This window comes from Prevotella sp. P5-64, assembly GCF_002251285.1.
Lineage (GTDB): Bacteria > Bacteroidota > Bacteroidia > Bacteroidales > Bacteroidaceae > Prevotella.
Genome location: NZ_NPJK01000049.1, coordinates 1 through 115,343, shown reverse-complemented (window position 1 = coordinate 115,343; position 115,343 = coordinate 1). Strand labels below are relative to the sequence as shown.

Sequence of the window (115,343 nt, the reverse complement as noted above, 5' to 3'; positions counted from 1 at the left end):
ACAAGAAGATGAACAAATTTCGATATATCATTGCTGTTGGGCTATCATCGTTGACTTGCATTACCGTTTCGGCCCAACGCCCTACTCTATACAAAAGCAACATCCAGACGCTGCAAACCGTAGCCGAGCAGCGATGGACAGACTTGCCTGTCATCATGCTGAATAGCGGAGAGACCGTAAACATCGACTTCGACGACCTGACCCACGAATCGCAGCGATATGCTTATCGCATAGAGCACTGCGATGCCAATTGGAAACCCACTTCTTCGCTGTTTGACAGTGATTATATTGACGGATTTGCAGACGACAATCTTATCGACAATCTTGAACAATCCATCAATACCAACGCCCTATACACCCACTACCATTTCTCCATTCCCAATGAGAGGTGCCGATTAAAGTTAAGCGGCAACTATTGTGTTACGGTTTATGATGAGAACGACAACAACGAGCCCATCTTCAAAACCTACTTTATGGTGGCAGAAGCAGCAGCAGGCATAGAAATGCGCACGACCTCTAATACTGATGCCGACGTCAACGGAAGACACCAGCAGATAGAAATGGGCGTACATTTCAATGACCTTAGGATTAATGATTGGAAGCGGGAAATCACGACAGTCTTTCTGCAGAACAACAGATGGGATAATGCCGTGACTAACCCATCCCCGCAATATATCAAAACCGATGGGCTGACATGGACACACTGCCCGCAACTTGTTTTTGATGGCGGAAACGAATACCGAAAATTTGAAATTCTCGACGTCAATCATGCCAATATGGGCGTAGAAAACTTGGAATGGGACAATACAGAATACCACGCATATCTATGGCCCGACGAGCCTCGCCCGAACTATGTGTATGACGAAGACTCCAACGGCGCATACTTCATACGCAATAGTGATAATCGTGAAATCAACTACACCTCGGAATACCAAACCGTACACTTCACTCTCAAGACCAAACGGCTGCCAGGAGAGATATACCTTAACGGCAACTGGACCCACGACCAGCTCACGCCCTATTACCAAATGCAATGGAATGAAGACAACGGTTGTTATGAAACTGCCATAAGGTTAAAACAAGGTTACTACAACTATCAGTACCTTTGGGTTTCACCTACTGGGCGCATCGGCTTTGTGCCCACTGAAGGAAACTCCTACCAGACAGAAAACAAATATACAGCCCTGGTGTACTATCATGCCCAAGGTAGCCGCTACGACCGTTTGGTAGGCGTTGCCTACATTCACACACGATGATAAATAATGTGAAAAAATTGGCGTTTTCTTAAAAATGCCGTATATTTGCATTACGATAACAAGGTAAAAATATAACATCATGAAGAAGAAATTTATCTGTACCGTTTGCGGTTACATCTATGAAGGAACAGAGGCTCCAGAGTTCTGCCCTCTTTGCAAGGCTCCACGGAGCAAGTTTAAGGAAGTGTCTCTCGATGACGAGCCAGAGTTTGCCACAGTTCACGAATTAGGCCGTGCCTATACCGACAAGGTTAGCGACGAGTTAGTACAACACTGCAAGAACACCTTCGCCGGCGAATGTAGCGAGGTAGGCATGTACTTGGCTATGGCTCGCCAGGCTGATCGTGAGGGCTATCCAGAAATTGCACGTGCATTTGAGCACTATGCCTACGAAGAAGCTAACCACGCCTCTCGCTACGCAGAGTTGTTGGGCGAAGTGCTGAAAGACACCAAGAGCAATCTCGAAGCTCGCATTGCAGCCGAGAAGGGCGCATGCGCAGAGAAGTTTGAGGCTGCCAAGATGGCAAAAGCTGAAGGCTCTGATGCTCTGCATGACACCATCCATGAGATGGCGAAAGATGAAGCTCGTCACGCTGCCGGCTTCATGGGTCTCTACAACCGTTATTTCAAGAAATAATCAGAAAAAGATATCCAAAACAAAAGAGGCTTCCCTTGGTGGAAGCCTCTTTTGTTGGAATTATTCAGAATGGTTATGCCTTAATCATGTCTACCATTTCCTCGGGCGCAACGAGTTGCTGCTCTCCTGTAACCATATTCTTCAGCATTACCTTGCCCTCTTTCATTTCATTTTCTCCGACAAGGACCACATAAGGTATGGCCTTGGCGTTGGCATACCCCATCTGCTTCTTCATCTTTGCCGCATCAGGATAAATCTCTGCCCTTATGCCCTTCTTGCGCACTTCGCTGATAATGGGCAGACAATAAGCGGCCTCTTTCTCACCGAAGTTGATGAACAGCACCTGGGTAGCATTCAAAGTCTCTTCGGGATAGAGTTCAAGGGTATTCAATACATCATAAATACGGTCTGCTCCAAAAGAGATGCCTACACCGCTCAGTCCTGGCATACCGAAGATGCCGGTAAGATTGTCATAGCGGCCACCACCCGTAATACTTCCCATGGGGGTATCAAGCGCCTTCACCTCGAAGATTGCTCCTGTATAATAGTTCAAGCCACGGGCAAGCGTAAGATCAAGCTGAATCTCATTGGTAAGTCCCACCTTCTCGAGCGTATCCAGAATAAAGCGGGTTTCCTCTACGCCTTTAAGTCCAGTCTCAGAAGTGGCAAGCACCTCTGCGATGGTCTGCAGTTTATCATTGTTGGAACCCTCGAGGCTAATGATAGGCTGCAACTTCTCAATGGCCTCTTCGCCAATACCGCAAGCTCTAAGCTCGTTGTTGACATTATCCTGCCCTATCTTGTCCAGCTTGTCTATTGCAACCGTAATATCAACAATCTTGTCAGCTTCGCCTATTACCTCAGCGATACCGGTAAGAATCTTACGGTTGTTAATCTTGATTTGAACGCGAATGCCGAATCTGCAGAAGACGGTATCGACAATCTGCATCAGTTCTACCTCATTGAGCAGCGAATCTGAGCCAACAACATCGGCATCACACTGGAAGAACTCGCGATAACGTCCCTTCTGAGGACGGTCAGCGCGCCACACTGGCTGAATCTGATAGCGCTTGAAAGGCAACTGAAGTTCATCTCTATGCATGACCACATAACGCGCAAATGGAACGGTAAGGTCATAGCGCAAACCTTTCTCGCACAACTTGGCAGCCAAATGAAGACTATTGCGCCCAGCCAGTTCTTCGTCGGTAATCTTGCCAAGATAATCGCCCGAGTTGAGCACCTTGAACAAGAGTTTGTCGCCTTCCTCTCCATACTTACCCATCAGGGTCTGGAGAGTCTCCATTGCCGGAGTTTCAATCTGCTGAAATCCATAAAGCGCATATACTTGGCGAATGGTATCAAAGATATAGTTGCGCTTCGCCATTTCTATAGGGCCGAAATCTCTCGTCCCTTTGGGTATAGAAGGTTTCTGTGCCATTTATTTTCTTACTATTGTTTGTTCACGATCAGGACCTATTGAAATAACCTTAATAGGTGTCTCAAGATACTCCTCGAGGAAATGCACATAATTGCTGAAAGCCTCAGGGAACTGCTCTTCTGAAGTAAATTTGGTCATATCAGTCTTCCATCCTGGCATCTCCTTATAAATGGGAGTCACATCATCAATCTCATAAGGGAATTCAGATGTTTCACTTCCATCTTTCAATCTGTATGCGATACAAGCCTTGATAGTATCAAAACCATCCAGCACATCGCTCTTCATCATGATGAGTTCTGTAACGCCATTGACCATGACCGAATAGCGCAGCTGTACAAGGTCTATCCAGCCACAACGGCGCTCACGACCGGTAACGGCACCATATTCGTGACCGATATTACGGATAGTATCACCAGTTTCATCAAACAGTTCGGTGGGGAACGGACCACTACCCACACGGGTGCAATAAGCCTTCATGATACCATAAACATTGCCTATGCGGTTAGGACCAATACCCAAGCCAGTACAAGCACCTGCGCAAATGGTATTAGAAGATGTCACAAATGGGTAACTGCCAAAATCGACATCGAGCATAGTGCCCTGAGCGCCTTCACAGAGTATGCTTTTGCCTTCACGCAGGATATGGTTGATTTCATTCTCACTATCCACAATCGTAAACTGACGCAAATACTCAACGCCTTCCATCCATTTGGCTTCTACGGCTTCGAAGCCCTCGAAGTCTGTCCATCCCATAGATGCCAGCATCTTGAGATGACGCTCCTTATGGGCAGCATATTTAGCGTTGAAGTTATCCAGAATATCGCCTACGCGCAGTCCATTACGTGAAATTTTGTCTGTATAGGTTGGGCCAATGCCTTTTCCTGTCGTTCCCACTTTGGCCTTTCCTTTAGCAGCCTCATAAGCACGGTCCAGAATGCGATGGGTAGGCATAATGAGATGGGCCTTCTTTGAGATATGCAGACGCTCATGCAGATTGTGACCCGAATCCTCCAAACCTTTGGCTTCTTCCATAAACAAATCGGGCGCCAATACCACACCGTTACCGATTATGTTGACCTTACCGCCCTGGAAAATGCCAGATGGAATAGAACGCAAAACATACTTCTGCCCCTCAAACTCCAAGGTATGGCCGGCATTTGGTCCTCCCTGGAAACGAGCTATCACATCATAGTGGGGAGTAAGCACATCCACTACTTTTCCTTTACCTTCATCGCCCCACTGGAGACCCAACAGGACATCGACTTTACCTGTATTCATATCAATTATAATGAGTATTTATATTCTTTCCTTACTAACCTTGCTGCGCGTACGCTTCTCCTTGGACTGGCAGCTACTGCAGACGCCATAAATATACAGACTGAATGTTTCTTTACGAAACCGCTTCAATTTTATATCATTTACAGCATCGCTTATCTCCGGTTCGTCTATTTCGGTTATCCTACCACAGACATTGCAAACCTGATGCACACGGCTTTCACCATTGAACCCCTTCTCGTAGTACGTGCCATCGGCCAAACGGTGGCAGATGACCAAACGCAGTTCCGTAAAAAGACGTATAGCATTGTAGAGAGTAGCCCGACATACCCTGAAATTTGACAATCTCAAATTAGCATCAAGTTCCTTTAGGGTAAAACAACCAGGCATCCGGCAGATGGCATCAAGTACAAAGTAACGTTCACGTGTCTTGCGATGATTGTGCATCTCAAGATAATTGTCCAATATTTCTCTTGCTTTAATATTGACGTTATCCACCATCTATCCGTTACATATTAATGTTGCTACAAAGTTACATCATTTTTATATAAATAAGGTATAAATAAGAGAAAAAGATAACCTACGATGTTGATTTTGTTGCTTGATGACAGAAGCAAGATGCAAATGAACTGCAGAACAGGCGTCAGCCCATCCTGTCAGTCCTTTGAGTATTTTCGTTTCAGAGATGAAGCCCTTGTGAACGCATGGCCTTTTGAGCAAGAAGTGCATAATCGTCACCAAGGTCTTCAAAACGAGTAAGACAATTGTATGCAGCATGCCTTACACCGATATTATCGTCTTGGAGCGCCACAGCGACCTGGTCCAAGAATTCATTGATACCAAGTTCGTTGGGAGCCATTCCACGGGCAAACAAACGTCCCAATATATTATAGGCAGCTATCTGATAATATACCTTGTCTGTAGCTATCCATTCATAAGCCATAACCGAAGCAAATGGAAGATACTGATACAGTTTGGAAGCTGCAATCTCAGCCATTTCCTGCGTATGGGTCTGTTCCATCCACACATCCACCACTTCTGGCAACATCTGCTCGGGCGGCATAATCATTGTGGCCAAAATCTTGCACTCTCGTATATTCTCCTTCCACAGATTGATGGCAAGGTCGTAGTCATATCCATACTCTGCCGCCATTTTCTGCAACAGAGGAAGTGCCACCCCCCAATTTATCTTATAGTCTGAACCTTTTTCGCGCATAGACTGCGACACGGGGCCATTCATCATCGAGCGAAAAGACTGCTTGATAGCCTTCAGTTTCTCGTGTGTTTCTTCTGTCATAAATATCCAAATTCTTTAGAGTAACGTAACATCTGTTGAGTATACCCTTCGGTATAATCGACCTTTATATCAACGATATTCCGGTCATCATCACAGACGGGAACAAGCACCGGGTTAATAAAACCTTTATAGGGAGCGATATTGAGACGGCGATAACGACTCAATATTTCATTATGCAGTTCGCTGTCTATTCTGACCGCATACTGCTCAACCAGTTTGCGGGCCGATTCATAGTCGCCTTCACTCTTGATGCGCTGAATCTCGTAGAGCAATTGACCGAAACAGCAGCGCAAAGCGTGATAATCATTGACCACAAGGTAGGTCTTGCCGTCTCTGCATACCAGACCGACACAACCATCGCCATGCTCAAGCACCCAACGGGCTATCAGGGCACGGTTACGCATGTGGGCTTCCTCGATAAGATTTCCAGGAGCAATTCTTACCAACTGGGTCATAAGACCATTCATCATATAGGTATAATATTGGGCCTTATATGCTTCTGCATCTGGCACCAGCCCCAATTCTATCAGCTTGGCATCAGCCAGATAATAAAGCCCGAAGAGGTCGGCACGCGCTTCCTCGATGGTAGAGCCATAGGCTTTGAGTGCATCAGATGACACACCGGGGAGCAACTGGCCGCTTCCATGCCCAAGACATTCGTGGAGGTCTGTATGCAAATCGTCACAGAGGTCTCCATATTTATTAATAAGGTCGAGTGTATCCCCATCTATGACGAATTCCTCCAAAAAGCCGTTGCCATGAGCCGCCTTATTATACGCTTCGGTAAGATTTCCGATAGTAACGCTCTTAGAACCATGCTGAGCCCTTATCCATTCAGCGTTAGGCAAGTTGATACCAATAGCCGAAGCCGGATACTCATCACCACCAAGCATAGCCGCACACACCACATTGGCTGTGACGCCTCTCACCTGTTGCTTGCGAAAACGTACATCGACAGGAGAATGGTCTTCAAACCATTGCGCATTGTCACTGATAGTACGTGTACGCTTGGTAGCATCTATATCTTTATATTCTACGATGCCCTCCCAAGAGCCCTTGAGCCCCAGTGGGTCACCATAGACTTCAATAAATCCATTGATAAAATCGACAAGGCCATCCTGCTCCGCTATCCATTCTATCGAGTAACGGTCAAAGATCGCCAAATCACCAGTCCTGTAGTAGGCTATAAGCAGTGAGATGAGCTCGCGCTGACGCTCATTCTCAGCCACCTGTGCCGCGCGGTCCAGCCAAACGATGATTTCACGAATGACCTTACCATATAGGCCATCAGCAGCATATACCTGTTCTTTTACTATCCCATCCTCTCTGACGAGTTTGGAATTGAGACCAAACGAGGGCTGGCAATCGTTGCCTACCTTAGACTTTAAGGCTGCATAGTATTGTTCTGCCTCAAGTTGGGTAACATCCTGATAGAAATTGCATGCCGAGGTTTGCACCAAGTCCACCCCATCTGCCTGATTTACACGCTTGGGCAGTACCTCAGGGTCAAAAATGACATCATAGACTTCGCATTTCTGCTCATCGCTGTCAAATATTTTAATTCCAAGAGACCCTATCACCTCCTCAAGATACCGGCGCGTAAATCCCGGTACAAACTTCTCGCATCCATAATGATGGTAAATGCCATTAGAGAACCAAACTCGCTTAAGAAAAATCTCCAATGCCTTAAACTCTTCACACTGCCTATCTCCCTCATAATGGAGATAGATTTGTTCCAGCATCTTGCGAATGCGAATATTGTATCGGCCAAACTGGTCGAACGTGATATCACGACCACAAAGAGTGGCCTGAGAAAGATAGTAGATATATAGTTTCTTGCGGAGCGACAACTGCTCAAATCCTTTCAAGCGATAACGAAGCATCTGGATATCGGCAAAGCGTTCGTCGGAATAATTGAAATCTTCCTTCATCTGAACATGACTTTTTAGCTTATACTTGATTCAATGGACATCTCCTCTGACCTTCTCATTTTCTGGAACTGTCAGCCCCAGCAGAACGCTGGGCATAACGTAGTTTGTATTCGCGGGGAGTACAACCATTGATTTTAAAGAAAGCAGCATAAAACGACTGTCGGTTGGCAAATCCTACCATCTGAGAAATATCCTCCATCTTCATGTGGGTATAGCGACGGTCTGTGAGAATGCCCATAGCCTCCTCTATACGATATTTATTGACAAAGGATGTATAATTCATATGAAAGCGCACATTGACCACGGCAGATATATAACGAGTATTGGTGCCCAAATCCTCGGCCAGATTCTTGGCAGAATAATTCTTGTCCTTGTATTTCTTCTGAATAAGGATTACCTCAAGTATTTTCTGCTTCAATTCATCCATCAATTTAGGATTTATCAATGAGCGATAGGCTGCCTCTCTCTCCCGAGCCTCTGTAATATTGTATTTTGTCATCTTCTATATGCTATAACTCTTGTTTCCTGATATTTACTACTGCAAAATTAGCCACAATTTTGAAATTAATGTCATTTTTGTCAACTTTTTTTCCATTTGTTTGTACCTTTGCTACAAATTTAGTTATCATGGACCCAATTAATATATTAAATAGGTATTTCGGCTACCACTCCTTCCGCCCATTACAGCGTGAGATAATAGACGCCACGCTGACTGGAAAAGATTCTCTTGTGCTTATGCCAACAGGAGGTGGAAAGAGTCTATGCTATCAGGTACCCGCGCTGATGCTTGACGGCGTTACCATTGTGGTTTCACCCCTTATCAGTCTGATGCACGACCAGGTTGAAGCACTGGTAGAAAACGGCATACCGGCGGCTGCCCTCAACAGCAACAACAACACCGAAGAGGACTTGCTGATTCGGCGCAAATGTGCCAACGGGGAAATCAAACTGCTTTACATGTCACCAGAGAAACTGATAGCAGAGATTCCCTTCTTCTTGACCCAGCTCAACATCAGCCTTTTTGCCATAGACGAGGCCCACTGTATCAGCCAGTGGGGCCACGACTTCAGGCCCGAATACTCTCAGTTGGGTATAATTAGAGAACGGTTTGCCAATGTCCCGGTAATGGCGTTGACCGCAACGGCCGACAAGATAACCCGCGAAGACATCTTGAAGCAGCTTTCCATCAAGGGCGAGACCTATATATCCTCATTTGACCGCCCCAACCTGTCGCTTGCTGTCAGGCGCGAATCGACCAAGGCAGAGAAGATGAAAATCATCAATGCCTATATACGCAACCACCCCAACGACGCCGGCATCATCTACTGTCTGAGCAGAAAGACTACAGAGAGCGTTGCCGAGTCGCTGAGAAAGGCCAACATCAATGCCCAAGCCTATCACGCAGGACTCGACGGGCAGACGCGCCGCAAGATACAGGAAGATTTCAAGAACGACCGGACTATGGTAGTATGCGCCACAATCGCTTTCGGCATGGGTATCGACAAGCCCAATATCCGTTGGATATTCCACTACAATCTGCCCAAGAGCATCGAGAGTTTCTACCAGGAGATAGGACGTGCCGGACGCGATGGCGCGCCTGCCGACACATTCCTGTTCTACTCACTTGCCGACATCATCCAGCTCAGACAGTTTGCCAACAGCAGTGGCCAGAACGACGTGAACAACCTGAAGTTGGAGCGTATGCAGCAATATGCCGAAAGCAGTGTGTGCCGTCGCAGAATATTGCTCAACTATTTCGGAGAAGAGCGTGACTGCGATTGCGGCAACTGTGATGTGTGCCAGCATCCGCCGCGCAGGTTTGACGGCACACTACTCGTCCAGAAAGCCTTGAGCGCCATCATGCGGACCGAAGAAAAGATAGGCATTGGAACTGTCATCGAGATTCTGCGCGGCATGCTCTCCCCCACCGTCATGCGTCATGAGTATCAAAAGCTAAAGACCTTTGGCGTCGGCAAGGATGTTACGACATCCCGCTGGCGTGACTATCTGTTGCAAATGCTGCAAATGGGATACATCAGCATTGCCTACGACGAAGACAATCATGCAAAAGTGACTGATATGGGCAAAGAAGTCCTGTATGGCAAGAGCAATGCCATGCTGGCAGAAGTCTCTGAAATCAGTTTGACTCCATACAAGAAAAAGGAGACTCGTGGTCGCCAGGAATCGACCGCACGCCAAACCGAGATACCCGAACTGAAGCTGTCCGCAGTCGAAGACAAGCAGCTCTTCGAGCAGTTACGTGTGTTGAGAAGAAAGATTGCTGACAAGCAGAACTTCGCCGCCTACCTCATCCTGTCTGACAAAGTGCTCCACTCGCTGGCGGCAGAGAAGCCCACCACTATCGAGGAATTTGGACATATCAGTGGCATCGGTGAATTCAAAAAGGTACATTATGGAAAGGTATTTACAAACACTATCCGCAACTATCTGGATGGCATAAAACAAGTATAACAAGAAATATGAGAAGAATCATTCTGAATATAATGCTGCTATGTTGGTCCATAGCAGTTGTTGCAACCAGCGAAACTTACACCGTAGTAATATCTCTTGACGGATGTCGATGGGACTACCCTCAATGGTATAACACTCCTTTCTTCGACCGCATGGCCAATGAGGGTACGGCAAGTTCGCTCATCCCCTGCTTTCCCTCCAAGACCTTTCTCAACCACTATTCATTGGCTACAGGTCTCACGCCTGAGCATCATGGCCTCATTGCCAACGAGTTTATGGACTGCGAGACAGGATATGACTTCAACCTGTCAAACCGCATCATGAAGAAAGACCCCAAATACTTTGGTGGCGAACCCATCTGGCTGACCGCCCAACGCCAAGGTCTGCGTACTGCCATATTCTATTGGGCAGGCTCTGATGTAAAGATACACAATAGTTACCCCGACACCTATCTCGACTACGACCAGAAGCCACGCCTCACCCTCGAACAGCGCTGCAACAAGGTGATAGAGTGTCTGCAGCGGAGCAAGCACAAGCGCCCACAGCTCATCATGGTATATATGAACGAGCCCGACAAGAGCGGACACAACTATGGCCCTCATAGCCGCGAGACCAGACGGGCGGTAGAGCGCATGGACTCGCTGATGGGCAACCTATATAGCCGTATAACCCAACTGCCGATAGGAAAACAGGTCAACTTCATAGTGCTCTCCGACCATGGCATGGCGTGGGTCGACCAATCACACAAGATAGAACTACGCCCGTTATTGGGCAATCTGCCCTACAAAGCCTATGGTAGCGTTCCCGTAAATATCTATGCCTCATGGGACAACGTACAGCAACACGAAGCAACCGTCGACTCCATCTGCCAACGTCTGCAGGGAGTGCCACATCTGCGCGCATGGCGCAAAGAACAGGTCCCGGCCTATCTGCACTATACCGAACACGGATGTATCGGCGATGTGGTGGCAGTGCCCGATTTGGGGTGGGTGGTATATGACAAGCCGATTAACTCTGGCGGCATGCATGGCTACGACCCAGCCTATACTGATATGTGGGCTATGTTCAGAGCCATCGGTCCTAACATCCGTCATGCCCAGGTCAAGCCCTTCCGCAATGTGAGTGTCTATACACTCCTATGCAACCTACTGGGCATCACTCCGGCAGAAAATGACGGCTGCATCGACGATGTCAAGAGTATCATAAAAGACAACTAAATCGCCATCCAAACAACCTGCAAATCAATGCGGCTCCCTCTCTGAGCGTCATTCTGATTTCTCCTGACCGCCATGGGCAGTTCGTATCATTTGATACGTGGTCACGCGCCATTTGACACGTGAGCCCGCATCATACGACACGAAGGCGCGTGCCTAAAGGCACGAACCAGCGAACGCAATGGCAGTCGCGCCGGCAATCAAAGAATGATGGATATATGATAACCCAAATGTGCCATAGCCCGCAACAGGCTATGGCACATTTGGGTTATCATGATTGCATACTGGGTTTACTCCAGCACCTTGGTCATGTTGAACGAACTTATGAGATGGTTAGCGTCTACCTTTGCCTTGATAAGATATTTGGCATGCTTCTCCTTGCTCGCATCAGTACGGGTGATATCCTGAGATACCGAGAACTGCACACTATACTCATACTCGTCATTGTCCAAAGGTTTCTTGTCTATCTGGAAGTCATTTCCCAAGCGCCAGTTCATATTGGTAATGTCGTCCTTATAAATCTTCTTCATAAAGGTAACCACATCTGATGGCGACGCATCGGTCTTGCCTAAGAAGGAATCCATAAAGACTGCAACGGTGCTCTTCAGGCCGTCTTCATTCTTCGAGTTGATGCTCTGAAAGAAATGGCGGAAAAGAGTAACTATGGCGTCCTTCTCTTGGGGCATAACGGTCTTTGACTGCGCATCCTTCATAGCCTCTGACGCCTCGTCGATATGCTCGCCATTGGCATGCGCATCGGCATAGGCCTGATAAGCCTCCGCCGTATTGAGGCGCTGGGCTATAGCCCAGTCTATAGAGTCTATCCGATGCAATGCCTCCTGCTGATGCAGGCTTCCTGGATGAGCTTTGAGATAAGCCTCCATTGCTTCTTTGGAGCCACTTACCACGGCATCGCGCCACTCTGCATCAGACAGCTGCAGACGCTCCAGTCTCACAGACACCGAGTCACGATGCTCTGCGGGCGCATTGGTATAGGTGGTAAGATAACTCTGCAGCACGGCAGGGTCTTCGCTTGTCATGGCATAAGTATAGGCTTCCTCTTCTTTACCTCCCTGTGCCTGATACCAGACAAAGATGCCTCCGAGAACCAAGACGAGAGCAAAGAGGAATGAATAGATAATCACCTTGGTGTTCTTCTTGGCTGGCTTCTCGTCTGCAGAAGACGAAGTGACGGGCTCTGCCTGATATGAGGGTTGTGCCTGCGCTGTCTCTGGATGAGTCGGAGTGTGACAGGTCGGACAGCTGGACAGGTCATTGAAATAAACTGTGCCACATTTGGGGCAAGTGATGATATGTCCTGCTATTTCAACGCCGCAAGACGGGCACACGGGCGCTTTGTCGCTTACCTCACGACCGCACTCGGGACATTTGATAATTGCCATAATCGTATATGTTTATTAATCTATGTTATCGGTGTCGGTATCTTATCTCTCGCAATCGGTGATTACCCATAAATCGACTTTTGTCCACATGGCCATTGACACCGCTTATTCGTCCTTTGGCCGTGTATTGCCAAAGGGTAATGTCGCGACCATCGGTCAAAATGGGTTCACGCTGAGTATATTGGGCAATCATAATCTTATAATCATTGAGTTTGCCGGCGAAATGATGGTCATAGAAGTTGGCTCCGGTATAGATTAACGGCTTCTGACGATAAGCCACCTCTACGAGTTGGAGAAACTTGAATACCGAGTCGGTAAACTCTTTCACGGACAACCCACTACGTGTCTCGATGTCTATCATGGGCAACAGGTCCTGGTCCTCAGGCCTGCATTGTGCCATAAAATTACGCAACTGTACCTCTTGGGGAATGCGGGCTCGATAGAAATGATAAGAACCAACCTTGAGGCCGTTCTGATGAGCCAGTTCTATGTTACGCTTATACTTGCTGTCAATATTGTCACCACCTTCGGTAGCCTTGAGATAGACATAGGCCATCTTGGCATTGTCTCCTATCCGCTCCCAAAACACATCTCCCTGATAGTGGCTCATATCTATGCCATGTATGTGCTGGCAGGTGTCTTCACATTCGGTCTGGGCATGTGTGGCAAGTGTACAAAATATAGATAATATGAATATATATATGCACTTCATAGGTGCAAAGTTACTTTAATATGTAGAAAATACAAAACAAACTTACTCTTTTTTCGTTACCATGTCGCATCATTGACCATATGCCAAGCAGTCAGAAACGAGGCACGCGTAATGTCTGTGAGTTTGGGGTAATTGATGGTTGACGCTTCGTCGGAAGGCTGATTGTAATGCGGCTGTGCATCAGTATGATACCACACGATAGGGATAGCGTGACGCGCAAACGAACTCTGGTCACTTCCTCCTACAGGATTGTCCCACGGTTTATAGTTGGGATGCAGGTCCAGCTGGTAGTGGGCTATGTCGTCCTTAAGCCATTCACCGATACGAGGATGGCTTTCGGTATAGAAGTACACAAAATATTGAGAATCGTCAGGGCGATTGTTGCCGCCGACCATATCAAAATTGAGATAACCCTTAATCTGGCTGATATCTTTGTGGCTGTTCACAAAATAACACGAGCCAAGTAGCCCAAGTTCCTCTCCGTCCCAGAAGGCGAAGACTATGGTGCGGCGTGGACGGGCACCGCTCTTGACAAAAGCCTGCATAATCTGCAGCACAGCACTTACACCCGAGGCATTGTCGTCGGCTCCATTGTAAATCTGGTCTCCAACCAATGTGGGAGAAAAGCCCTCGTGGTCAAAATGCGCCCCTACCACTACGACTTCGTCGGTAGAAGTGCCTGGAATACAGGCTATCACATTGGCCAAACTGAGAAGATGATGAGGGCCTTTGGCTATATTAACCAAAGAGTCTGACTCTACATAATAACGTGGACTGCGACGTAGCGAAGGGCGTGCGGCGGCATTGAATGGTTGCAGAAATGAGGCTGACTCGTAAGGCTGCAATCCCAATTGGCGCATGTGTGAGACTATGTACTGCTGGGCCAACTGTGACCCACGCATCCCCGCCTGACGGCCTTCCATTAAGTCGTGAGCCAAGAAACCAACATGGGCGCGAGCTGCATTTTCGGTGATGCTCTGAAGACCGATATTCTTCTGCCGGGCCAGATGGATGGCAGCAGCCGTATTGGGGTTGCGACGGATGGCGTCAGCAGGTTGCGCATAGAGCAATGCCACTGTAGCCCAAAGGATATATAATGTGTAATTAAAGTAACGCATAATCATCATAATTCATTTAACCTTCGATTTCACTAAGCTCCAGCCACCGCATGCTCTTCTCGTCAATTTCTTCTTTGAGCTTGGGCAGCAAACGGCTTTTCTCCGTGAGTTCTTCGACGCTGAGTGTACCGCTACAGAGTGCTTCTTCTATCTCGTGCTGTTGTTGCTCGAGTGATGCGATATCCTTTTCGAGCTGCTCAAACTCCCGTTTCTCCTTATACGACATACGGCGACGGCTGTCGTTGCGATAAATCTTCTTCTCCTTGACAGAGGCATCTACCTTGGCTTCCTCTTTGCTCTGCAAGGCCGAATACTGCCGATACTGTGTATAGTTGCCAGGGAAATCATCTATCACACCCTCGCCCTTAAAGACAAGGATATGGTCAACGACCTTATCCATAAAATAACGGTCATGGCTTACGACGATGACGCAACCGGGGAAATCCTGCAGATACTCTTCCAGGACTTGGAGGGTCTGTATGTCCAGGTCATTGGTAGGCTCATCAAGAATAAGGAAATTGGGATTCTCCATCAGCACAGTACAGAGATACAGTTTGCGTCGCTGTCCTCCACTGAGTTTATACACATAGTCGTACTGCTCTTCGGGCGTGAAGAGGAAGCGCTGCAAAAACTGGGAAGCAGAGAGGTGGCGCCCGCCACCAAGGTCGATATACTCGGCACGCTTGGTGATAATGTCGATGACCCGCTCTTGCTCGTCAAACTGCAGGCCGTCCTGTGAATAATAGCCGAACTTGACGGTCTCGCCGATATCAAACCTTCCCTCGTCCGGCCGCTGCAATCCTAACAGCAGCTTGATGAAGGTAGACTTTCCGGTGCCATTGTTGCCCACAATGCCCATTTTCTCGAAACGGGCGAAATTGTAATAGAAATTGTCGAGTATAACTTTATCCTTGCCAAACCGTTTGGAAACGTACTGACATTCGAAGATTTTAGAACCTATATATACATTGGATGCTTTGAGTCTTACCTGGCACTCTTCAATACGCTGATGGGCGCGGGCTTCGAGTTCATAGAAAGCGTCCTCACGATACTTGGCTTTGTGACCACGGGCCTGAGGCATACGGCGCATCCACTCCAATTCGGTACGATACAGATTGGCGGCACGAGCCTGTTCGGCACGACGATTGTCAATGCGCTCCTGACGCTTCTCAAGATAATAGGCATAATTGCCACGATAGGTATAAATGGTATGGTCATCCAGTTCGAGGATTACATCACACACACGGTCAAGAAAATAACGGTCATGGGTAACCATTAGTATCGACTTGTTGCCTCGCTGGAGAAAACCCTCCAGCCATTCTATCATCTCGAGGTCCAAATGGTTGGTAGGCTCGTCCAATATCAGGAAATCGGGCTCGGTAATGAGCGCATTGGCAAGCGCCACTCTCTTACGCTGACCGCCACTGAGTTGCCCCATCGGCTGAGAGAGGTCTGCGATTTTAAGCCGGGTCAATATCTGCTTGGCCTTCACTATCTTCTCATCATCGCCCTGATGGTTGAAGCAGGCATCCAGTACGGTGTCATCGGGATTAAAGACAGGTTCCTGCTCCAGATACCCCGTGCGTATTCCATTGCGATAAACAATAGCTCCTTCATCCTGGCTCTCTCTGCCAGTAAGGATTGACAGCAGCGTAGACTTGCCAGTACCGTTGCGGGCAATGAGGCCCACCTTCTGTCCCTCGGCTATGCTGAACGAAAGATTGGCGAAAAGCTCACGAGCGCCGAAACGCTTGCTTACGTTCTGTACATCAAGAATAGTATTCTGACTTGCCATCGTATCAACGTATTAATCAGTAGCAGCCAACGAGTCGTTGATTTGTCCAATATAGTCTATCACCTCCTGACGGCCGGTCTTCTTCTCACTGCTCGTGATAAAATATGGAGGCAACGTTTCCCATGTATCTCTGAGGCTTTCCATCCAGCGCTCTGCATTCTGACGAGCCTTGACGGGTCCGAGTTTGTCGGCCTTGGTAAAAACGATACTGAAAGGAACGCTGCTCACGCCCAGCCAATCGATAAACTCACGGTCTATCTTCTGCGGGTCATGGCGAATATCTATGAGTACAAATACATTGACCAACTGCTGACGCTGGAGTATGTAACTCGAAATCATACGCTGCAGTTGGTCTTGCACGGATTTAGAACGCTTGGCATAACCATATCCTGGGAGATCGACAAGATACCATTCACGATTGACAAGAAACAGATTGATAAGAAGAGTCTTGCCGGGGGTGGCACTGGTCTTGGCCAGGCCCTTATGATTACAAAGCATATTGATGAGGCTTGATTTACCTACATTGCTTCGACCGATAAAAGCATACTCGGGCTTGTTGTCTTTTGGACATTTTTCGACTGTAGGCGCTGAAATAACAAACTGAGAATTCTTAATTTCCATATCGTTGCTTTAATTATATATGCAAAATTACGACTTTTTTTTTGTAATATCTCCGCTTTGCCGTAACTTTGTATCAAATGTTCTGAAAAAGCAAACAAGATGAAACAAATCAGTTGGGGATTTATTGGTTGCGGCGAGGTTACCGAGAAGAAGTCTGGTCCCGCCTTTGCCGAAGTGGAAGGTTCGCATGTGGAAGCGGTAATGAGCCGCAGCGAACAGAAAGCGCGCAACTATGCGGAGCGACACAATATACGCAAATGGTACACGGATGCCCAGGAATTGATAGACGACCCGGATATCAATGCCATATATATTGCCACCCCACCATCAAGTCATGCCACTTTTGCCATTATGGCGATGCGTGCAGGCAAGCCGGTATATGTGGAAAAGCCATTGGCTGCAAGCTATGACGACTGCGTACGCATCAACCGCATAAGCGAGCAGACAGGAGTGCCCTGTTATGTGGCCTACTATCGCCGCTACCTGCCTTACTTCCAGCGCGTCAAAGAAATCATACGCGAAGGGCGCATTGGCAATATTACCAACGTGCAGGTAAGGTTTTCCGCTCCTCCCCGAGAATTGGACTATAACTCCACCCGCGAACTGCCATGGCGCCTGCAGCCAGACATCTCTGGTGGTGGTTATTTCTACGACCTGGCCCCTCATCAACTTGATTTATTGCAAGACATCTTTGGCGTTATCGTCAAAGCCCACGGTTATTGCACCAACCGCGCCCACCTCTATACCGCAGAAGATACCATAAGCGCTTGCTTCCGCTTTGAGAGTGGACTGGTCGGCAGCGGGTCATGGTGCTTCGTGGGCCACCAAAGTGCCAGAGAAGACTGCATAGAGATAGTCGGCGAACAAGGTATGCTGTCTTTCTCTGTCTTCAACTACAAACCTATCCGTCTGGTAACCTCAGAAGGTTTGACAGAGATAGAGGTCAAGAACCCTCCTTACGTGCAACTACCGATTATACGCAAAGTGATAGAAGACCTGCAGGGTCTGAACATCTGCACATCGACCAGCGTGAGCGCAACTCCCACCAACTGGGTGATGGATCGCATATTGGGAAAAATGTAGGCTGTATGCTCCGACATCTCTATCTGATTATCATATTGCTCATCACATCTTCACCACTTATGGCAGATGACTCTATCCCACCTCAAAAGAAGGGTGTGATAGGAGTCCTGTATGACTTTGTCAAAGAATTCAGCCGTGTAGATACCAACTATGTGGAACCGCAGCGATATAATTTTGCTGCAATGATTCAGAACACCAACACCTATGAGGTATATCGCCTGAGCAGCAGTGACGGAATGAATGTAGTCTTTGCCCCCAAGCCGCGCATAAAGGTCGGCCCTTACTTCGGGTGGAGATGGATATTCCTGGGCTATACCCTCGACGTGGCCCACATCAAAGAGAGCGGACGCAACCAAGACTTCAACCTGAGTCTATATTCCAATCAGATAGGCGTTGACCTGTTCTATCGTCGCACGGGAGACAACTACAAAATCAAGGAAATTGATGTAGGACGACAATATGATACCGAGGGATTGAAGGATTTGCCATTTGATGGAATAGAAGCAAGCATCAAGGGCTTCAACCTATATTATATCTTCAACCACCGCAAATTCTCTTATCCCGCTGCTTACAGTCAAAGCACGGTACAGCGACGTTCGGCCGGTTCATTTCTGGCGGGTATCGGTTATACGCGACATGGCTTGAATATGGACTGGATGAAACTGTCTGCCATTATCAAGCAACATACGGGCTATACTGCGCCCAATGGACTGGATGCCAATCGCAACCTGCCTCCCCACATCGATTATACCGACTACTCTATCTCTGGAGGATACGCATACAATTGGGTGCCCATGCGCAACCTGCTAATTGACGCCTCCCTGTCTATTGGGCTTTCATACAAGACCACGCGTGGCGACAACCATGAAGACAAACCTTGGTTCAAACAGCTTTCACTGCACAATACCAACATTGATGCAATTGGCCGTATGGGTATAGTATGGAACAACACCAAATGGTTTGTGGGAGCCAATGCCGTATTCCATTCGTATAATTATCACAAAAGCCAGATAACGACCAATAATACTTTTGGCAATGTCAACATTTATATAGGATTTAACTTCAACCGACGATGAAACATACAATATTCCTCGCTGTCGTCATATGGGGCTTTTGCCTCAATGCCATTGGACAGGAGAAGGTGGATTATAAGCCATCTGACAGCCTACGCGTGACTTCGCTGCTGAAGCAGGCGAGACACCTGGGCAAGGATAAAAATCTCATGATATACTTTTCCCGTCAACTACGTGGTATTCCCTATGTTGCCAAGACCTTGGAGGTGAACCCATCCGAACAGCTCGTTGTCAACCTGCGCCAACTCGATTGCACCACATATGTCGAGACGGTAATGGCGCTCACGCTGTGTGCCCGTGAACAAAGCATCAGGTTTGAAGATTACTGCCACTGGCTGAGAACCATACGTTACGAACAAGGGAAAATAGGCTACACGCGACGACTGCATTATTTCACTTCATGGATTGACGACAACACAGAGATGGGGCTGATTAAGGAGATTTCGCATAAAAGACGACCATTCACCGGCCGCCAGCGTCTCAACATCGATTTCATGTCAACCCACAGCCACCTCTACCCTATGCTGCATGGCAAACCAAAGGCCATAAAAGAAATCAGAGATACGGAGCAAAAACTGACCGGACGCACTGTGGCCTATATTCCGAAGAAATCAATAGACAACTCAACGCTCATGCGCCAGACCATAAAGGATGGCGACATACTGGCCATTACCACATCCAAACAAGGACTCGACACATCCCACATAGGCATCGCAGTTTGGCACGCCGACGGCCTACATCTCCTCAACGCCTCACAAATAAGACACAAAGTAGTGGAAGAACCTATGACGCTCGCAGTATATATGAGCAAGCATCCCAAACAGAGAGGAATAAGAGTGATAAGGATAAAAGTTGATTGATTTGCTGCCTAAAGAAAAACTTAGACCTCTGCGAGTAATCGTTGCAATGCTGCAAAAAAAAACTGAAGTATCATTAATATAAAGCTATATGGAAGAAGTAAAACGAGATAGAGCGAGAAGAAAACTCCTAAGAGTAACCTTCCCCAATGGAAAAGTCCTTTGTTATAAAAGTACAACCGATACAATGATAGCAACAATGCAAGAGTTGGGCGATGATGTTATAGCAAATATAAAACTACAGTCATGCCACCTGCCATTGTTATCAAAAGAAATATATCCCAAATACAAGGAATGGATGAAGCCTGTTTGCAATGGTTGGTATCTCAACACACAATCAAACTCGGACACAAAGTTCCTGCAATTAAATGCTATAAATGAGCAATTGTCTTTAGGATTAAAAATAGAGTTGGGAGAAGACTTTGTAGCACAAGACAACCCTAACAAAGAAAAGCGCACTAGAACAAAAGGCGAAATACTCGTAAAATTACCAGATGGGCAATGTTTTGCCAATAATTCAATAACAAATACGTTCCTTGAAGTAATCAGGGAAATTGGTATAGATAAAATCAAGCAAAAAGAACTAACTTGGTGTGGCAAGCCACTTATAACAACATCAAAGATGTTTAACGGACAAGTACAGATAGACAATGAGCGATGGATTATCGTGCCTAACACAACCAAAGATAAGGTTAAACTCCTCAGAGTTATCGGTGCTATCTTGCGTATAAATATTGAAATCACCTCAATTTAAATGGGCTATTCAAGACTCTTCCAAGATAATACGAACCTCCGTTCCTGTCAAATAGATGCTAAGGCAAGAAATGATGCGTGAAACAAATATGACACTGTGATATTGCAGATGCCAACCAATACACAGACCTATCTGTTTACGTCACAGATAAGTGATTTGTGTGTAACTGCAAGAAGCTCCACAAAGAGACAAACATACCGATAGTAGCTCATCGAGCCGAGGCGCATCATTCCCTTTCAGATAGGTTATATTAAGCCTTCAATTTGGGCTCCAGAAGCAAAGAAGCAAGGCGAAACATATACACAAAAAAAGAGGACTTTACATTATGAAAAGTCCTCTTTCTTCAGTTTTTTCGTGATTCCGTTGGGGTTCGAACCCAAGACCCACAGCTTAGAAGGCTGTTGCTCTAATCCAACTGAGCTACGGAACCATCCTTTTTGCGGCTGCAAAGTTAATAAATTTGCTTGGTATTTCCAAATATTTACTTATATTTCTTCAAATACTCATCAGCTCTTTCATCTCCCAATTCCTTGGCTTTCATAAGAGCTTTGGTTCCTTCTTCCTTATTCTTTGCCACCATATTGGCCACGCCCAACAAGATATATCCATCGGCATACTCAGGTGCAAGTTGTGTACAGATTTCTGCACTACGGATTGCCTTGTCGGTCTGGCTGAAGCGCAAATGCAGCGAAGCCTTCTCTGCCCACAGGGTTGGAGAATCACGCTGCAGCAATATGGCACGGTCCATATCGTTGAGCGCCTGCTGATACTGATGGATTTCCATTTCTGCCTTATGACGGATATAGTAGAAATTGCTGGTAATGGGCCTACCCTGCATCAACGAGTCATACTGATTGAAATCTATCACCGCTTTACGATACTCTCCTATATTATAATAATGTGTAGCACGAGCAAGCACATAAGGCGCACCCACAAAATTCAGTGGCTGGGGAGAGACAGCTATAGCACTGTCCAAGAGGGCTACGATCTCTGCATCGGGAGCCTTCATCTGCGTTTTGCACTGAGCGGCACTATAGAAGAGGTCACCATTGCGAATAGGGGTCTTGGTGAGTTCCATAAACTTGTCGTAGGCAGTAGCGTAGTCTTTCTTCACAAAATAAGCCAAAGCCTGCTGATGCACATAGAGAGGCTGGTGGTCTATATCATACGCCTTATTGGCTTCCTCCAGCGCCTTATCCGCATTCCAGGAAGGATAGATGCTGTCTGGAAGATTGGAAACCTTGTTATATATCAGACGGGAATAGGCCGAATGTACATCCTCCTTCTTGGCAACTTTCTCAAGGGCAGTCTTGATGGTAGCATCTACTCCAGAAAAATCAGCCTTAGCCAGCTGTCTGTTGGCCAGCGCATTATAGCCTTCCACATAACCAGGGAAACGCTGGATGAAAGCCTTTACGTACTTGTTATACATCAGCGTATCTCTCTGTTCTGCTGTGAGAGTCAACATCACCGCAGCCTGCTCATGGTTCTTGGGAAAGTCGATAGGGATAAACGATTGTCTGAGCACAGGATTGGCTATGGCCAGACCGTTCTCCACAGTCATATCGTTCATGAAATTGGCATCAGTAGCCACAATCTGCTGTCCATCCTTGGAAATCTGGATGACACCAATCACCTGACCTTTGGAATTGACAACAGGACATCCATCAGCACTCTCATCAATATTAGACGAGAAGAGATAATAGGCATACTTCTCCATAAACGGCTCCACGCTCTGCACATTGCGCTGGTCTATCAGGGGCTTGTTGACCGAATACTGCAATATCCATACCTTTTCACCCTTCTTGCTGGCTGCGGTTGCTACAGAAGCAGGCTGCGTGTTGCCATCCACCTTAAACTTGCAGACATTGTACAACTCGTTGGCACCTATCAGCGCACTTACTACCGATTGCTTGCCATTGGCATCGATTACCACCGCACTGTCGGCACCCACAAACGGCTTCCAAGAACTTATCGCTTCGCCCTTATCTCCCACAAACACGCCATGGGTTGATGCAAGCAAGGTACCATCTTTCTTAAAGGTTGTCAGAGAGAAAACCGATTTGGCGGCACTCTCTATCTGCGCACTACAATTGGTTGCAACCAAGAGTGCGAAAGCTATATAAATGATTTTCTTCATATTCTTAATAGGGATTTTGCATTTTCTATCGCGGCCGGAGTTATGTCACTGCCGCTCAACATCTGAGCGATTTCCTTGATTCGTTCATCATCTGTAAGTTTTGTCATCCTACTCAACGTCACATCACGATAATCCTCTTTGGAAACCTTATAATGGGTCGTTCCCATGGCAGCAATCTGTGGCAGATGGGTAATGCTGATGACCTGACGGTCCTTGTCGCCCATCTCCTTCATAATCGAAGCCATCTGCTCGGCCACGCGACCGCTCACGCCCGTATCAATCTCGTCAAAGATGATGGTGGGCAACTTGACTACTCCCGAGATCATCGCCTTCAACGAGAGCATCACGCGGGCGATTTCGCCGCCCGAGGCTATCTGCGATATGGGCTGCAACAGACTATTTTTGTTCGCACTGAACATAAACTGCAACTTGTCGGCGCCATCAGCACTCAAGGGCTTTTCCTCCATCGACACCTCAAATCTTACGTTGGGGATTCCTAATGGCACCAGACGTTGCTTAAGTTCCTTTTCCACAGTTCTCGCCACTTTCTCGCGTGTCTGCGTCAACTGTTTCGCCTTTACCAGACATTCCATGTATGCCCGCTCATATCGCTCCTTAAGCGCATCCAACTCATCCGAACCATTGTCAATAAGACCCAGTTGGTCAGCGATTTTCTGCTTGAGTTCATTCAGTTCTTCTATCGAACCGAGGTGATACTTCTGTTGCAGAGCATACAACCTATCCAGCCTGCCGTTGATTTCCTCCAACAAGGCAGGATTGAACTCAATCTTCTCTCCTCCCCCATTGATTTCGTCGGCTATATCTTTGATTTCGATATAAGCACTTTCCACACGCGCAGCCAGTTCCCGAGCTGGCGCATATACCGATTCTATCGAATTCAGATTGGAAGCGATGTTCTTCAGGATAGACGCCACATTGTTGTCTTCGTCAGCCAGCACGTTATTCGCATCAAAGAGCACCTGCTTTATCTCTTCTGCATGAGCCAGAATCTCACTGTCTTGCTCCAACTGCTCCTGCTCGCCTTCTTTGAATTCATCCTTGGCCAACTCCTGATATTGGAAACGCAGAAAATCTTCATTCTGCCTATCTCTTTCTATCTGCTGAGTCAAGTCATCCAACTCACGCTTGCACTTTTTCTGCTCTTCGTATGCCTCGGCAAACGCACGACGCACCTCGCCGTTCTTGGCCACCACGTCCACAATGCCGAGCATAAAATCATCCTTCTGCAAGAGCAGGTTCTGGTGCTGACTGTGTATGTCTATCAAGTGCTCGCCCAATTCCTTGAGAACAGCGATCGATACAGGTGAATCATTGACAAAAGCCCTGCTCTTGCCATTGGCATTGATTTCCCTTCTCAGGATGCAGTCCTGTGCATCATAGTCTATATCATTGTCAGAGAACAGACGCTCCAGATGACTGTCAGCCAAATCAAAATGTGCCTCAATGACACACTTCTTTTCGCCGTTCTTTATCTGCTTGACATCAGCACGATTTCCCAAAAGCAGACCCAATGCGCCTAAGATAATGCTCTTTCCCGCTCCCGTTTCTCCAGTGATTACCGAGAAACCTGGATAGAAATCAATGTCAAGCTGGTCTATCAGCGTAAAATCCTTTATATATAAATGTCTTAACATTATTCCTTAATTTTATCCCATGCCGCATTCTGACTGGCGTTGATACCAAACAGAATGTCGTATACTGTTTCCTTCTCCTTGGGCGTTCCCTTACCTTTATATATATTGGCAATTTCATCCCGCTTATAGTCCGCCCATATCTGCGGAACAAGACTCAGCGGCTTGTTATCATGACTGTTCTTCAACAGCTCCATCGCCTTAGTTATATTGGCACGCCCTCGCTCCGCATTGCCAGCCATCTCGTCAAGCCCGGTACGGTAATAGTCATACTGAAACTGTCGGAACGGGCGCATACCTCCATCCAGATAATCATTGATAAAGGCATACCTGTTTCGGCTGTCATCAAAGGCTTTCCATCCGGGATAATTCAGATTTTGCGCACTATTGGCAACATTCATACACTGTTGCAGCACCTCGTCACCACCCATGGCAGCAAAACTGTCGAGATTGATACCGATTATCAGATAAGCATAATAGGCAAACAGCGCAGTAAGTTGATTGTCAATATTGTCTGGAGTGAAGACAATTTGATCAAACTGGGCATATTCGAAGTTGAAGTTGTTGTCAGTATTGTTATAAAGAGTGGTAGTGTAAGCCGAATTATATACCGGACGATTGGCTTGTATCAGCGCCTTGCAAGTGAAGATATTCGACGAAGCGTCATATTTGGTTACAGTGATGTTGAAATTGCATACGATACGCTCATTCTTCTGAAAATGCAGATTGGTCCATTGCCGCTCATTGACAAATTGCTCCAACTGCTTCTGCAATTCATCAAACACACTGGCATCCGTTCCCTGTATCTGCGAACGGTTGATGGTTATCTTGGCATTGAGTTCCTGAGCCTTTGCCGGCATTGCCGCCAGCATTATCATGATGTAGCCCATCACCATCACGCCTTTCATCCAGAAGCGATTTCTCCGCGTAAATGTCCGTATCAATATGCCGAGATTACTGCCCACTATCCTTTCTTGTTCATAAATTCACGCATACGGATACGCGTGAGCACTTGCTTGGTGTTGTTCGTAAAATCAGACGACAGCATCCAACTGTAATAACCAGGGTCCTTGCGCAGCACATCTGTCACATACCAACCCTTGTACTTACCAAAATTGAAAGCCTCCTGCTTGCGCGGATTGCCTTCACCATCGAGCAGCGGCTTGCCATTGGCATCGACCATATCCTTCCACACGATTCTGCCTGCAAAGTCCACATTGTCATTCGATTTTGACAGGGCTGCCAACTCATCCATATCGTTGTGCAACACCTTTTCAGGGTCATCGGCGGTCTCTGGATTATACTTGTCCAACTGAGCCATCAGCACCCGATAGGTAGCCTCGGTGTCATTATCGGCACGATGCGGAGGGAAATCATCCTCCATCTTGCGACCGCAATAGAACTGATAGGCAGCAGCCAGACTCCTACGCTCCATTCTGCAGAAGATGCTGTGCGCATCTATCAGACGGACCTTGGAGAAGTCAAAGTCCACGCCCGCACGAAGGAACTCCTCGGCAAGCATGGGAATATCAAAAAAGTTTGAGTTGAATCCGGCAAAGTCACATCCCGCAAACGCATCTTTCAGATTGGCTGCAATCTCCTTGAAAGTCTTGGCTTCCTTCACCATCTCATTGGTAATGCCCGTAAGCGCTACCACCTCATCAGGGATTACCCGCTGAGGATTGACAAAGATATTATTTCGTTCTTCCCGTCCATCCGGCGTCACCTTGATATACGATATCTGGATGACACGGTCTTTTACAATATCCAAGCCGGTAGTCTCCAAATCAAAGACTACCAGCGGTTTTGTGATATTAAGTTTCACTATTACTATATATTATAGTGGGTTCTGAATATTAGTTTGCATCGTTCAGCAACATCGGCATGAGCAGCATCAGCACATCCTCATTCTCGGGCTGTTCTGTAGGTACAATGATACCGGCACGGCTGGGATCAGCGAGTTCCACCGTAACCTGCTCACTGTCCAGATTGCTCAGAATCTCTGTCAGCGAACTGCCCTTGAATCCTATGCTCATCTTCTGTCCTGCATAGTCACAGAGGATAGTCTCACGAGCCTTGGTTGCATAGTCTATATCCTCAGACGAGATAACCAGACTGCCTGCGTCCAACTTGAACTTCACCAACTGGCTGCTCTTGCTACCAAAAGGCAATACGCGCTTGAGAGCACTCAGCAGAGCCTTTCTGTCTATCGTAAGTTGATTGGGGTTGGCTACAGGTATCACCGAGTTGTAGTTGGGGTAACGTCCCTCTATCAGTCTGCATGTCAGCACGCCCTCGTCGAAGGTTACCTCGGCATTTCGTCCATCAAACTTGATGACGACATCACTGCCATCCTTGCCCAGCACACTTCTCAACAGGTTGGCTGGCTTTTTCGGGAGAATAAAGGCGGCAGGAGAATCACTCTTCACCATGAAGTTCTTGTTACGCACCAACTTGTGTCCATCACTGGCGACGATAGCCAACGCATCCGGAGTCAGGTCAAAGTAGATACCATTCATCACCGGACGCAGCTCATCCTGCGCAGTGGCAAATATCGAACGGTTTATGTTGGCAGCCAGCACGCCCGAATCAATCGTGATTACATTGACATTCTCAGGCATCGTCAGCATCTTGGGATATTCTGCAGCGCCCATGATGGTAAAGTTATATTCACCGCCTTGATATATCACCTTGATTGTAGCCAGTTCGGTATCAACGACTACAGTCAGAGGCTGCTCGGGCAGCTCTCTCACAGCGTCAAGCATGGTCTGGCTCTGAATGGCAAAAGCCCCTTCTCCAGAGTTACTGTCCAGTGCCACAGTAGACTTCATCATGTTTTCGCTGTCCGACGAAGTAATCGTCAGCGAACCATTGTTCACCTCAAACAAGAAACATTCCAGTATAGGGAGTGAGTTTTTACTACTGATAACCTTTGCCAGGGTTTGTAAACGGCTGCTAAGAGCGTTGCTTGATATTGTAAATTCCATGCCTATATTATTTATATGGTTTTTAATTGAATATAGGCACAAAAATACAAAAAAGCTGCTTGCGGTGCAAAAAAATAGGCAAATATTTTCGTCTTTCTCATAAAATTTAGTAATTTCGCGGAAGATAATAATCTCGAAAACAAATATATAATTATAAAATGGAACTACAAGGTAAGGTAATCGCAGTGCTGCCCGCACGCAGCGGCGTTTCAGCACGTGGAGAGTGGAAGAGTCAGAGTTTTGTAATCGAAACCCACGATAGCTTCCCTCGCAAGATGGTATTCGATGTATTTGGCGAAGAGCGTCTCACTCGTTTCAACATACAGTTAGGCCAGGAGGTCAATGTTTCTTTCGACATTGATGCTCACGAGTATAATGGCCGTTGGTTCAACAATATCCGCGCATTCGACGTTCGCTTGGTCGACCCCAACACCGTTAGCGCAGCCCCTGCAGCCCAGGCCGCTCCCGCAGCGCCTCAGCAGCCCGCCAACGCCCCATTCCCACCCCAGCCCGAGCAGAGCAACAGCGATGACGACCTGCCATTCTAATGACAGAACCCATATCATGAATATGATGACAACTCCCAAGGCCCATTAGGACTTTGGGAGTTTTTCTTTTCACGCCACAAGAGCCCGAACCACCGTCCCTCACGAGCCTCTCATACCCAGACAAGATAACCCCCATAAGAGCATATCTTCTACGATATCTTTCACCACCTGCACTTTACAAGGAAACACCATAGATTCCCCCACCCATGCAGAGAGACACATATATAATAAGGTATATAGAGCATCTATGCAGGTTCGGAATACGACGAGTCTCATGCTCCATCCACCCCACACATCCAGAATGTGAACCACATCAGGTTGGCATTCTCGCCCCTTGGGGAGAGTTAGAAAGGGGCACCACAAGCAGCTATTTTTTCACCGCCAAAGGCGGACTTTTAGAACGGCCGACGGCCGCTTTTTGAACCGTGGTGGCTGTTGTCGTCATGCAATGCATGACATTGGTGATGACGGTGATGACAAGAAGGAAAACTTGTTTTCTGACTGGCGTCACCATCAGCCCCAATAAGGCGAAGCCGACAACAGCCACCACGGCTTTTTGTCTTTATCTCCATCCCTTAATAGTTAAAGCAAACAGAGGTAAAAACATGGAAACTCTCCCACAAGCACCACCATTTACAGCGTTGTCGACAGAACGGAGCTCTATCACACCACCCACCCCATCATTTCACCAATAACTATGCGTAACTCACCAAGTTAGCATTCTCGCCCCCTTGGGGAGAGTTAAAGAAGGACTCCACATGCAGCTATTTTTTCACCGCCAAAGGCGGACTTTTTGAACGGCCTGCGGCCGCTTTTTGAACCATGATGGCTGTTGTCGTCAGGCAATGCATGACATTGGTGATGACGGTGATGACAAGAAGGAAAACTTGTTTTCTGACTGGCGTCACCATCAACCCCAATAAGGCGAAGCCGACAACAGCCACCACAGCTTTTTGTCTTTATCTCCATCCCTTAATAGTTAAAGCAAACAGAGGTAAAAAACATGGAAACTCTCCCACAAGCGCCACCATTTACAGCGTTGTCGCCAGAACGAAGCTCTATCACACCCCCCATCATTTCACCAATAACTATGCGTAACTCACCAGGTTAGCATTCTCGCCCCTTGGAGAAAGTTAGAGAGGGGCACCGCAAGCAGCTATTTTTTCACCGCCAAAGGCGGACTTTTTGAACGGCCTACGGCCGCTTTTTTGAACCATGATGGCTGTTGTCGTCATGCAATGCATGACATTGGTGATGACGGTGATGACAAGAAGGAAAACTTGTTTTCTGACTGGCGTCACCATCAGCCCCAATAAGGCGAAGCCGACAACAGCCACCACGGCTTTTTGTCTTTATCTCCATCCCTTAATAGTTAAAGCAAACAGAGGATAAAAGACCTGGAAATATCCCCCCACAAGCACCACAATTTACAGCGTTGTCGCCAGAACAAAGCTCTATCACGCCTCACACCCCACCTTTTCACCAATAACTATGCGTAACTCACCAGGTTAGCATTCTCGCCCCTTGGGGAGAGTTAGAGAGTGGCTTCCACAAGCAGCAGCAACGCTGTAAGTGTTGCGTTTCCCCAGCCCAGGGTTGCGGGCGAAAGCACGCTACCCTGGGTACACGCCCACCCCACCATCATGGCTACGCTGTAAGTGTTGCGCTTAGCCGAAGGCGTTACCCGCAATGGGCAAACAACCCAAAGATTTCGGTATCAGACCGAATTTCGCTACAAAAGATTTTGGTATTAGGGCATAAATCCACAAAAAAGATTTTGGTATCAGACCATATTTTGCCATGATAAATTTTGGTATCAGGGATTTTTCATGTAACTTTGAGGGCAAAAAGGGAATTATGTCAGATGTAATATTCAAGCGTAAAATCTATTCCAAACTAAAAGAATGGAAAGAGACATCTAAAGGCAAAACAGCCTTGCTTTTAGAGGGAGCAAGGCGTATAGGTAAGTCTACCATTGTGGAAGAATTCGCTCAAAAGGAATACCGTTCATACATTTTGATAGACTTCAATGAAGCCTCAAAAGAAGTCAAGGGACTCTTTGACAACTTGATGGACATAGATTATATTTTTTTGTTCTTGCAGAATATTTATAAGACCACATTGTACGAAAGAGAGTCTGTGATAATCTTTGACGAAGTACAACAATGCCCTAAAGCTCGACAAGCAATCAAATACTTGATAAAGGATGGCAGATATGATTATATTGAAACAGGTTCCCTTATAAGCATTCGAAAGAATACCAAAGATATTAGCATACCCAGTGAGGAATATCGACTTGAGATGTTCCCAATGGACTATGAAGAGTTTCGATGGGCAATGAGTGATGAGACAACAATGCCACTGATGCGTAAGTTCTTTGAAAAGAAAATGCCATTAGGCGATGGCTTAAATCGTCAGAAAATGCGCGAATTGAGATTGTATCTGTTGGTTGGAGGAATGCCACAAGCTATCAACGCCTATTTAGATACAAACAATTTGCAGCAAGTTGATATGGTAAAACGACAGATTGTACAACTGTATGCAGATGATTTTAGAAAAATAGACCCTACGGGGAAAATTTCGAAACTATTTATGGCTATACCCTCACAGCTAAGCCGTAATCTGTTGCGCTACCAACCCACACCTGTAATTGGGAAAACGGGCGCTGACAAAATCGACGAGATGATTCTTTGCCTGGAAGACAGCAAGACTGTCAACGTGGCTTATCATGCAGATGACCCCAATGTTGGAATGTCATTGACAGCCGATTATGGAAAATATAAATTATATATAGGTGATACAGGATTGTTTGTGACAATGGCATTTTGGGATAAGGATTTTACGGAAAATATCATATACCAGAAACTGCTCAATGACAAATTGTCAGCCAATCTGGGATATGTATATGAAAATCTAATTGCACAAATGCTTCGTGCATCTGGCAACAAACTGTTTTACTATACCTTCCCCAAAGACGACACCCATTCTTATGAGGTAGACTTTCTCTTGTCGAGAGGCAACAAACTTTGCCCCATTGAAGTAAAATCGTCTGGATATAAGACTCATGCATCGTTAGATGCTTTCTGCCTCAAATATTCAGATAGAATAAACCAGCCATATCTACTTTATACGAAAGATTTTCATAAAGACGGGAACGTGCTGTTAGTACCAGTTTATATGACCCCATTGCTATAAAGCTAAAATTCCAATATAATCAACGCCGAACAGAAGGTGAGAGCGGCCACTTTGGGGAAGGACCACAACAGGTTGGCATTCTCGCCCCTTGGGGAGAGTTAGATAGGGGACTCCACAAGCAGCTATTTTTTCACCGCCAAAGGCGGACTTTTTGAACGGCCAACGGCCGCTTTTTGAACCATGATGGCTGTTGGCGTCATGTTATGCATGACATTGGTGATGACGGTGATGACAAGGAGGAAAACTTGTTTTCTGACTGGCGTCACCATCAGCCCCAATAAGGCGAAGCCGACAACAGCCACCACGGCTTTTTGTCTTTATCTCCATCCCTTAATAGTTAAAGCAAACAGAGGTAAAAAACAGGGAAGCTCTCCCACAAGCACCACCATTTACAGCGTTGTCGCCAGAACGGAGCTCTATCACACCACCCACCCCATCATTTCACCAATAACTATGCATAACTCACCAGGTTGGCATTCTCGCCCCTTGGGGAGAGTTAGAGAGGGGCTTCCACAAGCAGCAGCAACGCTGTAGGTGTTGCGTTTTCCCAGCCCAGGGTTGCGGGCAAAAGCACGCTACCCTGGGTACACGCCCCCCCCCACCATCATGGCAACGCTGTAAGTGTTGCGCTTAGCCGAAGGCGTTACCCGCAATGGGCAAACAACCCAAAGATTTCGGTATCAGACCGAATTTCGCTACAAAAGATTTTGGTATTAGGGCATAAATCCACAAAAAAGATTTTGGTATCAGGCGGTAATTTGGCAAAATAAATTTTGGTATTAGGCTTTTTTTACCGCCAAAGGCGGACTTTTTGTACGGCCGACGGCCGCTTTTTGAACCGTGACGGCTGTTGTCGTCATGCGAAGCATAGCGTTGGAGGTATTGGTGACGACAAAGAGAAAAACTCGTTTCCCGTCAGGCGTCACCAACAACTCCAACAAGGCGAAGCCGCCAACAACCACAACGGTTTTTTGTGTCTATCACATCCTTTAATAGATGTAGCAAATAGAGAACAAATGGCAAGAGACTTTTCCCTCAACCAGTTTCCGCGGGAACGTTCCACTATGCCTTTCGGACGCCCACAAGCAGCAGCCACTCAGAACCGAAGGTCACCGACGCTGTACGACGCGGAAAGATAATGTCGTTGCGTTTAGCCGAAGATGTCACCCGCAGTTGACCTGCTGTTTCATGTATAAACCCGGATCGGTCATTAGGACTTGCTTGGATCTGGCTCTTTTGGAAGAGTGGATTTTGTATGGTTTTTAATGAGTAATAGCGAGCTGTTGCGAATTAAAAAACAAGCAAGAGACGCCTTATAAAAGACAAAAGACTGCAGGCAGTCATGAAATAACACACCTAACGGCCTAATGACCGTTTTGGGATAAATCGCAACACTTACAGCGAAGCCAAGAAAAAGCGCGGAAATTCGGATGATTCCCAACGTATTGCGACCCACATAAACGCATAGAGCCGGACTCCCATACTATGGAAATCCGGCTCTATGCACCATTCTATTGGACACATATACGGCAACAACTATTCGTCGTCACCCGACTCATCCGCAAACAGCAGATGCACCCGCCGCTTATCGCTCAATTCTATCAGAAGCTGCATGTGCTCATCATCCAGTTTGCCGGCCTTCATCTGTTTCTTGTTATACTTCCACCAGTTCAAAAGGCCACGCTTGTCCGCCTTCTTCTTGTTGGGTAGTTGTCCATGTTCCTCAACATAAGCCAATAGCTCCTTGTAACTTTCCTGCCAATTGGCCTCACGCTTTGTCATATTCTCCATAATCTCTGCTTTAACACAGCAAAAGTAACAAGTTCCATCGACACCGCCAAATATACTGTCCACCTATTTATATATATAGCACGAATTACCTGCAACCGCCTATCACTACAACTCAATTATTTCTTTAGCGCTTCGAGAGCAGCTGCCGCATCTTCTTTGGCAATCTGCATACAACGAGCCACATACTCAGCACTTATCAATTGCATGGCTCCAGAACGATGCTCCATTTCTACAAAATCACTTACCCGTTTTACCAATTCTTCCATAACATCCTTAATCACAACAATTATAACGCCAAACGTAGAGAACTTAGGTTCAATCTACAGCTTCCATTAATATTCTCACCGTTCTGTGAGAATAACCTTAAATGTCTGGAATATGAGTTTAATATCATACCAAAACGAGCTATGCTTCACATATTCCAAATACAGCTTTATCTTCTCCTGCATGATTACACGAATATAGTAATCTTCTGGATTTTCAGCCTTTTCCATAAGTTCATTTTCGTTACGGAACTTGATGCTTGCCGGATCAGTAATACCTGGACGGACATCTAACACATGCATTTGTTCAGTCGTCCAGTAATTTACATAGTGGCGCACTTCCGGACGCGGGCCCACCAAACTCATGTCACCAACAAATACGTTTATTAACTGTGGTAGCTCATCAAACTTATATTTACGTATAAAATAACCAGAACGTGTCACGCGAGGGTCCCGACCGCCAATGGTCACCAACGAGCCCTTGTCCGCTCCTATACACATGGAACGGAACTTATATATTCGGAAATCCTTATTACCTCTTCCCACGCGCACTTGCCTATAAAAGACCGGACCTTTGGAATCCAGTTTAATCCATACCGCCAATATCAAAAACAACGGACTCAATACAATCAAGCCACACCCAGAAGCAACGATGTCAAATAGTCTTTTCATATATATAGGATAAAATAAGCCCGAAGATCAAGATATTATACCTCTATCTTCGGGCTTTTGTATTAATTACAATTCAGATACTATCTCTACGAAATTATCAATCACATACTCCACATCCTCATCAGTCATTTTGGTATTCAGTGGCAGTGTAATCTCATTCTCAAACGCATGGAAAGCATTGGGGAAATCCTTGATGTCAAAGCCCAACTTCTTATAGGCCGTCATCATAGGCAGAGGCTTATAGTGTACATTGGTTGCAATACCCCGCTCTGCCATCTTTTCTATCACCAGGTTCGCTTCCTCACGCGTCTTGCCGAGCAGACGCACCAGATACAGATGGCCAGACGATGTATAGTCCTCAGTATAATGCTTCAGCACAGCCACATCAAGTCCCGCAAAAGCCTCATCATAACGAGCTATCATCTGGCGGCGACGCGCCAGCATACCCTCATAGCGATCCATCTGCACCAGTCCGATAGCAGCCACCACGTCAGTCATATTACACTTATACCATGTACCAATGATATCATACTCCCAGGCGCCGAGCTTGGTCTTCGCCAGCGCATCCTTGTTCTGACCATGCAGACTCAACAGCTGCGCCTTGCGGTAAAGGTTCTCATTCCAGGTCTCGCCCACTATCTCTGGCACACCGCTGAAGGTATTGTCCTCATTCTTGTCCAAATCTTTCACCACCAGTTCATTGCCGAACGGCAGATTCCACGACAGCGCACCGCCCTCAGCAGTAGTCAGATTCTTTACGGCATGGAAAGAGAACGATGAGAAGTCAGCTATCGAGCCCACCATCTTTCCCTTGCGCGAAGCACCAAAGGCATGAGCTGCATCGCAACAGATGGCAACACGACCAATCATCTTCTGCAAGTCAGTCTTAGGAGTGAAGATGTCCTTCTTGCGCTCCACTATCTCGAACAGACGGTCGTAGTCACAGGGAATACCGGCCAAATCTACAGGGATAATAGCCTTGGTATTAGGAGTCACGGCCTTCTCCACAGCGTCATAATCCATCTCGAGGCAATCCTTCTGCACATCAACGAAGACGAGCGTAGCCCCAACATGTTCTACCACCGAAGCACTTGCCGTATAGGTATAAGCAGGCACTATCACCTCATCACCTTCGCCTACGCCCAACAGCCTCAGAGCCATTTCGGCACAAGCCGTCTGCGAGTTCAGGCATACAGCCTTGTTCACACCCAAAAATTCGGCCACTTCCTTTTCCAACTTCTTTGTGCGCGGTCCGGTTGTTATCCAACCAGACAAAATGGCATCACGCACTTCTGCCGCCTCTGCCTCCGTCATATCCGGCGGAGAGAAAGGCACATTACGCAATTTCATTGTCATAATATGATTATAAATATCTATTTGTTAAAATTATTTGTTTGGATAATTTCGTTTATCGCAGATTTATTTGTTTGGATAATTTCGATTTTTGATGATTTATTTGTTTGGATAATTTCATTTTGTTATCTTTGCGACTGAAATACAGCAATTAACAAATTAGCAGAAATCGACTATCTTCTGCCATCGCATCTTAATATTCTTCCCATTGAAGTCAAAGCAGGAAACCAAGGTGGAATGAAAAGTCTGTGGGCTTTTATACTGAGAAGCATATCACCGAGGCCATCCGTTGCTCATTAGAGAATTTCAGAGAGTTTTGTTATACTCATAAAGAAGGTAAAGATACCGTTCGTCATGTCAACATATTCCCTCTATATGCTGTTTCGCAGATAATATAATCTACAGCATCTGAAACTATGTAAACTATTCCACATAGTCCAATTTCGCATTCAAGCCATCCACCTTACGTTCGGCCGACCTGCGTCTCTTAACCTCATCCTAAATGAGTATCTGTGTGCCATTTGTAGAATAAATTATAAAGACCTTTGTTACTTGAGAGCTAAGGCATTGCCTCCGTCTATCACTGGAAATAGAACCTTTCCAAATCTTCACTGCCATACATAAGCCAATGTGTAAATTCAGAATCGAAGATACTTCTTCCTAATATAAGCCCTAATTTGAGTGCTTACCGCTATTCTTTTCTTCTTAAGAAACCATACACAAACTGCCACACATAACCTATCATATTATAGTGTGCCACATCTTTGTATTTCCATGAATGTCTGAATGCATTGCCGATAACATGCAGACGCTGATACCATTGTCCTTTGCCACGATTGTAAATAAAAGAATCATCATACAAAGCACTATCTATAGCCCTTTCGGCAAACTCGCTATCAGTAAAAATAGTTTTGTCATGCAATTCCACACCAAGATAATTTACGGCAATAGAATTAAGCACATCTACAAATCCATCCAATCTGAATCTTTTGCATAGCGAATAAAAGCCCATCCACTCCACCTTATCTTGATTAGCTTTAATCCAACAAGCCCAATCCACAAAATGCCGCAGATTAATACCTTCTACCAGAAAATGCGTCAATGAATGATAGAGCATAAACAACCCCTCGGCCTCAACGGGCAACACATAAATGTCAGTTCCTTCCAATCTTTCAAGTTGACTGCAATTCTTTACAGCCTCAACCATGTATTTATGCAGAGCCAAATCCGTACCACCACGACGGGCTGAAGTAAAGTATCGGTGGTTCTCGACTGTCAGATTCCTATAACCAATATGCGAATGTTTATACCATCCATCCTCCACCATCATACCTTTATCACGAGCTATCTCATTTCCCTGCCTATAAGCACAGTTTCCATGTGCATCCATCAAATAGCAGTCAAAGTCTCCAAACTCCCTATGTGCTGGCTTTGGATAATATCTACCATGAGCCAATCCTTTGAAAACGATAGTTTTAATATCATGTTCCTTCCAGAGTTCCACAACTTTCTTTACCCAATCTGTATATTGCGCATTCCTTTTCTCCACAAATACCGTCTGCGCGTACCATTGCATCAATGTCATGCAATCAGGAAAAGAATAGCAAGTCGCATCATTTTGCCTCAATATTTCCAAAGCCTCATATGCCAGCCCGCGCACACCTTGCATTTGTGAAAGATTCATTACACTCTGCCAATCCACATTATTTATCATATCACACGCTCGTCCATTTATGGCAATATCCAACAAGCGCAATAATGTTTCAGCAGACTTATCCATTGTGGTCCTATTCATTGTCTCTTTACATACCACATCTTCTTCCAGCCATTACCAACGACATTCACCAATGTCCAAAATGTTGCCATCACAGGATTCATCTCTTCTGCCACATGAAACAAAGGATAATGTGCCCAAATACGTTTCCATAATGGCTTAGGGGTAATGCTCACCTGACGGCGACGATACTTTGCCAAGTTCTCCTTCAACAAATAGCAAGGAGCTCTTCTGACAACTTTCAGCCACAGAGCTGTATCGTTATTCTTTCTTACATCCTTAATCTGCACCAGTCCTATACGCTCTCTGTCGTACATGACAGCCAAGCATCCTGGCCAGCAGCACATAAACATAGCCAACTTGCTCACTTTCTTGATGCCCGACACATACACGCCCAAGTCCTTGCCGTCCTCACTCATCTCCGTATATTCATGATAAGAGAAAGCATAACCATTCTCCACCATAAACTCCAGTTGATGCTCCAATTTCTCAGGCAACCACAAGTCATCCGAATCAAGAAAGGCAATCCACCTTCCCTTTGCCCTACGCAAAGCATTGTTGCGGGTTATGGCAGCACCAGAGTTCTCAGGATTACATTCATACTTTATACGCTTGTCAGCCTCCATAAACGGCTTTACAACTTCCAACGTATTGTCCTTAGAACAGTCGTCTTGAATAAGAAGTTCCCAGTTTTGGTAAGTTTGACATTGAATACTCTTGATTGTTTCAGCAATAAAGTCTGCACACGCCCAAGTGGGAGTGATGATAGATACTAATCCGTAGTCTTGCATAACTAATACACTTTAATCCAAGAATCATCATATACATCCAATTCACAATCTCTATTTAGCCATGGGAATGGAGCATATACACGATTTACATATTTATTTAAAAAAGCTCCCCACCAGCTGAACGAGCTATTCGCTATTATCAAGTCCTTACAGTAAGTCATCAAGAACATATCCCAACAACTGTTTTTACCTGTATTGCCAGTAACAAAAATCATTTCTTGACCTTGCGTCAGTGGAGCTAAGTTCTCACGACACCATCGCATATCATTAGAGAAAATATAGAAACAATGCTTTTTCCCATCTGATAGAACATCCTTGATTGCTTTCTTATAATAATCCACACCACATATACCACGGAATTCCGGTTCGTTCAGATAATCTCCTCTGCGAACATGTATGCCTACCGATTCTGTTCTCTCTATTTCCTTTATTAATCCTGCATTGTACTCGTTAGGTTCAGATTGGTTATACACCTCCTGCAATTCTGTCTTGATTTCCGTAAAGTGGTGTGCTGACTGCCAGTAGCCTTCGTAATAGCAGTCACCTTTACGCTCAAGAGCTTCCTTGTCGAAGGTATAGTTCATGCTATATGGCGGCATATATTCCGTCTTACGCAAGGGCAAGAGTTTGCGACCAATGCGCGAGAGCACATAGTTCGGAATCCAATAGGATATCTTAGCCAATTGCCAGAATCCTGCTATTGGCAGATTTGCCTTGGGGAACACCTTATCTATCTCATAGCCATTATGCAGGTTTATTCCCTTGAATTTCTTGAAGAAGATGGTGTGATAATGTTGTGTGTCAATATACACCTTTTCTTCCGGATGCCTATGCTGCAAAGCCATGGCAAAGGCGTATTGGAACATTTGGTTACCTAAACCACCTGTTATGTTAACGATTTTCATATTAAAGGTAATCTCCTAAAATATCAAAATTGTACCACCCCAGCTAAGACCAACGCCAAAGCCGGTTACCATTACTTTCATTCCTGGAGTTATCTTGCCAGCATCCAGATTCTGTTTCAAACCAATCATCACAGTCGATGATACGGTATTACCCGTCTCCTCAAGGTTCACATAAAACTTATCCTTTGGCAACACGCACACCTTGCGGATAGTGTTGAGCATGAACTTGTTTGCCTGATGGAAGACGTAGTAATCCACATCATCCTTCTCCATCTGATTCTTCTCCAAAATTTGCTTCATCATAGCAGGTACTGCATCAAGTGTAAAGTTAAAGATGGCTGAACCGTTCATATAGAGATAGTCATCATAACGCTCGTGTCCGTCCTCGTCAACTACCACACTGCCAGTAGCCTGTTTGCAACGAGCTGCACCTGTCTTAACGGTAAGGTGTTCAGCACCAGAACCATCAGTACCCAGCACACACTGGCCAATCTCAGCGATTCCCTCAGTTGAAATCAGACAAGCAGCTGCACCATCACCAAAGATGGAACGATTGCTCTTGTCTGATGGATGGAGGTACTTCTGATAGGTTTCTGCTGTCAGTACGAGTACGTTCTTTGCAAGACCGCTATCCACAAAACTCTTAGCCATTGCCATACCATACACGCAACCAGAGCAACCAAGATTGTAGTCGAATGCACCAGCTGATGTAGGGATACCAAGACGGTTCTGGAGTATGCAAGCGGTTGAAGGGAGGAAGTAATCTGAAGACTGTGTGCAAAGCATCACAAAGTCGATGGTCTTTGGATCTATGCTGTATTCCTCAAACAGCTTGCGAGCTGCTTTCTCTGCCATATCGCCAGCTGTCTCATCAGCAGCTGCCAGATGGCGAGAGTTCACGCCCACCTTAGCCGCTACCTTATCCACACTCCACTCAGGAAACTCCTGAAGCAGTTCTTCGTTGGTTATCACACGCTCGGGGAGGTAGTAACTGATACCTTTAATAAATGCCATATTTGTATATCGTTTTTAATTATTATCTTGTCCAGTGTCCTGGGAATACTTTCAAATTTAGTGTATCAGCAATCTCTTTCAACTTTGCCTCATTTTCTAAAGCCAAAGCCTTTTTGCTCGTTGGCCATTTTGTGAAAACCTTGGCAAAGGGAATGTAAGAGTCGCCTGTAAATATTTTATCTTCGATGATGAATGATAGGCAATCTTCAGAATGACCTGAAGTTGAAAGGACCTCCACCATCATATCATCTATCGTGTGTTTGCCTTCCTCCAATATCACCACATTCTCATCTTTAGTGAAACAGAATGAATACTCTGGGATAATGTACGAAAGGTTGAGATGGTCATCATGCAAACCCTCAAACGTCTTTTGCGAACAATAGACTTTCGCGTGAGGGTATCGATTCAACACCTTCTCAATTCCATAGATATGATCCTGATGGCAATGAGTAAGGAAAACACCTTTCAACTCTCTATCACCAAGAGCCTCAATAATCTTTTCGGAATCTCCACAATCCACAAGGTATCCGTCAAAGAGATACGTTGCAGATTGTAGAAGATCGTTTTCTATTCTTATGGTGTTCATTAGAGCTTAATTACCCCCCCCCAGATATCTTAATGTTAGATCCGGTCATCCAACCGCTTGCATCACTCAGTAAATAGATAGCAAGGTTGGCAATGTCCTCTGGGGTTCCATAACGTTTGAGAGGATAGCGTTTTTCGTCCTCTTGCAAGTCTTCGCGTGTTACGCCATCCTGCAGAACGAGGTCTGTCCATACCATTGCAGGACAAATGCAGTTAACACGAATAAGGCGAGGTGCAAGTTCCTGAGCTAGGCATTGAGCATAAGAAATGATTGCGCCTTTTGATGCACTATATACACCATTGCCCATTGAAGGACTCCATGCTGCAATACTTGCAATATATACGATTGAAGCAGCCTTGTTTATCTTCTTGTTCTTCAAAAGAGAAGCCTGAAGGAGCACTGGTGCTTCAAAATTAGCATTCATTGTATGATCGATAGCTTCTTGGTTGATGTCCTTGCAAGCCACACGACTGCCAACTCCTGCACACTGCACAAAGCCATCAAGTTTTGGGAGCTGGCTGACAAGGGTCTGGATATCCTCTGCTTTTGTCAGGTCAGCAGAGATGGCCTTGTGGTCGCCCTCGGGCATTTGATTCAATGTCTCGTTCAGACGCTCAACATTGCGACCGGTAACGATAACTGTTGCACCCATCTTGGCGCAGGCAAGGGCGATGCCCCTACCTATGCCAGATGATGCACCAGTAACAAGAATCTGTTTGCCAGCGAGGGTAAACGGATTGAATTGTTCCATGGTTGTCTTACTTGTTGTTGATGAGATTGAATACATCCTCCACAGTCACACAAGCCTTGAGCTCAGCACCCGTGATTGACTTGCCATACTCAGTCTTAGCGAGAGCAATTACGCTCATACCAACGAGTGAAGACCACTCATCAAGGTCATGAAATACGGTAGATGCTGTGATTTCAGATGCATCAGTGTCATCAAACTGCTCAGCGAAGTTCGCTACAAATTCATTTAATTCCATTGTTGTTTTGTTTTTTAATTAATAATATGTGAGTTTTCTATTTGCAAATAAGACCAGTGAAAGCCTTTATCTCTTTGATGTGATCAAGGAAATACTTCTTGTAGTTTTTTTCAAGGAGATCGAGAGGGAGACGTTCTTCTTCAGGATAAAGAGCTTTTTCGTGCTCAATGATTTCTTCGGGGGTAAAGCGGAATGCTATAACCTTTGCAGGGTTACCTGCAACTACTGCATAAGGTGGAACTTTTACGCTGCGTATCACTGAACCTGCGCCTATTATAGATCCTCGACCGATATAGGCTCCTGCCAATAAGGTGACATTAGAAGCAATCCACACATCTTCATCTACAATAACATCTTTTCCTTCAAGATTATTATTTCCTTCATTCTTAAACCAATCGCCCAATGCCCCAATATGGTTTCCCGTTATTACAGTTAAACCAACAGCTGCCCCCGAATTATTCTTCATAATGAATTTACCCGGTGTACAAAAAAGTGTATTATTCCAATCTATATTACAATTATCACCTAGGAAAATATTCTCTAAAGTATCTGCTGCCACTATTGATGGTGTATGGATGTGACTATTCGTCCCGAGATGTCCTTTTGGCAGTCTTTTTCGAATTACATATCTCAATGCAAAAGCGTAAATATCACGCAGAAAAACGCCTATTCGGGTGTTGCTATTTCTTAAACTACTCATAATCAAAATACAGATTAATTACGTTTCGTAAACATTTTGAAAAGTTCAACATGTCTTCTTTATTTATTCTTGTATTATCAGAATATCCCTCTGATAACTTTGCGACTATAGAATTAGCTGCTTCAACCGGATCACGACTAATTATTAGGGAGTTATTCAGTCCCTCTAACTGTTTTTCAGCATCTCCTACTTTTACACTAAAAACAGGCTTATTTAAAGACAAAGCTTCTCTTATAATATTAGGAGATCCTTCTTCGTCCGATGTAAGTAAGATACAATCACTTGCGTTTATGTATACAGGAACCTCTTTGGGGTCAACACCACATAAGATGAGCATCTTGTAGTTTGGGACAAGATCTACTATCGCTTGAGCAATGTCTCTTCTTTTTATTGTGGTGTTGTGAACATCTGAAAATAGTATATAGTTTCCATGCTCAAGTGATAACCTATCCTGCGCCTCTTTTTTATCCATTGGAGTAAACAAATTGTAGTCTACACCAAGTGGTTGAACAAATGATTTCTTTTTCAATATTCCTCTCAAAAAAGAAGGAACATAGTCTTCCATTTCTTTTGCGACAAATCCACACTTGCTATAACACAAGATGGATATAAAAGACGCATATTGGTTTAATTTAATTCTGATCTTCTCTCCCAAAGATTTAGAGGTTTTGATCGCCTTTGCATGAATATCCGTTCCGTGGAATGTGATAAATTTAGGCCTTTGGATACCTAATAATAAGAACCAGGTTAATAACGCATACATCCCACCAAAATGAACATGAATGATATCTACACTTTTTGCTAACGACCTTAATTCTAAAGCAACCTTTAATGGCTGATGACATCGACGCATTTTTACTTCTTCAATTCTATCATCATCCAAAAGAGCATCTCTCATTCTAAGCATGATTGGATTGCCAACAAATGGCTCAACCATACCTTGATTAGACAACAGTAGTATTTTCATAATTATTCTTTTATTTTTTGAATTGATTTCTTCACGAATGCTAATCCTTTGCATAAAGGATTCTTTTGCTGTCGTGTCCACAGCGTTGCATAATCATCGAAAATTCGTTCTCCCGTAAGTTGATACATAGCTTGCATCTGAGCTATATGAAGATTATGATAAAATGGGCTGGCTATCAATCCATCAAGACTATACATGCTCCAATAACCACACTTGAACTTTGGCAGGATTTTTACAAGTGTTCTCAAAGTATTATCCAAAGCCCGCTTATACTTTTCCTCTTTATAGGTAGCTAATACATAATCATACAATCCCCACCAAGAGAAAATAAAACCATTCATCACCACATTCTTAAAGGTATATTCCATAAGAAAGCTATCTTCACCTTCATATTTGGTTGTTCCTCCCTCTTCCAATGGCAAAAGCATGAAGTCTATCGCTTTCTTTGCAGCATCCATATAATCTTTCTTGCCTGTATAAACAAAGGCCCTAACCAGTAGTGAGGTAGCTTCTCCTTGTGCCATCGCTCCGTATGGAGTTTTGGGGCAATAATGTGAGAAATTATTCCAACGTCCTTTGTCGTCTTGATGTTCCAACGTCCATTCTACACATTGTAGGAATTTTCTTTCATACCTTTTTTCCTTAGTTAAAAGAAACAAGTCATAGCATCCAAGACCATATTGAAAGATTGCTACGGGGAAATAAGTAAACTTGCCATTCTCCAAATTTAGTTTTGGAAGTTCTGTATTGTCCAACAGTTCTGGCATTTTTGTCACTTTTTCCATCATATTGTTATAGTACCCACGTATTTCATCTTTCGCAAAGCACTTACCTATATCTTGATTAACATGCCACACACTCTTGCCTGTGAGCATCAGATACCAACGTTTAATTTGATACATCGATAAAGCCATTATAATAGTTTCATATATGTGAGGCCATCCTCACCTCTTGTCCTGTAGATATCGAAGCCATTACGTTCGTAATAGCGTCGTGCCCGCAGGTTGCCTGTCTTTACAGATAGCAGACATAGCTTACGCCCATGAGTCTTCATAGCATCAAGATATGCTTCCATCATTGATTGAGCATATCCTTTGCCACGACCCTCAGGTATGACACATACAGAGAGAAGATCGCCTCGCTGATTATTTAATATGTGTTCATTTTTGTCATTTACTATTGTCCAGTCACTCTGCGATGGCTTATGTTTGAAGCGTGCCAACATCTTGTTCCATGTCTGCTTATTGCCACTCAACATCAGTAGTAAAGTCTTCCACAGCACCTTAAATCTGTTGTGTTTCATAAAATTCTGCATTTGGTCATCCTTATCCATATAGTAACCCATGCAGAACCCTACAATTCCTTTATCTTCATCATCAGCCACCCAGAACAATTCTGGATTGTCGTTTAAATATTCTCGGTAGAAAGATACTAATAAATTACCCCCCCCGATTACATTTTTCAACTTGCACAATTGCGATGAATAGCTATCTGGAAAACAGATACTATGCACCTTTGCAATGGCAGGTAAGTCATGTATTGTTGCTTGTCTTATCATAATTATTTTATTTAAAGCAATTTAACAACAGATCTTTATCAAACAGATTATACTTATTTTCTATATTCTTCAATTTTGCTGCTTTTATCATACAATCAGCCAATGCTTCAGAATCTTCAATGTCACAATAATAGCCATTTTTACCTTCCTGAACAATCTCCTTTATTACAGCTACACATGTAGTACTTGCTACTGGGCGATTAAAACATTGTGCCTCCAACACTACATTAGGGAAGCCCTCCATACGCGAAGGAAGTACAAATACATCACAATGTTTAAGGTATGGATACGGATTGCTTTGGAATCCCCAAAAGGTAAAGTCTTCCAATTCGTTTGCTTTACTTACGAGTTCCTTAGCATATTCGGATGTATTACGTCCTACAATATTCATACATGCATTAGGAATTTCCGATTTTACCTTAGGCCATGCTTTTTCCAAGACATCAATTCCTTTAGAATATGCAATGTTGCAAACATTCAAGAAATTAACCTTTGAAGCATCAAATGGGTCAACACTTCCTTCTGCCGAAGACTTTACATAATCAATATCAATAGGATTGTTGATCGCTACCACTTTTTCGTCTTGCAAGTGATAATACTCTAAAAGTTGATTACGCATCTCGGTGTTCTGAGCAATTACGAATTTTGCAGACTTCAAGAGCCATCTGTTGATGGTCTTGATGATAATCATCTTAATTCCTGTAATACCTTTTGACAGTTTATTCTTGGGCATGTTTGGAATTCGTACTACAATCTGACGTTCCGTCTTTTTTGCTGCAATCATACCAACAATGCTGACATGCTCTCTGCTTGAAAAGTAAATACTATTAGGATGTGATTTCATAAATGCCATCAACTTAGGAATCGCATTCAAAACCCTACCACATTCCAAGCAAGTCATCTTAAATTCTGGTTCTATCCAGTCAAGCATTTCGCCTTTTCGATAGCCAAAGTTTATGAACTCGACATCATGTCCTTCTTTATGTAATAGGCGCGCTATTGTGATAGATACTCTTTCCGCACCTCCTGCTGAAAGATCGGGGAGAAGGAAATAAATCTTCATTATCTTCTATTTTTTAGGAAATGGAAATCGTTTTGTTTGAGTGATTCATAATGAATACAAAATATCATAATCATAAAATATGTATTTTTACTATAATATGAAACAGATCCATAATCTAATACTAAATTTAATAAAATAAAAAGTAAAATTATAATAGAATATGAATTTGTTTTTGCAGAACGCAATTCCAATTTTATAAGTTGGACATAAATCCAGTAAACCAAAACCAGTCCTATAATTCCACCACCAGCAGCAACCTCTGCATAATTACAATGTAGGTAACAGTCGTGACCGGAGTAGTGCAGAGCGAGAATCCTTGGATTACCCATTCCCATTCCTAACAATGGAGTTTCTTTCAATTGATTAAAGCCAATTTGTCTATAATATGCTCGCAATAAAGATGAAGAATCTACGTCACCAACACCTGTAAAAGAGGCTAACAGACCATCCATTCTATCCATAGTTCCTCCAAAGACACCAGATTTGGCTACAAAAAATACAACAAGAAACAAACTAAGTACGGAAAACAATAGTTTTATAATTCTTGTGACGCCATGACTTCGTACAGATGGATTGAAAAAAGATAACACCAACAATCCTATGATTAGCATCACAAGTGCTTTTCTACTTCCTGATCCTGCTACAACCAACAAGCAAGGTAAGCACATTACAACATCAACAATATTCTTGTTAATCTTCCAAAAGAAGTAGCAAAGCAAAATTGAAGTGCTGCAAGTCATTCCAACCACATTCACATTAGCGAAACTGTTCTCAAGTCGCTCACCAGAATCTATTGTATCTTGTAGATTATCAATACCAACAAAAGAAATCGTATATATAGAAAGAAGAAAGCCACTCCACATTACAATTGTGAGAAGTCTTTTTATGTCACATTTGTAATACGCTTCATATAACAGAGTGAATGCCAATAGTAATTCAAAGAGTGTTATGCCTTTCTCAATAGCATATTCTCTTCTTTCTGACCAAATTGCAGAAAGCATACAGAATAAGGCTATTAGCAACATATACTTATGGAATATGCAATAATGTTTAGGTATAAATGAACCATGCTTGCTTGCATGAATAAAATATATAAGAAGTATAATCACTACCATATATATAACACCCATTGAATCGTTAGATAGAATGACAAAGGATACATATAGTAGCATAGTCAACAAATCCATTATCTTGTCAGATATTGACTGTGATTTGGGTAACAAACTTATCATAAACAATTATGTTTTTATAGATTCAAAAAACTTCCCAACTTCTCATCCCATTCTTCAGGAACAAAAGGTAACATACCAGAAGCAGGATAGAAAGTTAGTTCACCAAAATATATTTTGCCTTTCACGTTATACAAATCCACTCGCAAGAATTTAAATCCTTCTGACAATTTTTCTGCTATATCAATCATCTTATTCAGGTTCTCTGGCATCATTTCAATATGATTCGGATCAGGTTCGAGCCCTTTTTCTCCGAATGGCAACAACTGTCCTTCGGGAGAATAATAATTGGCATGATGCTCAACAAACCGTCCGAAATCAATCTTGAAACATTTTACCTTGCCGTTAAAACAGAAAAATTTGTAATCTAGTAAATCAGATATCTTAGCATTTCCTTTAGCTTTACGCTCAGCCATGAACTTCTCAGCTATTATTTTTCGAGGAACATTCAGATAAGGCTTTTCCCTATATGTCTTTCCCGCATTTGAGTGCATTGAAGTCTGCAACTTCTCTATTGCTTTAGCATTATCAAAATGTGTTTTATCTGAGCAAACGAATACACCGCATCCTCCTCCACCATGAGTTGTCTTTAACACGAACTGGTCCGGTAAAGAATCCCAATCTATGTTTTCCACACATTCCCATACACCAAGAGTAGGTATAATGTACTGTTCACCTATTCTCTGTGCCACATAGTCCTTAGCCGCCAATTTGTCCACCATCTTGGTGTACTCAGGCTTGTAGTCATTTACTTTCAACCATTGCAGCTTTTCAGTGAATGTCTTAGGATTTTTCCAGTTTATCCAATGTCCCATTTGACACCTATATCTAAGAGATAGATATAGTTTATCTGGAAGAAAACCCAAAAAGTTCTTTACTATTGAATCACAAAATTGTGCTCTATTATGCAACAAATGATTTAATCCACGTTTTATAGATGGCATAATATAATGATTTATTTGTTTCTTAATGCAAATATAAGTTTATCCCTATGAGCTTCACAATCTACATGATTTAGGATATTGATTGCCTTTTGTCCACTTATAAACTTAGGCAACAATCCTAAAGAAAATAGTTTGTTAAGAATGCGTCCTGAATATGGTTCCATTCTGGACAATTCATTATTCTTGCAATTTTTGTAATACTCTGTAATTTTAGCTCGGAGCGAATTGTTATCAGATATAATCAGGTTTAATTCGGCAATAGTGTTGTCAAAAGCAGTGGTATCCAGCAATTCTATTGTTGGTTTATTGCCATATTGACAGTATGGATATATATTGGAGGTGATAACATCACTAAAAGACAGTTCTACCATATATCCTTCATTCCAAGAACAATCTCTAAGACCTTCTTTGTCGAAGCAGAAATTTCCCAGCCCATAAAAGATAGGTTTTCCTTTATATGTCTCATAACCAGAATAGCAATGCTGATGATGGTTGACCACAGCATCTGCTCCTGCGTCTATAAAGAAACGATATGTTTCTACCATACGAGGTGATGGCAACTGGAACATTTCGTGTCCGCCATGTACAATCACAAGCACATAGTCTGCATTCTTCTTTGCCTCTTGAATGGCATAGAACTGACGAACAGGATTCAATGGATTAGCACCTGGTCCAGTTTCTGTAGCTATCGTAAATTCATGCTCACAACAATTTATTACGGCTAATCTCTTTCCTTTTTTCTCAAGATACAAGACTTTCTCTGCATCGTGCAGATTTTCTCCTACACCAACGATATCCAAACCCTGTGCCTTACAACATTCGACAGACCTATGGAGACCATCAACTCCATAATCAAGAATATGATTATTGGCCATTGTTACGCCAGTGAATCCGGCATAGCGCATAGCCTCAGCTGCTTCTTTGGTGCATCGAAGATTTGGACCACACTTCGGTATTGGTTTGTAACCAGTCTCAACTATTGGACTTTCAAAGTTGACAAAAGAGAAGTCTGCCGACTTTATTATTTCTCGTACATTTTCAGAGAATACCTCAGAAAATTTCTTGTCTTCTATTTGTTTGGCAAGTCTTGCACGTGGAGCAAAATCGCCAGCTATTAGTATTTTCATTTTCGCAGTATTTTGTGTAGTTTACTCATAATGGATTGATATGCACCTTCTTTATATGTCTTTCCTACAACAGCCGGTGTTAATACAAATAAGGTTAGTACTAATATTCCAAATATTACTAACTTAATTATGTCGCCAACATACGTCATCGGCAAGAATATTTGTGTCATAATCATTATTGGAACCAAAACAAGGCAAAATCTCCAAGCGGAAAGAATGTGCAATACAACCTTACCGATATTTGATCCTACTTTGTTTGTAATTATAGTAAGTTTGATGAAAATAATAGTGACATTCGCAAATAGTACTGCATATGCAACGCCTATTATATCCCATTGGAAACCTATCAACAGGCAACCAACTGTCAGTATGAACTCAAATAATCGGATAAAGAACTGGTACTTAACCAATGCTAAACTTCTGAAGAAGCAATCACACAAACGTCCGTCAATATTGAAAACCAAGGATAATGACAGGATAACAAAGACAGGCAACAAATTCATCCATTCTGCACCAAAGAACAAGCGGATTAAAAAACTACTATTAAATACGAAAGCTAATGCCAGTAACATAGAAAAAATATTCATATAATATAATGATGTGTGATAGGCATTGCGAATGCTATCCTTTTGATCTTGTATCCCCGAAAGAATTGGAAAAAGGGCAGTATCGAAGATTCCATTAAGTTTTGTAGAAATAGTATCAATAAATTCCTTTGGCCGATTATAAGCACCAAGCGAAGACACACTAAGAAATCTTGACATAAGCAGTTTATCTGCTTGAGTAGCAAAATTTCTAAATATAACACTAAGCGTTAACCAACCTCCAAAATTAACTATTGCTCCAATATCTTTACGTTCTATTTGAAATCTATATTTTGTTTTTGCCAAGAAATAGGATAATGTTGTTGCTGTCAAGGAATGAAGTATTGATTTTGACAAAATTGCCTCAAATCCCATCCCGTTTAAGGCTAACCCTATTGCTATAACAGAACTAACAACAAGAGCAGAGAAATAGACGATTCCTACTTTAAGGAATTCTAACCGACGATACATTACACTAGTATTGACTGATGTGAGACTATTACACAAAATAGTTACAGACATAAATATTAGTGGAATCTTCAGAGATTTATCAACTATCGTTTCCGATAATACTCCAGAGAACACTATTAGCAATAATGTGAATATACTTCCCGATATGAAACTAATAGTAAACGATGTATTTACATAACCTGTATCTGCATTTTTCTTTTGTATCAATGCCGATCCTATTCCTGCTTCAGATAGACTACTGAATATCACAGTAATAGCAGAAATTGCAGCAAAAAGACCGAAATCTTCTTTGCTGAGTAAACGAGACATTACGGAAAAGACGACCACCTCGATAACACCCATTATCAATGTAACAAGTGTTTGAGATGATATACCCTTTACCACTTTCTGAGAATTAGATTGTTTTGCCATTATTTTTCTTCTTTCCAATAATAATGTCCACCATGATAAGGAATTCTTTCTTCTTTAGGAGGAAGTTGCATATAGTCATCATATTCTTGAGTCAACCATTCATGATAATTTGCTGTTGCAAGGTATTTTCTTCCCTCAAAATCAACATCTATCAATTTCTCAAAGAAATTAAAAGTATAATACTCTTTCCATAAAGCCCTTCCTGCAACTGCAAAAAAAGGTCCTGATTCTGAATAAGGAAAAGCTTTTCTGTAATAATTACTATATAATTTCTGAATGTAATTATATCCAGGAATATTCTTGATTGGCAAATATCTGCATAGTTTGCTTCTCAGCTTTGCCAGGAATATTCTTTTGTAATAAATTTTATCAGCGCCTTTAAAAAAAGATTCTACCATTCTTTTGTCATTAGGGACAGTAATTGTATAATACAAATCTATACAAACACCATAAGATTTAGAAATTAATCCATCGATAGAATAAGACATTTTGTGTGATAGACGAGGGAAATGATATCCATAGTGATGTTCTGAATCGACATCACTAATTTTAATAAAATCAGACTTTAATAATTCTTTAGCCTTCAGCATATCTGGCATAGGCATTATTATATCAACATCATCGTCCCATGGTATAAAACCCTTATGACGAATGGCACCTATTAATGTACCATAAGCTAATGAATATCTTAAATTATGTTTTCTACAAAACACATCAAATTCGTCTAACATCTGAAGTTGAATTATGCGTTTTTCTTCTATTGTTAACTGTTTATTTTTCATTATACGAATTATTAAGCAATTTATTAATATCTATAAAAAAACTTACAATTATCATTACAAGCAGGATTCCTACGGGGAAAGCTGCAATGATAGTTACGCCTTGAAGACTATACAAAGAGTTTTGAGCAAAGAGAAGACCTACTGGAAGGAATATTAAGAGAAGAGCCCAGAAGCCCCTAATTTTACGGGCAGGTTCTTCTTCTGCTGATATTTTTTTATAGCTATATGAAGATGCTACATAGGTTATACCATCAAGAGTTGTACTATAGAAGGCTATCATTGTAATGACCAGCAACATCAATGCTACAGAAGGAAGAGGTAGCGTATTAAAAATCATCAAGATCGCATCATACATCTCACCACCTTTACCAATAAAGCCCGTTACATCAAGCCCATGTTTCATTTGTTGAGCAAGTCCATAGTTACCAAGAATTATAAACGACATATAGGTTCCAGCAAGTCCCCATCCGAATGAACCGAAAACAGTGTTACGAATGGTACGTCCCTTTGAAATCAATGCAATGAAAAAAGGAGTTGCTACACACCAAACAAGCCAATAAGCCCAATAGTAAACAGTCCAATTCTGAGCAAAACCATTTTCTCGAAGAGGGTCCATATAAGTAGATAGACCTATGAAGTTTTGAGCTAAGTTTCCGATAGACTGAAAGCCTGTCTCTATGATAAAACGAGTTTCACCTCCCAATATAAGGAAATAGAAAAGAACGCCGAAAAAGAGGTAAGAACAGATTCCTGCAAGTCTGCTAATTCCTCTCACACCATATAATACTGTAATGGTGTAGATAGCGCAAATGAGTAGAAGTACACAAATCGTAACGGCTGTATTAACTTCAAAGCCAAATACCACACCCATTGCTTTAGTTAAGAGAGGTGTAGCTAATGAAAAGGTCGTGGCTGTTGCACATACTACGGCAAAGATTGCAATAACATCAATCACCTTACCCCAAAATCCATCAACTTTATCACCCAATAGAGGTCGGCAAGCTTCAGAAAAACGTTGACGTTCACGTCTACGAACGTGCATCATAAAACCAAAACATACAGCAAGTATAACATAGAAGCCCCAAGCCAATGGTCCCCAATGGAACAAAGTGTATGTTGGAGCCCACATTGTCATAGAACCCAATTCTTTTAAATGTGGTTCTGCACCATACAGCGCCCATTCAATCAAAGAGTAGAACATAATATCGGCAGCCATAGTAGAGGTAAAAATCATTGTACCCCACTTAAAATTACTATATGCAGGTTTGTCGATATTTCCCAATTTGATGTTACCATACTTTGGGCTTAAAGCAGCATAAAGCGCACAAATAACACTTCCTATGGCAAGTATAGGATAATAAATCCCGATTGTATCACCAAAAAAACCACGCATTGTGTCAACAACCGATTTTGATTCCTCAGGTACAATCATAAATACCGCCATCAATGCTATCACAATAGCAAAGGGAATCAACATCGTAGTCCAATCTTTTTTTCTCTTTTGTTTTTCCATTTATTTTCCGATTTTCTTTAAGTTTTTAATTGCTCTTTTGTAGCGATCACGTCCATAAGTTCCGAAGTCATCACCCTTAGCCTCTTTAATGACAGTCCATTGAGCCCAAAGATAATCCCATAGAACCATGTAGCATAGAATTTTTTTGAAAGCATGTTCAGGGATATTGCCGTTAAAATATTTACCAAGGATGTAATCTTGGTTCTCCTTCGTAAAATCGGCTTCAATAAATAGAGCTGCAAAGTCTGCCATAGGGTCGTTCATTCCTGAATATTCCCAATCTATAAGGTAGATTGTTCCATCCATAGCCTTGATAAAATTCTCATAGAGAGCATCATTATGACAAGGACAAAGTTCAACGCCTAACTCATTCAGATATCCTTCAAGTGCCATCACTTGAGGGCGAACATTTTCCCAACCCTCATACATAGTGGTGCCGGCCTTTTGTATGAGCAAATCGTATTTCTCGATTTCTTGGAATATGTTGAATTCATTTTTTAAGCGAATGTGTGAACCATGAATTGTTTGATAGATTTTGGCAATCTTCTTCATATTATCATGGCGTTGAATCGTAGCAGCATTAAGAGTCTCGGCATTTTCAACAAAATCAGCTAATTTAATACCTGTCTTTGCATTAAAGTAACGAATCTCAGGATTCACTCCCATCTTGCAAGCTTCTATTGCGTTGAACTCCTCATTTGTACGTTCAACCATTCCCTCAGAGCCATTTCCTGGAACACGAAGAACAAAACTTTTGTCACCGATATTCACACGGAAATTCTTATTGCTCATGCCACCAATTTGAATAATTTCAGCCTTGCTGACATCTTCATTCGGAAAAATATTATGAAGGTGCATTATCAGGTTGTCATGATCAAACGGATTCTCTCGTCTGCGAAGACGTGGATAGATGACATTATGTAGTTTCTTAAAGTCTTCCTCGCAATCCACATCACCCCAAATTAAGTTTTTAAGCACAATGACAGGACGGTCGAGCGGTTCTGTCACGTCCATAAGCAGATACTCATAGTTGAGGTATGGATTACTGGCATGTTCCCATGCGTTCACCAACATTTCAAATGTATCTAACGTGATACGGCTTACACCAATCATCTCACCTTCAAAATGACAAACACGATGGCGGTCTTTGGTGATTTTTGTAACAAAGCCATTCTTTGTTTCCATAAAACATTCATCGCCAGAACCACTTTCCTCAGTCATAGAAAGACAATTGCCCTCTGTTCGTGCAGCCAATTGTTCAATAAGTCGGCGTTCATAGAACGTATCGCTTTCTATAAGCAGGAAATCTTCTTTAACGTAGTCCTTGACTAAAGCCAAAGACCCCATAGAAGCTGTAAACTCATAGTCTTTGTTCACTATCAACGTTACATCTTCTGCTTCATACTTTTTGAACATTTCAGTCTTGTATCCTACAACAATAAAAATATTACTAAAATGCAGATCACGTAATATTCCTATGGTTCTGTCTAAAAGACACAGATTAGAAGCAAATTGTTTGAGAGGATATGGTGTCTGAGAATCCTTCTCTCGTCTTGCAGCAAGAATGACAGCTGTCTTCATATTTTTTCTATCTTAATTTCAGTCTTGTCGTTATACTCATAAGTAAAGTCACCCACCTTAAACTGAAAATGTAGGTAGTCTCCATTATGTTTGACATTCTTGAAACCATATACATCCGACTCTTGTAGTTCAAGAGTTTTGCATATTAACTTTATGACAGACGAACGAGTATTCTCTATATAGCTACCATCAAACATGCGCAATTCGTCAAGACTATCAAATTCTTGGATTTCAGCTTCCTTATAGCGGTTGATTTTCATCTTGGGCAATTGGTCTATATAACGGATATACAAATCCTCCCAATACCCTTGCTTGGTATCGTCTTTCTTATACTCCTCAATCATGAGTTTTCTGAAAGCCTCAGAAAACTCATGATTGAAAAACACATGTCCTACCATATACCATGAATCACGTCCACCGACCCTTACATCCGTAATATAATCACCAACATTAGTCGTAACACAATACTCATTCGTCTCACCCTCAGCATAAAGGGCTGAATAATAGCTGTCGTCTGAATCATTCATGAATACATTTTCAGGAAAATAATTGTCCGAACTGCAAACAAAAGTATTGTCCAACTTGTCTATCACACGAATCAACGAAGAGGTATTATTGTAACGTGCATAATCTTCATTAAGCACAATTTCTACGCCATACTTGTCGCAGAGATAGGCAAACATTTCTGCCTTATAGCCTACAACTAAGGTAATATCAGCAATGCCTGCTTCTTTCAACTGACGTATCTGACGTTCTATCAACACTTCGCCTTTCACTTCAACCAATCCCTTGGGGCGTTCGGAAGATAGCGGCACAAATCTCGACGAAGTGCCTGCTGCCATAATAATGGCATTTCGTTTTTTCATTATCTTAAAAAGCAAAATTTGCTACAAAGTTAACATACGCTTTGTCGAATGACGGATTATAGATGTATTCTGCACTCAAAGGCAATGTCCAACCATTCTTAAACTGCACATTGTAGGTATATTTCAAATCAAGGTTGCATACTACAAACTTTTTCTGATAGTTTGTATAGCATGACTTGTTTGGTGTCATACCTACGGCTAAAGAAAGACGATTATTGTCAAGGAAATCGTAATAAGTACCAACTTCCATATATGTAGAATATGCCTGCTTCTTATTTCCTGAGTTATCGTCATACGCATCATCATCACCAGCAAAGAAGTTGCTAACAGTAATCCAAAGTGGAAATTTTTCCGGAGCGTACGTTATGCATGCCTCCAACCAATGACCGTTATGTTTACCGCCAACATATTCGTCGTCCTTACCATTGACTGTTGGATAATAATAGTCGCTCAAGCCTAATGTCAGACCTTTCCATGTATAGCTGACACCTAAATCCACTTCGGCATACTTACCATTAACTGCATATCCACCCATAGCATATGCATAAAGTCCGTTCCATTGATAGTTTATACCAGGAAAAGCAACAGGCGAAGATTCTTCTGGCATCATCTCCATACCTCGCCATACATACTTGGTTTGGAGATCAAGACCTAAATGGAAATGTGATTCACTTAATTCTGTTCCCCAATTGTTTTTTTCATTTAACGTATCTGATTTAACAGAGTCAGAATTTAAAGTTTCGGCATTCATAATCAAACATACCCCTAATAAAGCGGTAGTTAGCACTTTAACTTTCATGTTTTTTTGGTTTTATATGTTTGTACTACTTTTTATATATCGAGTTATTCTGTTGGTGCTCAATGTTGGGACATAGGCCTTTTACATAATTTATATTAAGAATGGACTTTTCTATTATCCTTCATAATCTGATAACATAAGATTTAGTAGGAAGTTCCATAATACCCAGCATACCACTCAGCAAAGTGTCTCAAGCCTTCTCTTAAGCTGGTATTGGGCTTGAAGCCGAAATCCTGTTCCAGGGGCTTCGTGTCGGCGTAGGTTACGGGCACGTCGCCGGGCTGCATGGGCACGAGTTCCTTGTGGGCCTCGAAGTCGTAGTTCTGGGGCAGGACGCCGGCACGGACAAGTTCTTCCTGCAGGATGGTCACGAAGTCGAGGAGGTTTTCGGGAGAGTTGTTGCCGATGTTATATACCTTGTACGGTGGAATGGGCAGTCCGTCCTCGCCATTATGCTTCTCGGGGGCGTGCTGCATGATGCGCACCACTCCCTCCACGATGTCGTCGACATAGGTGAAGTCGCGCTTGCAGTTGCCATAATTGAAAATCTTGATGGTTTCGCCTTTCACCAGCTTATTGGTGAAGCCAAAGTAAGCCATATCGGGACGGCCAGCAGGGCCATAAACTGTAAAGAAGCGGAGGCCGGTCGAGGGGATGTTGTAGAGTTTCGAGTAGGCATGGGCCATCAGCTCGTTGCTCTTCTTGGTGGCGGCGTAGAGGCTTACGGGGTTGTCCACCTTATCGTCTGTCGAATACGGCACTTTCTTGTTGCTACCATAGACCGATGATGACGAGGCATAGACCAGATGCTCCACTTCGTGGTGGCGGCAGGCCTCGAGGATGTTGTAGAACCCTATGAGGTTGCTCTGGATATAGGCGTCGGGGTTGGTGATGCTGTAGCGCACGCCTGCCTGGGCGGCGAGGTTGACGACTACGGCTATACGGTTGTGCGCGAAGATGTCCTCCACAGCGGCCTTGTCGGCGATGGAGGCATGGACGAAAGTCCAGTCGCGCTGCAGCGACTCTATCTCCTTCAGACGTTCATACTTGATGTTGACATCGTAGTAGTCGGTGATGCTGTCGATGCCGATCACCTTGATGTCCTTGACTTCTTGGAACAGGCGCTTGACAAGGTTGCTGCCGATAAAGCCGGCGGCGCCTGTGACGAGGACGGTCTTGCCCTCGAGGGTTACATTATATTCTACCATTGCTGTTTATTTGACGATTCCGGGATATTGTTGTTGTACTTCTTCATAGCTCTGCAGGTTGCCGATGTCATAGCGGTGACCAGGCATCTCCATGGCGTGGACGGCGGTATGGCGGCAGAGCCAGGCGATGAAGCTGCCGGGGGCATCGGTACCGCAGCCGTCGGCGATGGCTGCGGGGATGCGGGCGGCATCTTCAGCGGTGTAGTAGTAGAAGGGCGGGCACACCCAGTGGCTCTTGGGCCGCGCGGGCTTCTCTTCCATGGACATGATGCGGTCGCTGTCGTCGATTTCGAGCACGCCGCACTTGTGGAGGCGTTCGTCGCTGGGTTCTTCGAAGCGCATCACGCACGAAGTCTGCTTTCTGTCTGCATAGCGCACAAAGTGCTGCAGACTGAAGTCGAGCACGTTGTCGCCGGCGATGACGAGCATGTCACCCGTGAGGCCGAGGCTGTCCACGGCAAAGCGGATGTCGCACACGGCGCCGAGGCGGGTCTCGTTGGTCGACGTGCCGTCATCGACCACGGTGATTTTCTGGCGCTTGCCTGCCGCCCACTCCTGGAAGTGGCGGGCAAACTTGTGGTTGCTGATTACGATGTATTCGTCGACAAGGCCGGCGCCGTCGATGTCGTCGACGAGCCAGTCCAGGATGGTCTTGTCCTGCACCTTGAGGAGGGGCTTGGGGAAGTTTTCGGTCAGGGGATAGAGCCGGGTGGCATAGCCTGCCGCAAGAATAAGACACTTCATTGCTGTTTTCTTTAGAGGATTAGGCCGTCGGCGCTGTGGCAGACGACGTACTGGTATTTGCCCTTGAGCTGGGGGAAGGCGCGCAGGTACTGTTCTTCCACCTGGCGCCCGATGCTCTCGCTGTAGGCGGGGTCGATGAGGGCCATGCAGCATCCCTTGAAACCGGCGCCGGAGAAGCGGCCGCCGTAGATGCCGTCGGTATGGGTCATAATGTCGTAGAGGGTCTTCAGCTCGGGCGAGCCGGTCTCGTAGTTGTAGATGCTCGAATGGCCGCTCTCGAAGCTCAGGCGGCCGAAGGTGTCGAGGTCGCCGCGGCGCCAGGCTTCGGCGCCCTGTTCCACGCGCGCGAACTCGGTGTACCAGTGTTCGGCTCGCTTGGCCCAGTTCTCGGGCAGGCGGTGGCGGTACTCGCGGAACACCTCGACGGGGACCTCACGCAGGTGGGTATCGCCAAACTTGCCGTACTCCATGCCGGCGAAGGCCTTGAGGGCGTAGGCGGCGCTGCGGCACTCGTCCACGCGCATGTTGAACTTGCTGCCGGCAAGGGTGCGCTCCACACCGCTGAAGAAGATGGCGATGTCATAGGGCTTCATCGCGGGATGGGTAGGGATGAGTTCATAATGGTCGTCGAGGGTGTCGAGGTAGAGCAGATGGTCCTTGCGCGAGAAGAGCTCGCAGCTCTGGTCGAGCTTGCCGGAGCTTACGCCCACATAGCGGTTCTCTACAGCCACGGCCATCTCGATCATCTCCAGGTCGGTGAGCCTGATGCCGTTCACGCGGCAGAGGGCGCTGAGGTAGACGAGCGTCACGGCTGCCGATGACGACAGGCCGCCGATGGGCAGGGTGCCCTGGATGACACCGCTGAGGCCGACGCTGAGCGGATGGCGCATGCCGAGCTCGAGGGTGGCGCCGCGCAGGTAGTCGGCCCAATCGTTCTGACGCACCTCGGGCACGCCGTGGATGTGCCACTGGGCGCGCTTGTCAAACTGGAGCGAGCAGAGCTCGATGACGCCGTTGTGCTTGGGTTTATAGGCAAGGTGGATGCCGCGGTCGATGGCCAGGCCGGTAATCTTGCCCAACTGGTGGTCGCTGTGGGCGCCGATGGGGCACACGCGGTAAGGACAGAAGGCCATGCCTTCGGGATCCTTATGGTAGAGTTCAAAGAACTTTTCTTCGCATTGTAGCATAGTCGTAGCGGGGTTATGGGGTCAGTCGCGGCCGAAGATGTCGCGGGTGTATACCTTGTCTGTCACGTCGTCGAGGCTCTCGTCGTAGCGGTTGGCGATGATGGCCTTGGAGCGGCGCTTGAACTCGTCGAGGCTGTTCACGACCTGGCTGCCGAAGAAGCTGGTACCGTCTTCGAGCGTGGGTTCGTAGATGATGACCTCGGCACCCTTGGCCTTGATGCGCTTCATGATGCCCTGGATGGCTGACTGCCGGAAATTGTCGGAGTTGGACTTCATCGTGAGGCGGTAGACGCCGATGACGCACTCGTGTTCCTTGGTGGCGTCCCACACGGCGTTCTCGTTGTAGTAGCCGGCCTTGCGCAGCACGGCGTCGGCGATGTAGTCCTTGCGGGTGCGGTTGGACTCCACGATGGCGGTCATCATGTTCTGCGGCACGTCCTGGTAGTTGGCCAGCAGCTGCTTGGTGTCCTTGGGCAGGCAGTAGCCGCCGTAGCCGAAGGAGGGGTTGTTGTAGTGGCTGCCGATGCGGGGGTCCAGACCCACGCCCTCAATGATGGCGCGAGAGTCGAGGCCCTTGACCTCGGCATAGGTGTCGAGCTCGTTGAAGTAGCTCACGCGGAGGGCGAGATAGGTGTTGGCGAAGAGCTTCACGGCCTCGGCTTCCTTCATGCCCATGAAGAGGGTGTCCACATCGGGCTTGAGCGCGCCTTCCTGGAGGAGGGCGGCGAAGGTGCGGGCGGCTTCCTTGAGCATCTCCACATCGGTGACCGACTCGATGGCGCGGTTCTCATCGGCAAAGTCGGGATGCGACATGATCTTGGGGTAGCCCACGATGATGCGGCTGGGATAGAGGTTGTCGTAGAGGGCCTTGCTCTCGCGGAGGAACTCGGGCGAGAAGAGCAGGTTCAGCTTCTTCACGCCGCGCTGGGCGTACTTCAGGTAGAGGCTGCGGGTATAGCCCACGGGGATGGTGGACTTGATGACCATGACGGCATCGGGATTGACCTCCAGCACCAGGTCGATGACCTCCTCGACATGGCTGGTGTCAAAATAGTTCTTTACGGGGTCGTAGTTGGTCGGGGCGGCAATGACCACGAAGTCGGCGTCGGCATAGGCCCGGCGGCCGTCGAGGGTGGCGGTAAGCTGCAGCGGCTTCTCGGCCAGGTAGCGCTCGATATAGTCGTCCTGGATGGGTGAGATACGGTTGTTGATCTTCTCCACCTTCTCGGGTATCACGTCCACTGCCGTGACACGGTGGTGCTGCGAAAGCAGCGTGGCAATACTCAGGCCGACGTAGCCGGTACCGGCAACGGCGACACGTATGTCTTCAAAATTACGCATATATTAAATTGAGATAAAAGTTGTGCTGAAAGGGGATGGTCAGGCCAATACTGTGGCGGGGATGGTAGTTGCTGTTCTAATGGTTGTCGTCGGTCACCGTGATGACCGTCTTTGTTTACACCTTATTATATATATAGACAGGGGTTGGGTGAGTTCAGCCTTCCACAACCTCAAAACCTTCGTTGTGGACACCGCGGATGGCTACGGCGTAGCCGGCAAACTCCATGACGAGTTGGCGGTCGCGGTCAATGCGTACGATGTAGCCCTCCAATCCCTTGAAGAGACCGGTGAGGACACGCAGCTTGACGTGGTCCTTGGCAAACTTGACAAAGGGGTCGCGCAGGAAGGTGACATTGTCGGGATGACCGGTGATAGCCTGCATGAAGGGTTGCATCATGCGATGGGAGATAACCGCAGGATGTCCTGTACTACAGTTCTTAATGAGATGAGTTTGAGGATGATAGGTGCTGAGAAACTGCTGCAGTTCAGCCGTATGGCCCTGCAGGAATACCAGACCATTGATAGTGGGCAAGAGTTTCTTGACAACACCCTTGCCGTTGGCTTTCGGTTTGTATTTGTATGAATAGTGGACAAAACACTCGTGCCGCGCCTCGGGGTGGGCGGCATTGTAGGCGTCGACCTGACGCTTGAAGAGTTCGACCTGTTTGTTATGGATATGGACATATCCCCAGGGAGCTTCTGACAATGGCGCAGAAGCCATGCTGGGGGAGTCGCAAGATGATACATTTTCTATTCCCGACCCCGATGACAACTCGGCTTCGGTAACGCGGATGCCCTTTGGAAAACAGGAGGTTACACCACTGTTTTCGTCGGCTATAGAAAGAGTGATAGAGCAATCCTGCGTCATTTCCTCGTTCTATTTTATGTCATTGATGATGAAAAGCGTGTCGTTCACTACTCTATTGTGGAGCGGCAGACGAGCGCTATCATTGTCGGCAATCCCCGCATCAGAGAATAACGCCGATAGTGCAACGACCTTGTTCACAATAACATAAATATTAAAAAAATCAGTCCAGTTGAGATATAGCCAGACAATCACAATTGTCATAACCTTACGTACCAATAAAATATTGCCGTCTTCTCTAACTGTATCGACAAACGCCGCAAGCGGCGCAGTCTCATTTGGCAAAGTTAACACTTTTATTCCACTTAAAGAAAAAATGCTAAAGAAATATTTTCGTTTCCTGCATTTTTATACAGCAGGCAGACAGGGGGGATGGCTGCCGCAACTGCCTATACATTATTATATATAGACGGGCAGACAGGCATCGGAAAAAAGTGGGGCTTGATGTACAGACTGGCGACACTTCATCAATGGCCGTCGAGCAGCACCAACCGAGAAAAGCAGCTGAGCCGAAAAACGAGGGACCGCTCCCTACCCTTCTGCAAGCAACCGCTGCCACGCCAGGATTGGTCGTCATCACATCTGCCACCGCCATCAGGATTCTATAAGGTGTCTTGGGCGTCGGCGAAACGCAAGATGATGTTACATTTATGTTACAGCAATATTACGAATGATAACTTTTACGGCGCAATAAGTACGTTTTTGACACCACAACGATAAAAAATGTAAATGTTTTATATTTTCTCCACCATTTTTCATTGTTATTATAATAATTATCCTTATCTTTGCAAAAAATATGGGATCCATGTGAATGGTGAAAGTATTTACTTTAATTTGTTTTAGTAGATTAGTTTTTAAGTAGTTTGTTTTAAAACCGATTATCGTGATGATAGTCGGTTTTCTTTGTAATAGCAAAAGTGTATAGCATGAAAAAAGGCTCTGCCTGAGTGGCACAGCCTGATTTTGGTACTCGGTAAGGGAATCGAACCCTTATGCCAAGATTGAGAATCTTGTATCCTAACCGTTAGATGAACCGAGCGTAAGGTCGCATCATGGAGAACGCTTGCTGCGGAAGGAGGGGGATTCGAACCCCCGGTACGGTAAACCCGTACGTCAGTTTAGCAAACTGGTGGTTTCAGCCACTCACCCATCCTTCCTGGGGGGTCAAGTTTCCTTTAACCGAGCATTGTTCTCAAATGCGATGCAAAGGTACTAACTATTTCTGAAACCTCCAAACATTTTCCATTCTTTTTTTTGAATATTTTTAATGCTTCAGCGGCTTGCAGCCTACAATTGGCTAAGTTTCATAGAGTTGTATTAAACTTATTTTTAACATTGCCATTGGGCGATTTACATTGCCAAAGTTCCGCATCGGATACATACGCCCCAAAAGCGCATTTGCAAGCAGAAATGACCATCAACGGAATCGTAGAGGGTATCTCTGCAAGAATTATGATTACCTCTGCAAAATTTATGATTAACTCTGCAAAAATTATGATTAACTCTGCAAAAATTATGATTACCTCTGCGAGATTTATGACCATCTCTGCGTCCAGCGCATTTATCCTGCGCTTCTTGGAGCATACTCCCCCACCCGCCACGCACCGCGCGCGGGTGACGGAAGAGACATTCACCGAGGCAGACAAATACTTTGTGCAGACCTCTGCCGTTTTATAGTGTGAGGCGTTACACTTACGACGCCTGTTATAAACTCTAACAACTATGGCAACTATTAAATTGAAATTCAGGACTTCATCGAAAGATGAAAAGGAGGGTACTCTGTGTTACCAGGTCATTCACAAGCGCAACGTGAGATGGATTACGACAAGACACCGCATCCGTGCCAGCGAATGGAACCGTCGCACAGCCTCCATCACGCTCACCGGCAATCGAGAAAGAGACTGTCAGCTGCGGCTGATACAATCGTCGGTAATCTGGGAGATGGAACAACGGAAGCGAATCATCAGACAGATGGAAACAGAGACCAAGGACTATACCATCGAGATGCTCTTCCAGGCGTTTGAGCATCTGCCGGAGTGTGTCACCGTGTTCGACTTCATGCAGAAGCAGATAGACAGGAAGCTGGAGATGAAGCGCTTCGGCACCGCGAGGACCTATGCCAACACTCTGCGCAGCTTTCGCGAATTCCGAGGCAACAATGACCTCACGTTCACCGAACTCACGCAAGAAATGATGGAGCAATACGAAGCCTGGATGACCCATCGCGGACTGAAGCAGAACTCTATCAGATTTTATCTGCGCACGCTAAACACGCTGACACGCAAGGCTATCGACGAGCATCTGATGGAAGACCGTCAACTCTTTGCCAAAGTGCGTCTGTCGTATGTGAAGACGACAAAGCGTGCCATCACCGAGAGCCAGATAAGGCGCATCGAACGGCTCGATCTATCAGGAAAGCCCGCGCAAGCACTGGCGCGCGATATGTTTATGTTCAGCTTCTATATGCGTGGCATGTCATTTGTGGATATGGCTTTCCTGCGCAAGGCAGACCTGAAGTATGGCATGCTGAGCTACTGCCGACGAAAAACCAACCAGCACCTGACCATCGCGTGGCATCGGGCGCTGCAGGACATCATAGACAGATATGCCCACCTCACCCGCAACACGCCTTATCTGCTGCCCATCATCACCCAAACCGACGGCACGGAGTACAAGCAATATCGCAACCGGGAAGAGTGTATCAACAGGGCACTGAAGAGCATCGGTGTGGCTGCGGGACTCAAGATTCCGCTCACCACCTATGTGGCGCGACACTCGTGGGCAAGCATTGCGCGCAATATGAATTTCTCCATCGCCATCATCAGCGAGGGCATGGGCCACCAGTCCTACCGCACCACCCAAATCTACCTCGACTCCATCGACACCGCACGCATAGACGATGCCAACAACCGCATCATCCACAGGATAAGCATGGGGAAATAAACGGGCAGGCGACAGACCGACGCAATACAGTCACACCCGTGTCGGCAGTTATGAGCAATGCGAAGCACGCAGCCTCATCATATTGGTACACAATGGTTTGCAACACTCTCTAAACCACATATAAAGTAAATGCGAACCATGAATTGCCAAATTCAAGGTTTGATTTCACCGTTTCAGAGTTTGCATTACACAACTCACACTTTGAATTCATGATTAAAGGCATCAGAGTAGAGATGCCACCAAGCATAGCCACTAAGCAAGAAACTGGCTGAAGCCGCACATTGCCCAACTATGAAATCCCCGTGACTACGCCCACCACAAACCACGAAAAAAGCGGCCAAGACACAATGGTCTTGACCGCTTTCTATATATACGTTTATCTATTGGTTTACATCATGCCAGGCTGGGCGGGCATAACTGGAGCCTTCTCATCGGGCTTGTCGACGATAAGGCACTCGGTGGTAAGGAACATACCAGCGATAGAGGCAGCGTTCTCAAGAGCTACACGAGCAACCTTGGCAGGGTCGATGACACCGGCAGCACGCAGGTCTTCATAGATGTCCTTGCGAGCGTTGTAACCGAAGTCGCCCTCGCCCTCACGTACCTTGTTGACTACGACAGCACCCTCGCCACCGGCGTTGGCTACAATCTGGCGCAGAGGCTCCTCGATGGCGCGGCATACGATATTGATACCAGTCTGCTCATCGGCGTTGTCGCCCTTGAGGTCCTTGAGGTCCTGCTGGGCACGGATATAAGTGGTACCACCACCGACAACGACACCTTCCTCGATGGCTGCACGAGTAGCGCAGAGTGCGTCGTCAACGCGGTCCTTCTTCTCCTTCATCTCAACCTCAGAGTTGGCACCCACATAGAGCACTGCTACACCGCCAGCCAACTTGGCCAGACGCTCCTGCAGCTTCTCCTTGTCGTAAGAACTCTTGGTGGCAGCAATCTCGTTCTTGATCTGAGCCACGCGGTCCTTGATGTTCTCCTTGGCACCGTGACCGTTGACAATAGTAGTGTTGTCCTTGGTTACATTAACCTTGTCGGCAGAGCCCAGCATTTCGAGAGTAGCCTGCTCCAGCTTGAGTCCCTTCTCTTCGCTGATGACTACACCACCAGTAAGCACAGCGATATCCTCGAGCATGGCCTTGCGACGGTCGCCAAAGCCAGGAGCCTTGACAGCGCATATCTTCAAGCCACCACGCAGACGGTTGACAACCAGAGTGGTGAGAGCCTCAGAGTCTACATCCTCGGCGATAACCAGCAATGGACGGCCGCTCTCAGCAGCAGGCTGCAGGATAGGCAGGAAGTCCTTGAGGTTGGATATCTTCTTGTCGTAGATGAGGATATATGGATTCTCCATAACACACTCCATCTTGTCGGCATCTGTCATGAAATAAGGTGAGAGATAACCGCGGTCAAACTGCATACCCTCTACGACACCGATATTGGTGTCACGGCTCTTGCTCTCCTCGATAGTGATTACACCGTCCTTGCTGACCTGACGCATAGCATCGGCGAGCAGCTTGCCAATCTCAGGATCGTTGTTGGCAGAAACGGTAGCCACCTGCTCAATCTTGTCGTAGTTGTCGCCAACCACCTCGGCATTGGCCTTGATGTGCTCTACCACCTTGGCAACAGCCTTGTCGATACCTCGCTTCAGATCCATAGGATTGGCACCGGCGGTAACGTTCTTCAGACCCTCGTTGACGATAGCCTGAGTAAGGATGGTGGCAGTAGTGGTACCATCACCAGCATCGTCGCCAGTCTTGGAAGCCACGCTCTTAACGAGCTGGGCACCGGTGTTCTGGAACTTGTCCTCGAGCTCCACCTCCTTGGCTACGGTAACACCGTCCTTGGTAATCTGGGGAGCACCAAACTTCTTCTCGATAACTACATTGCGACCCTTAGGACCGAGAGTTACCTTTACTGCATTGGCCAACTGGTCAACACCCTGCTTGAGCAGGTCACGGGCATCTGTATTGAACTTGATATCTTTAGCCATGATTCTATTTCCTTTCTTATTGTTATAAATGAAAACGGTAAATACTAATTATTCCTCAACAACAGCGAGCACGTCGCTCTGGCGCATCATCAGATACTTTTCGCCGTCATACTCAATTTCGGTACCTGCATACTTGCCATAAAGTACCACATCACCTGCCTTGAGTATCATGGCATCATCCTTGGTGCCCTGACCTACGGCTACGACCTTGCCACGCTGTGGCTTCTCTTTAGCTGTATCGGGAATAATGATTCCACCTACTTTTTCCTCGGCTGGTGCGGGAAGAACCAGCACTCTGTCTGCTAATGGTTTAAGTTTCATAATCTAATATTTTTAAGAGATTTATATTTTTTATTTTATCTATCTGCCATCTTGTCTGCCAAAACTGTGCCAATCCTGTCAGTCATGACAAAAAAAATAACAATTCACTGCATTTTTATGGGTAGCTTGTCAGCATTGCTCCTAATTGTGTCACATTTTGGCGTCCGCAATGGCAGTATTCCCAGGCATCACTGCCTGCTCCGCACCACCTGCCCGCAAAGAAAAAGAGGGAAAAAGTTGGCAAGTCGCGATATTATCCGTAAATTTGCGAATATATATCTTAACCACCTATACTCTCACGACTATGGCCCAAAACTATAAGAACATCAAAATCTTTATCAGCAGCACGTTCTGCGATATGGATGCCGAGCGCGACGCCATCATGAACCGCGTATACCCAGCAGTGGCACAAGCGTTGGCTCCCAAGCACATCCACGTTGACTTCATCGATCTGCGCTGGGGCGTAAGTACCCAGCAGATAGCCGAAAACGAGCGCGAGAACCATGTGCTGCGCGAGTGCATAGACAGCATCAACGAGTCGAGACCGTTCTTCATAGGACTCTTAGGCGACAGATACGGTTGGGTTCCGTCGCAAGAGAGTTGGGACTGCATCATCGACGGCATGAGTGACCATGAAAAGCAGTTCATCAACCAAGACACTGCCGAAGCCCGCAGTGTGACAGAGCTGGAAATGCTCTTCGGTTCGCTCATAGACAGTGACAATCTGCATCGCAGTCTGTTCTGCTTCCGCAACCCTGCGGTATATGAGCACATGGACAAGGAACACCTATTTATATATATACAGGACGACGAAAACGCGCAAAGCCATCTGGCCAGACTCAAGAAGCACATCATCGAAACCATGTCGAGCCACCAGCTCAAGCGCAATGTGTGCCAGTATGATTGTCAATGGGACGGCAACCGCCTGTGCGGCATGGATGGACTGGTGGACTTCCTCACCCAAGCGATTGTCCAGGAGATAGAACTCTATGAGTGTGAGAGCGAAGAGGGAAACCCCGAGAATGAATACGACTCGACTGCCGCGCGCTTTGATGCCATCATGGACCACCATGACGCCAACTTCTGCGGGCGCGAAGACTTCGTCGCCAACCTTACCGATGTGGCAGCCACCACCCAAGCTAAAGCCATCATGCTGACAAGCCATTATGGTCTGGGCAAGACTGCCCTACTCTCCCACTGGTATCGGCAGCTGTGCAAGGACGACCGCTTTCTGCCCTACATCTACTTTGCCGACCGTCAAGGCAATCATGGCAAAGTGGAAATGCCACTGAAATACTGGTTGGCAGATGAGCGTACCGGTGCCACGCAACGTTTCGGCGCTGAATCCCAATACGAATTGGGGTTGCTGGCCAACAAACTGGAAGAAGCCACTGCGGCTGACAGCCGGCGCAAACTGCTCATCATCGACGACATACACCTGCTGGACAACTACCACAAATGGTTTGACCCTCGGCTCTTCGCTGACGACACACTGATAATATGTACTGCCGACAGCGAACAAGCCCCTCGTTTCGAGCATCTGTGCGACAACATTTATCTATTGCCTCCGTTGAGCACGGACACTGCGCGACAGCTCGTCGAGACACGACTGCAGCGGGTAGGCAAACAACTGCAACCCGCCGTAATGAAAACTCTGCTGAGCAAACAAGAGGGGAAAGTAAAGCCTGCCGGCATACCGCTATGGAGCGTGATGATGACCAGACAGCTGGTCTTGCTCGACGGCAACTACTTTGCCCAACAGCGCAAACGCCAGGAAGAAGATGCCGAACTCAAGATACAAAACTCTCTGATAGACATCATCGCACAGGCGCCTATATATCCCGAGCAGCTATTCATGACTTGCGTAGAGTCGGCTGCCACATTCGTAGACAGGCAGTTCGTCTTGGACGTGTTGCGCTTCATCGCCATCACTGAATTCGGAATCCGCCCGCAAGACCTGAAGGCACTGATGGGCGAGAAATGGGACAACCTGAAATTTGCCGAACTCAAACGCCACATGGGAAGCCTGCTGGCAATCGATGAAGAGAGCGGCACGATAGACTTTGCTTACAGTAATTTCAGAAGCGAGATATACATCCAAGCCGGAGAGCAGCTCGCTCCCTACTTCGCCGCACTTATCACTCATCTGGGCGACATCTCTAAAAACGAGATTGACAGCAACATCATTGGCAACGAAATACCCTATCTTGCGGTAAAATATGCCACTGCCGCCGTAATGGACTACATTCTTGACAACGACCGCGGTCATCTGCGCGACAAGAGCGTCTATGCACTGGCAGACCTGACATTCAGAAAGTCACAAGTGGTAAAAGCATGGATGGAACTGGCAGCAGAGCGAAAGCCCAAGGAGACGATAGCGCTTGCCACCCTGATTATAAGAACCCACATGGGCTGCCGGCACTACACCGCCGCGGCCACGGTCGCCTCATGGGTTATACCCAAGATAGACAGTGGCAAACTGGACCAGGAGGCACGCCGCGACTACTATACCTTGGTAGTTCTCTATATGGAGTCGCTCTACCAGACGGGACAATATGAGAATGCCGCACATCTGTCAAACCATCTGCTGTCAGAGTGCTACAACGAGCTGGACAATCCAGACTACTACGAGATATGCGGCATGGCTATTCTGGTAAAGACACGCATCGAAAGCAAGAACCCCAACGAGCATACCCTGGGGTGGGCTGCGAAGGGCAACGACCTGATGGACCGTCTGGTGCTGGAAATGCAACAGGTGCAGATGATTACTTACCTGCGCGAGTTGAGCGAGATATATCTCTCCATCCCAGGAGTAAACGAGCCAGAAGCGGAAAACAGGGCACAGTTTGTTGATGATTACCTGTCGGCTCCGCAATGGATGTACCATCTATACTTTATGATTGCACCGCTGAGGAAATATGCTGAAATGCTGGAGCAGCATGACGATTTCGCCGCTGCCATCCTACGCCAACAGGCTGATGACTACGAGCAGACCCTACTCAACGCCTATCCCGACAATCCCCTCTTCAATGGAAACTGCTCTATCCCCTGTGAGCAAGACGGGCACGAGCCCGACAGCTTCTCCCGTAATTTCCCTGAGAGTCTGAACCACTACTACAGCCAGAAGAACCCGTCGATAGAAGACACGCTCAAGCTGCAGATTGCCTTTTATCGTATGTGCAGCCATACCGAATGGAAACTGAAAGAAAACAGAAATCGTGGAGACAAAGAGCAAGAACTACATGAGTTGCAGAGACTCAGCCTCGACATAAACCATATGCAAGCTACAGGTGTAACATCACCGTTGGTCATGATGGGCTATTCGTTGGCAAACAGCTGCATGGCCTACTACTATGAACAAATGGGCGACAAACAAAACATGATGTATCACAACAAGCAGCATGAATACGCACTGTGCGAAGCCTACTGTCTCTATCCCAACATCGCAGAACTGAAGCGCCGCTATGCTGCTGCGATTGACGAGACCGGTCGCCTCTTCCTGATGCTGTATGATAACTTCAAGGCAGCCGAAAAGTGCTATGCCAAGGCCAACGAGATGTTTGCCCAGCTCTTTGAGCAATCGCAGGAGGGAACACTCGTGGACGATATGGCGCTGAGTACCTACAATCTTACGACCATCTATCTGATGCAAAAGGACTATAACAAGGTGTGCGATACGTCGGCGAGGCTGCTGTCTATACCGCAGATAGAAAGCCGCATCGGACAGCAGGACTTCTTGGCTGGCATCTACGAAAATCTGTCAATGGCAAAACTCGCCATGGGCGACTCTACTGCGGCCAAGGAATACCAACTCGCAGCCAAAGGCATCTACAAGCGTCTGCTCGAGGAGCATCCAGACAACGAGAAATACATGAGAGACGTGGCGATAAGTTGTATACGCCAGACCGAGCTGCTGATGTCTATCGGCGGAAAGGTGGATGATGCCATCGCCGAAATCAACGAGGGCGAGGATATGCTGAAACGGGTGCTGACTCTCATCCCCAACTCGCCCAAGGCCATCAACAACTATATAGGTCTGCTGTCGTGTAAGACAAAACTGTATATACGACTGCACAACAGCGACAGGATGATAGAGGCATACGACAAGTTTGAGGCACTTACCCTCAGAAATATTATCGAGACACGCAACCCACAGCACATCCCACTCATGCTCAGCGAGATGGAATCGTTTGTCGTCACCGCACAACAGTCCAAATGGGAGGAGATGGCACATGCCTTCATGGAAGTAAAGCAGCAAGCGCTGAAGCACCTGGTAGAAAACCGTCTGATAAAGCCGCAATAGTCCAAAGGCAACCTGGGGAATAAGAAAAACCGGCACATCAATGATGAGTTTGGCAAAAAATGAGTAATTTTGCAACATATTATTAGCATTGAGAATATGGAACTGAGACAACTCAAATACTTTCTGAAACTTGCCGAGAGTCTGAATTTCTCTTCGGCTGCCAAGGAGCTGTTTATTACCCAAAGCACGCTGTCGCAACAAATTCTCAATCTCGAACGCGAATTTGACCAACCTCTCTTCGTACGCAACAGCCACGAGGTGCAGCTCACTGAGGCTGGGCGGCTGCTTATGCCCCATGCCCAAGAAAGCATCAATGCTGCCGAAAACTGCATAACTCTTGTGCAGGAACTCAAGCACATGCTTGTGGGCGAATTGAATGTAGGAGTGACCTTCTCGTTCAGCAATATCATGGCCGAGACCATGGCTGAGTTTCTGAAGAAATATCCCAATGTCAAGCTCAATGTATGCTATGACTCCATGGCTGTGCTTATGGAGAAACTGCAGCACCATGACCTGGATCTGGTCCTGGCGTTCAAGCCCCTAAAGACCGACAACCGCATCGACAGCGAGGTCTTGTTTCATACGCACGCTTCGGCAATAGTCAATGAGTTTCACCCACTGGCCCGCCAGTCGAAAGTGACGCTGGAAGAATTGCAGAAATATGGATTGGCGCTGCCCGCGATAGGCTTGCAGGCTCGCAACGCTTTTGAGAAGGTGATTGAAGGCAATGACATCACCTTCAAAATCAAATCGGAAATCAACAACGTGAACCTCCTGTTCAAGCTCGTCAAACAGACCAATTATGTGACCGTGCTGGCGGCGTCGACCGTCATCGGCGAGAGCGGCGTCTGCGCCATTCCAATAGACCTGCCCGAAGCCGACATGGAAGGATGTATCCACACCATGAAGAACGGATATACGAAGAATGCCGCACGCGAGTTTATCAATATGCTACACACCCCCGCAACTCTGTGGAAAGAAATAGCCCTGCCCAATGGATAAATCACATTGAGCAGGGTTGTACCTTATTATATATAGATGACTGTAAAGGGAAGCAGACTTAATCCATACGATTCCGATAGTCTTCGTAGGTGAACTGGCGCAGCACTTCCAATTCATTGTCGGTATGCAGCAGGGCTATCGACGGATGGCTGATGCCATTGAACATACAGGTCTTGACTGTGGTATAATGCAGCATATCCTCAAAGATAACATTCTCGCCTACTTGCAGTTCATGGTCAAACTGCCACATTCCCATAAAATCGCCCGACAGACAACTGTTTCCTCCGATACGATAAACATGAGGAAGGGATGCGTCGGCATCCATGGGCAAGGAATGAGCTCCACGTATTTCAGGTTGGTAAGGCATCTCGAGACAGTCGGGCATATGGCAGGTAAAGCTGACATTGACAATAGCTGTACGAATGCCCTTATTCTCAACCACATCTACCACTTGTGACACCAATGGTCCTGTCTGCCAACCGAAAGCGCTACCCGGCTCAAGTATGACATGAAGATGGGGATAGCGGGCATGGAAGCCTTGAAGCAAACGTATAAGCCTGTCGACATCATAGTCAGCGCGGGTCATAAGATGGCCACCACCGAAGTTAATCCACTCAATCTGCGGGAACCACTTGGCGAATTTCTCCTCGATATGCACCAAGGTGCGCTCAAAGACATCAGGTCCGCTCTCACAATGGCAATGACAATGGAAGCCACGGATATCGGACGGAAGAGTGGCAGGAAGTGCGTCGGCCATAACACCAAACCGGGTGCCTGGCGCACAAGGATTATAGAGGGCAGTACCCACCTCGGAATACTCGGGGTTGACACGAAGTCCCAGCTGGATGGTAGAGTCTATCTCCCTGACCCGCTCATGATAACGGGAGTACTGAGAAAGAGAATTGAAGGTAAGATGGCTGGAGCAACGGGCGATATCATCAATTTCATAATCGGTATATGCAGGCGAATAAGTATGCGCGCGCGCTCCGAACTCATGAAAAGCCAGCATAGCTTCGCCCAAAGAACTGGCTGTAGTCGAAGAGATATATTCACGGAATATAGGGAAAGTCTTCCACAGAGCGTAGGCTTTGAACGCCAATATAATCTCCACGTCGGCTTCGGAAGCCACACGCTGTATCAGCGCCAGATTTCTACGCAGTCTCTCTTCCTCCAGAATATACATTGGGCGATGGATTTCGCCATATGTCAGTCTATTTACCTTCATCACTGTCTTAACCTAAGTCTATATTTTGGTACAAAGTTAATTTTTTATTTGATTATAATTGCAGATTTAATGGTTTTTTCATACATTTGCATCGTAAAAACGAATGTAGATGAAACTAGTCATAATGACCAAGTCCACTTTTTTTGTGGAAGAAGACAAAATACTAGCCAGCCTCTTTGATGAAGGTATGGACAATTTGCACCTTTTCAAGCCAGGTTCATCGCCCATGTATTCTGAGCGTCTGCTCACATTACTCCCTAAAGATTTTTATAAGAAGATAACCGTCCACGAGCATTATTATTTGAATAATGAGTACCGCCTGGGCGGTATACATATAGACAACCCTGCCGACATTGCCCCCAAAGGTTTCAAGGGTCAGCTGGGGCGCACATGTTCAGACTTGAGCATGTTGCGACAGATAAAGAAGGAAAGCAACTACGTCTTTCTGAAGAATGTCTTCGACTGTATGGAATTCCCGGAAGAGAAATCCAACTTCAATCTTAATCAATTGGAGGATGCGGCCAAAGCCGGGTTGATAGACAAGAAAGTATATGCCTTGGGAGGAATGAGTCTGGAAAGGATTCGCATTGCCAAAGCCTTAGGTTTCGGTGGTGTAGTGATATGCGGAGACCTGTGGAACAGATTTGACATACACAACCAGATTGATTTCAAAGAGCTGATTGGTCACTTTCAGCGTTTACGCAAAGCAACGAACTGATAAAAACCACTTGTATAATTAAAATAACGCATAAAAATGAGTGAGAAAAACTCTTTTTTGGTGTTCTCGGGAACAAACACGAGATACCTTGCAGAAAAAATCTGCGCAAGTCTGAATTGCCAGTTGGGTAACCTTATCATTACCAAATTCTCTGACGGTGAGTTTGCTGTATCGTACGAAGAGTCTATCCGTGGTCGTGATGTATTCCTGGTGCAGAGTACATTCCCCAACTCTGACAATCTGATGGAGTTGTTGTTGATGATAGACGCAGCCAAGCGCGCATCGGCAAGACACATCAATGCGGTAATTCCCTACTTCGGATGGGCACGTCAGGACCGCAAAGACAAGCCACGCGTAAGCATTGGTGCCAAACTTGTGGCCGACCTTCTGAGTTGTGCCGGTGTAGACCGCGTCATTACAATGGATTTGCACGCCGACCAGATTCAGGGATTCTTCGACGTACCCGTAGACCACCTCTACGCATCTGGCGTCATCCTCCCCTACCTGCAGAGCTTGAAACTCAAGGACATGGTTATCGCCTCTCCCGACGTAGGTGGCTCAAAGCGCGCCAACTCGTATGCCAAATATCTGGGCTGTCCACTGGTGCTGTGCAACAAGACCCGCGCAAGAGCCAATGTGGTAGAAAGCATGCAGATTATCGGTGATGTGAAAGACAAGAATGTCATCATCGTTGACGATATGGTTGACACCGCAGGTACCATTACCAAGGCTGCCAACATCATGAAGGAAGCCGGCGCAGCCAGCGTGAGAGCCTGTGCTTCACACTGCGTAATGAGCGGCCCCGCCAGCGACCGCGTACAGCAGTCCGAACTGGAAGAGATTGTATTTACAGACTCTATCCCCTACACCAACCGCTGCTCCAAGGTAAAGCAGCTGTCTGTAGCTGATATGTTTGCAGAGACCATACGTCGTGTGGTTGAAAACGAAAGCATCTCTTCACAGTATCTGTTATAATGAAGATAACTTATAAGACACTACTTATTGGAGTGGCAACCGTCTTGTTTATGGGCGGTTGTCACTCCAATGCGTCTAAGGCCCCTGTCGAAAGCAGTGTAGCGAAAGACACGATAGCCAACGTACAACTCTATGACCTGCAGCGCAACACCGCCAACCTCTATGACGAGATAAGCAAGAACAAACTTACCGTAATAGACTTCTGGGCATCCTGGTGTGGTCCTTGCCGTATGGAGGCGCCCAACCTGATAGAGATATACAACGACTATAAGGACAAGGGGCTGGGATTTGTCGGCATCTCGCTTGACGGCGAATACAAGAAATGGACGGAAGGCATCGAACAGCTGCAATTGCCATGGCCGCAATACTCGGACCTCAGACAATGGGATGACACTCTGGCAAGAATGTATAACATTGAAAGTATTCCACACACAATCATCGTCAACAGCAAAGGCGAGATTCTGGCCCAAGGACTGAGAGGAGATGAGTTGAGACACTTTATCGACACCCAACTATAAAACGCGGAGTATGGCTGTATCCATGATAATAGCCATAACGCAAAATATACAAAGAGAAAAGGAGACATTCGCCGAATGTGGTGAATGTCTCCTTTTCTCTTTGTTGTCCAGTACGTGCCTATTTGATAATCTCGGCTATAGCTTTAGCCATCTCGGCCGCACCTTTGGCTGACGGATGTACACCATCGCTCAACATAAACTCCGGTTTGGAAGTCATACGCTCGCGAATGTCTATAATCTCACACTTGTTCTTCTTGGCCAACTTGCGGATAATGGGGATAATCTCGTTTTCAATCACCGTATTATTGATGTCATTCGGATTGACTATCTTGTTGGAAGCAACCAAGGGAAGCATCAGATAAATCTTAGGAGAAGAAGGCAGACGCTTCAGGCTGTCTATCATCTGCTGCATATCATGGGCAAACTCCTTTCCATATTGCCAGTTATGGGCTTTGGAATCATTGGTACCCAACTTAATGATGGCAATATTGGGATTGAAATCAAGAGCCTCACGCCATGCCTGCTCCTTCATATAAGGATGGTCACCCTTGTTGAGCATGGTACGGGCGCCGACGCCATAATTCTCCACATGATAGCCTTCGCCAAGCAAATTCTGCATTTGGGCAGGATAGCCAAACTGAGAGCGCATATCAATACCCGAACCGTCGGTGATACTATTACCGATACAAGCTACACGGACGGCATCGCGGCGATGACTGGGCAACTGGTTGAGCCATGAGGTAAGATTGCCAAGCATCTCATCGTGATACTTGAACTTGGAATTAAATCCAAACCCATGTCCACCAGAGGGATAAATATAAAGCGCGCATTTGCCACCCTTGGAACGCATGGCAGAATAATAAGCCACGGCATTGGTCACAGGAGGAACGCTCACATCGTCATTGGCCAACAAGAGAATGGCGGGCGGGGTAAGATGACGCTGCACATGGAGCTGATTGCTGAATTCCTTGACGAGCTCTGGATTATGCCATTCCTTTCCCAACAGGTTTTTAGCCGAACCGGCATGACCTTTCTTCTCGTCCATCGAGATGACGGGATAGAAAAGGATGGAGAAATTGGGACGATGGGCGAAATCGGCATGGGTAGAGATAGTCGAAGCAAGATGTCCTCCAGCCGAAGAGCCCATGATTCCGACATCATAGGGATTGACATGCCATACATCAGCACTATCGCGCACCATCTTCATGGCAGCCATAGCATCGCCGATAGGAAGCTGACGGTTACCATGTGGCAAACGATACTTCAACACAAAGCAGGCTATTCCCTGCTGATTGAAATACTCTGCCCAGTCGGTACCTTCATGCTGCATAGCGACTATCCAGTAAGCTCCACCAGGGCAGACTACCACGGCACGACCGGTGGCCTTCTCTGCAGAAGGAAGGAAACAACTGAGGGTGGCCTTGCCATCCTCGCTCACCGGCACTACAAACGAACGGCTCGTAGATTGAGCCTTGACCATTATCGCACATAAAGCGATGAGAATGAATAAATAAACTCTTTTCATTGTTTTGTTAGATTATCTTGTTATTCTTTATTTTCATGGATATTACGCTCCTCGCCCACACCCTAATAACGATGCCCAAGCGGAAGATGCCGCCAAAGGCAATTGGGCACAAGGCGCCAGAAGAACACCAAAAGGCGATAACGCCAATCGATAACCACCACATGGCGCCGACGGTATATGCTGCGGACGATGTGGCGGGCCACCACTTCAGGCTTCATCTTCATGTGAAAGCCAGAACCGGCAATGAGCGCAGTGTCAACAAAACCAGGACGGATGTCAGTAAACCGAATGGGGAGTCGCTGGGAATAAGCCAACTGCTCCAAAGCCTGGATATAGGTATTCTGAAAGGCTTTGGTCGCACTGTAGGAAGGCGCCGGAGCAAGTCCTTTCACACCAGCTATCGAAGAGATAACGGCAATATGCCCTCCCCCATGCGTTTTCATATACTGAAAGACAACATTGACAAGCCGGCAAAATCCCACCGCATTGGTATTGACGGTATTCATCTCTATCTGCGACTCCAAATCAAGGTTCTGCGAGCCGATACCAGCCGCATGGAAGTACAGGTCGACACCACCAAGGCGGTCTATAAGTGTCAAAAGACGGTCAGGCGCATCAGGCATGGTGACATCGCACAGCGCATAGTCAACACGGTCATCAGCCATTTCGCGAAGAGAGACAAGAGGCTGTTCTCTACGCGCCATAAGCCCCACTTGCCATCCATCACGGATAAGACGGCATGCCACTTCACGGCCAATACCCGATGAAGCTCCTACTATTATTGCCTTTTTCATCGTAACAAAATTACGAAAAATAGATGGAAAACAGAGAAAAACTGCAGATTATTTGTTTTTTCACGCGATTTCTACTATTTTTGCATTATATTTATATATTATAATAGGTATATCACACATAAATATGAATAGTTTTATAAAACAAGTATTGGCTACGGTAGTGGGCATTATGCTTTTCTTCCTCATTACCGGCGTTATTGCCACTATGAGCTTGGTGGGAATGATTGCATCAAGCGAAGCGACAAAGAATGTAAAGGAAAACTCTGTCCTGGTCATCCATCTTTCTGGCGTGATGAAAGAACGCAGCCAAGATAATGTCCTCAACAAGCTGACAAGAAATGCCACCGGCAATCCTGGTCTGGAGAACACCTTAGCCGCCATTAAGAAAGCCAAAGACAACAAAGATGTCAAAGGCATTTATCTGGAAGCAGGCCTGTTCAGCACCGACTTTGCCTCGCTCCAGGAACTTCGACAGGCTCTGGCCGATTTCCGCAAATGCGGTAAGTGGATTGTTGCTTATGGCGAAACCTATACACAAGGTACATATTATCTGGCATCGGTTGCCAACAAAGTATATCTCAATCCCCAAGGCAGTCTGGACTGGCATGGCATCGCTGCCGAGCCTATGTTTGTCAAAGACCTGCTTGCCAAGTTTGGCGTCAAGATGCAGGTGGTAAAGGTAGGCAAATACAAGAGTGCCACAGAAATGTACACCGAAGACAAGATGAGCGACGCCAACCACGAACAAGTCAAGAGATATATCGATGGCCTCTGGGGCAATATGTGCAAGGCGGTGTCAACGAGCAGAAGTATAAGCGTGGACAAGCTCAATGAATACGCAGACAACATGTTGCTCTTTGACGACCAAAAAACACTGATTAACCGCAAGCTCATCGACGGCCTGCTCTATACTGACCAAGTGAAGGGCGTAGTCAAGAGCATGCTGAAGATAGACAGCGACGAGTCTATCAACCAGATTTCCGTTGCGGATATGGGCAATGTCAAGGAATCTTCTACCGATGGAGAAGAGATTGCCGTTTATTATGCCTACGGCAACATTGTCAACACCCCACTTGAGGCATCAGGAGGCCTGTTGGGCAACGACGACTACATCGTAGCCACCGACGTGTGCAAAGACCTGCAGAAACTTGCCGACGACGAAGATGTCAAAGCCGTTGTATTGCGCATCAACTCTGGAGGCGGCAGCGCTTATGCCTCTGAGCAGATGTGGCACCAGATAGAGATGCTCAAGAAGAAGAAACCAGTAGTAGTATCTATGGGTGGAATGGCCGCATCGGGTGGCTACTACATGAGCTGCAACGCCAACTGGATTGTGGCTGAGCCGACCACACTCACCGGAAGTATCGGAATCTTTGGCGTCATCCCAGACCGAAGCCAACTGCTTACGCAGAAGTTGGGCATAAAGTTTGACGAGGTAAAGACCAACAAGAACTCCACATTCGGCAGCAGCGCCCGCCCGATGAATGCAGACGAGCAGGCCATACTGCAGAGTTATATCAATCGCGGCTATTCCCTCTTCCTCAAACGCGTAGCGGACGGCAGAAAGATGAAGGTCGAGCAAGTGAATGAGATTGCACAGGGCCATGTCTATCTCGGTCAGGATGCCATAGGTCTGAAACTGGTAGACGAATTGGGCGGAATAGACCAAGCCATTGCCAAAGCTGCAAAGCTCGCCAAACTGGACCAATACTATACAAGCAGTTATCCCGGCGAGCCCGACTTCCTTGCGGCTCTGCTTACCGACGTACAGGAAGGCAACTATCTTGACGAGCAGATGCGTGCTGGACTTGGCGAATACTATGAGCCATTCAAGCTCCTCAAGAGCCTGAACAAGATGGATGTCATCCAAGCCCGTATGCCCTTTTACATGAATCTGAGATAACAATGAGAACCGAAGGAGATTTTATCAAAATCAACGAATGGCTTTCACCGCTAAGCTGGCTCTACGGCTTAGGGGTGAAATTCCGCAATCTGCTGTTTGATACCGGCGTATTGAAATCACAGTCGTTTAAAACGCCGGTTATCTCCGTAGGCAATATCACCGTAGGCGGTTCCGGTAAGACACCACATGTGGAATACTTGATACGTCTGCTGCAAGACTACGTGCCCGTCACCGTATTGTCACGTGGATACAAGCGCAAGACCAAAGGCTACCAACTGGCCAACGCCCACTCTACCATGAGTGACATCGGCGACGAACCGTATCAGATGAAGATGAAGTTTGACTCTATACACATTGCTGTAGATGCCAAACGCACACGAGGAATAGCACATATCATCAACGACAAGGAGACACGCGACACCGGAGCCATCCTCCTTGACGATGCCTACCAGCACCGCTATGTGAAGCCGGGCATCAACATTCTGTTGGTCGACTACCACCGACTCATCATCTACGACCGTCTGCTTCCTGCAGGCCGACTCAGAGAGCCAGCCACCGAGAAGAAGAGAGCAGACATCGTGATTGTCACCAAATGTCCGAAGGACCTGAAGCCAATGGAATACAGGGTGCTGACCAAGGTTATGAATCTGTTCCCATTCCAGGAACTCTACTTCACCACCATCGACTATGACAACCTGAAGGGAATATACAACGGCAAAAGCCTAAGCCTGAAGGAGATAGCCAACAAGAAGATTGTCTTGCTCACAGGCATTGCATCTCCCAAACAGATTGTCACAGACCTGTCTCCGCTCTGCAACAGCATAATCCCTATTACCTTCGGCGACCACCACGCCTTCACAGACAAGGATATCGAGTATATCAACCAGTGCTATCAGGAGGTAGACGGCGACAAGGTGATTGTAACCACCGAGAAGGATGCAACCCGCCTGACAGAGATAGAGGGACTCAGCGAGGAAATCAAGTCGAATATCTATGTACTCCCTATCCATGTCACTTTTATGCTCGGACAAGGAGAGAAATTCAACCATAAGATTCTGAGTTACGTACGCAAGAACTCCCGTAATGCCAAGTTGCTCAAGGCCAAAAACGAGCAGCCTGCCAAAAACAGCAGCAAGCCCGTCAACAAGCCACGGACCATAAGTTTTAAGAACAATTGATTCGCGTACGCAATGCCACTTCCCGGCACAGGACTACTATAACTAATGATTAAACGTTCATAAACAATAATGACTGATATTTCAAAACTGGGTGAGTTTGGACTTATCGACAGACTCACCAAAGACATCAAGCCCAAAAACGATTCAACAATCTACGGTGTAGGCGACGACTGCGCCGTACTCAATTATCCCGACACCAGAGTACTGACCACAACAGACATGCTGATGGAAGGCGTCCATTTTGACCTGACCTACATTACCATGCAGCAGTTAGGCTACAAGGCTGCCATGGTCAACCTCAGCGATGTCTTTGCCATGAATGGCAGTCCGCGACAGCTGCTGGTCAGTCTGGCAGTAGACAAGCGTTTCGATGTAGAAAGCATCGACGACTTCTACACCGGCCTCAGACAAGCCTGCGACAAGTGGAATGTAGATATAATAGGTGGAGACACCACCTCTTCGCGCACCGGTCTTGCCATAAGCATCACTTGCATCGGCGAAGCACAGGAAAAGGACATCGTCTATCGCAACGGGGCTTCAGAGACCGACATCATCTGCGTGAGTGGTGACCTGGGGGCCGCCTATATGGGTTTGCAGCTGCTTGAGCGCGAGAAGAACATCTTCTACGAGCAATACGATGCTCTGTCACAGAAGGTAAAGAAAGCCGAAAAGAGCGGTGACAAAGATGCACTAAAAGCCCTCAGCAGCGAGGAAGAGGCACTGCGCATGTATCAGCCCGATTTCGCCGGCAAAGAATACATCATTGACCGACAGTTGCGCCCCGAAGCCCGCGGTGACATCATGGCCCAACTGCACGAAGCCAACATACACCCCACAGCTATGATGGATATTTCCGACGGACTAAGCAGCGAGATACTGCACATCTGCAATCAGAGCCATTGCGGGTGTCGTATCTATGAGAACAAGATACCTATCGACTACCAGACTGCAGTCATGGCTGAAGAACTGAATATGAACGTGACGACCTGCGCACTCAATGGTGGTGAAGACTACGAACTGTTGTTCACTGTTCCCATTGGCGACCACGAGAAGCTGAATGGAATGGACAACATCAAGCAGATAGGCTACATTACTAAAGAAAGCCTGGGAAAAATGCTCATTACAAGAGATGGAAATGAGTTTGAACTTACAGCCCAGGGGTGGAACCCGCTTAAACATTAATTCACATTTAAGCCCTATAACGCCGTTTTTCACACAACAACTGTTAACAAAGTGAAATTCGGCATTATTTTCTTAGGCATTATGCTTGTAGTTCCAGAAAATGTTGTACCTTTGCACACGCAAACAAGAAACAACGATGGTGCCATAGCTCAGTTGGTAGAGCAAAGGACTGAAAATCCTTGTGTCCCCGGTTCGATTCCTGGTGGTACCACGAAAGAAAGCAGTTAAGTTTTACTTAACTGCTTTCTTCTTTTTTCCCGTTACCAGACTCACCATATATTATAGTGGGTCAGCGGATTTTCCCGGTTGGTGGCAATGGACAATTATGAATAAAGTGTTGCCAGTCTATACATGAAGAACCTAACATCCCCGACGCCTCTGAACTGTGTTCTGAAAGCTTTGATTTTAGCATTAAACGAGGCTCACCCGATAAACCAGGGGGCTTTATATGTATAAAAGTCTAAAAATCACGGATGATAAGAGGTTTCCTCATGAAAAATGAGTAACTTTGTAGTCAGTAATCAATAAAATGATTTGCCAATGATATAAGAGAGACTATTTATAAGACATATTAAAGAAGTGTTTGCTTCTTACTAAGAATATTCGGAAAATCGCCAATTAGAAGAATATGTAACCTGTAGTAAGTAGGTGAATGCTCATGCCGTAAGGTGTGGGCTTTTCCTTATTTGGGTTGCATGGGTGTTTGGCGATACCTCCGAATTTCAAATAAAGGATTGCCTGCACCTATTTTTTATGCCCTTACGAAAACAGCAAAATAATATGTCTATGAGAAAAATCGTATTGAAACACAAGGTGTTGCCCAAGCAGCAACCTTTATTGCAGAAAGCCTTGCTGACAGCTACATTCGCAATGCTTTCATCTGATTTGTTTGCCCAAAGATGGAGAGGGGAATATGACGACATTACTCCAACTCCTTGGTGGCTTAGTATGTTCATTGTCACTGCTTTCCTATTTTATTTATGGATTAGGAAAAGCAAAAGGCTTAAATATTTAGATATTAAAAATGAGACCCCATTAAAGGTAATGTTGGGACAAATAATAAAGTGCTTTTTGTTAGACATTAAGGACAATCCTATCTATACAATAATTACCATTGCCACATTAGCATTATACACAATTATGCTATTGTATCAATGGGCATACTATGTCTTTATTGCATTTTTATGTCTTGCTGCATTAGGAGTTGTTATTTATGTAAAGTGGGATGACAAAAATGATAAAAATATAAATTAACAAATAAATATGGCATCAATTATCACAGCATTTTTCTTCTTGCTCATAATGTTTATTGGGCATGAGAAACCTCTCAATTACAAGCGAGGAAAGTTGAAAACATTTGGAGCTTGGCTTTTAGTGGCACTATCTTTAGCAGACATGGCTTTGGCTGTTTGCATTGCATTAAAGGTACAAAGCACCTACAATGAACTTGATTACACATTCGAGTTTTTCAAGAGGTATGCACTATCATCCATTCTTATGTTTGGATGGGCTGTGTATATTTTCAAAAGTGGACCTCTACGCTCGAAGAAGTGGAAAAGGGCAGTAAAGTCTATACTTTATTTCTTGTCAAGTTTTATGCTACTTGGTTCTTCAAGTTCTGACCCTACGGCAGAATATATGGCTATGGTTCTAACATTTGTTCTATTCTTTACGATATCATTGATAGACGTACAAAAAAAACAAGACAATGAACAGATAAAAGGACAAGTTATTTCCAATTTTCAACAAGCATCACTTTGGAACATTATGGGTAAGTATGCAGTAAAAATCTGTGCAACTTGTGTAATGGCATTTTTCTTTATTGTATGCGGTATTGGATTTAAATATGATGATGCGATGAACGTTTTGGGGCTTTTTTACTTACCCTGGTTTTTCATTGCGTTTGTTTACTATACCTATTTATTATGGAGCAAAAAGCCTGTTACAGGTGAGAAAATCCTCCTATTGCCATTGCTGCAAAAAATATCTTTATTTCAGAATTACTCCGCTGATAGTATTCACATGAAGAAAGACCTGATAAAGACTGTGCTTCCATTTCTTCTGACATCAATAATTTGCCCTTTTGTATCATTATTTTGTAACGATGAGGATAATTATACTCTTTCAGCATTGTTGTGTGCCATAGCACCTATTCTCCTCATAATTAATTTAACAAAATCATATTCTAACAAATGGCTTTATAGCCAAAAACAATCAAAAGATGAATAACATGAAATCAAAACTAATTATACTTTTACCCCTCTTAGGAATATTATTAACAGGTTGTACAGAAAATTGGCAATTAAAACAGGTGCAATCCGACATCTTCCTTATAGACCTGCCTATAGGTACTTCAGAAGTGGAAAAAAGTACAGACGGACTACATTATTACATTGAATATAAAGCTCCCATGCCAAATGACCAAAGCATCTATGTGGAAGCATTCCCTTGGATTAAGACACCCAAAGAAGCAATGGAGATTGTGGGCAAGCACAGCTTTGCTTTTAATGATATAAGCCACGGCAAGGAAACAAACTTTGATTACAACACTATCAGTGGAGTTAAATATGAGGGCGATGATGGAAGTCATTTACTCAAAGGTGAAATATTCTGTTTCAATAAAGATGGCTATACGGTTATTGTTTCAAGCTATGGAAGATATAGGGACTATCGTACTATAAGAGATATAGTGCGTAGCATAAAATTTGGTGTTCCGCCTATGACAAATGAGCAGAAAGAAAAGGCTTTTAATCCTAAAAAAATTGCTCAAACTTTATCTAAGCAGATTAAGCAAGCCCTTAATACTTATAATGGAAAAAACCAAATATGTGACAGCACAAGTTGGGCATTAGAGATAGTAGTAGACAATACTATGCCTCCTACTGTACATATTAATTGTTGGTTAAGCCCACAGGCAACAGAACGTCTAAGAGACCCTATAAGAAGAGATTATGCTTTTAAGCATGCTTTGATGTCGCCATTAGAACTCTTGAATATGCCTATTGCAAAAAGTTTACAAATGAGAGAAGACAATCTCTTAACATTGAATTTCAATTATTTTGATAAATATGGAAATTATTTAGAAATAGGCGAAGAAGATGAATAGTTTTCCTCTACATTACAGCCTAAGCAGGGATGGTTTGCCACTGATTGACTCTACAAAGAGCCTTTTCTGCCATGCAGCAGGGATAATAAACAAGAGTAAATAACCAAGGAAGCAAGCCTGTTGTTTTCTAAAATGTTTCAACTACGAGACTGCTCTTTTGTGTTTTGCTATTAGAACTCAATCATTTGCAGGGATATACAATAAGGACTGAAAATCCTTGTGTCCCCGGTTCGATTCCTGGTGGTACCACGAAAGAAAGCAGTTAAGTTTTACTTAACTGCTTTCTTCTTTTTTCCCGTTACCAGACTCACCATATATTATAGTGCCACACTTAGTGTCTTCATAAGAAAGGAGCACACACTACCAGCCCAGGAGTATTTGACCCCAGGAGGCCGTTTGGACTTTGCCTTTTTCTAGAATTAAGACTGGGCATGCAGATGGTAGCCCGCTTATCTGGCGCAGTCATTGCTATCAGTCAGGAGTTCATCCCTACCGACTTTCTAAGCCCCTTCAGTGCCGCCGTGACCATCATTGGCGGCTCGTATCGGACGATACTCACATCCGCATCGGACGCCACGCACATCCGTACCGTCCGATACGCGCATCCGTTTCGGACGGTACGCGTCGGCCAAGTCACCGACCATGCCTCCAGAACAGCTCATCCTGACACTGTTGGTCGAATACATGAAATGCGTCACTTATGAACTTGAAGTCACTATTCCTCTCTACAGAAACCAAAAAAGGGATAAGCCATTCTGTTACGGCCTATCCCTTGGATATAATCATCATCCTTGATGCTATTCTGTCTTCAATTGCGCGTCCTTGTTGCTACGATACTTGGCAAAGTACTGGTCGATTACGGCACGTTCCTCGGGAGTGACCGTACCCAGACGACGCATGATGCCATAATAACAGTTGCGCACCTGCTCACTTATCTGCTGACGGCTGTGTGTGCCAATAGAGTCACCCTGATAGGGACGATATATGCTCTCCAGCCTGGCCGCGATAACCTGCTTGACACTATCAACATTGCAGCCCGATGGCACGACGGCAGACAGCGTATCGACTTCGGCTACCTGCTTGGCGGTATCTGCCGCTACCGTGTCGGGCAAGATATAGGAGGTGGCCTCTTCGGGCGTTTCATCCGAACCGAAGCTGATGCCACTCTGGGCGATATAGACGATAGCCCCCACTATCACTGCGGCACCTGCCACCAACGCTGCCCACTTGAGACCTCGAGAGAAATCTACCGACGGACGACTGTCAAGGGCCGTTGCCACGTCTTCGGCATACATATATCTGTCTGTTCTGCCCAGACTGCAACACTTGGCAATAACCGGCGCAAAGTTGTCGGGCAATGTCATCTGCCGCAACACCAGTCCCAATGAGTAGATGTCCGACCGGGTGTCTACCGCCACGGTCTCGTCTTTCTGCTCAGGAGCCTGAAAACGGGTAGATGTAAACGGGGCCTGAATTTCATCGGCAAACGGAGGACGCAGGTCTAACAGTTTGACATTGTCGCCCTGCTTCGTAATAAGGATGTTCGACGGCTTCAGATTGCGGTGGACCATAAAGCGCTGATGGATGCTCTGTAGTGCATCTATCAGTTGTCGCGCCACCCGCTCTTGTTCCTCTTCCGTATGTTGTTCTGCCAAATAATCGGTTATGGAGCGCCCTTCTATATACTCTTCCACGATGCACCGCCCCAAACGGGCGTCATCTATCAGTTCATAATAGACGGGAAGATAGGTACTGTTCAACTTGGCCACAGCCTCATACTCTTTCTTGAGCAAGGCTACATACTGGCGGCGCTCGACATATTCCTCCTTTAAGGTCTTGGCAATATATGTTTTGTCATCTATGGTAAAACGAAGTAAACGGAAGATTCCCTTTGAGGGTATCTCAACATATTTTATATTAGATAAATCAAATTTGCTCATGCTACCAAATTCTAAATACGTTATCTATGGCTACAAATTTACGAAATGTTTTAGAGATAAGCCCCATTTTGTTTTGTATTTTTTTATATTATTCCTAATTTTGCCGTATGATATTCTATTTTTCAGGCACAGGCAATACAAAATGGGCCGCAAAGCATGTTGCTGCACGCTTAAACGAAGAGTTGAAGTTCATCCCCGATGAACTTTCTACCGACATGACCTACACCGTCAATCCGGGTGAAAGCATAGGTTTTATCATTCCTGTCCACGGATGGCGTCCGCCGCTATTGGTGCGACGCTTCCTATCCCAATGCCAGTTCATTCATACCGACAAAGTATATACCTATATTATATATACAGCTGGCGACAGCATCGGCAAGGCTGTCGAGATATTCGAAAACGACCTGAAGCATCACGGGCTGACTGTCGATGCCGCACTCTCGCTCATCATGCCCGAATCGTATGTGGGTCTGCCATTCATGGATGTAGATAAGGTAGAAAAAGAAAAGGCCAAGAAACAGAAAGCAGCCGAAGAGTTGGAAGTCTTTGTCAGCGATGTCATCCTCCCCAAGAAGCAGGACATACGGAAAGTCATCAAAGGTCCCGTGCCGTCATTCTTCAGTGGGCCTATAGGCAGTTTCTTTGTCAATCGCCTGATAACCGACAAGCGTTTCCACGTAGAAGCAGACCGTTGCCTACAGTGCGGAATGTGTGCATCCGTATGCCCGGTCAATGATATCGAAGGCGGAAAAGGCAAGATGCCCTCATGGAAACACAATGGCCAATGTCTTACCTGTTTCTCCTGCTATCACCACTGCCCTACCCACGCTATCGAATTTGGTCGGCAGACACAGAAAAAGGGACAATACTATTACGACAAGAACAAGTAAGTCAGAGGTATTTCTTGAATGAAATGCCAATGCGCCTGGGAATAAGAAACATGATGTCTACGGGTGCCAACGGCAAGAACCCGAGACAATGGCGCATGGCCATCCATGCCGTCTCGATGCTTTTGCGCAGACTGGCTGTCTTGTTCTCACGGCCATACTTGCCGAAAGTACCACCAGCCATTACCTCACGCATAATCTGCCGCCCCCACCGGCTGTCGGCCTTTGTGAGCGTGAATGGAAAACTGTCGCGCGGTAACCCTATGCTGTCGACCATCAATGCGCCGACAGCCCTGAAGCCACGATAATAACCCATCTGCCGGAGGCGGGCGGCAAGTAGGTCTACATCATAATTACCCTTATTCCTATCCAGCATCAGGGCCAAATCGCAGATTTGCCGCAAGCCTACCCCTTCGACCAGCAGATGGTTGAACAGGTGTTTGAAAACAACCAGAATATCCATTACTGCCGACAACGTATGGACATCGACATCATTTATCGGCAATGTATGGGGCGATGTTGCCTCGTCGGCTATCCATCGGTCAAAACGATGCTGATGACCGGCAAAGCCAAAGGTCTCTATACGATGATGAAGTTCGAAGCGGGTCTTCTGATACGAGAATTCTGCATGCTTGTCCAACTGGTCGTCCACCACTGGAACGTTCAACTTGTCTGCCATCAAGCGTTTGGCTGACTCATAATGAGACAGAGGCACATAGAAATCAATGTCGCCCGTACTGCGCAGACTGACCTGGTGATAATAGCGTGCTGCAATCTGACCCTTGAAAACCAGATAAGGTATCTGCGCCTCTGAGAGGATTTGGGCTATCATTGCCACATGAGCATCTCTGGTGGCAGCGTGGCGCTTATGCCCCATGAGGATAGACATAATCTCCATCGCCCCCTCGTCATTGGTACGCACATTATTGGAAAGCAAGGCCTGAGCTACGAGTGCCGACACGGCCTGTTGCCGCGAAGCCCGAAAAACGGGGCTCAGCAGTTCTTCATCATAAGAGACCGGCAGTTCTTCGTTATGCCACAGAGCACTTCGCACAAGCCTCAACAGTTCTTTATGTATCAGTTTTTCTTCCATACGCGGTCTTATCTTTTGAGAAATGCCATAAACTGTGGCAGTTTCCACATCATCTTCATCACCTTCATAACTTTTCCCGACAAGTGAAACGACTGGTAGATGGCCGTATCTTCACGCCACATCTGGCGCCGGCGCGAACTGTCGGTCGACAATCCGCCCATATCCATCTTTACGATATAGCGACGAAGATAAACCGTATGAATACGATTGACATAAAGATTGCGGAACAACCAATCGGTATCAGCAGCAATCTGATAATGTTCGTTGTAGGCACCATAGCGGGCAAAAACATCGCTACGCACATAACAAGTGGGATGCAACGGCAGCCACCCCGCGCGCAACTTCCACCGCCTATTGGTTCCGCTTATCCAGTTGCGTATCACTCTGTCGCCTCTGACAAACAAGCCATCACCATAAACCATATCGGCAGCCGAAACGGCCATCGCCTCGGCCACTTGCGAAATGACAGTGCTGTCATAGAGTACATCATCTGAATGGACCAGTCCTATGACATCGCCCGTAGCCAGGCGCAACCCTTTGTTAATGGCCTCGTACATGCCGTGGTCGGGCTCGCTAATCAGGTGGGAAATATGGTCTCTATACCGGTTGATGACATCGAGTGTACCATCGGTAGAGCCTCCATCGACCACGATATACTCGATGTCGGCATAATCCTGACGGATTACGCTCTCTATCGCCCTGCCTATAGTGTGGACGCGATTGAGACAAGTGGTTAAGATGGTAACTTTCATCCTGACGACTTTGGATAGGTTTATACTTTCAATTTGGATATGGATATGCGCTTGATTTCTTCCTCAATGGCTTTGGGGTCATTGCCGCAACGCTTCTTGACCTCATAGACTTTGGCATCGGCAAGAGTACGATACCACCATCCTTGCAGAAAATGCCAGAGAAATCCCTCCTTGCCATCGAGGAAACCCAATCGGAAGAAATAACGATAAACAAACAGGGCAAAAGCACGCCAGAACAATGGGAGACGGGCGTATTTGAGTTTCTTGGCACGCACACCTGCTGAATGGGTGCCAATATTAAGAATCTGTTGGGGGCTATGCTTCTGACACTCTATGGTCAGCAGTTCGATGGCTTCGCGCGTGGCATACCAGTTGTGCTTGGCCGTCCACTCGGTAAGCGTCATCAGGCTGGCATTGTAGAAGGGATATGACATATCGGCCGTCGTACCCTCGGTGAGATAGATATGTTCATCCATCAGCTTGTCCTCTATCCTCGCCTTGCCATACCTGAACAGGCGCAACAGTACCAACGGAATGATGCCATGATTGATTTCACGGCCCATGAAATTATAGAGACATCTCAGGGTATAGCCATTGACTCCCGAAGGGGTGGCAGGCAATCGGCGTTCTATCTCGTCTATCAGTTTGTCTGTGAGATATTCGTCGGCATCCAATCGCAAAACCCACTCGGTGGTAATAGGAAGATTGTCCAACGCCCATTGAAACTGCTTGGCATGCGACTGAAACTCATGCCTCACGGCTACAGCTCCCATCTCCGTGGCCAGTTCTACCGTGCGGTCTGTACTGAAACTGTCAACGACATACACCGTACGGGCAAACTTCTGGGCATTCTGCATTACCCTTGCGATATGCCGCTCTTCGTTGAGCGTAAGGATGATTACGGATATATCTTGCATAGAGTCAGCTGTTTAATACACGTTTCTTGATAAATCGGGCAGGATTGCCACCTACTACAGTCCATGCCTCGACATCTCTGAACACACAGGCCCGAGCTCCCACTACGGCACCCTCGCCGATGGTCACCCCTTTACCGATAAAACACCCCGCAGCCACCCACACGGAATGTTCTATCCTGATGGGGGCGGTTATCAATGGATTGGTCGATTGGCTGATGTCATGGGATGCGGTAAAGAGTTGACTTCCCTGGGATATCACGACATTGTCGGCGATGGTCACCACATCCTTATTATATATCTCGACACGAGGGGCCAGACAGCTGTGGTCTCCGACCTGCAGATTCCATGGTGCCCAGATTTTGCACGATGGATAGATGTCGGCCGTACACGACACGCGCGCACCAAAAAGCCTCAACAGCCAAATGCGCAACAGATTGAAGCAAGGCAAAGCCAAGCATCTGAACAAAGTCATATTGACCAAACGCCACAGAAGCTGTTTCTTGTGGTGGGGCTTAACCTCATTGTAATGTGAGAGATCTACATGCTTTATTTCTTCCATCTTCTTCATTGATTATCTTTCTCAATATACCCGTAACGGTAGGCCAAATCCGGATATTGCATCATCTTATAGATATAATAGATACAAGCAAAATAGAGAACAAACTGGAATCTCATCGAAGATATGGGCGAGAACAGGCTATCCCATATCAATCCGATTAGGCTGCTGGTCAGCACAAAACTGAATATGCTCTGGCGACGCAAGGCAATGACGCCACATCGGATGAAGAATGCAATAATCAGGACAGACAGCAGCATGGCCAAGACACCATTGTATACGCCATAACCCACTATGACCGAATGGGTAGGTATGACATCTATATTCAGCTTGCGCTTATCTATGCGGGCGCCCTGTATCTCCAGCAACATCGTATTATAATACATACCTGGGTCGCGCGCCCATGCGCCCCATCCCACCCAAGGAGAGTCGGCAAAGGCATTGAGTCCTACGAAGGGCTCGGTGCGTCCTATCTTGAGCAACTCCAGCACATTGTATGGATTGTCCATCTTGGCTATCTGCGTGTGAGCATTGCCTCCATATATCTTGCCCGACAACACGCTGTCGACATACATCTTGTAGGAATAGGCACCAACAGCAAGGACCAAAGCGGCTCCCACAAATACCTTCTTCTTGTTCCACCTTATGCGCTCGTACAGAAACAGGGGTATCAAGCCACTGACAAGGAGTATAAGTCCATTGCCTCGCGCACCGAGCACAATGGAAATCGCTCCGAGGACGATAAACACGATTGACGCCTTAAGGTTTTTGAATCCCAACCAAACCGACAGCAGGACAGCAGCGCTGTTGATGAGTGGGCTTATCTTGAACTTGAAATAAGCCATGGCTATTCCCTCGCCAGACTTGACATCCTGAAAATCAACATCCATCTCTCCAAGTCCGAAGAAATCGTTGACTCTGAAAAACAAGATATTAGCTATCAACGTGCCCACCAGGAAGAAGACTATGTTGGACCTATTCTTGAAAAACAAGCCCAAGACAAACAAGAACTTCAGATAACACATCGCCGTGACGGCCACTCCCCTGGCAGCATTCTGCAAAGAGTTGTCCACAAGTGTCTCGCTGACAATCTGGACAACCAACAAGGCTGCGAAACACTTGGAGAGTCTCATTATCTCGGCATCATGCTGGAAGACACCTAATCCGCGGTTCTTCATCACATAAAGCCAGAAATAGAAAATCACAAAGATATCAAAGGCAGAGACGTTTCCAACGAATTCAAAACGAATCTGGTCGAGTATACAGAGGATGACTATGGAAACAAAATTCATCATCTCCCACCCTCCTTGTTATGGTTAAACCTGTCGGCAATCATTGCAAACAGCCTGCTACGCTCTTGCCTGTTGACACAGACCAACATAAAAAGCGCGGGGACCACCAGGGCAATAGCCAACACAACGGCTACAAGCCCAAGGAGCGAGTCGCCGACATACAGATGGATGACGCTGACAATGACATAAGACGCTGCTGTCAGCACAACTGCCCCCGTCAGTACCTTAGTGATATAATCGCGATAGCTCACACCCACCATCCGATGCAAGAAGAAGACGCGCACCATCTGGGTCATTCCAAAGACTATCGCCAAAACCAAATAGGCACTTTGCGGAGCTGCTCCCATATACAACACTATCAGGACAACGGGAAGTACCAAAAGCAGGGTTATGGCCTCTGCCACCTGATAGCGCTTCACAGTGCCTGTGGCTTGGATAGCAGTGTTGACTGGCGCGGCAAGTGCATTGACCAGTGTGGCCCAAAGCATCATCTGCAGCAAGGCAGAAGTGGTGGCGGGCACCTCCACCAACCATATTCCAAGCAGATAGTCGGGCATTATCAGAAATGGCAATGAAACCATCAGCATGATACCCACCGAGAGTTTGGAACTGTAATAGACCAGCTGGGCCATCGCTCCACGGTTCTCTTCTGCATAATACTTGGTAATCTGAGGCTTGGCAGCCATCATAAAGTTTGCACCAAAAGTGGAAAGTGAAGCATTGACCTGCTGGACGAGCGCATTGGCCGCATTGACGACAGGGCCGAAAAACAGATTGAAGAGTATGGGGATGCCCTGGGTATGCGCCACATAAGCAAAGGCTCCTGTGAGCGACCAACCGGAAAATCCCAACATCTCGACGAGCAGAGACTTATCCCTCGGCTCACGCGTCATCAATATAGAGAAATGCTTCTTGCAGAAATACCCGTAATACACGCGCACCCCGACCTGTATCAGACATAGCAATACGGCATAGGCTACGAGGCGGTCGCCGCCCCAAGCCAACAGGACAAAAGCCGTCGCAAGGACGGCTAACGACTGCACCACAGAGATATACGCAAAGACGACCATACGCTCGTATGAGATGATGAGCGCATTGTAAGGCAGGCTCAACACGTCGATGACAGCGGCAACTATCGTAAGTTGGCAGACAATATTGGCTGCCAACAATCTGCTCTCGGGGATATAAAGCACATAATTGACAAAAACGACACCGACAATCTCGCCCAACGCAAATATCAATAACGCCAGCAAAGCAAAGATATACCTGCTGGTAGCAAACACACGGCGAAGCATCATGTCATCGCCCTTGCCCATATAAAAGTTGAGGAAACGCTGAGCGGCATTGACCAAAGAAGCATTGATGAAGACAAAGAATGTCACAACGCCTCCCACAACGCTGTAAATGCCATAGTCGACCACGCCCAAGGCTTCAAGAAAGAGTCGGCTGGAATATATCCCCACCGCAATAGTCAAAAACATACGCGCGCTCAATGCGAGTGTATTCTTAGCTATTCGTTGGTTGTTATGTAGGGTTGACTCAGTCATAATCAAGGCATGTTCATGCTTGTGCGACACAAGACAGGCGCTTACATAGATTGCTTGCACAATCCCAACCCCATCTATCTGTCGGCTATCGCATACAAAGGTACAATTTATAAATGACAAAAAATCACATTTCCTTGATTTTTCATAGTCTTTTCGTTAACTATTTAAGTTTAATTTTATAACTTTGCCCTCAAACAAAGGACTACAATGGATAAAAGTACACTCAGAATAGTATTTATGGGTACTCCCGAATTTGCAGTAGAGTCATTGCAGACATTGGTAGAGGGAGGATATAATGTGGTAGCAGTAGTAACCCAGCCCGACAAGCCTGTAGGCCGTCATCAAGACACGCTACAGGCTTCGCCAGTTAAAAGATATGCATTGGAACACAGCATCCCCGTGCTCCAACCGGTCAAAATGAAAGACGAGTCATTCATCGAACAGCTTCGCAGTTTCAACGCCGACATCCAGGCTGTCGTTGCCTTCCGCATGCTGCCCGAAGTGGTATGGGGGATGCCCAGATTTGGCACCTTCAACGTGCATGCTGCCCTCTTGCCGCAATACCGCGGCGCAGCCCCTATCAACTGGGCGGTAATCAATGGAGAGACTCTGACCGGTGTAACAACTTTCTTCTTGGACAAGGACATTGATACAGGTAGAATCATCGACAAGAAGACCTTTGACATACCTGATGATGCTGACGTTGAATATGTCTATGACGGCCTGATGCGTCTTGGTGCCCAACTGTGCAAAGAGACGATAGACAAGGTCATCGAGTGTGACGGAGACGTGCCCTCCGTTGCCCAAGAAGACAACGACTGTCTGAAACCGGCACCCAAGATATTCAAAGAAACATGTGAGATAAATTGGAATCAATCAGCCAAGCAAGTATATGACTTCATCCGAGGACTGTCGCCCTATCCAGGAGCATGGTCATCGTTGGAGCAATCGGTTGAGGCGTCAACCAAGAACAAACTGGTGCTCAAAGTATTCAAGACCGCAAAGACAGGAAGAAGTACTGGACAAAAGGCGGGAACAATCATGGTCGAAGGCAAACGGATGTTCGTCGCCTGCGCCGACGAATGGCTGGAGATTGTCAACCTGCAGATTTCCGGCAAGAAGCGTATGAACGCAAACGATTTTCTTAACGGCATGCGTACCATCGAGGACTATCATTGTACAAAATAAAAAACTATGAAACAAGCAGAAGATATAAAGAATGCAGTTGAGGTGCTGCGCCATGGAGGTGTAATACTCTATCCTACGGACACCGTGTGGGGCATAGGCTGCGACGCCACCAATGCAGAAGCGGTGGCCAAGGTGTATAAAATCAAGCAACGTGACGACTCCAAGGCCATGATATGCCTTGTCGACTCAGACGCCCGATTGCAACGCTATGTACGTGAAGTGCCGGCTGTGGCATGGGACCTGTTTGAACTGGCAGACAAGCCTACCACCGTAATCCTTGACGGTGCTGTGAACCTGGCTCCCAATCTTATAGCCGAAGACGGTTCCATCGCTATGCGCATCACTCGCGAAGAGTTTTCCAAAGAACTGTGCTTCCGTTTCCAGAAGGCCTTGGTAAGCACCAGCGCCAATATAAGCGGACAGCCAGCCGCCGCAAACTATTGCGACATATCACAAGAGATACTCGACGCCGTCGATTATGTTTGCTTCTCACGCCGCCAAGAACACAAGCCTCATACACCTTCGAGCATCATCAAACTCGCATTGGACGGAGAGGTTAAAATCATAAGAAAATAAGCAATCACGGACGATGACAAACGTAGCTACAGAATCAGACAAAACGATAATATCCAAGTTGGTAAAGTGGAACAAACAGCACTTGTCCGATAGGCAGAGCACATTGATTCTGTCATTCTTTATCGGCCTCTTTGCTGCCATCGCCGCTTTTATCCTGCATAGTATAATCAAGGAAATCCAGCACTTGCTTACCACTGGATTTACGATTACCAGCTACAACTGGCTATACTTGCTTTTCCCTGTCATAGGTATATACCTTACCTCGCTGTTTATCAAGTACATCGTCAAAGACAATATCTCTCACGGTATCACGCGTGTACTCTACGCCATATCGACCAAGAACAGCCACCTGAAGTCACACAACTGCTGGTCATCGGTGGTGGCGTCGGCTATCACCATCGGCTTTGGAGGTTCGGTAGGAGCCGAGGCACCTATTGTACTTACCGGTTCTGCCATCGGCAGCAATCTGGGACAGATGTTCCATCTTGAGAAAAAGAACCTTATCCTTCTCGTCGGATGTGGCGCAGCTGCCGCCATTGCCGGAATCTTCAAGGCCCCTATTGCCGGACTGGTTTTCACCCTTGAAGTATTGATGGTTGACTTGTCTATGGCGTCGTTGCTGCCAATCCTCACCTCATGCGTAACCGCCACCTGCTTCTCCTATATTTTTATGGGAGGCAGTGCCCTCTTCAACTTCCATCTTGACAGCATGTGGGGACTGGACCGCGTCCCCTCCGACATACTCCTTGGCATGTTCTGCGGACTGATAAGTCTCTACTTTATGCGTACAATGACCGCATGCGAGAACTGCTTTGCCCAACTTGCCAAACGGCCATACCTGAGATTGCTTGCTGGTGGTATGGTGCTAAGTCCGCTCATCTTCCTTTTCCCATCACTCTATGGAGAAGGATACAGCGCCATCAACACACTGCTTAACGGAAGCACACCCGAAGAGTGGAATCACGTCATGGACAACTCTCTCTTCTATGGGCATGGCGACCTGCTGGTCGTTTATGTCGGATTGGTATTGCTGACCAAGGTCTTTGCCACATCAGCCACCAATGGCGGTGGCGGCTGCGGTGGTACCTTTGCGCCATCCCTGTTTATCGGCGGATTCAGCGGCTTCTTCTTTGCGCGAATATGGAACATGTATCAACTGGGCCCCTACGCTCCTGAGAAGAACTTCACGCTATTGGGTATGGCTGGAGTGATGGCAGGGGTCATGCACGCCCCGCTTACGGGAATATTCCTTATCGCCGAACTTACCGGTGGCTACCAGCTCTTCATGCCACTTATCATTGTGAGTGTAGTTTCCACCCTTACCATCAGCATCTTTGAGCCACACAGCATCTATGCCATGCGATTGGCACGACAGGGAAAACTGCTCACCCACCATACCGACAAATCAATCCTTACCCTGATGAGGCTTGACAGTCTTATCGAACGCGAGTACACATCCGTCACGCCCGACATGCCACTCAGCAAACTTGTGAGAGCATACAGCGACAGCCATACCAGTTTCCTTCCCGTGTTGGACAAAGGCGGAACCCTACTGGGAGAAGTCAACATGACACGCAACCGACATATCATCTTCAGAACAGAGCTGTACAATCGGTTCAGAGTAGAGCAACTTATGTCCGACTGTCCTGCCAAGATTGGCGAAAACGACCCAATGGACGAGGCCATGCATAAATTTGAGAACACCAATGCCCAGTATCTCCCTGTAGTCGATGTCAACAACCGTCTGGTAGGCTACATCGACCGCACGCGAATGTATTCGCTATATCGCAAAATGGTTGCAGACTTCTCGGCAGAATAAGAAACCAAAGATATACGAAACCTTCCTATTCCCCAACATCATCATAGGGTCTTTTACGATAAAAGGCCCTATTTTTACACCTATTTATAATATATAGGGCAATAACGGAAAAATAATTACAAAGTCTGGCCGATAATAATTACTTTATTGCTAACTTTGCAGAGTTTTACGTTTAATCAAAAAAGAGAATGTTAAGGTTTAGAAAAATTACATTGGTCACCACCATGTTGGCCCTGGTGCTCCACGCCTTTGCACAGGGGCCCAACAACAGTGGAACTTACTACCAGGCTGCCACTGGTAAGAAAGGTGCCGCACTGAAAACAGCACTCTACTCCATTATCAGCAATCACGGAACCATAAGCTATCGAGAGCTGCTGAGCTACTATGAAAAGACCGACAAACGTGCCGACGGGAAACTGTGGGACATGTACTCTTGTACCACCAACTACACTTTCAGAGACAATGCCGGAGGGTACAAGAAAGAAGGCGACTGCTGGAACCGTGAACACTCGGTACCACAAAGCTGGTTCAATGAGGCATCACCTATGAAATCAGACATTGTCCATGTGGTTCCCACCGATGGTTATGTCAACAATCGAAGAGGCAACCTTCCCTTTGGTGAAACCCAAAAGCCAACTTACAGTTCAAACGGCGGTTTCAGCAAAGTAGGTCCTTGCTCTACCGAAGGCTATTCGGGTACTGTATTCGAGCCCAACGATGAATACAAAGGCGACTTTGCACGTATCTATTTCTATATGGCCACTTGCTACGAAAACAAGATTTCGTCATGGTCCAACACTGCAGTATTTGCCGGCAACAAATACCCTGCCTACAAGTCATGGTTTATCAAGATGCTGCTGCGCTGGGCGAAGCAAGACCCCGTAAGCAAGAAAGAGATAGACCGCAACAATGCCGTGTATGGCTGCCAGCAAAACCGCAATCCCTTCGTCGATTATCCTGGACTGGAGGAATATATCTGGGGCGGAAAGCAGAATGTCGCTTTCAGCTATGACAACTATGACAACAGCACCGATCCAGGTACTGACCCTGACCCCAACCCCGATCCTGACCCCAATCCTGACCCGGACCCAGATCCTAATCCGGACCCAGACCCCAATCCGGACCCAGACCCCAATCCTAATGGCGTTGTCTTTACGTTAGTCAAGTCTGAAACAGAGATTAATGCCGGTTCGTATTATATCTTGGTATTCCCAGGCAACGACAAGGTAAAATCATGCGCACTGTCAGACCTTACCGATGGCAAGAACTTCTATACTTCTGCCGACGTAACTATCGGATCCGACGAGACCATCACAACTACCGTAGACGAAAAGGGCAAGCCCCACCAGCTGCTTCTTGGCGGAACCAAGGGCGCCTACACCATCTACGACGTCATGGGCAAAGTATATCTTTCACAGACCAGCAATGACAATAAGCTCTACACCGCTACTACAGCATCCGACAACAAGACGAAATGGTCTATCAGCGTAGAGGCCGGTTACAGCCATATCACCAATAACAACTGGACCTCACGCGAGATACAGTTCAATGCCAACAGTCCACGCTTCGCCTGCTACACAGGCAGCCAGAAAGACCTGATGCTCTACCGCCGCACAGTGACCGACGGCATTGACACACCCACCACGTGGCAACCTACAAGAGTAACGGTATACTCTATCACCGGTATTGCCGTGCGCCGCAATGTCGAGCGTTCGGTAGCACTTACAGGTTTGCCCAAAGGCATCTACATACTCAATGGCAAGAAAGTTGTAGTCAACTGACACGCAGCCTATCATAAAAATAGCCCGAGTTGAAATTTCAACCCGGGCTATTTTTATGTTAGGTGTTGTCAATACGATGACAACCCTTATTCCATTACACGATATCCCATCCTACAGCAGAAGCTCCAAGAACGGCGGCAGCAGAACCATCGAGGCCGCTAACCAGGAACTTGGCCTTACCCTTGAAGATGTTGAGGATATGGTCGTTGTAGCTCTTCACGATAGGATCCATCAGCAGGGCACCAGCCTTGGTAAGACCACCGAAGAAGATAAAAGCCTCAGGAGAAGAGAATGCAGCAAAGTTGGCACAAGCCTCACCAAGAATTTCACCGGTGAAGTCGAAAATCTCCTTAGCCAACTTGTCACCCTTGCCAGCGGCAATAGCCACATCGAGAGAAGTGATATCTTCGGGATTGAGCTCACGCAACAGCGATTCATCATCGCGTGTCTCCAAGAACTCGCGTGCAGAACGAGCGACACCCGTGGCAGAGCAGTAAGTCTCCAGACAGCCGCGACGACCACAACCGCAAGGACGACCGTCGAGGCGTACAATGGTATGACCGAGCTCACCGGCAAAGCCATCACAGCCATAAACCAGCTGACCATTGACTACGATACCCGAGCCAACGCCAGTACCGAGGGTAATAACGATAAAGTTCTTCATACCACGAGCCACACCGTAAGTCATCTCGCCGATGGCAGCCGCATTGGCATCATTGGTGAGGGCTACAGGGATACCCAGAGCATCAGAGAAGAGCTTGGCCAATGGCACGACGCCCGTGCGACCCCACTTCAGGTTAGGCGCAAACTCGATAGTACCATTATAATAGTTACCATTAGGAGCACCTATACCCATAGCCTTGATCTTGCCGATACCACCCACCTGATCTATAATGATCTGGAGAGCCTCAACTGCAGCCTTGACATAATCGTTGACATCGTCATAAGCCTGTGTCTTGATAGCTGTGGTCACCTTGATATCACCACGGCTGTCGACAATTCCAAATACTGAGTTGGTTCCACCCAGGTCCAAACCGATTACATACGGTTTCATTTCATTCTGTACGTCCATTTTATAATTATCTTTAGTTATTGATTTTGTTCTAATAGACAAAGGTAAATATATTTTCCATAAAACCACAAGAAAAGCATCAGTTTTTTAGCCTCAGAGGACATTTTTCCAAGTTATAGCGTTTTCTTTCAAGTTAATTTATTAACTTTGCATCCGCTATGCCGTTTCCGTTTCAAATAGACATATTAGGGATGATACTCAAAGGAGTCCTGATTGGTATCATTGCATCGGCGCCTATGGGCCCCGTAGGAGTCCTGTGTATCCAGCGCACCCTCAACAAAGGGCGTTGGTATGGATTTGTCACAGGCATAGGTGCCGCCATGAGCGACATCATCTATGCTATGCTAACGGGCTTTGGTATGAGTTTTATCATGGACCTGATAACCAATCCTACCAATAAGTTCTGGCTTCAGATTAGCGGTAGCGCTATACTGCTGCTCTTCGGTGTCTATTGTTTCAAGGCCAACCCAACCCGCAACATCCACCGGGGCGGCACCAAGAAAGGGTCTCTGACACACAATGCCATCACGGCTTTCTTCGTAACCCTTTCCAATCCTCTTATCATATTCCTTTTCATGGGTACATTTGCCCAGTTTGCCTTCGTTATCCCCAACCATCCATTCGAAATGTCATTGGGCTATATCAGCATTGTGATTGGAGCCCTGATATGGTGGTTTGGTCTGTCCTGGCTCATCAACAAGATAAGAGGAAAGTTCGACGACAATGGTATTCTTATAATTAATAAGGTAATAGGAAGTCTGGTGATTGCCTTCTCTTTACTGGTACTCATCGGTACTGTCTTCAACCTCTATACAATCAGTTACTGAGAAAATGTTTGTTGCAAAAGAGTTAAGGAAGAATTCGATAGCCGAATATCTTCTGTATATGTGGCAGATGGAAGACCTCATCCGTGTTTACGGCTGTTCGTTGCCTGTCATCAAACGTGAGTATATCAGCAAGTTTGACTTCACCGAAGAGCAAAAGGAGGAAGAGCTTGACTGGATAGGCAATCTTATAAGGATGATGAATGAAGAGGGTAAGCGCGAATACGGTCACTTGCAGATTAACGAGGTGTTGCTCAAGGATGTTTGCGACCTCCATCACCGCTTGTTACAGTCTTCCAAATTCCCCTTCTACAATGCAGCATATTACAAGGCACTGCCCTTTATTGTGGAATTGCGCAACAAGGGCGACAAGGATATCAACGAAATCGAGACATGTCTCGATGCCCTTTATGGCATCATGATGCTGCGCCTGCAGAAGAAGGCCATTTCACCCGAGACCGAAAAGGCCATCAAGGAGATTACCACGCTGGTGGGTCTGCTTTCAGACTATTACATCAAGGACAATACCGAAGGACTCAAATTCGAAGACGACTGATTATGAATATACTTATCACAGGATGCAACGGACAGTTGGGCAACGAAATGCAGCTCCTGCAGCAAGCCAACAGCCAACACACATTCTTCAACACCGATGTAGCCGACCTCGACATCACGGATGCCCAGGCCATCAGTGCATTTGTCAACGAACATGAGATAGACGGAATCGTCAACTGTGCAGCCTACACCGCTGTTGACCGCGCAGAGAGCAACGAGGAACTTTGTACTCTTCTCAATGCCAAGGCTCCTGCCTATCTGGCAGAGGCCATCGAGAGCCGCAAGGGTTTCCTGGTACAGATTTCCACCGACTACGTATTCGACGGAACCAAGCATACGCCATATACCGAGACCGACACGACTTGCCCGGACAGCGTGTATGGACGCACCAAGCTCGCCGGCGAAGAGGCATGCATGACCCGTTGCCACCGCACGATGATTATCCGCACCGCCTGGCTCTACTCCACCTTTGGCAACAATTTTGTCAAGACAATGATTAAACTGGGACAGACCAAAGACCGTCTTGGCGTAATCTTCGACCAGATAGGCACTCCCACCTACGCCCGCGATTTGGCAGCCACCATCATGACAGCCATCAACCAGGGCATCATCCCGGGCATCTACCACTTCAGCAACGAGGGAGTCATCAGCTGGTACGACTTTACCAAAGCCATCCACCGCATAGCCGGCATCCAGGGATGCAAGGTAAGCCCGCTGCACACCGAGGAATACCCCACCCCAGCCCACCGCCCGCACTACAGCGTGCTGGACAAGACCAAGATTAAGAATACTTACAATATAGACATACCCTACTGGGAGGAAAGCCTGGAGGAATGTATCAAAAAACTGCAAACAACATAATAGAATGAACGAAATAGAACGTAGAAGGACCTTTGCCATCATCTCACACCCGGATGCCGGTAAGACCACGCTTACAGAGAAGTTCCTGCTCTTCGGAGGACAGATTCAGGTGGCTGGAGCTGTAAAAAGCAACAAGATAAGAAAGACTGCCACATCAGACTGGATGGATATAGAGAAGCAGAGAGGAATCTCGGTCTCTACATCGGTCATGGAGTTTGACTATCTGGACTACAAGGTAAATATCCTTGACACCCCTGGTCACCAGGACTTTGCAGAAGATACCTACCGCACGCTTACAGCCGTAGACTCTGCCATTATCGTGGTCGACTCTGCCAAAGGTGTGGAGACCCAGACACGCAAGCTGATGGAGGTGTGCCGCATGCGCAACACGCCGGTTATCATCTTTGTCAACAAGATGGACCGTGAGGGCCGCGACCCCTTCGACCTGCTCGACGAGTTGGAGAAGGAACTGCAGATACATGTGCGCCCACTGTCATGGCCCATCGGCCAGGGACTGAGATTCAAGGGTGTATACAATATCTTCGAGCAGCAGCTCAACCTGTTTACCCCTAACAAGCAGAGGGTTACAGAGAAGATTGCCGTAGATGTGGCCAGCAGCGAACTCGACCAGCATGTCGGTGAACGCGAAGCAAGCCAGCTGCGCGACGACCTTGACCTCGTCGATGGCGTATATCCCGAGTTCGATGTTGAGACCTACCGTAGCGGCGATGTTGCACCCGTCTTCTTCGGCAGTGCCTTAAACAACTTCGGTGTACAGGAGCTGCTCGACTGCTTTGTACAGATAGCACCGAGCCCACGCCCCACCAAGGCCGAAGAACGTATGGTCGAGCCCACCGAGCCCAAATTCACAGGCTTCATCTTCAAGATTACAGCCAACATCGACCCCAACCACCGTTCGTGTATCGCCTTCTGCAAGGTCTGTTCGGGCAAGTTCCAGCGCAACCAGCCCTATACCCACGTACGTCTGGGCAAGACCGTAAGGTTCTCATCACCTACGCAGTTCATGGCACAGCGCAAGTCGACCATCGACGAGGCCTACCCAGGCGATATCGTCGGACTCCCCGACAACGGAATCTTCAAGATAGGCGACACGCTGACCGAGGGCGAGCTTATCCACTTCAGAGGACTCCCCAGCTTCTCTCCCGAACTGTTCAAATACATCGAGAACGACGACCCCATGAAGTCCAAGCAGTTCTACAAAGGTCTGGAGCAGCTCATGGACGAAGGTGTGGCCCAGTTGTTTGTCAATCAGTTCAACAACCGCCGCATTGTGGGAACCGTAGGTCAGCTGCAGTTTGAGGTAATCCAGTATCGACTGGAAAACGAGTACAATGCCAAGTGCCGTTGGGAGCCCGTGCATCTCTACAAGGCCTGCTGGATAGAAAGCGATGACGAGAAGGAGTATGAAAACTTCAAGAAGCGCAAATACCAGTATATGGCCAAAGACTCTGAGGGTCGCGACGTGTTCCTGGCAGACAGCGGCTACGTGCTGTCAATGGCCCAGCAGGACTTTGAGCACATCAAGTTCCACTTTACCTCTGAGTTCTAATCCCTTAGATACCAACAGCCAATCGCAATGTTCATCCCCATGGGCATTGCGATTGTTTTTTATTCCCCCAAGCCCATCTTCACTCTTCCCGCCATGATGGTAGCATACATAGCCTGCTGGCCATACTTAGCCCAGACCTGCCTGAGAGTAATTGCGAAGTTGGAAATAGGTAATTCGCAGTATGAAACCATGAAATCAAACCTTGAAATCCACAAATCAGACCTTGAAGTCAACTTATATGCAGTGAAAAAGAAGATGTAAAGAGATGCCTATACATCTGCCGCATCCACCCCGTGATAGGCCAGCAATCCTGCCATAGGCGTACGGGCCACGGTGCCCATCTTCAGCCCCTCGCGCTCTATGGCCTCAGCCAACAGGTCGCGGAAATAATAAGCCACGCTACCCACAAAACTCACGGGAAGGTCGGGGCGACGGTAGGGCTTCAGGTTGTAACGCACAAACGAGCGGAAACGCTCAAGAACCATGTCGTACACATGCTGATTGTCCAGGTGACGATGGATAAGCGGAGCAAGAGATGCCAAGAAACTGTTGGCTCGCGGCTGCTGGTAGATGCGCTGGATAACCTGGGGATAGGAAAGCTGGCAAGAGGAGTAGAACTCGTCACGAAGCTGCTCGGGAAGCTGGCCTTTAAGCAAGTCGTGCAGGAAATGTTTGCCCAAATCGGCCCCACTGCCTTCGTCGCCCAAGATGTAACCCAAAGGAGGGGTATTGGCAGCGATGCTCTCGCCATCATAGAGACACGAATTGGAGCCGGTACCGAGAATACAGGCAATACCCTCGGCGTGCTGGCACAGGGAACGGGCGGCGCCAAGAAGGTCGGACCACACGTGGAGCCCAGGAGCAAACGGGGCAAAGACCCGGGCAAGGATAGCACTGACGATGCCTGTGCCCACGGCATTGCAGCCAGCACCATAGAAGTAGATATCGAGCGTGGAAACGACGGCCCGTCTGCGGGTAACCTCTTGAGCCACAGCATCAAGCTGCTTTACGATATCATCCTCACTCTGATGGATGGGATTGATGCCCCCAGTCTGCATACGTACGACCGTTCTGTCGTCGCAGACAAGCGCCCAATCGCTCTTTGTACCTCCGCAATCAGCAATAATTATCATTACTATCCTATTTTTGGTTTAATAGTACAAAATTAATAAAAATATCCTTACACAATTCGATTCTTTTGAGTAAATTTGCATGTATAATGAGAGATAATATGAAAACAAAGATATTCATGCTGCTACTGCTGCTCACAGTGGCAATGCCCTCAATGGCCGTCTTAAAGGAAAAGGACCTGTCGCACACTCTGGCCATCCTGCGTCAGGAGCTCACTGGCTACAGAATAGAACTGGAACGCCAGACGGGATACCTGAAAGAGCAGCAGGACCAGATGACTATGAACATGTATTCAATCATCAACCAGTGCAGCCAGAATTCGCTGATGCTATACTCGCAGAAGTCGGGATATATATTTGACTTGACCTACGCCTGTCATGAAGCTACAGAGATGTATCATGCGTTCAAGAAGTCGGTTATTCCCTTTGAAAACTATCTGCAGCGCTCCACGAGCGAGATAGCGCGGTTTGACTCCTTGGTAAATGTACTAAGCCAGATGAGCGACCGCACGCTGAGCGAGCACGCCGCCATAGACCGCAATGTCTGCCTCACCCTGTCTATCAACATACTCAGAACGCTGAAAAGCAACAACGAACAGATGAGTATGTACATCAAGTATTATCACAATACTGAGAGACAGCTTAGCAGTATGAACGACTACGCCATCAAGCGTTATGGTGACATACAGGCCAGCATATTCAACAATGCCGGCGACAACTACTTCACCATACTCAGGCATATCAGTACCAACGTAAGCGAGACAACCGAAACGCTCTCGGAGAAATACAAGCCGCAGGCCAAGCGCAAGTCGCAATGGGACAGCAGGCTTATGTTTGGTCTGCTGGTAATCATCCTGTTTGGCGGTATCATTTCCATTTCGCTCAACGTGCTGCTGTTCAGGGTAGCGATAACCCGCCTGTTCAGATCACAACGCCTCATGCAGAGGGTGACACGTCTGCTGAAGACAGACAACATCAGTGCCACACACGAAACGTTTATCGGCAAGCGCACGTGTATCACCATGGCTGCAACGGTAGTAACCTTTGCCATCGTGCTGGCCATCATCAGACTGGCAGCCGACCAGAACTTCCTGATTATGGCCTGCAATCTGCTGGTAGAATATGCCTGGCTGTTGGGCGTGATACTCATCTCGCTGCTTATCCGTCTGAGCACCAAGCAGATAAAGAGCGGTTTCCGCATCTATGCTCCTCTGATTGTCATCGACTTCATCATCATCAGCTTCCGCATAGTACTGATTCCCAACATATTCACCAATCTTATCTTCCCACCCGTTCTGCTGGCCTGCACCCTGTGGCAGTGGAATGTCATCAAGCGACATGGTCACAACATCCCCAAGACCGATGTCTATTATACCTATCTTTCGCTCATCGTATTCGTGGGTGCTACCATCTGTTCATGGATAGGCTACACCCTGTTGAGCGTTGAGATGCTGATATGGTGGATAATGCAGCTTACCTGCATCCTGACCATCACCTGTCTGAAGGGCATCATCAAGGCGTACGCCGAACGCAACGGCATCCTGGCCAAACCCATCACGCAGAAATGGGCTTATAGGCTTGTCTATACGGTACTCCTGCCGGTAATGGGCGTGGTGTCGGTGATATTCTCCATCTATTGGGCTGCCGACATCTTCAATCTGAGTGATACGACCATGCGTATCTATACCAACAACTTCATAGACTCCGACAACATAAGAATAAGCATCCTCGGCATCTTCATGGCGTCCATCCTGTATATTGTCTTCGCGTATGTCAACAAGACAAGCAAGGATTTCCTAAAGCTCCACTTCGAGAAGACCGACCCCACGACCGCCGCGAGCAAGAACGTCATGGCAAAGAACGTGCTGCAGGTTGTGGTATGGGGCGTATGGCTGATGCTGGTATTGAGTATCTTCCACGTGAACAGCACCTGGCTCGTGGTCATCTCAGGAGGTCTGTCTACCGGTATCGGTTTCGCGATGAAGGACATCATTGAGAACATCTACTACGGCATATCTCTCATGGCGGGACGCATCAAGGTGGGCGACCTCATCGAATGTGACGGCATAAGAGGCACGGTGAGTTCGATATCCTACACCTCTACACTCATGGACACAACCGACGGCAGCGTGATTGCCTTCCAGAACTCCCAGCTCTTTACCAAGAACTACAAGAACCTGACAAGAAACCACGGCTATGAGGTGGCAAGCATACCATTCGGAGTGGCCTATGGCACCAATGTCAATACGGTGCGCGACCTGGTATGCAACGCGGTGAACAAGCTGAAGTGCAAGGATGCCACAAGACCTGCCAAGATGGTATTTGCCAACTTCGGCGACAACAGCATCGACTTCAAGCTCATCGTGTGGGTTCCCGTGCTGACCACCACCTACGCCAAGGGCGAAATCATGGAAACTATCTATAATGTACTGACTGAGCACAACATAGAAATTCCGTTCCCACAGCGCGACATACATATCATATCCAACGGAGACGATGCCTGATGCGGTATCTCTCCCAACAATTATAAAAGAATATAGTCAACTAAACATAAGCAAGCTATGCAACCACTATTCATTGCCGGTCCATGCGTCATCGAGAACATGGAACTATTGGAAACAGTAGCAGAGAAGTTAGTAAGTATCAACAAGAGACTCTCGACAGAGATTATCTTCAAGGCATCATTTGACAAGGCCAACCGCACCTCCATCCGCTCGTTCAGAGGGCCGGGACTGGAGAAGGGGCTGACCATGCTCAATGACATCAAGACCAAATACGGACTGCGAATCCTCACCGACATACACGAAAGCTGGCAAGCGCAACCTGTAGGCGAAGTAGTGGACGTCATACAGATACCGGCTTTTCTCTGCCGCCAGACCGACCTGCTGACATCTGCCGCCAAGACAGGTAAGATCATAAACATCAAGAAAGCACAATTCCTGAGCGGAAAGGACATGCGCTACCCCGTGGAGAAGGCGCTGGATTCGGGAGCCACCGAGGTATGGCTCACCGAAAGAGGAAACAGCTTTGGCTACAACAACCTTGTGGTAGACTTCAGAAACATCCCCGACATGAAGGAGATAGTGCCCACGGTGGTCATGGACTGCACACACAGCGTGCAGCGCCCAGGCGCTGCCAATGGCACAACGGGCGGCGACCGACAGTTCATACCCGCCATGGCCAAGGCAGCCAAGGCCTTCGGCGCCAATGGCTACTTCTTTGAGGTACACCCCAATCCGGACAAGGGACTCAGCGACGGCCCGAACATGTTACCATTGGACAAACTGGAAAACTTAATCACAGAACTCTTATGACAACACAACCCACACAAATACGCCAATACGCCAAGCAGTGTCTCGAAGACGAGGCACAGGCTCTGCTCGAACTGATTCCACAGCTGGACGAGAATTTCGACAAGGCTGTCAACATGATTTACAACTGCAAGGGTAAAATCATCGTGACAGGTGTAGGCAAAAGCGGACATATCGGAGCCAAGATTGCCGCAACGCTGTCGTCAACGGGAACACCCGCATTCTTCATCAACCCATTGGATGTTTTCCATGGAGACTTGGGAGTGATGACTTCGGATGACATCGTGCTGGCGCTGAGCAACTCGGGACAGACCGACGAACTGCTCCGCTTCATCCCCATGGTACTGCACATGAACATACCCATCATCTCGATGACGGGCAACGAGAACTCGCTGCTCGCAAAATACAGCAATGCCCACATCAAGGTATGGGTGAAGAAGGAGGCTTGCCCGCTCAACCTCGCCCCGACAAGCAGCACCACCGCTGCACTGGCTATGGGCGATGCGCTGGCTGTGGCTCTGATGGAGGTAAGACATTTCGAACCTCGCGATTTCGCCCAGTTCCACCCAGGTGGCGAGTTGGGCAAACGCCTGCTGACCACAGCTGAAGACGTCATGATAAGCCACGACCTGCCGGTAATCGACAAGAACATGAACCTTGGCGACGCCATCATACTGGTGAGCAAAGGCAAATTGGGCCTGGGTGTATCGACAGAGAACGACAAGGTTATCGGTCTGATTACCGACGGCGACATACGCAGAGCTATGGAGAAATGGCGTGAGAAGTTCTTTGACAAGAAGGTGAAAGACATCATGACGACAACACCCAAATCGGTATTGCCATCAACCAAGATAACCGAGATACAACGCATCATGCATCAATACAAGGTGCATACAGTATTGGTAGTAAACGAAGAAAACAAACTACTGGGCGTAGTGGACCACTACAGTTGCATGATTTAATACATTACAAAACCAAAGGTGAAACATATCATAACAACAATCATAGTATTGTTAGTCTGTGTCTGTGCCAACGCACAGACATCAGACTCTGTTATCGTAAACAAACTGAAGGAGAGGGGCGTAAGTTTCTCTCACAACAATTCCGTAACCTTGCTTGCTACGGGGCGGGAAAAGTTTAAGGATATGTTTCAAGCCATCAGGAACGCCCGCCACTCCATACATCTGGAGTATTTCAACTTCAGAAATGACTCGATTGCCAGCGAGCTTTTCCATCTGCTCGAAGAGAAGGCTCAACACGGTGTTGAGGTCAGAGCGCTTTTCGACGCTTTTGGCAATTCTTCCAACAACCGTCCACTCAAGCAGCGCCATCTGGACACCATACGCGCCAAAGGTGTAGAGATATACAAGTTTGACCCCATCGTCTTCCCCTGGATAAACCACGTCTTGACACGCGACCACCGCAAAATTGTGGTCATCGACGGACGCATAGCGTATATCGGCGGTATGAATGTGGCAGACTACTACATCAAGGGAACGGAAAAGGTTGGCTCATGGCATGACATGCACTGCCGTCTGGATGGCAACGAGGTAAATACGCTGCAACGTATCTTCCTGAAGATGTGGAACAAGACTACTGGCCAGAATGTCCATGGTGCCCAGTATTATCGCGGTGACTATACCGACACCTCTTACTTTACAGGGCTGAAACCAGACACCACAGAGAGTCGGGGGAAAAAGGTTGTGGGCATTATCAATCGCGAGCCTCGCACAAGCAATGATATAATCAGATATTTCTACGAGAACGCCATCAACTGTGCCCAAGACAGCATCAAGCTCATCAACCCCTACTTCACATTGAACAGGAAACTCAAGAAAGCGTTCAAGAATGCTATCAAGCGTGGTGTAAAGGTAGAGATAATGCTCTCTACCCACAGCGACATCCCTCTGACGCCAGATTGTGGCTTCTACAATGCCCACAAACTGATGAAACACGGTTGCAGGATATGGATGTACACGCCTGGGTTCCATCACACCAAGATTATCATGGTCGATGGGAAAGTGTGCACCGTGGGAAGTGCCAATCTGAATGCACGCAGTCTGAGCTGGGACTATGAAGCCAATGCTGTAATCGTGGACAGCCATACTACCCGCGAATTGGACAATCTCTTCGAAGACAACAAGAAGGACTGTTTTCTCCTGGACGAACAGAAATGGGATGAATGGCGCACCCCGTGGCAAAAGTTCAGGGGATGGGTAGGACATCTCTTGTCGCCATTCTTATAAGAAAAAAGTAAGGAATATCAGATATTTGCGATATCTACATATCCATGCGTGACAGCATAGATAGTAAGGGCCGATACGCTTCGCGCATCAAGTTTGTCCATGATGTTCTTGCGATGAGAGATGACTGTGGTCAAACCAATATGCAACTTGTCGGCAATCTCCTTGTTGATATACCCCTCAACAATCAATACCAAAACTTCTATCTCCCTATCGGTAAGTATTCCGGCATTACCGGCAGGAACATCCATAGGCAAGTTGCGTCCGCGAGAATGGGCATGCTGCTCCAGCATAAGCAGCGACTTGACCAGAATATCCTCTGACACATTGACATTAATACTATGAAAACCCGTAAGGCTTTCACTGGAAGTGGTAAGCACTATCGTCTTGCGGCTATGTTCCAGGAAGAACATGCGGTGGGCAAGGACGATGTTGACCGAAACAAAGAAGTGGAAATACCTGTCTGGGACAGAAGCCTCAAACTCATTGAAGGAGCCACAGAGTTCGACATCCATAATAGGCATAATACGCTGGAGAATAGTCTTCAATCCTATTGCTGCCAACGTATTACCATCTATTACGGCAATGGCCGGTCTATGTCCTTTCTCCATCATCATCGTGACCAGAAACGATAGGTTATATCCTGCATGTCACCCGCAGCATCCAGTTTGTAGAGACGCTGGTTGGTGGTCTTGCACTTGAGAGAACCAAGATGGGCTATGTATGGACCCACCTTGATATAATCAAAGACGTTCTTGGATGCCTGGGAAGAGATACGGAGTCGCCCACTATACCACGCTACTCTGTAATGAGGGTATTTGGCGTGGATATAGGCAGCAAGCTGGCTAAGATAGGAAGGGTCAGAATCTCCACCCATGAAACAGATGCAGGTAATGTTGCTGCCGAACCTGGCAATGAACTCATCCAGCACTTCTGTCGTCAATGGAGCACCTACATCCTCCCAAAGGAACTTGCTGTGACACCCGGGACAGTGGCACGGGCAATTACTGATATTAATTGCCAGTGTCACCTCGTCGGGTATCTCTTGGAAAACGATGCCTGTATTAACGTACTTTAGCATAGTATCTTCTTTCTGCCTCAGCCTGTCGGGCCTGTGAGAAATTGCTTACGCGCTTGAGATAACCTATGATGCGCGTAAGATAATCTACATTCTTGCTCTTGCAGACAGGACACTCTTTGAGGTATCTCTTGTCGATGTGTCCACAGTCATTACAAACGGTATTGGGGATATTGAAGGTAAAATAGTTACAGCCTTCCTTGGCAGCTACCTTAAACAACTGCAGGTATTGGTCTTTGCTCAAATGCTCTTCAAGATTCATGTGCAGAGCCGAACCTCCAGTAAGATGTTCGATATAAGGAGCGCCATGGAGTTTGAACTTATCAATCACAGTCAGCGAATCATCTTCCACCGCATAGAAATAAGAGTTGTAGCAATCACGGGGAACGAAATAGCCATCCTCCCTATCCCACTTGGCATGCTTAACACCCACATTCTCGGCAGGTATCATCTCACAGTTGAACATGACTTCCTTGCTGCGGTATTGCTTGTTGTACTTCTCAACCAGTCCCAAGACTGTCTGAACGAACTCCAGATACTGGGGATTGTCATTAATCTTCAGTCCCATAAACTCGGCAGCCTCTACCAGACCATTGACACCGATGGTGAGATACTGACGGCTCAAGTTGATGTAACCTGCATCAAACAGCGGAAGCATACCATTCTTCTGAAGTTCCTTGAGGTTTTCGTTATAAGCCAACTGCACCTTGTGGCAGAGATCAATGACATGAGAGAGGTATTCCTTATAGTCGAGATTGTGATTGACAGCATACTGTATGCAACGATTCAGGTTGATAGTGAGCACGCTCTTCGAACCGGTCGAAACTCCACCGGCTCCCAGCGTATAGCTGAACCCATTGTCTTGTATCTCGTTACGCAGACGACAGCAAGAGCTGAGGCTGTCGGCATTGTCGCTTAGATATGTGAAGAAGCTGTGACCCTCGGAGTACATCTCGGCTGCAAACTCTCCCCACTCCTTGTCCTTACATTCACCATTCTCGGTAAGCATGGCCATGGTCTCGACAGGGAAGGTAAGCACCGTCTTGGTGCGCTCCTCGTTGAACCACTTCATGAATCGTTTCTGCAACCATGACAGTCCTTCCCAATCGGGCTGGCTTCCATCGGGGAAATAGAAATTGCCAAAAAGACTATCGAAATAGTACCTGTCATAATAGGAAATATTCCAGAAAACAGCCTGATAGTTACGTGCGCCGGTGGGCTGGTTAAGAGAATAAACTATCTGCTCAAAGCTGTCGGTTATCACCTTGTCAATAGTGCGCTTCTTCAGCGACAAATCAACCACCTCGTCAGCTCGCTTGTAGTAGTCCTGGCCGAACTCCAGTCCAACGAAATAGTTCATATACATCAGGAACTCCGGTGTAGCGCAAGCGCCAGAGAGCATAGAGCTGACCATGAACACCATATTGATGAAACCACCACAGAAAGACTTGAGGTTGGTGGGAGCGGTAGAGTTGCCGCCTATTGATGACGTGCCACCTATCAGCCAAGGGTACATGGTGATAGATGCGCAATAGTTAGCAAGCGATGTCTCATCATTCTTATATATAAAGTGGTGTGTAAGTTTGTCTATATATTCGTCCGACAGTTCCTTTCCGTACATCTTTTTGATGCGGTCGGTAAGAAGTTTACGATTAAGTCTGATAAAACTTGACTTGGGCAATTCGCCGATAAGTGTAGCGATATTCTTGTGCTCCACATTGGCATTGGCATCATACTTGGAACCTGTAGCGGCATTGGAAGCCTGCATATAATCGGTCAAGAACTTCAGGCGCTCCAAGGTTTCGCGGTCTTCAGTATGCTGCTGACGATAAAGCATAAACGACTTGGCTACCTTGAAGAAGCCTTCTGCCATCAGAGCCTCTTCTACCTGGTTCTGAATATCTTCCACCTTAATATTATTATAGATATTAAGACGGCTGATAAGTTTTGAAACATTACCAAGGTCGATTGGCTCATTCACGGAGTCAAATGCCTTGATGATAGCGTTCATAATTTTGTCCATGGAGAAACGGTCTTTACCACCGTCTCTCTTGGTAATGGTGAAGTTCTTTATTTCCATATTTTTAGTTATTTCTATTCATGATAAACATTATAAAGTTGTTCGTTTTGGATAACTTTTCAATTTTTATTTCCTAAAAAGTTTTCCAAAAAGGAAAACTTCAACAAGAATAGCGTGATAGTTATTTCCATTTTTTATCATTTGCAAAGATAATAAAAAAGCCGCTGATGGTACAGGATAAGATAGAAAAAATTCTATCCATTTACATATTTTAACCCAAATCGGTCATTAGGATTTCTCTGTGTCGTACGGCAAAGAGAAATCCTTTAATTTTTCCCATATAGATAAGAATGATTGTCGTGTTTTTAGTGATCTAGCCAAATATAGGATGTGCTTGTCTTTTGTTTTTCCCAGATAGGCTGGCGTCGATATCAACTCGTATCGGATAGTCTTCAGAAATTTCTTCTTGTTGGAATTGATCAGCGCATGTCTGAACAACGACATAAAGTTATATGCCATAACAATGAAATTCCCACATGCCTCTGTTGCCCAGAAGTTATTTGTGACAAAGTCATCGATGGAGAAATCATTCTTCAATTCTTTTATCCTATTCTCAGAATCCGCTCTTCCGCGATATGAGTCATATACAATCTTGGCCGGCAGGTCAAGGTCTGTTACAAAGCAGCTGTATCGGTATTTTCCGAAATCCTGCTCATCCTCAAAAAGCTCCAGTTGCTTGATTTGCTTTCCTGCAGCTTTAGGGCGCTTCTCTATTTCTTGCCTGACCATCACAATGCGTCTAGGCTTCTCCCAACCGTTTGCCTGATAGATGGTTTCGGATATTTCCAATCCGTCTGTCAACTCTATCCATTTGCGTTCATGGGTAAGACTGTACTTTATGCGATTATTGAAACGGCAGGCAATGATATAGTGTAACCCTTTCATTTCCAGATAGTCAAGTATTTCCTTTGCAAAGAAACCGCTATCCATGCGGACCAGCCCGACACGTTTGCCCTCAAGTTTTGAGAGCGTGTCCTCAAGAAACGACAGATAATTGGTACTTGCGGATGTGTTGCCTGGACGTAGCCAGTAATTTG

The 115,343-nt window shown here is 46.3% G+C and carries 106 protein-coding genes, 4 tRNA genes and 1 pseudogene; 38 read left to right on the top strand and 73 right to left on the bottom strand.

What is annotated here, in order from left to right:
• Nucleotides 1–8 precede the first annotated feature (8 nt).
• The gene (locus CIK87_RS09750; RefSeq protein ID WP_094387010.1) at nucleotides 9–1,256 is read left to right on the top strand and encodes a DUF5103 domain-containing protein; all 1,248 of its coding nucleotides are present in this window, start codon (nucleotides 9–11) and stop codon (nucleotides 1,254–1,256) included.
• Nucleotides 1,257–1,335: 79 nt separating this feature from the next.
• Entirely contained in the window at nucleotides 1,336–1,893 is a 558-nt protein-coding gene (locus CIK87_RS09745; protein WP_022309528.1) for an NADH peroxidase, read from the top strand.
• 73 nt (nucleotides 1,894–1,966) lie between these two features.
• On the opposite strand, the gene hisS is transcribed toward CIK87_RS09745, so the two are convergent.
• The 6 genes from hisS to CIK87_RS09715 all read right to left on the bottom strand — a co-directional run bounded on the left by hisS (nucleotide 1,967) and on the right by CIK87_RS09715 (nucleotide 8,333).
• On the bottom strand, nucleotides 1,967–3,331 hold the full coding sequence (gene hisS / locus CIK87_RS09740; protein ID WP_094387009.1) for a histidine--tRNA ligase: 1,365 nt from the start codon (nucleotides 3,329–3,331) through the stop codon (nucleotides 1,967–1,969).
• Nucleotides 3,332–4,609: an adenylosuccinate synthase gene (locus CIK87_RS09735; protein WP_094387008.1), complete on the bottom strand. Its 1,278-nt coding sequence runs from the start codon at nucleotides 4,607–4,609 to the stop codon at nucleotides 3,332–3,334. It abuts the gene before it with no gap.
• Nucleotides 4,610–4,627: 18 nt separating this feature from the next.
• Nucleotides 4,628–5,107, bottom strand: a complete 480-nt coding sequence (locus tag CIK87_RS09730; protein WP_022309525.1) for a Fur family transcriptional regulator — start codon at nucleotides 5,105–5,107, stop codon at nucleotides 4,628–4,630.
• Nucleotides 5,108–5,285: 178 nt separating this feature from the next.
• Entirely contained in the window at nucleotides 5,286–5,903 is a 618-nt protein-coding gene (locus CIK87_RS09725) for a DNA alkylation repair protein (RefSeq protein ID WP_094387007.1), read from the bottom strand.
• On the bottom strand, nucleotides 5,900–7,834 hold the full coding sequence (locus CIK87_RS09720; protein ID WP_094387006.1) for a dihydrofolate reductase: 1,935 nt from the start codon (nucleotides 7,832–7,834) through the stop codon (nucleotides 5,900–5,902). Before CIK87_RS09720 ends, CIK87_RS09725 begins: the two co-directional genes overlap by 4 nt.
• Before the next feature lie 55 nt (nucleotides 7,835–7,889).
• Nucleotides 7,890–8,333, bottom strand: a complete 444-nt coding sequence (locus CIK87_RS09715; protein ID WP_022309522.1) for an AraC family transcriptional regulator — start codon at nucleotides 8,331–8,333, stop codon at nucleotides 7,890–7,892.
• A gap of 128 nt (nucleotides 8,334–8,461) precedes the next feature.
• Here CIK87_RS09715 and recQ point away from each other — a divergent pair, with 128 nt between their 5' ends.
• A complete protein-coding gene (gene recQ, locus CIK87_RS09710) occupies nucleotides 8,462–10,306 on the top strand; it encodes a DNA helicase RecQ (protein WP_094387005.1) in 1,845 nt (614 codons plus the stop codon).
• A gap of 8 nt (nucleotides 10,307–10,314) precedes the next feature.
• Nucleotides 10,315–11,523 carry an ectonucleotide pyrophosphatase/phosphodiesterase gene (locus CIK87_RS09705; RefSeq protein ID WP_094387004.1) on the top strand — a complete coding sequence of 403 codons (1,209 nt, stop codon included), beginning with the start codon at nucleotides 10,315–10,317 and terminating at the stop codon, nucleotides 11,521–11,523.
• Nucleotides 11,524–11,810: 287 nt separating this feature from the next.
• Here the strand turns inward: CIK87_RS09705 and CIK87_RS09700 are convergent, their stop codons facing one another.
• From CIK87_RS09700 to yihA, 5 genes are read right to left on the bottom strand one after another with little or no spacing between them, the layout of a single operon-like run.
• Nucleotides 11,811–12,923, bottom strand: coding sequence for a zinc ribbon domain-containing protein (locus CIK87_RS09700; RefSeq protein WP_094387003.1), 1,113 nt, complete (start codon nucleotides 12,921–12,923; stop codon nucleotides 11,811–11,813).
• A 25-nt stretch (nucleotides 12,924–12,948) separates the two neighbouring features.
• Nucleotides 12,949–13,635, bottom strand: coding sequence for a glycoside hydrolase family 25 protein (locus CIK87_RS09695; RefSeq protein WP_022309518.1), 687 nt, complete (start codon nucleotides 13,633–13,635; stop codon nucleotides 12,949–12,951).
• A 56-nt stretch (nucleotides 13,636–13,691) separates the two neighbouring features.
• Nucleotides 13,692–14,753, bottom strand: a complete 1,062-nt coding sequence (locus CIK87_RS09690) for a M28 family metallopeptidase (protein ID WP_094387014.1) — start codon at nucleotides 14,751–14,753, stop codon at nucleotides 13,692–13,694.
• A 16-nt stretch (nucleotides 14,754–14,769) separates the two neighbouring features.
• Nucleotides 14,770–16,548 carry an ABC-F family ATP-binding cassette domain-containing protein gene (locus CIK87_RS09685; protein WP_094387002.1) on the bottom strand — a complete coding sequence of 593 codons (1,779 nt, stop codon included), beginning with the start codon at nucleotides 16,546–16,548 and terminating at the stop codon, nucleotides 14,770–14,772.
• A 12-nt stretch (nucleotides 16,549–16,560) separates the two neighbouring features.
• Nucleotides 16,561–17,169, bottom strand: a complete 609-nt coding sequence (gene yihA / locus CIK87_RS09680; RefSeq protein ID WP_022309515.1) for a ribosome biogenesis GTP-binding protein YihA/YsxC — start codon at nucleotides 17,167–17,169, stop codon at nucleotides 16,561–16,563.
• Between the two features lie 99 nt (nucleotides 17,170–17,268).
• Between yihA and CIK87_RS09675 the strand changes: the two genes are divergently transcribed.
• The 4 genes from CIK87_RS09675 to CIK87_RS09660 all read left to right on the top strand — a co-directional run bounded on the left by CIK87_RS09675 (nucleotide 17,269) and on the right by CIK87_RS09660 (nucleotide 20,936).
• The gene (locus CIK87_RS09675; protein WP_094387001.1) at nucleotides 17,269–18,252 is read left to right on the top strand and encodes a Gfo/Idh/MocA family protein; all 984 of its coding nucleotides are present in this window, start codon (nucleotides 17,269–17,271) and stop codon (nucleotides 18,250–18,252) included.
• A 5-nt stretch (nucleotides 18,253–18,257) separates the two neighbouring features.
• A complete protein-coding gene (locus CIK87_RS09670) occupies nucleotides 18,258–19,328 on the top strand; it encodes a DUF4421 domain-containing protein (RefSeq protein WP_094387000.1) in 1,071 nt (356 codons plus the stop codon).
• On the top strand, nucleotides 19,325–20,185 hold the full coding sequence (locus tag CIK87_RS09665; protein WP_094386999.1) for an N-acetylmuramoyl-L-alanine amidase-like domain-containing protein: 861 nt from the start codon (nucleotides 19,325–19,327) through the stop codon (nucleotides 20,183–20,185). The genes CIK87_RS09670 and CIK87_RS09665 overlap by 4 nt, the downstream gene beginning before the upstream one ends.
• A gap of 88 nt (nucleotides 20,186–20,273) precedes the next feature.
• Nucleotides 20,274–20,936 carry a hypothetical protein gene (locus CIK87_RS09660; protein WP_094386998.1) on the top strand — a complete coding sequence of 221 codons (663 nt, stop codon included), beginning with the start codon at nucleotides 20,274–20,276 and terminating at the stop codon, nucleotides 20,934–20,936.
• Nucleotides 20,937–21,291: 355 nt separating this feature from the next.
• Here the strand turns inward: CIK87_RS09660 and CIK87_RS09655 are convergent.
• From CIK87_RS09655 to dnaN, 6 genes are all read right to left on the bottom strand, one after another.
• Nucleotides 21,292–21,366: transfer RNA gene (locus CIK87_RS09655), tRNA-Arg, on the bottom strand.
• Nucleotides 21,367–21,417: 51 nt separating this feature from the next.
• Nucleotides 21,418–23,076 carry a tetratricopeptide repeat protein gene (locus CIK87_RS09650; protein WP_022309671.1) on the bottom strand — a complete coding sequence of 553 codons (1,659 nt, stop codon included), beginning with the start codon at nucleotides 23,074–23,076 and terminating at the stop codon, nucleotides 21,418–21,420.
• On the bottom strand, nucleotides 23,073–24,731 hold the full coding sequence (gene recN / locus CIK87_RS09645) for a DNA repair protein RecN (protein WP_094386997.1): 1,659 nt from the start codon (nucleotides 24,729–24,731) through the stop codon (nucleotides 23,073–23,075). Before recN ends, CIK87_RS09650 begins: the two co-directional genes overlap by 4 nt.
• A complete protein-coding gene (locus CIK87_RS09640) occupies nucleotides 24,731–25,636 on the bottom strand; it encodes a DUF4835 family protein (protein ID WP_094386996.1) in 906 nt (301 codons plus the stop codon). Before CIK87_RS09640 ends, recN begins: the two co-directional genes overlap by 1 nt.
• Nucleotides 25,637–25,692: 56 nt before the next feature.
• Nucleotides 25,693–26,553 (bottom strand): 3'-5' exonuclease, encoded by an 861-nt coding sequence (locus CIK87_RS09635; RefSeq protein ID WP_094386995.1) that lies wholly within the window; start codon nucleotides 26,551–26,553, stop codon nucleotides 25,693–25,695.
• Nucleotides 26,554–26,584: 31 nt separating this feature from the next.
• Nucleotides 26,585–27,715, bottom strand: coding sequence for a DNA polymerase III subunit beta (dnaN, locus tag CIK87_RS09630; RefSeq protein ID WP_094386994.1), 1,131 nt, complete (start codon nucleotides 27,713–27,715; stop codon nucleotides 26,585–26,587).
• Between the two features lie 158 nt (nucleotides 27,716–27,873).
• Here dnaN and CIK87_RS09625 point away from each other — a divergent pair, with 158 nt between their 5' ends.
• Entirely contained in the window at nucleotides 27,874–28,263 is a 390-nt protein-coding gene (locus CIK87_RS09625; protein WP_022309666.1) for a DUF3127 domain-containing protein, read from the top strand.
• Nucleotides 28,264–28,630: 367 nt separating this feature from the next.
• Here the strand turns inward: CIK87_RS09625 and CIK87_RS14055 are convergent, their stop codons facing one another.
• From CIK87_RS14055 to CIK87_RS09620, 3 genes are all read right to left on the bottom strand, one after another.
• A complete protein-coding gene (locus CIK87_RS14055; RefSeq protein ID WP_144008171.1) occupies nucleotides 28,631–28,813 on the bottom strand; it encodes a hypothetical protein in 183 nt (60 codons plus the stop codon).
• Between the two features lie 214 nt (nucleotides 28,814–29,027).
• A complete protein-coding gene (locus CIK87_RS14050; protein ID WP_144008170.1) occupies nucleotides 29,028–29,210 on the bottom strand; it encodes a hypothetical protein in 183 nt (60 codons plus the stop codon).
• 186 nt (nucleotides 29,211–29,396) lie between these two features.
• Nucleotides 29,397–29,603 (bottom strand): hypothetical protein, encoded by a 207-nt coding sequence (locus CIK87_RS09620; RefSeq protein WP_094386993.1) that lies wholly within the window; start codon nucleotides 29,601–29,603, stop codon nucleotides 29,397–29,399.
• 517 nt (nucleotides 29,604–30,120) lie between these two features.
• Here CIK87_RS09620 and CIK87_RS09615 point away from each other — a divergent pair.
• Complete coding sequence (locus CIK87_RS09615) at nucleotides 30,121–31,458, top strand: ATP-binding protein (protein WP_094387013.1); 1,338 nt, start codon at nucleotides 30,121–30,123, stop codon at nucleotides 31,456–31,458.
• 122 nt (nucleotides 31,459–31,580) lie between these two features.
• Here CIK87_RS09615 and CIK87_RS09610 read toward each other — a convergent pair whose 3' ends face one another.
• From CIK87_RS09610 to CIK87_RS09450, 34 genes are all read right to left on the bottom strand, one after another.
• Nucleotides 31,581–31,763: a hypothetical protein gene (locus CIK87_RS09610; protein WP_094386992.1), complete on the bottom strand. Its 183-nt coding sequence runs from the start codon at nucleotides 31,761–31,763 to the stop codon at nucleotides 31,581–31,583.
• 1,231 nt (nucleotides 31,764–32,994) lie between these two features.
• Entirely contained in the window at nucleotides 32,995–33,249 is a 255-nt protein-coding gene (locus CIK87_RS09605) for a helicase associated domain-containing protein (RefSeq protein WP_094386991.1), read from the bottom strand.
• A 116-nt stretch (nucleotides 33,250–33,365) separates the two neighbouring features.
• The gene (locus CIK87_RS14385) at nucleotides 33,366–33,515 is read right to left on the bottom strand and encodes a hypothetical protein (protein WP_158215056.1); all 150 of its coding nucleotides are present in this window, start codon (nucleotides 33,513–33,515) and stop codon (nucleotides 33,366–33,368) included.
• 75 nt (nucleotides 33,516–33,590) lie between these two features.
• Nucleotides 33,591–34,184 carry a sugar transferase gene (locus CIK87_RS09600; protein WP_094386990.1) on the bottom strand — a complete coding sequence of 198 codons (594 nt, stop codon included), beginning with the start codon at nucleotides 34,182–34,184 and terminating at the stop codon, nucleotides 33,591–33,593.
• Nucleotides 34,185–34,250: 66 nt separating this feature from the next.
• Complete coding sequence (locus CIK87_RS09595; RefSeq protein WP_094386989.1) at nucleotides 34,251–35,540, bottom strand: DegT/DnrJ/EryC1/StrS aminotransferase family protein; 1,290 nt, start codon at nucleotides 35,538–35,540, stop codon at nucleotides 34,251–34,253.
• A gap of 688 nt (nucleotides 35,541–36,228) precedes the next feature.
• Nucleotides 36,229–37,317, bottom strand: a complete 1,089-nt coding sequence (locus CIK87_RS09590) for a nucleotidyltransferase family protein (protein ID WP_158216232.1) — start codon at nucleotides 37,315–37,317, stop codon at nucleotides 36,229–36,231.
• 11 nt (nucleotides 37,318–37,328) lie between these two features.
• Nucleotides 37,329–38,102, bottom strand: a complete 774-nt coding sequence (locus CIK87_RS09585; protein WP_094386987.1) for a glycosyltransferase family 2 protein — start codon at nucleotides 38,100–38,102, stop codon at nucleotides 37,329–37,331.
• 2 nt (nucleotides 38,103–38,104) lie between these two features.
• Complete coding sequence (locus tag CIK87_RS09580; RefSeq protein ID WP_094386986.1) at nucleotides 38,105–39,007, bottom strand: alpha-1,2-fucosyltransferase; 903 nt, start codon at nucleotides 39,005–39,007, stop codon at nucleotides 38,105–38,107.
• 15 nt (nucleotides 39,008–39,022) lie between these two features.
• Entirely contained in the window at nucleotides 39,023–40,021 is a 999-nt protein-coding gene (locus CIK87_RS09575) for a 3-oxoacyl-ACP synthase III family protein (RefSeq protein ID WP_094386985.1), read from the bottom strand.
• A gap of 22 nt (nucleotides 40,022–40,043) precedes the next feature.
• A complete protein-coding gene (locus CIK87_RS09570) occupies nucleotides 40,044–40,607 on the bottom strand; it encodes an MBL fold metallo-hydrolase (protein WP_094386984.1) in 564 nt (187 codons plus the stop codon).
• 10 nt (nucleotides 40,608–40,617) lie between these two features.
• Nucleotides 40,618–41,358 carry an SDR family NAD(P)-dependent oxidoreductase gene (locus CIK87_RS09565; protein WP_094386983.1) on the bottom strand — a complete coding sequence of 247 codons (741 nt, stop codon included), beginning with the start codon at nucleotides 41,356–41,358 and terminating at the stop codon, nucleotides 40,618–40,620.
• A 7-nt stretch (nucleotides 41,359–41,365) separates the two neighbouring features.
• Complete coding sequence (locus tag CIK87_RS09560; RefSeq protein WP_094386982.1) at nucleotides 41,366–41,593, bottom strand: acyl carrier protein; 228 nt, start codon at nucleotides 41,591–41,593, stop codon at nucleotides 41,366–41,368.
• A 37-nt stretch (nucleotides 41,594–41,630) separates the two neighbouring features.
• Complete coding sequence (locus tag CIK87_RS09555) at nucleotides 41,631–42,293, bottom strand: acyltransferase (RefSeq protein ID WP_094386981.1); 663 nt, start codon at nucleotides 42,291–42,293, stop codon at nucleotides 41,631–41,633.
• On the bottom strand, nucleotides 42,286–43,260 hold the full coding sequence (locus CIK87_RS09550) for a glycosyltransferase (RefSeq protein WP_094386980.1): 975 nt from the start codon (nucleotides 43,258–43,260) through the stop codon (nucleotides 42,286–42,288). The genes CIK87_RS09555 and CIK87_RS09550 overlap by 8 nt, the downstream gene beginning before the upstream one ends.
• A gap of 2 nt (nucleotides 43,261–43,262) precedes the next feature.
• Nucleotides 43,263–44,048: a D-glucuronyl C5-epimerase family protein gene (locus CIK87_RS09545; RefSeq protein WP_158216231.1), complete on the bottom strand. Its 786-nt coding sequence runs from the start codon at nucleotides 44,046–44,048 to the stop codon at nucleotides 43,263–43,265.
• 125 nt (nucleotides 44,049–44,173) lie between these two features.
• The gene (locus tag CIK87_RS09540) at nucleotides 44,174–44,818 is read right to left on the bottom strand and encodes an N-acetyltransferase (RefSeq protein WP_094386978.1); all 645 of its coding nucleotides are present in this window, start codon (nucleotides 44,816–44,818) and stop codon (nucleotides 44,174–44,176) included.
• Between the two features lie 7 nt (nucleotides 44,819–44,825).
• On the bottom strand, nucleotides 44,826–45,881 hold the full coding sequence (locus CIK87_RS09535) for a glycosyltransferase (RefSeq protein ID WP_094386977.1): 1,056 nt from the start codon (nucleotides 45,879–45,881) through the stop codon (nucleotides 44,826–44,828).
• Nucleotides 45,881–47,068 carry an O-antigen ligase gene (locus CIK87_RS09530; protein ID WP_158216230.1) on the bottom strand — a complete coding sequence of 396 codons (1,188 nt, stop codon included), beginning with the start codon at nucleotides 47,066–47,068 and terminating at the stop codon, nucleotides 45,881–45,883. The genes CIK87_RS09535 and CIK87_RS09530 overlap by 1 nt, the downstream gene beginning before the upstream one ends.
• Nucleotides 47,069–47,127: 59 nt before the next feature.
• Nucleotides 47,128–48,054, bottom strand: coding sequence for an ATP-grasp fold amidoligase family protein (locus CIK87_RS09525; protein ID WP_094386975.1), 927 nt, complete (start codon nucleotides 48,052–48,054; stop codon nucleotides 47,128–47,130).
• An 11-nt stretch (nucleotides 48,055–48,065) separates the two neighbouring features.
• Nucleotides 48,066–49,181: a CapA family protein gene (locus CIK87_RS09520; protein WP_094386974.1), complete on the bottom strand. Its 1,116-nt coding sequence runs from the start codon at nucleotides 49,179–49,181 to the stop codon at nucleotides 48,066–48,068.
• Nucleotides 49,178–50,647, bottom strand: coding sequence for an oligosaccharide flippase family protein (locus tag CIK87_RS09515; RefSeq protein WP_094386973.1), 1,470 nt, complete (start codon nucleotides 50,645–50,647; stop codon nucleotides 49,178–49,180). Before CIK87_RS09515 ends, CIK87_RS09520 begins: the two co-directional genes overlap by 4 nt.
• Nucleotides 50,647–51,429 (bottom strand): phosphorylcholine transferase LicD, encoded by a 783-nt coding sequence (locus CIK87_RS09510; RefSeq protein ID WP_094386972.1) that lies wholly within the window; start codon nucleotides 51,427–51,429, stop codon nucleotides 50,647–50,649. The genes CIK87_RS09515 and CIK87_RS09510 overlap by 1 nt, the downstream gene beginning before the upstream one ends.
• The gene (locus CIK87_RS09505) at nucleotides 51,419–52,942 is read right to left on the bottom strand and encodes a BCCT family transporter (RefSeq protein ID WP_094386971.1); all 1,524 of its coding nucleotides are present in this window, start codon (nucleotides 52,940–52,942) and stop codon (nucleotides 51,419–51,421) included. Before CIK87_RS09505 ends, CIK87_RS09510 begins: the two co-directional genes overlap by 11 nt.
• Nucleotides 52,943–54,523, bottom strand: a complete 1,581-nt coding sequence (locus CIK87_RS09500; RefSeq protein WP_094386970.1) for a phosphotransferase — start codon at nucleotides 54,521–54,523, stop codon at nucleotides 52,943–52,945.
• Entirely contained in the window at nucleotides 54,520–55,389 is an 870-nt protein-coding gene (locus CIK87_RS09495) for an NTP transferase domain-containing protein (RefSeq protein ID WP_094386969.1), read from the bottom strand. Before CIK87_RS09495 ends, CIK87_RS09500 begins: the two co-directional genes overlap by 4 nt.
• A 4-nt stretch (nucleotides 55,390–55,393) precedes the next feature.
• Nucleotides 55,394–56,188 carry a hypothetical protein gene (locus CIK87_RS09490; protein ID WP_144008169.1) on the bottom strand — a complete coding sequence of 265 codons (795 nt, stop codon included), beginning with the start codon at nucleotides 56,186–56,188 and terminating at the stop codon, nucleotides 55,394–55,396.
• 143 nt (nucleotides 56,189–56,331) lie between these two features.
• Entirely contained in the window at nucleotides 56,332–57,396 is a 1,065-nt protein-coding gene (locus tag CIK87_RS09485) for an NAD-dependent epimerase/dehydratase family protein (protein WP_094386967.1), read from the bottom strand.
• Nucleotides 57,397–57,402: 6 nt separating this feature from the next.
• A complete protein-coding gene (locus tag CIK87_RS09480; protein ID WP_094386966.1) occupies nucleotides 57,403–58,140 on the bottom strand; it encodes a nucleotidyltransferase family protein in 738 nt (245 codons plus the stop codon).
• A gap of 11 nt (nucleotides 58,141–58,151) precedes the next feature.
• Nucleotides 58,152–59,327: a galactokinase family protein gene (locus CIK87_RS09475; RefSeq protein WP_094386965.1), complete on the bottom strand. Its 1,176-nt coding sequence runs from the start codon at nucleotides 59,325–59,327 to the stop codon at nucleotides 58,152–58,154.
• Between the two features lie 21 nt (nucleotides 59,328–59,348).
• Nucleotides 59,349–60,668: a UDP binding domain-containing protein gene (locus tag CIK87_RS09470; protein ID WP_094386964.1), complete on the bottom strand. Its 1,320-nt coding sequence runs from the start codon at nucleotides 60,666–60,668 to the stop codon at nucleotides 59,349–59,351.
• A gap of 154 nt (nucleotides 60,669–60,822) precedes the next feature.
• A complete protein-coding gene (locus CIK87_RS09465; RefSeq protein WP_144008168.1) occupies nucleotides 60,823–61,536 on the bottom strand; it encodes a hypothetical protein in 714 nt (237 codons plus the stop codon).
• A gap of 9 nt (nucleotides 61,537–61,545) precedes the next feature.
• Nucleotides 61,546–61,818: a hypothetical protein gene (locus tag CIK87_RS09460; RefSeq protein WP_094386962.1), complete on the bottom strand. Its 273-nt coding sequence runs from the start codon at nucleotides 61,816–61,818 to the stop codon at nucleotides 61,546–61,548.
• Nucleotides 61,819–62,497: 679 nt separating this feature from the next.
• Nucleotides 62,498–62,572, bottom strand: a tRNA-Glu gene (locus tag CIK87_RS09455).
• A gap of 30 nt (nucleotides 62,573–62,602) precedes the next feature.
• A tRNA-Ser gene (locus tag CIK87_RS09450) sits at nucleotides 62,603–62,690 on the bottom strand.
• Nucleotides 62,691–62,787: 97 nt separating this feature from the next.
• On the opposite strand from CIK87_RS09450, the gene CIK87_RS14045 reads away from it, so the two are divergent.
• Entirely contained in the window at nucleotides 62,788–63,210 is a 423-nt protein-coding gene (locus CIK87_RS14045; protein ID WP_144008167.1) for a hypothetical protein, read from the top strand.
• 45 nt (nucleotides 63,211–63,255) lie between these two features.
• The gene (locus CIK87_RS09440; protein WP_094386960.1) at nucleotides 63,256–64,476 is read left to right on the top strand and encodes a site-specific integrase; all 1,221 of its coding nucleotides are present in this window, start codon (nucleotides 63,256–63,258) and stop codon (nucleotides 64,474–64,476) included.
• Between the two features lie 388 nt (nucleotides 64,477–64,864).
• On the opposite strand, the gene groL is transcribed toward CIK87_RS09440, so the two are convergent.
• Nucleotides 64,865–66,484, bottom strand: a complete 1,620-nt coding sequence (gene groL, locus CIK87_RS09435) for a chaperonin GroEL (protein WP_094386959.1) — start codon at nucleotides 66,482–66,484, stop codon at nucleotides 64,865–64,867.
• Nucleotides 66,485–66,532: 48 nt separating this feature from the next.
• Nucleotides 66,533–66,805 carry a co-chaperone GroES gene (locus CIK87_RS09430; protein ID WP_022310156.1) on the bottom strand — a complete coding sequence of 91 codons (273 nt, stop codon included), beginning with the start codon at nucleotides 66,803–66,805 and terminating at the stop codon, nucleotides 66,533–66,535.
• Nucleotides 66,806–67,109: 304 nt separating this feature from the next.
• Here CIK87_RS09430 and CIK87_RS09425 point away from each other — a divergent pair, with 304 nt between their 5' ends.
• On the top strand, nucleotides 67,110–71,108 hold the full coding sequence (locus tag CIK87_RS09425; RefSeq protein WP_158216228.1) for a DUF4062 domain-containing protein: 3,999 nt from the start codon (nucleotides 67,110–67,112) through the stop codon (nucleotides 71,106–71,108).
• A 96-nt stretch (nucleotides 71,109–71,204) separates the two neighbouring features.
• A complete protein-coding gene (locus tag CIK87_RS09420; RefSeq protein ID WP_094386957.1) occupies nucleotides 71,205–72,110 on the top strand; it encodes a LysR family transcriptional regulator in 906 nt (301 codons plus the stop codon).
• 58 nt (nucleotides 72,111–72,168) lie between these two features.
• Here CIK87_RS09420 and nspC read toward each other — a convergent pair whose 3' ends face one another.
• Entirely contained in the window at nucleotides 72,169–73,335 is a 1,167-nt protein-coding gene (gene nspC / locus CIK87_RS09415) for a carboxynorspermidine decarboxylase (RefSeq protein ID WP_094386956.1), read from the bottom strand.
• Nucleotides 73,336–73,444: 109 nt separating this feature from the next.
• On the opposite strand from nspC, the gene CIK87_RS09410 reads away from it, so the two are divergent.
• From CIK87_RS09410 to CIK87_RS09400, 3 genes are read left to right on the top strand one after another with little or no spacing between them, the layout of a single operon-like run.
• A complete protein-coding gene (locus CIK87_RS09410) occupies nucleotides 73,445–74,053 on the top strand; it encodes a thiamine phosphate pyrophosphorylase (RefSeq protein ID WP_094386955.1) in 609 nt (202 codons plus the stop codon).
• A 36-nt stretch (nucleotides 74,054–74,089) separates the two neighbouring features.
• A complete protein-coding gene (locus tag CIK87_RS09405) occupies nucleotides 74,090–75,028 on the top strand; it encodes a ribose-phosphate pyrophosphokinase (protein ID WP_022310162.1) in 939 nt (312 codons plus the stop codon).
• Entirely contained in the window at nucleotides 75,028–75,546 is a 519-nt protein-coding gene (locus tag CIK87_RS09400; RefSeq protein WP_254046541.1) for a TlpA disulfide reductase family protein, read from the top strand. The genes CIK87_RS09405 and CIK87_RS09400 overlap by 1 nt, the downstream gene beginning before the upstream one ends.
• 118 nt (nucleotides 75,547–75,664) lie before the next feature.
• On the opposite strand, the gene axeA1 is transcribed toward CIK87_RS09400, so the two are convergent.
• Together axeA1 and CIK87_RS09390 are read right to left on the bottom strand one after the other, a co-directional pair.
• Entirely contained in the window at nucleotides 75,665–77,071 is a 1,407-nt protein-coding gene (axeA1, locus tag CIK87_RS09395) for an acetylxylan esterase AxeA1 (RefSeq protein WP_094386953.1), read from the bottom strand.
• A gap of 62 nt (nucleotides 77,072–77,133) precedes the next feature.
• Nucleotides 77,134–77,865, bottom strand: a complete 732-nt coding sequence (locus CIK87_RS09390) for an SDR family oxidoreductase (protein ID WP_094386952.1) — start codon at nucleotides 77,863–77,865, stop codon at nucleotides 77,134–77,136.
• Between the two features lie 124 nt (nucleotides 77,866–77,989).
• On the opposite strand from CIK87_RS09390, the gene sppA reads away from it, so the two are divergent.
• The 4 genes from sppA to CIK87_RS09370 all read left to right on the top strand — a co-directional run bounded on the left by sppA (nucleotide 77,990) and on the right by CIK87_RS09370 (nucleotide 82,339).
• Nucleotides 77,990–79,768, top strand: a complete 1,779-nt coding sequence (gene sppA, locus CIK87_RS09385; protein WP_094386951.1) for a signal peptide peptidase SppA — start codon at nucleotides 77,990–77,992, stop codon at nucleotides 79,766–79,768.
• Nucleotides 79,769–79,770: 2 nt separating this feature from the next.
• A complete protein-coding gene (gene lpxK / locus CIK87_RS09380; protein ID WP_094386950.1) occupies nucleotides 79,771–80,946 on the top strand; it encodes a tetraacyldisaccharide 4'-kinase in 1,176 nt (391 codons plus the stop codon).
• Nucleotides 80,947–81,015: 69 nt separating this feature from the next.
• Nucleotides 81,016–82,128: a thiamine-phosphate kinase gene (thiL, locus tag CIK87_RS09375; RefSeq protein ID WP_022310168.1), complete on the top strand. Its 1,113-nt coding sequence runs from the start codon at nucleotides 81,016–81,018 to the stop codon at nucleotides 82,126–82,128.
• A gap of 138 nt (nucleotides 82,129–82,266) precedes the next feature.
• Nucleotides 82,267–82,339 (top strand) — tRNA-Phe (locus CIK87_RS09370).
• Between the two features lie 112 nt (nucleotides 82,340–82,451).
• Here the strand turns inward: CIK87_RS09370 and CIK87_RS14830 are convergent.
• Nucleotides 82,452–82,547, bottom strand: a pseudogene (locus CIK87_RS14830) (transposase); the annotation flags it as partial.
• A 367-nt stretch (nucleotides 82,548–82,914) separates the two neighbouring features.
• Here CIK87_RS14830 and CIK87_RS09360 point away from each other — a divergent pair.
• From CIK87_RS09360 to CIK87_RS09350, 3 genes are read left to right on the top strand one after another with little or no spacing between them, the layout of a single operon-like run.
• Nucleotides 82,915–83,382: a hypothetical protein gene (locus CIK87_RS09360; protein WP_144008166.1), complete on the top strand. Its 468-nt coding sequence runs from the start codon at nucleotides 82,915–82,917 to the stop codon at nucleotides 83,380–83,382.
• A 9-nt stretch (nucleotides 83,383–83,391) separates the two neighbouring features.
• Nucleotides 83,392–84,357, top strand: a complete 966-nt coding sequence (locus CIK87_RS09355; protein ID WP_094422693.1) for a hypothetical protein — start codon at nucleotides 83,392–83,394, stop codon at nucleotides 84,355–84,357.
• A 1-nt stretch (nucleotide 84,358) separates the two neighbouring features.
• Nucleotides 84,359–85,234 (top strand): hypothetical protein, encoded by an 876-nt coding sequence (locus CIK87_RS09350; RefSeq protein WP_144008165.1) that lies wholly within the window; start codon nucleotides 84,359–84,361, stop codon nucleotides 85,232–85,234.
• A gap of 797 nt (nucleotides 85,235–86,031) precedes the next feature.
• On the opposite strand, the gene CIK87_RS09340 is transcribed toward CIK87_RS09350, so the two are convergent.
• Complete coding sequence (locus CIK87_RS09340; protein ID WP_094386945.1) at nucleotides 86,032–87,174, bottom strand: protein kinase; 1,143 nt, start codon at nucleotides 87,172–87,174, stop codon at nucleotides 86,032–86,034.
• Nucleotides 87,175–87,281: 107 nt separating this feature from the next.
• Between CIK87_RS09340 and CIK87_RS09335 the strand changes: the two genes are divergently transcribed.
• Nucleotides 87,282–88,064 (top strand): EFR1 family ferrodoxin, encoded by a 783-nt coding sequence (locus tag CIK87_RS09335; protein WP_094386944.1) that lies wholly within the window; start codon nucleotides 87,282–87,284, stop codon nucleotides 88,062–88,064.
• Nucleotide 88,065: 1 nt separating this feature from the next.
• On the opposite strand, the gene CIK87_RS09330 is transcribed toward CIK87_RS09335, so the two are convergent.
• From CIK87_RS09330 to CIK87_RS09305, 6 genes are read right to left on the bottom strand one after another with little or no spacing between them, the layout of a single operon-like run.
• Nucleotides 88,066–89,154 (bottom strand): nucleotidyltransferase family protein, encoded by a 1,089-nt coding sequence (locus tag CIK87_RS09330; RefSeq protein ID WP_094386943.1) that lies wholly within the window; start codon nucleotides 89,152–89,154, stop codon nucleotides 88,066–88,068.
• An 8-nt stretch (nucleotides 89,155–89,162) separates the two neighbouring features.
• A complete protein-coding gene (locus CIK87_RS09325) occupies nucleotides 89,163–89,906 on the bottom strand; it encodes a glycosyltransferase family 2 protein (RefSeq protein ID WP_094386942.1) in 744 nt (247 codons plus the stop codon).
• Between the two features lie 20 nt (nucleotides 89,907–89,926).
• On the bottom strand, nucleotides 89,927–90,823 hold the full coding sequence (locus CIK87_RS09320) for a glycosyltransferase family 2 protein (protein ID WP_094386941.1): 897 nt from the start codon (nucleotides 90,821–90,823) through the stop codon (nucleotides 89,927–89,929).
• A gap of 4 nt (nucleotides 90,824–90,827) precedes the next feature.
• On the bottom strand, nucleotides 90,828–91,382 hold the full coding sequence (locus CIK87_RS09315) for a putative colanic acid biosynthesis acetyltransferase (protein ID WP_094387012.1): 555 nt from the start codon (nucleotides 91,380–91,382) through the stop codon (nucleotides 90,828–90,830).
• A 5-nt stretch (nucleotides 91,383–91,387) separates the two neighbouring features.
• On the bottom strand, nucleotides 91,388–92,674 hold the full coding sequence (locus CIK87_RS09310) for a hypothetical protein (RefSeq protein WP_022310175.1): 1,287 nt from the start codon (nucleotides 92,672–92,674) through the stop codon (nucleotides 91,388–91,390).
• Complete coding sequence (locus tag CIK87_RS09305; RefSeq protein WP_158216227.1) at nucleotides 92,671–94,152, bottom strand: MATE family efflux transporter; 1,482 nt, start codon at nucleotides 94,150–94,152, stop codon at nucleotides 92,671–92,673. The genes CIK87_RS09310 and CIK87_RS09305 overlap by 4 nt, the downstream gene beginning before the upstream one ends.
• 273 nt (nucleotides 94,153–94,425) lie before the next feature.
• On the opposite strand from CIK87_RS09305, the gene fmt reads away from it, so the two are divergent.
• From fmt to CIK87_RS09285, 4 genes are all read left to right on the top strand, one after another.
• Nucleotides 94,426–95,406, top strand: coding sequence for a methionyl-tRNA formyltransferase (fmt, locus tag CIK87_RS09300; protein ID WP_094386939.1), 981 nt, complete (start codon nucleotides 94,426–94,428; stop codon nucleotides 95,404–95,406).
• 6 nt (nucleotides 95,407–95,412) lie between these two features.
• Nucleotides 95,413–95,982, top strand: a complete 570-nt coding sequence (locus tag CIK87_RS09295) for an L-threonylcarbamoyladenylate synthase (protein WP_094386938.1) — start codon at nucleotides 95,413–95,415, stop codon at nucleotides 95,980–95,982.
• A 13-nt stretch (nucleotides 95,983–95,995) separates the two neighbouring features.
• Nucleotides 95,996–97,801, top strand: a complete 1,806-nt coding sequence (locus CIK87_RS09290; RefSeq protein WP_022310179.1) for a chloride channel protein — start codon at nucleotides 95,996–95,998, stop codon at nucleotides 97,799–97,801.
• A gap of 188 nt (nucleotides 97,802–97,989) precedes the next feature.
• Nucleotides 97,990–99,582, top strand: a complete 1,593-nt coding sequence (locus CIK87_RS09285) for an endonuclease (RefSeq protein WP_094386937.1) — start codon at nucleotides 97,990–97,992, stop codon at nucleotides 99,580–99,582.
• A 94-nt stretch (nucleotides 99,583–99,676) separates the two neighbouring features.
• Here CIK87_RS09285 and CIK87_RS09280 read toward each other — a convergent pair whose 3' ends face one another.
• Entirely contained in the window at nucleotides 99,677–100,654 is a 978-nt protein-coding gene (locus CIK87_RS09280; protein WP_022310181.1) for an ROK family protein, read from the bottom strand.
• Between the two features lie 158 nt (nucleotides 100,655–100,812).
• On the opposite strand from CIK87_RS09280, the gene CIK87_RS09275 reads away from it, so the two are divergent.
• Genes CIK87_RS09275 through CIK87_RS09255 form a run of 5 tightly spaced genes read left to right on the top strand, consistent with a single transcriptional unit; the run spans nucleotide 100,813 to nucleotide 104,725 of the window.
• Complete coding sequence (locus CIK87_RS09275) at nucleotides 100,813–101,481, top strand: LysE family translocator (protein ID WP_022310182.1); 669 nt, start codon at nucleotides 100,813–100,815, stop codon at nucleotides 101,479–101,481.
• Nucleotides 101,482–101,485: 4 nt separating this feature from the next.
• Nucleotides 101,486–102,034: a DUF4924 family protein gene (locus tag CIK87_RS09270; protein WP_094386936.1), complete on the top strand. Its 549-nt coding sequence runs from the start codon at nucleotides 101,486–101,488 to the stop codon at nucleotides 102,032–102,034.
• Between the two features lie 2 nt (nucleotides 102,035–102,036).
• The gene (gene rfbD, locus CIK87_RS09265; RefSeq protein WP_094386935.1) at nucleotides 102,037–102,894 is read left to right on the top strand and encodes a dTDP-4-dehydrorhamnose reductase; all 858 of its coding nucleotides are present in this window, start codon (nucleotides 102,037–102,039) and stop codon (nucleotides 102,892–102,894) included.
• A 4-nt stretch (nucleotides 102,895–102,898) separates the two neighbouring features.
• Nucleotides 102,899–104,464 (top strand): peptide chain release factor 3, encoded by a 1,566-nt coding sequence (locus tag CIK87_RS09260; protein ID WP_094386934.1) that lies wholly within the window; start codon nucleotides 102,899–102,901, stop codon nucleotides 104,462–104,464.
• 27 nt (nucleotides 104,465–104,491) lie between these two features.
• Nucleotides 104,492–104,725: a hypothetical protein gene (locus CIK87_RS09255; protein WP_094386933.1), complete on the top strand. Its 234-nt coding sequence runs from the start codon at nucleotides 104,492–104,494 to the stop codon at nucleotides 104,723–104,725.
• An 8-nt stretch (nucleotides 104,726–104,733) separates the two neighbouring features.
• On the opposite strand, the gene CIK87_RS09250 is transcribed toward CIK87_RS09255, so the two are convergent.
• Nucleotides 104,734–105,597, bottom strand: coding sequence for a hypothetical protein (locus CIK87_RS09250; RefSeq protein WP_094386932.1), 864 nt, complete (start codon nucleotides 105,595–105,597; stop codon nucleotides 104,734–104,736).
• 98 nt (nucleotides 105,598–105,695) lie between these two features.
• Between CIK87_RS09250 and CIK87_RS09245 the strand changes: the two genes are divergently transcribed.
• From CIK87_RS09245 to cls, 4 genes are read left to right on the top strand one after another with little or no spacing between them, the layout of a single operon-like run.
• Nucleotides 105,696–108,098, top strand: a complete 2,403-nt coding sequence (locus tag CIK87_RS09245) for a mechanosensitive ion channel family protein (protein WP_094386931.1) — start codon at nucleotides 105,696–105,698, stop codon at nucleotides 108,096–108,098.
• 57 nt (nucleotides 108,099–108,155) lie between these two features.
• Complete coding sequence (gene kdsA / locus CIK87_RS09240) at nucleotides 108,156–108,908, top strand: 3-deoxy-8-phosphooctulonate synthase (protein ID WP_094386930.1); 753 nt, start codon at nucleotides 108,156–108,158, stop codon at nucleotides 108,906–108,908.
• Entirely contained in the window at nucleotides 108,905–109,867 is a 963-nt protein-coding gene (locus CIK87_RS09235) for an SIS domain-containing protein (protein ID WP_094386929.1), read from the top strand. Before kdsA ends, CIK87_RS09235 begins: the two co-directional genes overlap by 4 nt.
• A gap of 18 nt (nucleotides 109,868–109,885) precedes the next feature.
• Entirely contained in the window at nucleotides 109,886–111,151 is a 1,266-nt protein-coding gene (gene cls, locus CIK87_RS09230) for a cardiolipin synthase (protein ID WP_094386928.1), read from the top strand.
• A 17-nt stretch (nucleotides 111,152–111,168) separates the two neighbouring features.
• Here cls and CIK87_RS09225 read toward each other — a convergent pair whose 3' ends face one another.
• From CIK87_RS09225 to CIK87_RS09210, 4 genes are all read right to left on the bottom strand, one after another.
• Nucleotides 111,169–111,765, bottom strand: coding sequence for a response regulator transcription factor (locus CIK87_RS09225; protein WP_371327116.1), 597 nt, complete (start codon nucleotides 111,763–111,765; stop codon nucleotides 111,169–111,171).
• The gene (gene nrdG, locus CIK87_RS09220) at nucleotides 111,762–112,229 is read right to left on the bottom strand and encodes an anaerobic ribonucleoside-triphosphate reductase activating protein (protein WP_094386927.1); all 468 of its coding nucleotides are present in this window, start codon (nucleotides 112,227–112,229) and stop codon (nucleotides 111,762–111,764) included. The genes CIK87_RS09225 and nrdG overlap by 4 nt, the downstream gene beginning before the upstream one ends.
• Complete coding sequence (nrdD, locus tag CIK87_RS09215; RefSeq protein ID WP_022310194.1) at nucleotides 112,213–114,306, bottom strand: anaerobic ribonucleoside-triphosphate reductase; 2,094 nt, start codon at nucleotides 114,304–114,306, stop codon at nucleotides 112,213–112,215. Before nrdD ends, nrdG begins: the two co-directional genes overlap by 17 nt.
• 228 nt (nucleotides 114,307–114,534) lie before the next feature.
• Nucleotides 114,535–115,343: transposase (locus tag CIK87_RS09210; RefSeq protein ID WP_144008114.1), on the bottom strand; the 809-nt coding region annotated here is incomplete at its 5' end.

Bases quoted from the DNA above. Each gene is read 5' to 3' on its own strand.
- nrdG (WP_094386927.1), bottom strand. From the start codon at position 112,229: ATGCTAAAGTACGTTAATACAGGCATCGTTTTCCAAGAGATACCCGAC.
- sppA (WP_094386951.1), top strand. From the start codon at position 77,990: ATGAATAGTTTTATAAAACAAGTATTGGCTACGGTAGTGGGCATTATG.
- fmt (WP_094386939.1), top strand. From the start codon at position 94,426: ATGGATAAAAGTACACTCAGAATAGTATTTATGGGTACTCCCGAATTT.
- CIK87_RS09320 (WP_094386941.1), bottom strand. From the start codon at position 90,823: ATGCAAGATATATCCGTAATCATCCTTACGCTCAACGAAGAGCGGCAT.
- CIK87_RS09605 (WP_094386991.1), bottom strand. From the start codon at position 33,249: ATGGAGAATATGACAAAGCGTGAGGCCAATTGGCAGGAAAGTTACAAG.
- CIK87_RS09715 (WP_022309522.1), bottom strand. From the start codon at position 8,333: ATGACAAAATACAATATTACAGAGGCTCGGGAGAGAGAGGCAGCCTAT.
- CIK87_RS09720 (WP_094387006.1), bottom strand. From the start codon at position 7,834: ATGAAGGAAGATTTCAATTATTCCGACGAACGCTTTGCCGATATCCAG.
- CIK87_RS09555 (WP_094386981.1), bottom strand. From the start codon at position 42,293: ATGAGTAGTTTAAGAAATAGCAACACCCGAATAGGCGTTTTTCTGCGT.
- CIK87_RS09600 (WP_094386990.1), bottom strand. From the start codon at position 34,184: ATGAAAAGACTATTTGACATCGTTGCTTCTGGGTGTGGCTTGATTGTA.
- CIK87_RS14385 (WP_158215056.1), bottom strand. From the start codon at position 33,515: ATGGAAGAATTGGTAAAACGGGTAAGTGATTTTGTAGAAATGGAGCAT.
- CIK87_RS09540 (WP_094386978.1), bottom strand. From the start codon at position 44,818: ATGATAAGACAAGCAACAATACATGACTTACCTGCCATTGCAAAGGTG.
- CIK87_RS09315 (WP_094387012.1), bottom strand. From the start codon at position 91,382: ATGGAAGAAATAAAGCATGTAGATCTCTCACATTACAATGAGGTTAAG.
- CIK87_RS09425 (WP_158216228.1), top strand. From the start codon at position 67,110: ATGGCCCAAAACTATAAGAACATCAAAATCTTTATCAGCAGCACGTTC.
- CIK87_RS09485 (WP_094386967.1), bottom strand. From the start codon at position 57,396: ATGGTAGAATATAATGTAACCCTCGAGGGCAAGACCGTCCTCGTCACA.
- CIK87_RS09350 (WP_144008165.1), top strand. From the start codon at position 84,359: ATGAAATCAAAACTAATTATACTTTTACCCCTCTTAGGAATATTATTA.
- CIK87_RS09570 (WP_094386984.1), bottom strand. From the start codon at position 40,607: ATGAACACCATAAGAATAGAAAACGATCTTCTACAATCTGCAACGTAT.
- CIK87_RS09420 (WP_094386957.1), top strand. From the start codon at position 71,205: ATGGAACTGAGACAACTCAAATACTTTCTGAAACTTGCCGAGAGTCTG.
- CIK87_RS09705 (WP_094387004.1), top strand. From the start codon at position 10,315: ATGAGAAGAATCATTCTGAATATAATGCTGCTATGTTGGTCCATAGCA.
- CIK87_RS09550 (WP_094386980.1), bottom strand. From the start codon at position 43,260: ATGAAAATACTACTGTTGTCTAATCAAGGTATGGTTGAGCCATTTGTT.
- CIK87_RS09745 (WP_022309528.1), top strand. From the start codon at position 1,336: ATGAAGAAGAAATTTATCTGTACCGTTTGCGGTTACATCTATGAAGGA.
- CIK87_RS09465 (WP_144008168.1), bottom strand. From the start codon at position 61,536: ATGACGCAGGATTGCTCTATCACTCTTTCTATAGCCGACGAAAACAGT.
- CIK87_RS09565 (WP_094386983.1), bottom strand. From the start codon at position 41,358: ATGGAACAATTCAATCCGTTTACCCTCGCTGGCAAACAGATTCTTGTT.
- lpxK (WP_094386950.1), top strand. From the start codon at position 79,771: ATGAGAACCGAAGGAGATTTTATCAAAATCAACGAATGGCTTTCACCG.
- CIK87_RS09360 (WP_144008166.1), top strand. From the start codon at position 82,915: ATGAGAAAAATCGTATTGAAACACAAGGTGTTGCCCAAGCAGCAACCT.
- CIK87_RS09440 (WP_094386960.1), top strand. From the start codon at position 63,256: ATGGCAACTATTAAATTGAAATTCAGGACTTCATCGAAAGATGAAAAG.
- CIK87_RS09675 (WP_094387001.1), top strand. From the start codon at position 17,269: ATGAAACAAATCAGTTGGGGATTTATTGGTTGCGGCGAGGTTACCGAG.
- rfbD (WP_094386935.1), top strand. From the start codon at position 102,037: ATGAATATACTTATCACAGGATGCAACGGACAGTTGGGCAACGAAATG.
- CIK87_RS09280 (WP_022310181.1), bottom strand. From the start codon at position 100,654: ATGGACGTACAGAATGAAATGAAACCGTATGTAATCGGTTTGGACCTG.
- CIK87_RS09585 (WP_094386987.1), bottom strand. From the start codon at position 38,102: ATGCAAGACTACGGATTAGTATCTATCATCACTCCCACTTGGGCGTGT.
- CIK87_RS09650 (WP_022309671.1), bottom strand. From the start codon at position 23,076: ATGAAGAAAATCATTTATATAGCTTTCGCACTCTTGGTTGCAACCAAT.
- CIK87_RS09245 (WP_094386931.1), top strand. From the start codon at position 105,696: ATGAAAACAAAGATATTCATGCTGCTACTGCTGCTCACAGTGGCAATG.
- CIK87_RS09560 (WP_094386982.1), bottom strand. From the start codon at position 41,593: ATGGAATTAAATGAATTTGTAGCGAACTTCGCTGAGCAGTTTGATGAC.
- CIK87_RS09260 (WP_094386934.1), top strand. From the start codon at position 102,899: ATGAACGAAATAGAACGTAGAAGGACCTTTGCCATCATCTCACACCCG.
- CIK87_RS09495 (WP_094386969.1), bottom strand. From the start codon at position 55,389: ATGAAAAAACGAAATGCCATTATTATGGCAGCAGGCACTTCGTCGAGA.
- CIK87_RS09750 (WP_094387010.1), top strand. From the start codon at position 9: ATGAACAAATTTCGATATATCATTGCTGTTGGGCTATCATCGTTGACT.
- CIK87_RS09505 (WP_094386971.1), bottom strand. From the start codon at position 52,942: ATGGAAAAACAAAAGAGAAAAAAAGATTGGACTACGATGTTGATTCCC.
- CIK87_RS09580 (WP_094386986.1), bottom strand. From the start codon at position 39,007: ATGAAAATCGTTAACATAACAGGTGGTTTAGGTAACCAAATGTTCCAA.
- CIK87_RS09525 (WP_094386975.1), bottom strand. From the start codon at position 48,054: ATGCCATCTATAAAACGTGGATTAAATCATTTGTTGCATAATAGAGCA.
- CIK87_RS09595 (WP_094386989.1), bottom strand. From the start codon at position 35,540: ATGACAATGAAATTGCGTAATGTGCCTTTCTCTCCGCCGGATATGACG.
- CIK87_RS09255 (WP_094386933.1), top strand. From the start codon at position 104,492: ATGTTCATCCCCATGGGCATTGCGATTGTTTTTTATTCCCCCAAGCCC.
- CIK87_RS09290 (WP_022310179.1), top strand. From the start codon at position 95,996: ATGACAAACGTAGCTACAGAATCAGACAAAACGATAATATCCAAGTTG.
- CIK87_RS09275 (WP_022310182.1), top strand. From the start codon at position 100,813: ATGCCGTTTCCGTTTCAAATAGACATATTAGGGATGATACTCAAAGGA.
- recN (WP_094386997.1), bottom strand. From the start codon at position 24,731: ATGTTAAGACATTTATATATAAAGGATTTTACGCTGATAGACCAGCTT.
- CIK87_RS09405 (WP_022310162.1), top strand. From the start codon at position 74,090: ATGAGTGAGAAAAACTCTTTTTTGGTGTTCTCGGGAACAAACACGAGA.
- CIK87_RS09390 (WP_094386952.1), bottom strand. From the start codon at position 77,865: ATGAAAAAGGCAATAATAGTAGGAGCTTCATCGGGTATTGGCCGTGAA.
- CIK87_RS09640 (WP_094386996.1), bottom strand. From the start codon at position 25,636: ATGAAAGGCGTGATGGTGATGGGCTACATCATGATAATGCTGGCGGCA.
- CIK87_RS09250 (WP_094386932.1), bottom strand. From the start codon at position 105,597: ATGATAATTATTGCTGATTGCGGAGGTACAAAGAGCGATTGGGCGCTT.
- hisS (WP_094387009.1), bottom strand. From the start codon at position 3,331: ATGGCACAGAAACCTTCTATACCCAAAGGGACGAGAGATTTCGGCCCT.
- CIK87_RS09400 (WP_254046541.1), top strand. From the start codon at position 75,028: ATGAAGATAACTTATAAGACACTACTTATTGGAGTGGCAACCGTCTTG.
- CIK87_RS09305 (WP_158216227.1), bottom strand. From the start codon at position 94,152: ATGTTTTTGACTATTGCGGTGGGGATATATTCCAGCCGACTCTTTCTT.
- kdsA (WP_094386930.1), top strand. From the start codon at position 108,156: ATGCAACCACTATTCATTGCCGGTCCATGCGTCATCGAGAACATGGAA.
- CIK87_RS09480 (WP_094386966.1), bottom strand. From the start codon at position 58,140: ATGAAGTGTCTTATTCTTGCGGCAGGCTATGCCACCCGGCTCTATCCC.
- CIK87_RS09355 (WP_094422693.1), top strand. From the start codon at position 83,392: ATGGCATCAATTATCACAGCATTTTTCTTCTTGCTCATAATGTTTATT.
- CIK87_RS09545 (WP_158216231.1), bottom strand. From the start codon at position 44,048: ATGATGGAAAAAGTGACAAAAATGCCAGAACTGTTGGACAATACAGAA.
- CIK87_RS09490 (WP_144008169.1), bottom strand. From the start codon at position 56,188: ATGAAAGTTAAAGTGCTAACTACCGCTTTATTAGGGGTATGTTTGATT.
- CIK87_RS09515 (WP_094386973.1), bottom strand. From the start codon at position 50,647: ATGGCAAAACAATCTAATTCTCAGAAAGTGGTAAAGGGTATATCATCT.
- CIK87_RS09535 (WP_094386977.1), bottom strand. From the start codon at position 45,881: ATGAAGATTTATTTCCTTCTCCCCGATCTTTCAGCAGGAGGTGCGGAA.
- nspC (WP_094386956.1), bottom strand. From the start codon at position 73,335: ATGAAGGTAAATAGACTGACATATGGCGAAATCCATCGCCCAATGTAT.
- CIK87_RS09270 (WP_094386936.1), top strand. From the start codon at position 101,486: ATGTTTGTTGCAAAAGAGTTAAGGAAGAATTCGATAGCCGAATATCTT.
- dnaN (WP_094386994.1), bottom strand. From the start codon at position 27,715: ATGGAATTTACAATATCAAGCAACGCTCTTAGCAGCCGTTTACAAACC.
- CIK87_RS09530 (WP_158216230.1), bottom strand. From the start codon at position 47,068: ATGGATTTGTTGACTATGCTACTATATGTATCCTTTGTCATTCTATCT.
- CIK87_RS09520 (WP_094386974.1), bottom strand. From the start codon at position 49,181: ATGAAAATACTAATAGCTGGCGATTTTGCTCCACGTGCAAGACTTGCC.
- CIK87_RS09730 (WP_022309525.1), bottom strand. From the start codon at position 5,107: ATGGTGGATAACGTCAATATTAAAGCAAGAGAAATATTGGACAATTAT.
- CIK87_RS09235 (WP_094386929.1), top strand. From the start codon at position 108,905: ATGACAACACAACCCACACAAATACGCCAATACGCCAAGCAGTGTCTC.
- CIK87_RS09430 (WP_022310156.1), bottom strand. From the start codon at position 66,805: ATGAAACTTAAACCATTAGCAGACAGAGTGCTGGTTCTTCCCGCACCA.
- CIK87_RS09325 (WP_094386942.1), bottom strand. From the start codon at position 89,906: ATGAAAGTTACCATCTTAACCACTTGTCTCAATCGCGTCCACACTATA.
- CIK87_RS09735 (WP_094387008.1), bottom strand. From the start codon at position 4,609: ATGAATACAGGTAAAGTCGATGTCCTGTTGGGTCTCCAGTGGGGCGAT.
- axeA1 (WP_094386953.1), bottom strand. From the start codon at position 77,071: ATGAAAAGAGTTTATTTATTCATTCTCATCGCTTTATGTGCGATAATG.
- CIK87_RS09475 (WP_094386965.1), bottom strand. From the start codon at position 59,327: ATGCTACAATGCGAAGAAAAGTTCTTTGAACTCTACCATAAGGATCCC.
- CIK87_RS09575 (WP_094386985.1), bottom strand. From the start codon at position 40,021: ATGGCATTTATTAAAGGTATCAGTTACTACCTCCCCGAGCGTGTGATA.
- CIK87_RS09295 (WP_094386938.1), top strand. From the start codon at position 95,413: ATGAAACAAGCAGAAGATATAAAGAATGCAGTTGAGGTGCTGCGCCAT.
- CIK87_RS09660 (WP_094386998.1), top strand. From the start codon at position 20,274: ATGGAAGAAGTAAAACGAGATAGAGCGAGAAGAAAACTCCTAAGAGTA.
- recQ (WP_094387005.1), top strand. From the start codon at position 8,462: ATGGACCCAATTAATATATTAAATAGGTATTTCGGCTACCACTCCTTC.
- CIK87_RS09690 (WP_094387014.1), bottom strand. From the start codon at position 14,753: ATGCGTTACTTTAATTACACATTATATATCCTTTGGGCTACAGTGGCA.
- CIK87_RS09670 (WP_094387000.1), top strand. From the start codon at position 18,258: ATGCTCCGACATCTCTATCTGATTATCATATTGCTCATCACATCTTCA.
- CIK87_RS09510 (WP_094386972.1), bottom strand. From the start codon at position 51,429: ATGAAAAATAAACAGTTAACAATAGAAGAAAAACGCATAATTCAACTT.
- CIK87_RS09685 (WP_094387002.1), bottom strand. From the start codon at position 16,548: ATGGCAAGTCAGAATACTATTCTTGATGTACAGAACGTAAGCAAGCGT.
- CIK87_RS09665 (WP_094386999.1), top strand. From the start codon at position 19,325: ATGAAACATACAATATTCCTCGCTGTCGTCATATGGGGCTTTTGCCTC.
- CIK87_RS09470 (WP_094386964.1), bottom strand. From the start codon at position 60,668: ATGCGTAATTTTGAAGACATACGTGTCGCCGTTGCCGGTACCGGCTAC.
- groL (WP_094386959.1), bottom strand. From the start codon at position 66,484: ATGGCTAAAGATATCAAGTTCAATACAGATGCCCGTGACCTGCTCAAG.
- CIK87_RS09725 (WP_094387007.1), bottom strand. From the start codon at position 5,903: ATGACAGAAGAAACACACGAGAAACTGAAGGCTATCAAGCAGTCTTTT.
- yihA (WP_022309515.1), bottom strand. From the start codon at position 17,169: ATGGAAATTAAGAATTCTCAGTTTGTTATTTCAGCGCCTACAGTCGAA.
- CIK87_RS09335 (WP_094386944.1), top strand. From the start codon at position 87,282: ATGATATTCTATTTTTCAGGCACAGGCAATACAAAATGGGCCGCAAAG.
- CIK87_RS09285 (WP_094386937.1), top strand. From the start codon at position 97,990: ATGTTAAGGTTTAGAAAAATTACATTGGTCACCACCATGTTGGCCCTG.
- nrdD (WP_022310194.1), bottom strand. From the start codon at position 114,306: ATGGAAATAAAGAACTTCACCATTACCAAGAGAGACGGTGGTAAAGAC.
- CIK87_RS09615 (WP_094387013.1), top strand. From the start codon at position 30,121: ATGTCAGATGTAATATTCAAGCGTAAAATCTATTCCAAACTAAAAGAA.
- CIK87_RS09340 (WP_094386945.1), bottom strand. From the start codon at position 87,174: ATGAGCAAATTTGATTTATCTAATATAAAATATGTTGAGATACCCTCA.
- CIK87_RS09225 (WP_371327116.1), bottom strand. From the start codon at position 111,765: ATGATGATGGAGAAAGGACATAGACCGGCCATTGCCGTAATAGATGGT.
- CIK87_RS09500 (WP_094386970.1), bottom strand. From the start codon at position 54,523: ATGAAGACAGCTGTCATTCTTGCTGCAAGACGAGAGAAGGATTCTCAG.
- CIK87_RS09410 (WP_094386955.1), top strand. From the start codon at position 73,445: ATGAAACTAGTCATAATGACCAAGTCCACTTTTTTTGTGGAAGAAGAC.
- CIK87_RS09590 (WP_158216232.1), bottom strand. From the start codon at position 37,317: ATGGATAAGTCTGCTGAAACATTATTGCGCTTGTTGGATATTGCCATA.
- CIK87_RS09330 (WP_094386943.1), bottom strand. From the start codon at position 89,154: ATGGAAGAAAAACTGATACATAAAGAACTGTTGAGGCTTGTGCGAAGT.
- CIK87_RS09625 (WP_022309666.1), top strand. From the start codon at position 27,874: ATGGAACTACAAGGTAAGGTAATCGCAGTGCTGCCCGCACGCAGCGGC.
- CIK87_RS09310 (WP_022310175.1), bottom strand. From the start codon at position 92,674: ATGATGAATTTTGTTTCCATAGTCATCCTCTGTATACTCGACCAGATT.
- thiL (WP_022310168.1), top strand. From the start codon at position 81,016: ATGACTGATATTTCAAAACTGGGTGAGTTTGGACTTATCGACAGACTC.
- CIK87_RS09700 (WP_094387003.1), bottom strand. From the start codon at position 12,923: ATGGCAATTATCAAATGTCCCGAGTGCGGTCGTGAGGTAAGCGACAAA.
- CIK87_RS09695 (WP_022309518.1), bottom strand. From the start codon at position 13,635: ATGAAGTGCATATATATATTCATATTATCTATATTTTGTACACTTGCC.